The 115,343-nt window shown below is 57.8% G+C and carries 100 protein-coding genes, 2 tRNA genes, 2 pseudogenes and 1 riboswitch (1 of these 105 running past the window's edge); of the genes and pseudogenes, 59 read left to right on the forward strand and 45 right to left on the reverse strand.

Annotated features, from left to right (window positions below; genetic code table 11):
- Positions 1 to 163: 163 nt before the first annotated feature.
- The 3 genes from QZ869_RS04570 to nspC form a co-directional block, all read right to left on the reverse strand.
- Positions 164 to 1,112, reverse strand: a protein-coding gene (locus QZ869_RS04570; protein WP_296102763.1) for an IS630 family transposase whose coding sequence is annotated in 2 segments (ribosomal slippage) — positions 164 to 775 and positions 777 to 1,112 — 948 coding nt in all. Because the reading frame shifts where the segments join, the coding sequence is not laid out codon by codon here.
- Positions 1,113 to 1,219: 107 nt separating this feature from the next.
- Complete coding sequence (locus QZ869_RS04575) at positions 1,220 to 2,458, reverse strand: saccharopine dehydrogenase family protein (protein ID WP_296102765.1); 1,239 nt, start codon at positions 2,456 to 2,458, stop codon at positions 1,220 to 1,222.
- Between the two features lie 77 nt (positions 2,459 to 2,535).
- Positions 2,536 to 3,633, reverse strand: a complete 1,098-nt coding sequence (gene nspC, locus QZ869_RS04580) for a carboxynorspermidine decarboxylase (RefSeq protein ID WP_296083552.1) — start codon at positions 3,631 to 3,633, stop codon at positions 2,536 to 2,538.
- A 198-nt stretch (positions 3,634 to 3,831) separates the two neighbouring features.
- Here nspC and QZ869_RS04585 point away from each other — a divergent pair, with 198 nt between their 5' ends.
- The 3 genes from QZ869_RS04585 (at position 3,832) to galE (ending at position 5,727) form a co-directional block, all read left to right on the forward strand.
- The gene (locus QZ869_RS04585; RefSeq protein ID WP_296017792.1) at positions 3,832 to 4,173 is read left to right on the forward strand and encodes a DUF883 domain-containing protein; all 342 of its coding nucleotides are present in this window, start codon (positions 3,832 to 3,834) and stop codon (positions 4,171 to 4,173) included.
- Positions 4,174 to 4,182: 9 nt separating this feature from the next.
- Positions 4,183 to 4,599, forward strand: a complete 417-nt coding sequence (locus QZ869_RS04590) for a hypothetical protein (RefSeq protein WP_296102767.1) — start codon at positions 4,183 to 4,185, stop codon at positions 4,597 to 4,599.
- Between the two features lie 144 nt (positions 4,600 to 4,743).
- Positions 4,744 to 5,727, forward strand: coding sequence for a UDP-glucose 4-epimerase GalE (gene galE, locus QZ869_RS04595; RefSeq protein WP_296102770.1), 984 nt, complete (start codon positions 4,744 to 4,746; stop codon positions 5,725 to 5,727).
- 186 nt (positions 5,728 to 5,913) lie between these two features.
- Here galE and QZ869_RS04600 read toward each other — a convergent pair whose 3' ends face one another.
- A complete protein-coding gene (locus QZ869_RS04600; protein ID WP_296102772.1) occupies positions 5,914 to 6,477 on the reverse strand; it encodes a PRC-barrel domain-containing protein in 564 nt (187 codons plus the stop codon).
- Between the two features lie 333 nt (positions 6,478 to 6,810).
- On the opposite strand from QZ869_RS04600, the gene QZ869_RS04605 reads away from it, so the two are divergent.
- Positions 6,811 to 8,391, forward strand: coding sequence for a sensor histidine kinase (locus QZ869_RS04605; protein ID WP_296102775.1), 1,581 nt, complete (start codon positions 6,811 to 6,813; stop codon positions 8,389 to 8,391).
- A gap of 390 nt (positions 8,392 to 8,781) precedes the next feature.
- On the opposite strand, the gene QZ869_RS04610 is transcribed toward QZ869_RS04605, so the two are convergent.
- Positions 8,782 to 9,774, reverse strand: coding sequence for a sensor histidine kinase (locus QZ869_RS04610; protein ID WP_296102778.1), 993 nt, complete (start codon positions 9,772 to 9,774; stop codon positions 8,782 to 8,784).
- A 114-nt stretch (positions 9,775 to 9,888) separates the two neighbouring features.
- On the reverse strand, positions 9,889 to 10,683 hold the full coding sequence (locus QZ869_RS04615; protein ID WP_296017806.1) for a response regulator: 795 nt from the start codon (positions 10,681 to 10,683) through the stop codon (positions 9,889 to 9,891).
- Positions 10,684 to 10,820: 137 nt separating this feature from the next.
- On the opposite strand from QZ869_RS04615, the gene QZ869_RS04620 reads away from it, so the two are divergent.
- Positions 10,821 to 11,021, forward strand: a complete 201-nt coding sequence (locus QZ869_RS04620; protein WP_296017809.1) for a NepR family anti-sigma factor — start codon at positions 10,821 to 10,823, stop codon at positions 11,019 to 11,021.
- Positions 11,018 to 11,587 (forward strand): sigma-70 family RNA polymerase sigma factor, encoded by a 570-nt coding sequence (locus QZ869_RS04625; RefSeq protein ID WP_296017811.1) that lies wholly within the window; start codon positions 11,018 to 11,020, stop codon positions 11,585 to 11,587. Before QZ869_RS04620 ends, QZ869_RS04625 begins: the two co-directional genes overlap by 4 nt.
- A gap of 40 nt (positions 11,588 to 11,627) precedes the next feature.
- Here the strand turns inward: QZ869_RS04625 and QZ869_RS04630 are convergent, their stop codons facing one another.
- Positions 11,628 to 12,089, reverse strand: a complete 462-nt coding sequence (locus tag QZ869_RS04630) for an Lrp/AsnC ligand binding domain-containing protein (RefSeq protein WP_296035800.1) — start codon at positions 12,087 to 12,089, stop codon at positions 11,628 to 11,630.
- Between the two features lie 171 nt (positions 12,090 to 12,260).
- Here QZ869_RS04630 and putA point away from each other — a divergent pair, with 171 nt between their 5' ends.
- Entirely contained in the window at positions 12,261 to 15,941 is a 3,681-nt protein-coding gene (putA, locus tag QZ869_RS04635; protein ID WP_296102780.1) for a trifunctional transcriptional regulator/proline dehydrogenase/L-glutamate gamma-semialdehyde dehydrogenase, read from the forward strand.
- Between the two features lie 64 nt (positions 15,942 to 16,005).
- On the opposite strand, the gene QZ869_RS04640 is transcribed toward putA, so the two are convergent.
- A complete protein-coding gene (locus QZ869_RS04640; RefSeq protein WP_296017814.1) occupies positions 16,006 to 17,532 on the reverse strand; it encodes an aldehyde dehydrogenase family protein in 1,527 nt (508 codons plus the stop codon).
- A 169-nt stretch (positions 17,533 to 17,701) separates the two neighbouring features.
- On the opposite strand from QZ869_RS04640, the gene QZ869_RS04645 reads away from it, so the two are divergent.
- The gene (locus QZ869_RS04645; RefSeq protein ID WP_296017816.1) at positions 17,702 to 18,604 is read left to right on the forward strand and encodes a LysR family transcriptional regulator; all 903 of its coding nucleotides are present in this window, start codon (positions 17,702 to 17,704) and stop codon (positions 18,602 to 18,604) included.
- Between the two features lie 27 nt (positions 18,605 to 18,631).
- Here QZ869_RS04645 and QZ869_RS04650 read toward each other — a convergent pair whose 3' ends face one another.
- The gene (locus tag QZ869_RS04650) at positions 18,632 to 19,519 is read right to left on the reverse strand and encodes a DMT family transporter (protein WP_296102782.1); all 888 of its coding nucleotides are present in this window, start codon (positions 19,517 to 19,519) and stop codon (positions 18,632 to 18,634) included.
- 190 nt (positions 19,520 to 19,709) lie between these two features.
- Positions 19,710 to 20,924: an adenylate/guanylate cyclase domain-containing protein gene (locus QZ869_RS04655; protein WP_296102784.1), complete on the reverse strand. Its 1,215-nt coding sequence runs from the start codon at positions 20,922 to 20,924 to the stop codon at positions 19,710 to 19,712.
- A gap of 219 nt (positions 20,925 to 21,143) precedes the next feature.
- On the opposite strand from QZ869_RS04655, the gene QZ869_RS04660 reads away from it, so the two are divergent.
- Together QZ869_RS04660 and QZ869_RS04665 are read left to right on the forward strand one after the other, a co-directional pair.
- The gene (locus QZ869_RS04660; protein WP_296096954.1) at positions 21,144 to 22,454 is read left to right on the forward strand and encodes a UDP-glucose/GDP-mannose dehydrogenase family protein; all 1,311 of its coding nucleotides are present in this window, start codon (positions 21,144 to 21,146) and stop codon (positions 22,452 to 22,454) included.
- Positions 22,455 to 22,473: 19 nt separating this feature from the next.
- Positions 22,474 to 23,490 carry an NAD-dependent epimerase gene (locus QZ869_RS04665; RefSeq protein WP_296017824.1) on the forward strand — a complete coding sequence of 339 codons (1,017 nt, stop codon included), beginning with the start codon at positions 22,474 to 22,476 and terminating at the stop codon, positions 23,488 to 23,490.
- Here QZ869_RS04665 and QZ869_RS04670 read toward each other — a convergent pair.
- The 7 genes and pseudogenes from QZ869_RS04670 to QZ869_RS04700 form a co-directional block, all read right to left on the reverse strand.
- Positions 23,487 to 23,798: a hypothetical protein gene (locus QZ869_RS04670; protein WP_296017827.1), complete on the reverse strand. Its 312-nt coding sequence runs from the start codon at positions 23,796 to 23,798 to the stop codon at positions 23,487 to 23,489. The two genes, QZ869_RS04665 and QZ869_RS04670, sit on opposite strands and share 4 nt — an antisense overlap.
- Before the next feature lie 154 nt (positions 23,799 to 23,952).
- The gene (locus tag QZ869_RS04675; protein WP_296102965.1) at positions 23,953 to 24,729 is read right to left on the reverse strand and encodes an ABC transporter ATP-binding protein; all 777 of its coding nucleotides are present in this window, start codon (positions 24,727 to 24,729) and stop codon (positions 23,953 to 23,955) included.
- Entirely contained in the window at positions 24,726 to 25,745 is a 1,020-nt protein-coding gene (locus QZ869_RS04680) for an iron ABC transporter permease (RefSeq protein ID WP_296035752.1), read from the reverse strand. Before QZ869_RS04680 ends, QZ869_RS04675 begins: the two co-directional genes overlap by 4 nt.
- A gap of 4 nt (positions 25,746 to 25,749) precedes the next feature.
- Positions 25,750 to 26,709, reverse strand: a pseudogene (locus QZ869_RS04685) (ABC transporter substrate-binding protein); the annotation flags it as partial.
- Positions 26,710 to 26,961: 252 nt separating this feature from the next.
- Positions 26,962 to 27,184, reverse strand: a riboswitch (cobalamin riboswitch).
- 135 nt (positions 27,185 to 27,319) lie between these two features.
- A complete protein-coding gene (locus QZ869_RS04690) occupies positions 27,320 to 29,659 on the reverse strand; it encodes a glucose/quinate/shikimate family membrane-bound PQQ-dependent dehydrogenase (protein WP_296102790.1) in 2,340 nt (779 codons plus the stop codon).
- 102 nt (positions 29,660 to 29,761) lie between these two features.
- Positions 29,762 to 30,724, reverse strand: coding sequence for an asparaginase domain-containing protein (locus QZ869_RS04695; protein WP_296102792.1), 963 nt, complete (start codon positions 30,722 to 30,724; stop codon positions 29,762 to 29,764).
- Positions 30,721 to 32,223, reverse strand: a complete 1,503-nt coding sequence (locus tag QZ869_RS04700; RefSeq protein ID WP_296102795.1) for an amino acid permease — start codon at positions 32,221 to 32,223, stop codon at positions 30,721 to 30,723. Before QZ869_RS04700 ends, QZ869_RS04695 begins: the two co-directional genes overlap by 4 nt.
- 219 nt (positions 32,224 to 32,442) lie before the next feature.
- On the opposite strand from QZ869_RS04700, the gene QZ869_RS04705 reads away from it, so the two are divergent.
- Positions 32,443 to 33,873: an aspartate ammonia-lyase gene (locus QZ869_RS04705; RefSeq protein ID WP_296102797.1), complete on the forward strand. Its 1,431-nt coding sequence runs from the start codon at positions 32,443 to 32,445 to the stop codon at positions 33,871 to 33,873.
- A 136-nt stretch (positions 33,874 to 34,009) separates the two neighbouring features.
- Here the strand turns inward: QZ869_RS04705 and QZ869_RS04710 are convergent, their stop codons facing one another.
- Positions 34,010 to 34,717, reverse strand: a complete 708-nt coding sequence (locus QZ869_RS04710; RefSeq protein WP_296084574.1) for a FadR/GntR family transcriptional regulator — start codon at positions 34,715 to 34,717, stop codon at positions 34,010 to 34,012.
- A 155-nt stretch (positions 34,718 to 34,872) separates the two neighbouring features.
- Here QZ869_RS04710 and QZ869_RS04715 point away from each other — a divergent pair.
- Positions 34,873 to 35,214, forward strand: a pseudogene (locus QZ869_RS04715) (ANTAR domain-containing response regulator); the annotation flags it as partial.
- A gap of 375 nt (positions 35,215 to 35,589) precedes the next feature.
- On the opposite strand, the gene QZ869_RS04720 reads toward QZ869_RS04715, so the two are convergent.
- Both QZ869_RS04720 and QZ869_RS04725 read right to left on the reverse strand, forming a co-directional pair.
- Positions 35,590 to 36,339, reverse strand: coding sequence for an SDR family NAD(P)-dependent oxidoreductase (locus QZ869_RS04720; RefSeq protein WP_296017843.1), 750 nt, complete (start codon positions 36,337 to 36,339; stop codon positions 35,590 to 35,592).
- A 27-nt stretch (positions 36,340 to 36,366) separates the two neighbouring features.
- Complete coding sequence (locus tag QZ869_RS04725; RefSeq protein WP_296102799.1) at positions 36,367 to 36,936, reverse strand: nucleoside 2-deoxyribosyltransferase; 570 nt, start codon at positions 36,934 to 36,936, stop codon at positions 36,367 to 36,369.
- Positions 36,937 to 37,187: 251 nt separating this feature from the next.
- On the opposite strand from QZ869_RS04725, the gene QZ869_RS04730 reads away from it, so the two are divergent.
- Both QZ869_RS04730 and QZ869_RS04735 read left to right on the forward strand, forming a co-directional pair.
- A complete protein-coding gene (locus QZ869_RS04730) occupies positions 37,188 to 37,814 on the forward strand; it encodes a ribonuclease D (protein ID WP_296017848.1) in 627 nt (208 codons plus the stop codon).
- Positions 37,815 to 38,042: 228 nt separating this feature from the next.
- The gene (locus tag QZ869_RS04735; RefSeq protein WP_296102801.1) at positions 38,043 to 39,638 is read left to right on the forward strand and encodes a hypothetical protein; all 1,596 of its coding nucleotides are present in this window, start codon (positions 38,043 to 38,045) and stop codon (positions 39,636 to 39,638) included.
- 118 nt (positions 39,639 to 39,756) lie between these two features.
- Here the strand turns inward: QZ869_RS04735 and rpsA are convergent, their stop codons facing one another.
- Positions 39,757 to 41,457 carry a 30S ribosomal protein S1 gene (gene rpsA, locus QZ869_RS04740; RefSeq protein ID WP_296017851.1) on the reverse strand — a complete coding sequence of 567 codons (1,701 nt, stop codon included), beginning with the start codon at positions 41,455 to 41,457 and terminating at the stop codon, positions 39,757 to 39,759.
- Between the two features lie 167 nt (positions 41,458 to 41,624).
- Entirely contained in the window at positions 41,625 to 42,257 is a 633-nt protein-coding gene (cmk, locus tag QZ869_RS04745) for a (d)CMP kinase (protein ID WP_296035776.1), read from the reverse strand.
- Between the two features lie 226 nt (positions 42,258 to 42,483).
- On the opposite strand from cmk, the gene QZ869_RS04750 reads away from it, so the two are divergent.
- Both QZ869_RS04750 and QZ869_RS04755 read left to right on the forward strand, forming a co-directional pair.
- Positions 42,484 to 42,870, forward strand: a complete 387-nt coding sequence (locus QZ869_RS04750; protein WP_296035780.1) for a TIGR02300 family protein — start codon at positions 42,484 to 42,486, stop codon at positions 42,868 to 42,870.
- Positions 42,871 to 43,022: 152 nt separating this feature from the next.
- A tRNA-Ala gene (locus QZ869_RS04755) sits at positions 43,023 to 43,098 on the forward strand.
- Positions 43,099 to 43,272: 174 nt separating this feature from the next.
- Here QZ869_RS04755 and QZ869_RS04760 read toward each other — a convergent pair.
- From QZ869_RS04760 to QZ869_RS04790, 7 genes are all read right to left on the reverse strand, one after another.
- Entirely contained in the window at positions 43,273 to 47,082 is a 3,810-nt protein-coding gene (locus tag QZ869_RS04760; RefSeq protein WP_296102804.1) for a hypothetical protein, read from the reverse strand.
- Between the two features lie 84 nt (positions 47,083 to 47,166).
- The gene (gene rnhA, locus QZ869_RS04765) at positions 47,167 to 47,640 is read right to left on the reverse strand and encodes a ribonuclease HI (RefSeq protein ID WP_296102968.1); all 474 of its coding nucleotides are present in this window, start codon (positions 47,638 to 47,640) and stop codon (positions 47,167 to 47,169) included.
- Positions 47,641 to 48,508: 868 nt separating this feature from the next.
- Positions 48,509 to 49,027: a hypothetical protein gene (locus QZ869_RS04770; protein WP_296102807.1), complete on the reverse strand. Its 519-nt coding sequence runs from the start codon at positions 49,025 to 49,027 to the stop codon at positions 48,509 to 48,511.
- A 777-nt stretch (positions 49,028 to 49,804) separates the two neighbouring features.
- A complete protein-coding gene (locus QZ869_RS04775; protein WP_296102810.1) occupies positions 49,805 to 50,878 on the reverse strand; it encodes a site-specific integrase in 1,074 nt (357 codons plus the stop codon).
- A 2-nt stretch (positions 50,879 to 50,880) separates the two neighbouring features.
- Positions 50,881 to 51,123, reverse strand: a complete 243-nt coding sequence (locus tag QZ869_RS04780) for a hypothetical protein (RefSeq protein ID WP_296102812.1) — start codon at positions 51,121 to 51,123, stop codon at positions 50,881 to 50,883.
- A 297-nt stretch (positions 51,124 to 51,420) separates the two neighbouring features.
- Complete coding sequence (locus QZ869_RS04785) at positions 51,421 to 52,020, reverse strand: recombinase family protein (protein ID WP_367115310.1); 600 nt, start codon at positions 52,018 to 52,020, stop codon at positions 51,421 to 51,423.
- A 136-nt stretch (positions 52,021 to 52,156) separates the two neighbouring features.
- Positions 52,157 to 52,609, reverse strand: a complete 453-nt coding sequence (locus QZ869_RS04790) for a hypothetical protein (protein WP_296102818.1) — start codon at positions 52,607 to 52,609, stop codon at positions 52,157 to 52,159.
- Positions 52,610 to 52,819: 210 nt separating this feature from the next.
- Between QZ869_RS04790 and QZ869_RS04795 the strand changes: the two genes are divergently transcribed.
- The 5 genes from QZ869_RS04795 (at position 52,820) to QZ869_RS04815 (ending at position 60,121) form a co-directional block, all read left to right on the forward strand.
- Entirely contained in the window at positions 52,820 to 53,068 is a 249-nt protein-coding gene (locus QZ869_RS04795) for a hypothetical protein (protein WP_296102821.1), read from the forward strand.
- Positions 53,069 to 53,325: 257 nt separating this feature from the next.
- Entirely contained in the window at positions 53,326 to 54,846 is a 1,521-nt protein-coding gene (locus tag QZ869_RS04800; RefSeq protein WP_296102824.1) for a type I restriction-modification system subunit M, read from the forward strand.
- Positions 54,818 to 56,098, forward strand: a complete 1,281-nt coding sequence (locus QZ869_RS04805) for a restriction endonuclease subunit S (protein ID WP_296102826.1) — start codon at positions 54,818 to 54,820, stop codon at positions 56,096 to 56,098. Before QZ869_RS04800 ends, QZ869_RS04805 begins: the two co-directional genes overlap by 29 nt.
- Positions 56,095 to 59,400, forward strand: coding sequence for an HsdR family type I site-specific deoxyribonuclease (locus QZ869_RS04810; RefSeq protein WP_296102830.1), 3,306 nt, complete (start codon positions 56,095 to 56,097; stop codon positions 59,398 to 59,400). Before QZ869_RS04805 ends, QZ869_RS04810 begins: the two co-directional genes overlap by 4 nt.
- Positions 59,387 to 60,121: a M48 family metallopeptidase gene (locus QZ869_RS04815; protein WP_296102833.1), complete on the forward strand. Its 735-nt coding sequence runs from the start codon at positions 59,387 to 59,389 to the stop codon at positions 60,119 to 60,121. The genes QZ869_RS04810 and QZ869_RS04815 overlap by 14 nt, the downstream gene beginning before the upstream one ends.
- A 161-nt stretch (positions 60,122 to 60,282) precedes the next feature.
- Here the strand turns inward: QZ869_RS04815 and QZ869_RS04820 are convergent, their stop codons facing one another.
- Positions 60,283 to 61,686 carry a tyrosine-type recombinase/integrase gene (locus QZ869_RS04820; protein WP_296102836.1) on the reverse strand — a complete coding sequence of 468 codons (1,404 nt, stop codon included), beginning with the start codon at positions 61,684 to 61,686 and terminating at the stop codon, positions 60,283 to 60,285.
- A 239-nt stretch (positions 61,687 to 61,925) separates the two neighbouring features.
- Here QZ869_RS04820 and QZ869_RS04825 point away from each other — a divergent pair, with 239 nt between their 5' ends.
- Both QZ869_RS04825 and QZ869_RS04830 read left to right on the forward strand, forming a co-directional pair.
- Positions 61,926 to 62,054, forward strand: coding sequence for a hypothetical protein (locus QZ869_RS04825; protein ID WP_296035784.1), 129 nt, complete (start codon positions 61,926 to 61,928; stop codon positions 62,052 to 62,054).
- A 154-nt stretch (positions 62,055 to 62,208) separates the two neighbouring features.
- Positions 62,209 to 62,484, forward strand: coding sequence for a hypothetical protein (locus tag QZ869_RS04830; RefSeq protein WP_296102839.1), 276 nt, complete (start codon positions 62,209 to 62,211; stop codon positions 62,482 to 62,484).
- A gap of 110 nt (positions 62,485 to 62,594) precedes the next feature.
- Here QZ869_RS04830 and QZ869_RS04835 read toward each other — a convergent pair whose 3' ends face one another.
- Positions 62,595 to 63,101: a MarR family winged helix-turn-helix transcriptional regulator gene (locus QZ869_RS04835; protein ID WP_296035790.1), complete on the reverse strand. Its 507-nt coding sequence runs from the start codon at positions 63,099 to 63,101 to the stop codon at positions 62,595 to 62,597.
- Between the two features lie 524 nt (positions 63,102 to 63,625).
- Between QZ869_RS04835 and QZ869_RS04840 the strand changes: the two genes are divergently transcribed.
- From QZ869_RS04840 to QZ869_RS04855, 4 genes are all read left to right on the forward strand, one after another.
- Positions 63,626 to 64,411 (forward strand): cyclase family protein, encoded by a 786-nt coding sequence (locus tag QZ869_RS04840; RefSeq protein WP_296102841.1) that lies wholly within the window; start codon positions 63,626 to 63,628, stop codon positions 64,409 to 64,411.
- 104 nt (positions 64,412 to 64,515) lie between these two features.
- A complete protein-coding gene (locus tag QZ869_RS04845) occupies positions 64,516 to 66,105 on the forward strand; it encodes an NAD(P)/FAD-dependent oxidoreductase (RefSeq protein WP_296102843.1) in 1,590 nt (529 codons plus the stop codon).
- A gap of 17 nt (positions 66,106 to 66,122) precedes the next feature.
- Entirely contained in the window at positions 66,123 to 66,629 is a 507-nt protein-coding gene (locus tag QZ869_RS04850; RefSeq protein WP_296022296.1) for a MarR family winged helix-turn-helix transcriptional regulator, read from the forward strand.
- Positions 66,630 to 66,739: 110 nt separating this feature from the next.
- On the forward strand, positions 66,740 to 67,234 hold the full coding sequence (locus QZ869_RS04855) for a cupin (RefSeq protein ID WP_296102847.1): 495 nt from the start codon (positions 66,740 to 66,742) through the stop codon (positions 67,232 to 67,234).
- A 53-nt stretch (positions 67,235 to 67,287) separates the two neighbouring features.
- On the opposite strand, the gene QZ869_RS04860 is transcribed toward QZ869_RS04855, so the two are convergent.
- The 6 genes from QZ869_RS04860 to QZ869_RS04885 all read right to left on the reverse strand — a co-directional run bounded on the left by QZ869_RS04860 (position 67,288) and on the right by QZ869_RS04885 (position 76,882).
- Positions 67,288 to 68,721: an NAD(P)(+) transhydrogenase (Re/Si-specific) subunit beta gene (locus tag QZ869_RS04860; RefSeq protein WP_296102851.1), complete on the reverse strand. Its 1,434-nt coding sequence runs from the start codon at positions 68,719 to 68,721 to the stop codon at positions 67,288 to 67,290.
- A gap of 19 nt (positions 68,722 to 68,740) precedes the next feature.
- A complete protein-coding gene (locus QZ869_RS04865) occupies positions 68,741 to 70,312 on the reverse strand; it encodes a Re/Si-specific NAD(P)(+) transhydrogenase subunit alpha (RefSeq protein ID WP_296102853.1) in 1,572 nt (523 codons plus the stop codon).
- A gap of 31 nt (positions 70,313 to 70,343) precedes the next feature.
- The gene (locus QZ869_RS04870; RefSeq protein WP_296102856.1) at positions 70,344 to 71,666 is read right to left on the reverse strand and encodes an MFS transporter; all 1,323 of its coding nucleotides are present in this window, start codon (positions 71,664 to 71,666) and stop codon (positions 70,344 to 70,346) included.
- Positions 71,667 to 71,793: 127 nt separating this feature from the next.
- On the reverse strand, positions 71,794 to 73,344 hold the full coding sequence (locus tag QZ869_RS04875) for an indolepyruvate oxidoreductase subunit beta family protein (protein WP_296102858.1): 1,551 nt from the start codon (positions 73,342 to 73,344) through the stop codon (positions 71,794 to 71,796).
- Between the two features lie 15 nt (positions 73,345 to 73,359).
- Entirely contained in the window at positions 73,360 to 75,513 is a 2,154-nt protein-coding gene (locus QZ869_RS04880; protein ID WP_296102861.1) for an indolepyruvate ferredoxin oxidoreductase subunit alpha, read from the reverse strand.
- Between the two features lie 376 nt (positions 75,514 to 75,889).
- Positions 75,890 to 76,882: an AraC family transcriptional regulator gene (locus QZ869_RS04885; RefSeq protein WP_296102865.1), complete on the reverse strand. Its 993-nt coding sequence runs from the start codon at positions 76,880 to 76,882 to the stop codon at positions 75,890 to 75,892.
- A 165-nt stretch (positions 76,883 to 77,047) separates the two neighbouring features.
- On the opposite strand from QZ869_RS04885, the gene QZ869_RS04890 reads away from it, so the two are divergent.
- The 3 genes from QZ869_RS04890 (at position 77,048) to QZ869_RS04900 (ending at position 79,681) form a co-directional block, all read left to right on the forward strand.
- Positions 77,048 to 77,557, forward strand: a complete 510-nt coding sequence (locus tag QZ869_RS04890) for a flavin reductase family protein (RefSeq protein WP_296102867.1) — start codon at positions 77,048 to 77,050, stop codon at positions 77,555 to 77,557.
- A 42-nt stretch (positions 77,558 to 77,599) separates the two neighbouring features.
- Complete coding sequence (locus tag QZ869_RS04895; protein ID WP_296102869.1) at positions 77,600 to 78,385, forward strand: SDR family oxidoreductase; 786 nt, start codon at positions 77,600 to 77,602, stop codon at positions 78,383 to 78,385.
- 63 nt (positions 78,386 to 78,448) lie between these two features.
- The gene (locus QZ869_RS04900) at positions 78,449 to 79,681 is read left to right on the forward strand and encodes a styrene monooxygenase/indole monooxygenase family protein (RefSeq protein ID WP_296102871.1); all 1,233 of its coding nucleotides are present in this window, start codon (positions 78,449 to 78,451) and stop codon (positions 79,679 to 79,681) included.
- A 40-nt stretch (positions 79,682 to 79,721) separates the two neighbouring features.
- Here the strand turns inward: QZ869_RS04900 and QZ869_RS04905 are convergent, their stop codons facing one another.
- On the reverse strand, positions 79,722 to 80,303 hold the full coding sequence (locus QZ869_RS04905; protein ID WP_296102875.1) for a winged helix DNA-binding protein: 582 nt from the start codon (positions 80,301 to 80,303) through the stop codon (positions 79,722 to 79,724).
- Between the two features lie 118 nt (positions 80,304 to 80,421).
- Here QZ869_RS04905 and QZ869_RS04910 point away from each other — a divergent pair, with 118 nt between their 5' ends.
- The 13 genes from QZ869_RS04910 (at position 80,422) to QZ869_RS04970 (ending at position 92,958) form a co-directional block, all read left to right on the forward strand.
- Positions 80,422 to 81,546: an LLM class flavin-dependent oxidoreductase gene (locus tag QZ869_RS04910; protein WP_296102877.1), complete on the forward strand. Its 1,125-nt coding sequence runs from the start codon at positions 80,422 to 80,424 to the stop codon at positions 81,544 to 81,546.
- A gap of 242 nt (positions 81,547 to 81,788) precedes the next feature.
- The gene (locus QZ869_RS04915) at positions 81,789 to 84,101 is read left to right on the forward strand and encodes a bifunctional salicylyl-CoA 5-hydroxylase/oxidoreductase (protein WP_296102880.1); all 2,313 of its coding nucleotides are present in this window, start codon (positions 81,789 to 81,791) and stop codon (positions 84,099 to 84,101) included.
- Positions 84,102 to 84,108: 7 nt separating this feature from the next.
- Positions 84,109 to 84,897 carry an SDR family NAD(P)-dependent oxidoreductase gene (locus tag QZ869_RS04920; protein ID WP_296102883.1) on the forward strand — a complete coding sequence of 263 codons (789 nt, stop codon included), beginning with the start codon at positions 84,109 to 84,111 and terminating at the stop codon, positions 84,895 to 84,897.
- 18 nt (positions 84,898 to 84,915) lie between these two features.
- Complete coding sequence (locus tag QZ869_RS04925) at positions 84,916 to 85,335, forward strand: thioesterase family protein (protein WP_296022326.1); 420 nt, start codon at positions 84,916 to 84,918, stop codon at positions 85,333 to 85,335.
- Positions 85,328 to 85,723, forward strand: coding sequence for a RidA family protein (locus QZ869_RS04930; protein WP_296102971.1), 396 nt, complete (start codon positions 85,328 to 85,330; stop codon positions 85,721 to 85,723). The genes QZ869_RS04925 and QZ869_RS04930 overlap by 8 nt, the downstream gene beginning before the upstream one ends.
- Positions 85,724 to 85,751: 28 nt before the next feature.
- Complete coding sequence (locus QZ869_RS04935; RefSeq protein ID WP_296037516.1) at positions 85,752 to 86,177, forward strand: cupin domain-containing protein; 426 nt, start codon at positions 85,752 to 85,754, stop codon at positions 86,175 to 86,177.
- Complete coding sequence (locus QZ869_RS04940) at positions 86,177 to 87,025, forward strand: fumarylacetoacetate hydrolase family protein (protein ID WP_296102886.1); 849 nt, start codon at positions 86,177 to 86,179, stop codon at positions 87,023 to 87,025. Before QZ869_RS04935 ends, QZ869_RS04940 begins: the two co-directional genes overlap by 1 nt.
- A gap of 2 nt (positions 87,026 to 87,027) precedes the next feature.
- The gene (locus tag QZ869_RS04945) at positions 87,028 to 87,810 is read left to right on the forward strand and encodes an SDR family NAD(P)-dependent oxidoreductase (protein WP_296102889.1); all 783 of its coding nucleotides are present in this window, start codon (positions 87,028 to 87,030) and stop codon (positions 87,808 to 87,810) included.
- A 216-nt stretch (positions 87,811 to 88,026) separates the two neighbouring features.
- Positions 88,027 to 88,665: an HAD family hydrolase gene (locus QZ869_RS04950; protein ID WP_367115309.1), complete on the forward strand. Its 639-nt coding sequence runs from the start codon at positions 88,027 to 88,029 to the stop codon at positions 88,663 to 88,665.
- Positions 88,666 to 88,684: 19 nt separating this feature from the next.
- Entirely contained in the window at positions 88,685 to 89,755 is a 1,071-nt protein-coding gene (locus QZ869_RS04955) for an ABC transporter ATP-binding protein (protein ID WP_296102892.1), read from the forward strand.
- A gap of 41 nt (positions 89,756 to 89,796) precedes the next feature.
- Positions 89,797 to 91,035 (forward strand): extracellular solute-binding protein, encoded by a 1,239-nt coding sequence (locus QZ869_RS04960; protein ID WP_296102897.1) that lies wholly within the window; start codon positions 89,797 to 89,799, stop codon positions 91,033 to 91,035.
- A 157-nt stretch (positions 91,036 to 91,192) separates the two neighbouring features.
- Positions 91,193 to 92,113 (forward strand): carbohydrate ABC transporter permease, encoded by a 921-nt coding sequence (locus tag QZ869_RS04965; protein ID WP_296102901.1) that lies wholly within the window; start codon positions 91,193 to 91,195, stop codon positions 92,111 to 92,113.
- The gene (locus QZ869_RS04970) at positions 92,110 to 92,958 is read left to right on the forward strand and encodes a carbohydrate ABC transporter permease (protein WP_296102904.1); all 849 of its coding nucleotides are present in this window, start codon (positions 92,110 to 92,112) and stop codon (positions 92,956 to 92,958) included. Before QZ869_RS04965 ends, QZ869_RS04970 begins: the two co-directional genes overlap by 4 nt.
- A 6-nt stretch (positions 92,959 to 92,964) precedes the next feature.
- Here the strand turns inward: QZ869_RS04970 and QZ869_RS04975 are convergent, their stop codons facing one another.
- On the reverse strand, positions 92,965 to 93,813 hold the full coding sequence (locus QZ869_RS04975) for a MurR/RpiR family transcriptional regulator (RefSeq protein WP_062597573.1): 849 nt from the start codon (positions 93,811 to 93,813) through the stop codon (positions 92,965 to 92,967).
- A gap of 119 nt (positions 93,814 to 93,932) precedes the next feature.
- Here QZ869_RS04975 and murA point away from each other — a divergent pair, with 119 nt between their 5' ends.
- From murA to QZ869_RS05020, 9 genes are all read left to right on the forward strand, one after another.
- Positions 93,933 to 95,189: a UDP-N-acetylglucosamine 1-carboxyvinyltransferase gene (murA, locus tag QZ869_RS04980; RefSeq protein ID WP_296102910.1), complete on the forward strand. Its 1,257-nt coding sequence runs from the start codon at positions 93,933 to 93,935 to the stop codon at positions 95,187 to 95,189.
- Positions 95,186 to 96,070, forward strand: a complete 885-nt coding sequence (locus QZ869_RS04985) for an N-acetylglucosamine kinase (protein ID WP_296102913.1) — start codon at positions 95,186 to 95,188, stop codon at positions 96,068 to 96,070. The genes murA and QZ869_RS04985 overlap by 4 nt, the downstream gene beginning before the upstream one ends.
- Positions 96,071 to 96,179: 109 nt before the next feature.
- Positions 96,180 to 97,103 carry an N-acetylmuramic acid 6-phosphate etherase gene (gene murQ / locus QZ869_RS04990; protein ID WP_296102916.1) on the forward strand — a complete coding sequence of 308 codons (924 nt, stop codon included), beginning with the start codon at positions 96,180 to 96,182 and terminating at the stop codon, positions 97,101 to 97,103.
- Positions 97,104 to 97,176: 73 nt separating this feature from the next.
- The gene (locus QZ869_RS04995; protein WP_296102979.1) at positions 97,177 to 98,685 is read left to right on the forward strand and encodes an ABC transporter substrate-binding protein; all 1,509 of its coding nucleotides are present in this window, start codon (positions 97,177 to 97,179) and stop codon (positions 98,683 to 98,685) included.
- 24 nt (positions 98,686 to 98,709) lie between these two features.
- Positions 98,710 to 99,672: an ABC transporter permease gene (locus QZ869_RS05000; RefSeq protein ID WP_296102918.1), complete on the forward strand. Its 963-nt coding sequence runs from the start codon at positions 98,710 to 98,712 to the stop codon at positions 99,670 to 99,672.
- Positions 99,669 to 100,511, forward strand: a complete 843-nt coding sequence (locus tag QZ869_RS05005) for an ABC transporter permease (protein ID WP_296037531.1) — start codon at positions 99,669 to 99,671, stop codon at positions 100,509 to 100,511. The genes QZ869_RS05000 and QZ869_RS05005 overlap by 4 nt, the downstream gene beginning before the upstream one ends.
- Positions 100,508 to 102,259: an ABC transporter ATP-binding protein gene (locus QZ869_RS05010; protein ID WP_296102921.1), complete on the forward strand. Its 1,752-nt coding sequence runs from the start codon at positions 100,508 to 100,510 to the stop codon at positions 102,257 to 102,259. Before QZ869_RS05005 ends, QZ869_RS05010 begins: the two co-directional genes overlap by 4 nt.
- Positions 102,260 to 102,272: 13 nt before the next feature.
- Positions 102,273 to 103,289 (forward strand): serine hydrolase, encoded by a 1,017-nt coding sequence (locus tag QZ869_RS05015; protein WP_296102924.1) that lies wholly within the window; start codon positions 102,273 to 102,275, stop codon positions 103,287 to 103,289.
- A gap of 11 nt (positions 103,290 to 103,300) precedes the next feature.
- Positions 103,301 to 104,416, forward strand: a complete 1,116-nt coding sequence (locus QZ869_RS05020) for an anhydro-N-acetylmuramic acid kinase (RefSeq protein ID WP_296102926.1) — start codon at positions 103,301 to 103,303, stop codon at positions 104,414 to 104,416.
- Between the two features lie 21 nt (positions 104,417 to 104,437).
- Here the strand turns inward: QZ869_RS05020 and QZ869_RS05025 are convergent, their stop codons facing one another.
- Together QZ869_RS05025 and xseA are read right to left on the reverse strand one after the other, a co-directional pair.
- A complete protein-coding gene (locus QZ869_RS05025; protein ID WP_296102929.1) occupies positions 104,438 to 104,869 on the reverse strand; it encodes an N-acetyltransferase in 432 nt (143 codons plus the stop codon).
- A 36-nt stretch (positions 104,870 to 104,905) separates the two neighbouring features.
- Positions 104,906 to 106,507, reverse strand: a complete 1,602-nt coding sequence (xseA, locus tag QZ869_RS05030) for an exodeoxyribonuclease VII large subunit (RefSeq protein ID WP_296102933.1) — start codon at positions 106,505 to 106,507, stop codon at positions 104,906 to 104,908.
- 155 nt (positions 106,508 to 106,662) lie between these two features.
- On the opposite strand from xseA, the gene QZ869_RS05035 reads away from it, so the two are divergent.
- The 6 genes from QZ869_RS05035 to QZ869_RS05060 all read left to right on the forward strand — a co-directional run bounded on the left by QZ869_RS05035 (position 106,663) and on the right by QZ869_RS05060 (position 110,749).
- Positions 106,663 to 106,908 (forward strand): hypothetical protein, encoded by a 246-nt coding sequence (locus tag QZ869_RS05035; RefSeq protein ID WP_279873017.1) that lies wholly within the window; start codon positions 106,663 to 106,665, stop codon positions 106,906 to 106,908.
- Between the two features lie 62 nt (positions 106,909 to 106,970).
- Positions 106,971 to 107,336, forward strand: a complete 366-nt coding sequence (locus QZ869_RS05040; RefSeq protein WP_296102938.1) for a hypothetical protein — start codon at positions 106,971 to 106,973, stop codon at positions 107,334 to 107,336.
- Positions 107,337 to 107,579: 243 nt separating this feature from the next.
- Positions 107,580 to 108,137 carry an isochorismatase family protein gene (locus QZ869_RS05045; protein WP_296102940.1) on the forward strand — a complete coding sequence of 186 codons (558 nt, stop codon included), beginning with the start codon at positions 107,580 to 107,582 and terminating at the stop codon, positions 108,135 to 108,137.
- A 102-nt stretch (positions 108,138 to 108,239) separates the two neighbouring features.
- Entirely contained in the window at positions 108,240 to 109,232 is a 993-nt protein-coding gene (locus tag QZ869_RS05050) for a GlxA family transcriptional regulator (protein WP_296102943.1), read from the forward strand.
- Between the two features lie 108 nt (positions 109,233 to 109,340).
- Positions 109,341 to 110,297, forward strand: a complete 957-nt coding sequence (locus QZ869_RS05055) for an aldo/keto reductase (protein WP_296102945.1) — start codon at positions 109,341 to 109,343, stop codon at positions 110,295 to 110,297.
- Positions 110,294 to 110,749 carry a GNAT family N-acetyltransferase gene (locus QZ869_RS05060; RefSeq protein WP_296102947.1) on the forward strand — a complete coding sequence of 152 codons (456 nt, stop codon included), beginning with the start codon at positions 110,294 to 110,296 and terminating at the stop codon, positions 110,747 to 110,749. Before QZ869_RS05055 ends, QZ869_RS05060 begins: the two co-directional genes overlap by 4 nt.
- A gap of 181 nt (positions 110,750 to 110,930) precedes the next feature.
- Here the strand turns inward: QZ869_RS05060 and QZ869_RS05065 are convergent, their stop codons facing one another.
- The gene (locus tag QZ869_RS05065; protein WP_296102949.1) at positions 110,931 to 112,394 is read right to left on the reverse strand and encodes an HWE histidine kinase domain-containing protein; all 1,464 of its coding nucleotides are present in this window, start codon (positions 112,392 to 112,394) and stop codon (positions 110,931 to 110,933) included.
- A 422-nt stretch (positions 112,395 to 112,816) separates the two neighbouring features.
- Here QZ869_RS05065 and QZ869_RS05070 point away from each other — a divergent pair.
- Positions 112,817 to 112,906: transfer RNA gene (locus QZ869_RS05070), tRNA-Ser, on the forward strand.
- 295 nt (positions 112,907 to 113,201) lie between these two features.
- On the opposite strand, the gene QZ869_RS05075 is transcribed toward QZ869_RS05070, so the two are convergent.
- From QZ869_RS05075 to hydA, 3 genes are all read right to left on the reverse strand, one after another.
- Complete coding sequence (locus QZ869_RS05075) at positions 113,202 to 113,399, reverse strand: hypothetical protein (RefSeq protein ID WP_296102950.1); 198 nt, start codon at positions 113,397 to 113,399, stop codon at positions 113,202 to 113,204.
- Between the two features lie 4 nt (positions 113,400 to 113,403).
- Positions 113,404 to 113,805, reverse strand: coding sequence for a TetR/AcrR family transcriptional regulator (locus QZ869_RS05080; RefSeq protein ID WP_296102953.1), 402 nt, complete (start codon positions 113,803 to 113,805; stop codon positions 113,404 to 113,406).
- A gap of 347 nt (positions 113,806 to 114,152) precedes the next feature.
- Positions 114,153 to 115,343, reverse strand: the 3' portion of a protein-coding gene (gene hydA / locus QZ869_RS05085; protein WP_296102955.1) for a dihydropyrimidinase. It continues 213 nt past the right edge of the window; only the last 1,191 of its 1,404 coding nucleotides appear in the window; the start codon falls outside the window, past its right edge; the stop codon is at positions 114,153 to 114,155.

Genomic DNA, 115,343 nt, shown 5'->3' on the forward strand with positions numbered 1-115,343 from the left:
GCGTGGGGATGAGGCGATCAGCCTCAACTTGTCTCCCATTCACCGTCGCACACGCAGATCAACAAACAGCATCATCCTAAAACAGAAAAACCCGCCGAAAAATCGACGGGTTTGTCAGCGGTCTGAGTCCCGCACGAAGCGGGACTTTGTCGTTTAGAGCTTTTCACCTTTTGACGGAAACATACCCTGCGTTTTGGAGATAGTTTGCGCATTCGTCTGGTTGGATTGTTTGGACGAGCGCGCCGATATGTCGCCATGTCTCTTCCATTGTCCGTTTCTGCGCATGACGCATCCAGTGCTTTATCTTTGAGAAGGCCTGTTCGATGGGATTGAGGTCGGGCGAATAGGGCGGCAGGAACCAGAGCCTCGCACCGGCGGCTTTGATGGCGCTGTGGATGGCGGCTGCCTTGTGGCTGCCGAGATTGTCCATGATGACGATATCGCCGGGCTTTAGAATGGGCACCAACTGCTGTTCGACATAGGCGCGGAAGCACTGGCCGTTGATCGGCCCGTCAAAGACGCAAGGTGCTGTCAGCCGATCATTTCTCAAGGCCCCGAGGAATGTCATGGTGCGCCAGTGCCCGTGCGGCGCAAAGGCCCGCAGACGCGTGCCTTTTGGTCCCCAGCCTCTGATGGGGGTCATGTTGGTCTTGATCCAGGTCTCATCGATAAAGACCAGCCGTTCGGGATCAAGGTGATGCTGCAAAGTCATCCATCGCTGTCGTCTGCGAGCCACATCGGCACGCGCCTGCTCAAGGGCAAACAGCGTTTTTTTTGAAGCGCAGTCCTTCGCTGCGGAGGAATTCCCAAATCGCATTATGGGAGACGCGAATACCTCGCGATGACAGTTCCGCCTTTAGGCCATGGAGCGTCAGATGTGGATTTTGAGCGAGCCGCTCGGCAATGAAGTCACGATGCGGCTCAAGTATACGCTTTCGATAACCACCCATCTTGGCAGGGCGAACCGATCCAGTCGCACGATGGCGCTGCGACCACTTCACCACGGAAGAGGCGGCTACTTCAAAGCGCGCAGCCACGGCACGAATGCTCTCGCCGCTCGACACAGCAGCGACAACACGCTCACGAAGATCATTTGATATCGGTGCGGTCATTGGATGCTGGCCTCCGTCCAGCCAGCATCAGTGAATCAGAACAAAACTGATTTGGGAATCCAAATCGATTCAGAAAAATGGTGAACCGCTCTAGATCGCGAGAAAGCTCAGAAGGTCAGAGCGCGATCGCCGTTCTCGTCCTTGATACGGCTTGGAAGACCGATCTTGTTGAGGATATTTAGGAATGGCTGCGGTGGCAGCTCCTCGACATTTGCCATCTGTTTCACATCCCACTCGCCAGACGCGATCAGCATCGCGGCCGCAACGGGGGGAACGCCTGCCGTATAGGAAATACCCTGTGAGCCGACTTCCTCGTAAGCGTCCTTGTGATCGGCCACGTTATAGATAAAGACTTCCCGCTCTTTGCCGTCCTTCGTTCCCTTGACGATATCTCCGATGCAGGTCTTGCCGACATAATCTGGAGCCAGTGAAGACGGATCGGGCAGCACGGCCTTGACGACCTTCAGCGGCACTACTTCCAGACCTTCGGCAGTCTTGACCGGCTTTTCGGAGAGAAGGCCGAGGTTTTTCAAGACGGTGAAGACGTTGATGTAATGGTCGCCAAAGCCCATCCAGAAACGCACGTCCGCGCCGTCCATGTTCTTGGAGAGCGAATGCACTTCATCGTGACCGGTCATGTAGGCTTTTTGCTTACCGACAACGGGCAGATCGAATTCCTGGCCGACTTCAAACATCTGGTTTGTCTGCCACTGGCCATTCTGCCAGGAGTAAACGACGCCGGTGAATTCGCGGAAATTGATTTCCGGATCGAAGTTGGTGGAGAACCAACGACCGTGGCTTCCGGCATTGATATCGACAATATCGACCGACGTCACTTTGTCGAAATACTCATCCTTGGCCAGGCGCGCGTAGGCGTTGACGACACCTGGATCGAAGCCCACGCCCAGAATGGCAGTGACGCCCTTTTTCTTGCATTCCGCGGCGCGCTTCCATTCGTAGTTTCCGTACCACGGTGGCGTCTCGCAGATCTTTGTCGGATCCTCGTGGATCGCGGTATCCATATAGGCAACGCCTGTATCCATGCAGGCCTGAAGAACGGACATGTTGACGAATGCCGAACCGACGTTGATGACGATCTGGACACCGGTCTTTTCTATCAAGGCCTTCGTGGCCTCAATATCCATCGCGTCCAGCGCATGGGCTTCAAGTTTTACCTCGGTCTTGAGGCTCTTCTTTTCACGTACGGATTCGACAATCTTGCGGCACTTATCGACAGTGCGTGACGCAATATGAATGTCTCCCAATACATCGCTATTCTGGGCGCACTTATGCGCCACGACCTGTGCTACGCCACCGGCGCCGATGATGAGAACGTTCTTCTTCATTTCAGGTGATGCCTCCTTTTCCCCGCAGGGATGGCTTGTTGAGTAACGGTGCTACATGCGCCTCTCAGAGCGCGCTGTTACGACAGACTTTGCTGATAGTCGACAAAGTCGAATTCGCGGACGGTGCGAATGCTGCCGTCCAGTTCCTTGATGGCGATCGCCGGCATCTTTACGCCGTTGAACCAGTTCTTCTTGACCATGGTGTATCCCGCCGCATCCTGAAAGGAGACGCGATCACCGACCTTGAGTTCGTTTGCAAACTTGAACTCGCCGAAGACATCGCCTGCGAGGCAGGATTTGCCGCATACCATATAGGAATGCTCGCCCTCGTTGGGCGCAACCTTCGCGTTTTCGCGATAGATCAGGAGATCCAGCATATGGGCTTCGATAGAGCTGTCGACAATAGCCAGGTTCTTGCCATTGTAGAGCGTATCCAGAACCGACACTTCCAGCGTCGTGCTCTTGGTAATCGAAGCTTCGCCCGGTTCAAGATAGACTTGCACGTCGTATTTTTCGGAGAACTGCTTCAGGCGTTCACAGAACTGGTCGAGTGGGTAGTTCTCGCCGGTGAAGTGAATGCCGCCACCAAGGCTGACCCATTCTGCGCGCGACAAAAGTGAACCGAACTTCTCCTCGATCTGGCCAAGCATCTTATCGAAAAGACCGAAATCGTTGTTTTCACAGTTGTTGTGGATCATGAAGCCGGAGATGCGGTCCATGACCTTCTCGACCTTAGCTACATCCCATTCGCCCAAACGGCTAAACGGGCGCGCGGGGTCTGCCAGATCGAAGGTGGAAGAACTCACTTGCGGATTGAGACGCAGACCACGAACGATGCCGGACGCCTTGTCGGCAAAGCGTTCCAGTTGCCCTATGGAATTGAAGATGATCTTGTCGGCGTGAGAGACGACCTCGTCGATCTCGTAATCGGCATAGGCGACCGAATAAGCGTGGGTCTCGCCGCCGAATTTCTCATGTCCCAGACGCACTTCGTAAAGCGATGATGACGTCGTGCCGTCCATGTACTGCGCCATGAAATCGAAGACCGACCATGTCGCGAAACACTTGAGTGCAAGAAGCGCCTTGGCGCCGGATTTTTCGCGCACATAGGCGATCTTCTCCATGTTGCGAAGAAGCTTGGTCTTGTCGATCAGGTAGTAAGGTGTCTGCAGCATCGGCCAGTCGCATCGTCCAATTGATAGAGATCATGAGATCATTTTTCCGGCCTTATATGATGCTTGTGACAGGAAAACAAACCTGTCGGTAACAATTGCGAAGATTCACAGAACGGATTTCGCAGACATCGGGAACAAAAGTCCAAGCGCCACGTTTGGAAGTCAGGCGAAATTTGACACTTCAGAAAAGGATTGAACATGGCAAGCGTTCGCAACGTTGAAGACAAGGTACGCGAAACCCTCAACAGCGCTGAGGCTGAGGACGTCTCTGCACAGCTCTCCCAGCTGCGCGATGACCTGTCCAACCTCGCAAGAAGCGTCAAGGCACTTGGCGTCGGCGTTTCCCATGAGGTCAAGGCGCAGGCATCGCGCGTTGCAGACGACGCCATGGCGAAGTCCGAGCAGACGGTTCACGCGGTTAGAGACGAAATCCAGACCCTCAATGACAATCTAGTCTACCAGGTTCAGCGGAACCCCCTCCAGTCTCTCGGCATCGCCGTTGCGACCGGCTTCCTTCTCGCACTCGTCACGCGTAAATAAGGCGCAGACATGCTTCAAGCATTTTTGCTCTATCTAGGCGATACACAGCGTGAAGGCACCTTCGTGACGCGGCGCATCAAAAGCGCAATCGTGCTTAGGGTTCTTGCCGCCTTCTTTTTTCTGATCGCGGTTATCGCTGGCGGTATCGGCGGATCGATCTATCTCGCGAGGGAAATCGGAGCAGGACCAGCGGCACTTGTTATCGCGGGGATTGCCTTTCTTCTAGGGGTGATCATGCTTGTTGCGCTGGCAGTATCGCGCAGACCTCGTGCCTACCGCACACCCGTGGCGTCACCGCTTGCTGCCGCTCCTCTTGCAGTGGAAGCAGTGGCGGCCGGCGCGTTGGGCAAGCGCCCCTACACTGCTCTTTTGATCGCGATGGCGCTTGGCTTCATCACTACGCGGGTTACTGTCCGCAAAAAGTGAAGATTTCGACGCTTCATCTAAACCGAGCACATGGCACTTGAATGTGGCATGTGCTTCCCGCATTTATTTCCTAGGCTACCGCCTGCCCTTCTGTCGACAAAATGATAGGCAGTTTCCAACCGTCATTTTACGGAAGGATTTTGGATGCGCCAGAAAGTTCTTGTTGTCGGTGGGGCTGGTTATATCGGGTCCCACACCTGCCTTCTCCTTGCGGAAAGGGGTTATGAACCCGTTGTCTTCGATAATCTTTCCAACGGTCATGAAGAGTTTGTCCGCTGGGGGCCTTTCGAACAGGGCGATATTCGCGACCGAGTACGACTGGATGAGGTCTTCGCCAGGCATAAGCCCGTGGCCGTTCTTCATTTTGCCGCTCTGATAGAGGTCGGAGAATCCGTCAAGAATCCCGTGGCATTCTACGACAACAACGTGGTGGGCGCTCTTACACTCTTGTCCGCCACGATGGAGGCTGGAGTAAAGGCCTTCGTCTTTTCATCGACCTGCGCAACCTATGGACTGCCAGAACGCGTGCCACTTGATGAAAGCCACCGTCAAGCACCGATCAATCCATACGGCAGGACGAAGTGGATCGTAGAACAGGCGTTGAAAGATTTCAGCACCTACAACGAGTTGAAGTCGGTCATGCTTCGCTATTTCAATGCGGCGGGCGCGGATTTCGAAGGGCGTATCGGTGAGTGGCACAAGCCGGAAACTCATGCGATACCTTTGGCCATTGAGGCGGCACTTGGCCGTCGACAAGGCTTTAAGGTGTTCGGCACAGATTACGACACGCGCGACGGCACTTGTGTACGCGACTACATACATATCCTGGATCTTGCCGATGCCCATGTCCGTGCCGTGGATTACTTGCTGGCAGGCGGTGACACCGTGGAGCTCAATCTCGGCACCGGTACTGGAACGACAGTGAAGGAGTTGCTGAATGCGATCTCCGAAGTGTCGGGCCGACCTTTCCCAGTCGATTTTGCTGACAGGCGGGAAGGCGATTCCACTACGCTCGTTGCCAATAACGACAAGGCTAGGGACGTACTCGGCTGGGAGCCGAAGTATTCGCTCAAAGATATTATTTCTTCCGCGTGGCGCTGGCATTCTGCGCACAACGCCGAACTGTAAGTTTCAGGCATTCCCGGCGATTGCGCAATCACCGGGAATGCCCTGCATCTTTATGTCTCAATATCTTCTTGGCGCGTCATCAGTTCCGCTTCAGCGGGAAGTGCCTTAAACGTAAAAACACCGGCCGTTAGGCCGGTGTTCCGAGATGAAGCGTCATGCTCCAACTCTCTCCTCTCCCGTAAAGGATCAGGGTTTGGTCGCGCCTGTCTGCGTGGTATCTGTAGCAGCCGGTGTAGCGGTGCTCGCGTTAGCGTTCTTGTCCTTCAAGGTCATGAACTCCGGCGCAGACTTCAGCGATTCCGCAGTCTCCGTGGTCGTCAGACGAACGGTGCCATTGTTGGTGTCGCGAGTGACAGTAATCTTGTCCATTGGCACTGCGACGTCTTTCGCGCCAATTCCAAGGAAGCCGCCGACGCCAACTACAGCTGCGACGATGCCGCCGTTTTCTTCCAGGATGAGGTTGGTTACGTTACCAATGCTCTCGTCTGCGGAGGTATAGACGGAGTTGCCGATGTAATCATTTGCGCTGATCTGATTGGCAGCCTGTTCGGTCAGATAGGAGCCGGATGCAGCGCCTGAGTCAACTGTCGTCGCGCCAGGGGTTGCTGGCATGGCAGGTGTTGCATTCGGGCTCGCAGGAGCCGTGGTACCGGCTGCTGGCGGATTTGCGTCTTGGGCGATGGCTAGCGGTGCGAACGCTGTAGAACCCATAAGGGCGGCCGTCGCGATCAGGGTCAGAGTCTTCTTCATATCGTACCTTCCTTTCATCGTCTCTAAAACCGGTTGGTGACAGTGTATCTGTCTGTTTGGTCAACCTGTTCGTCTGGCAAACGGCAGGACAGCGAAGATTGTTCCGAGATTTCTGCCCGATCAACAAAGGGTGAAAATCAAAAAATATGCGACAGATAGCGGCACACAGGATCGCAAACAGCATTGTGTGCCGAAAATAGAGGCGTATTATCGCTGGAATTTCAGCAAGCATGCACTTCTAGGGGCGTTACGATTTCAAGGTTCAGAGCATTCCTTGCCAGACTGTCTCCCACTGCATCAATAGGCACCTACATCGTCATCATGACGACGCTGGTGACACTTCCGCTGATCGTGTTTGCTGGCTACCTCATGCTGCGCCTGGAGGCGGATGAGCGTGAGGATTTGCAGCGCGAGGCTGTCGATGACGCCCGCGCCATCAGCCGCAACGTTGAGCGGCGTCTGCAGGAAATGAGCACGACACTCAATCTTCTGGCGCAATTTCCAGAACTGGAAAATGGCGATCTCGCCAGCTTCCACCAACGCGTCAGCGAGAGCCTACGAAAAAGAGAAATCTACGTCGTCGTTGCGACACGCGATGGGATGGAGAAGGTCAATACCCGCCTGCCCTATGGGCAACCACTCGGCAAAGTTCCTGAAGCAGCCGGTGTCCAAGCCGCAATCGATGCCAAGCGTGTGACGCTTTCCAACATCTTTTATGCAGAGAACAGGAAGGAATGGGTCTTTACCGTTACGCTTCCCTTGCCTCGGCAACTTTCCGCCGCCGGCGATGTATTGATGGTCACCCAATCGGCACGGGATCTGTCGAACCTCATTTCTACGGATGCGATACCTAACGGATGGTCTGCCGCCGTTCTGGACAATGATGGGCGGGTTGTGATCTCCAGCAATTTGCAGAGAACCGGGTCCGGCGCAGCCTACGAACCGGCAGAGTTGACCTCAAACATAGCGGCTTTCAGCGGAAGTTTCACAGACGCGCACAACAACATTTATGCCTATGCACAGCTTCCCGGCTGGCCATGGAAAGCCATCGTGTCGGGAGCGATCGACCGAAGTGATTCTGCCTTGCGCAGTACATGGCGACAAATGTTGATCGGCAGCTTGGCAATCGTTTTGGTTGCGGTACTTGGCACCTATCTCGTCGGCAGGCAACTGCGTAGATCGGTCGATCAACTCGTGACGGTTGCCGAACGGATAGGCGCCGGCGAGATCGTATCTCGCGTAGAAACCAACGTCGTGGAACTCAACCAGGTTGGAATCGCGCTTTCGAATGCCTCCTTCGATCGCAGTCAAGCCGAGGATCGCAACCAGCTCATTCTACATGAACTGGTTCATCGGTCGAAAAACATGCTGACCCTCGTTCAAGCGATGATGCGCCAACTGGCGCGGGAAAACACGACGGTTGCGGAGCTGCAGAAGGAAGTCGATCACAGGCTTCGCGGCCTGGCCATGTCCATTTCTGCCCTTGCCGAGGTCCAGTGGGAAGGCTTGCCAATCCATCGGCTGATTAAGGGCCATCTCGACGTTTTCGGCAAGACGGCCCAACAGGTTGAGCTTTCTGGCGAGGACTTCCTTCTTTCTCCGGAGGCCGCACAAAATCTGGGCCTGGTCTTTCATGAGCTCAGCACCAACTCCATAAAATATGGTGCGCTCTCGGTGCCGGAAGGTCGGGTTCGTCTACAATGGTCTAAAGACCCATCCGACGATGCTAAGGTCAGAATGGAATGGATCGAAACCGGTGGACCAGCAGCAAGTCCGCCTTCGAGACGTGGATTCGGCACAACCATCATACAACGCCACGCGGAAAGCGCATTTTCTGGCATCGTGTCAGTTGATTATGCACCAAGCGGCTTTAGCTGGACGATGACGGCGCCTGTCAAACGCCTGTTCAAATGAAGCGCGGCAGGGTCGAAAATCGGCCTTAAAAAAAAGTGGAACAAAGAACCGTCAGCAACGTTTTTCAAGCGAGCCAAGCCATTCCCCCGTCCCCGCCTAGAGGCTTGGCATCGCAGGTTTTGCCCCTGAAAACCTGCACCTGAATAGCACGGCTCTTCCCCTAGAGCCGTGCTTTTCTTTTCTAGCGCCAGCAACGAACTTCACCGTTTTAACGCGATCTCATCCTCTGTCGGAACGTTGAGATGCTCTAGACGTCTTCAACGGCTAGATTTATCGATCACAATCATTCTAAGTTGAAATGACATCCTTCGAATTCGACCAGCGCTTGAGGGTGTTGGGCCTCGGAGACGCTGCTCGAAGTAGAACCTGTGCATCTGGAAGTTAGACGCTTTACGAAGCCGCTGGCGCAGGAAACCGTAGGAGGTATCCCACTTCGTCCGCCGAGACGTTATAATGCGCTTCCCCTGCAAGTGCTGCAGGAACGACTTTTTCGAGAACGACACTACCGAAATTGCTTCGACGATCGGCTTCCTCGGAGACGGGAATATCCGTCCGAGTTAGCGGTTCGTTCCAACGCACCTCGAATACATCATCATCACGCCGGCATTCCAGCGTGATGGGTAGATGAAGCGCGAGATTGGGGCTGTGGCTTACGGTGTTGACGACGAGTTCGTGGAACGCAAGGCCGACATAAAGCGCGCCATTGGGGTTGAGTAGAAGATTCTCGCCCTTGACCTGAACAAGGTGAGGATATTCCGGAAGATAGAGATCCGACTGTTGCTTCAGCAAGTCAAAAATCTCCGCGCCTCGCCAATCCGAATCGGTAATCAGATCTTGGGACTGGGCAAGTGCGTGCAGCCGTCCTCTAAATTTCCTCAGGAAATCTTCTTTGGTGAAGCTGAAACGCGCAGTCTGAGCGGATAGGCTTTGAATGATCGCCAGCAGATTCTTGGATCGGTGGCTGACTTCACGCAGGAGAGAGCGCAACAACTGTTCCCGGCGACGCTCGACGGTCACTTCACGTATCGTGGTCTTCAATACCCGCTGACCCGCCATATTGACGGTGGAATACACATGGAACTGGAAGATCCTGTCTTTTCCAGCCATGACTTCAAGCGTGCCGCGGGTACCCGCCGCATTCAGATCTTTCTTCAACTCCGACAGGCGCTGCGCCAACTCCTTGCCGAAAATATTGCTGTCAGTCGGACCTGCGTCATTCTCGTTCGGAAGGTTCCAGACATCCGGCAGGTTGGCGATAAAGATATAGTCGCGATCACGGTCCTGCAGCATCACAGTTTCGCCGGAGTCGAGCAAAGCCAACACCAGCAAATCGTGCAATTCACCTTCGTTCCGGTCTCTATTGTGCCACGCGAGCCGATGCAATTTGATCTCCTAGCGGGAAACGACGTCGAGCGCATACGCGCTCACGCCGACCATTCGTGCGTCAAACGCCCGGCGAACACAAGAGTTGCGGGCTATGACCACTTTCAGCATGGATTACGCGGCAACACGTGAACTTTCGTTGAAGAATAGAGCCTGACTGATCAACGCTTTGACCATATCCGGGTTGAACGGCTTGGTCACGAGGAAGGTTGGTTCTGGACGCTCTCCCGTCAGCAGACGCTCTGGGAAAGCGGTGATGAAGATCACCGGCAGCGTCGTCATTTGAAGAATGTCGTTCATGGCGTCAAGACCGGAGCTGCCATCGGCCAATTGAATATCGGCAAGGATCATCTTGGGCTGGGTGCGATGGAACAGCTCAAGCGCTTCCTTGTGGGTACGGGCTATACCGGTAACGTTGTGGCCAAGATCTGTGACCATCTGCTCGATATCCATCGCGATCAACGGTTCGTCCTCGATGATCATGATATCGGTCGCTACCTGGCGCGCGATCTCAGAGGCGGCCTCGTCGATGAGCTTGCCAATTTCGCTTTCCGGAACCTGAAGGACTTCGGCTGCTTCAGCCGGAGAGAACTCTTCAACCGTGGTCAACAGGAAGGCTTTTCTTGGCATGGCAGGAACTGCTGAAAGATTGGCAGAAGCCCGCTTCTCCCACCCCGTCAGATTTTCGTCCGTTTTGATGTTGATCGCCACGGAACTAAAGATGGATACGAACAATTGATAAAGTGAAACGCGATCGCTGCTCGTCTTCGGGAAGATGCTGACATCAGCGATCAGAGCCTCGAGGCTAGCCGCCACGTAGGCATCGCCCGTGGACTGAGAGCCGCAAACAGCACGCGCGAACCTGCGAAGATAAGGCAGATGCGGTGCGATGCGTGTAGAAACGGACATGTAATACTCCCCTGTTCATGCGGCCTGCAGCGCAAACCTGAGAAACAAATGCATGACTGCAAAAAAAGTTCCATGCCCTTGGAACGTTTTTTTTGCAGGCGCATTTGTAATGCATCACATAAGGAATACCCGAACTCATGAGTATGTTTCAATCGGATCAGGATTCGTCTGATAACGGAGCGGGGCCAACCGTGCCCGATTCCGGACGAGCGGTCATTACACGGAAACTGAGAGAGCTTTACGACGCCGTTCAAGAAGAAGGCATCCCGGACAAGTTTCTCGATCTCCTGGAAAAGCTTGACGAGGCTGAGCGCAAATCGAAAGCGTCGGGTGAATGATGACCAAAGACGCGGAAACGAACGGCCACAACTTCAAGCGCGAGATGCTGGCGGCTTTGCCAAACCTTCGCGCCTTTGCAATTTCTTTGATACGTTCGCGCGATCGCGCTGACGATCTCGTCCAGGACACGATCATGAAGGCCTGGGCAAAGCAGGAAAGCTATCAGCCCGGAACCAACATGCGCGCCTGGCTCGTCACGATCCTACGCAACGAGTTTTACAGCCAGATCCGCAAGTCTGGTCGAGAAGTGCAAGACACCGATGGCGCCTACACTTCGCGCCTCTCCGTGCCGCCCGAACAGCACGGATCGGTCGATCTGCATGATTTTCGCCAGGCACTCGAGAAACTGCCAGATGATCAGCGTGAAGCCATTCTCCTGATCGGAGCCTCCGGCTTTGCCTACGAGGAAGCTGCGGAGATTTGCGGTTGCCCTGTCGGAACAATCAAAAGCCGTGTCAGCCGTGCGCGTATGCGTCTTCAGGAACTGCTTGGGATCGAAAGCGAAAACGAGTTTGGCCCAGACGCTCAGACGACAGCGGTCACCGCTGCTGTATCCATGCGTTGATCGGCCTGTAAATCATGGGTGCCGCTCCTGGCGGCATCCACTACATCCCCGTATCCTTGACCGATTCCATCACCACGAATGTCGAGGTGTTGGCGACACAGGGCAGGCTTGAGATCTTCTCGCCGAGAACCCTCCGGTACTTGCGGATATCGGTCGTTCGAACCTTGAGCAGATAGTCGAACGCACCGGCAATCATGTGACACTCCTCGACTTCCTTTATTTTGCGCACGGCCGCATTGAACTCGTCCAATGCCTTCTCTCGCGTATCCGAGAGCTTGACCTCCGTGAACGCGATGTGGTCGAGTCCCAGCTTTGCCGGGTTGAGCGACGCTCGGAACCCCAAAATATAGCCTTCATCGACGAGACGCTTCAGCCTTGTTTGACAGGGCGTTTTCGAAAGCCCCACGCGACGCGACAATTCCAGAACGGACAGTCGACCTTCCTCGCTCAATGCCTCGATGATCTTCACATCGAAGTGATCCAAATCACCTGTTTCTGGCATTTTAACCATTCATTTTTCCCGAATTAATGAAAAACATAAGATCATATTTCCTTTCTTATCTCGAAAATAAGACCATATCAATTTTGTCGCCGGTGATATTCTGCGGGCAGGCATAGAGAAGGCTTGAAGACAGCCACATCTCTTTTACGAGTCCAATCGAGGGACAATCCGATGGCAGGAACTGCATCCACCGTTTCACTGGGCGAAGCATCGCCACGCGGGATTTTTGACCGGTTTGCACCGGGGATCCGCGAGCATAATGCGCTGAGGCAAGCAATCACGGCTGCCTACCGCCGTCCCGAACCGGAATGCATGGCACCGCTGCTGGAGGCGGCGACGGTCAGCGACAGGGACGCGGAAACAATTCGCGCAACGGCTCGTAGACTGATTGAAGCGTTGCGGGCAAAAGCTAAGGGCACCGGTGTAGAAGGTTTGGTGCAGGAATATTCACTGTCGAGCCAGGAAGGCGTGGCGCTGATGTGTCTTGCGGAGGCGCTTTTGCGTATTCCCGACACCGCAACGCGCGATGCGCTGATCCGCGACAAGATCGCAACCGGTGACTGGAAATCACATCTGGGCGGCGGGCGCTCGCTCTTCGTGAATGCTGCGACCTGGGGTCTGGTCATCACCGGCAAGCTCACGTCGACCGTCAACGACAAGGGTTTGTCCGCCGCGCTGACGAAGCTCATCTCCCGCGCCGGCGAGCCTGTGATCCGTCGTGGTGTCGACATGGCAATGCGCATGATGGGCGAGCAATTCGTCACAGGCCAGACCATCGAGGAAGCCATCAGCCGCTCGCGGCCGCTTGAAGCCAAGGGCTTCCAGTACTCTTACGATATGCTGGGAGAAGCCGCGACGACCGCAAAGGATGCGGAACGCTACTACCGCGACTACGAGCAGGCGATCCACGCCATCGGCAAGGCATCGGCAGGCCGGGGCGTCTATGGCGGACCGGGCATTTCCATCAAGCTTTCTGCCCTCCACCCGCGCTATTCCCGCTCTCAAGGCGAGCGGGTGATGGCGGAACTTCTACCACGCGTGAAGGCCCTGATGCTGCTGGCAAAGCGCTACGACATTGGTCTGAACATCGATGCCGAAGAGGCCGATCGCCTTGAAATTTCGCTCGATCTGCTAGAATCCCTGGCACTCGATGCCGACCTTGGAAGCTGGGCGGGCCTTGGCTTCGTCGTGCAGGCTTACGGCCGCCGTTGCCCCTTCGTCCTCGACTACATCATCGATCTTGCTCGGCGTGCCAATCGCCGCATCATGGTGCGATTGGTCAAGGGCGCCTATTGGGATGCCGAGATCAAACGGGCGCAGCTCGATGGCCTGGAAGACTTTCCGGTCTTTACCCGCAAAGTCCACACGGATGTCTCCTACATAGCTTGCGCCAGAAAGCTGCTGGCTGCGCGTGACGTCATCTTCCCGCAATTTGCCACCCACAATGCGCAATCGATGGCGACGATCTACCATCTGGCGGGTGCTGACTTCAAAATCGGTGACTACGAGTTCCAGTGCCTGCATGGCATGGGCGAACCACTTTACAGCGAAGTCGTCGGCAAGCAGAATCTCGACCGTCCGTGCCGCTTCTACGCGCCGGTCGGCACGCATGAGACGCTGCTTGCTTACCTCGTCCGCCGCCTGCTGGAGAATGGTGCGAATTCCTCCTTCGTCAACCGCATCGCCGACGCGAAGGTGCCTGTCGATTCGCTCCTGGAAGATCCGGTTACCGTCGTCAAGGCGATGCCGGTTCCAGGCGCACAGCATGACAAGATCGCCAAGCCCGAAGCGCTTTATGGCGCGCGCATCAATTCCAGCGGCCTGGATCTTGCCAATGAGAATACGCTCCGCGAACTCGGTGAGGCGTTTTCAAGCAGCGTCACGATGGAATGGAAGGCTGCCGCTCTCGACGCCTCGGGAAATACGCGCCCAGTCACCAATCCCGGCGACCACGACGACATTGTGGGCTACGTGATCGAGCCAACCCAAGAGGATGTTTCAAAGGCCCTGGCGGTTGCGGCAGCTTCTTCCTGGCCGCAGTCCAGCATCGAGACCCGTGCTTATTGCCTGGAAAAAGCGGCTGACCTCATGCAGGCACGAATGCCAATATTGCTTGGGCTCATCATGCGCGAGGCGGGGAAATCGGCGCCCAATGCCATTGCGGAAGTGCGCGAAGCCATTGACTTCCTGCGCTATTACGCGGCGGAAGCGCGCCACACATTCGGGCTCCTGCAACAGCCGCTCGGACCGATCGTCTGCATCAGCCCCTGGAACTTCCCGCTGGCGATCTTCATCGGCCAGGTCGCGGCGGCGCTGGTTGCCGGCAACCCGGTTCTGGCAAAACCCGCGGAAGAGACCCCGCTGATCGCGGCTGAAGGCGTTCGGCTTCTGCATGAAGCCGGCATTCCTGCCGATGCCGTGCAGCTCCTGCCGGGTGCAGGCCAGACGGGCGCACAGCTGGTCGCAGCCCCGCAGACGGCTGGCGTCATGTTCACCGGCTCGACCGAAGTGGCGCGTCTGATCCAGAAGCAGCTTGCCGAGCGCGTCTCAAGCGAAGGCCGTACCATTCCGCTCATTGCCGAAACCGGCGGCCAGAACGCCATGATCGTCGATTCCTCGGCGCTTGCCGAACAGGTCGTGGCTGACGTCATCGCCTCGGCTTTCGACAGTGCCGGTCAGCGCTGTTCGGCGCTTCGCGTTCTATGCCTTCAGGACGATGTAGCGGATCGGACGCTGACGATGCTGAAGGGGGCGCTGCATGAGTTGCGCATTGGCAGAACCGACCAACTCTCCGTCGATGTCGGTCCGGTGATCAGCGCCGAAGCCAAGGACAATATCGAGAAGCACATCGAATCCATGCGCAGCCTCGGCAACACGATCGAGCAAATTTCGCTCGTCAGTGACAATAGCAATGGCACCTTCGTGTCGCCGACCATCATCGAGTTGAAGTCGCTTGCCGATCTGAAGCGCGAAGTTTTCGGCCCGGTCCTGCACGTCATCCGCTTCAAGCGTGAAAAGCTCGATCAGCTGATCGACGATATCAACGCGACTGGCTATGGCCTCACCTTCGGCCTGCATACGCGTCTCGATGCGACCATCGCCCATGTTTTGTCGCGGGTGAAGGCAGGCAACCTCTACGTTAACCGCAATATCATCGGCGCAGTCGTCGGTGTTCAACCTTTCGGCGGTCGCGGTCTGTCCGGCACCGGCCCCAAGGCAGGGGGCCCGCTTTACCTCGGCAGGCTCACACGTGCGGCCCCGGCGGTGGAACGCACTGGGCAGCACAAGGACCAGGCTGTCCTCGATCTGGCACAGTGGTTGGATACCAAGAACGAAACGCAGGCCGCGGAAGTCGCAAGGACATCTGCCCAATCGTCCGCACTCGGCTTCGAGACGGAGCTTGCTGGCCCAGTTGGCGAGCGTAACGTGTATGCGCTACATCCACGCGGCAAGGTTCTGCTCGCACCTGTTTCGACGCACGGTTTATATCGACAACTTGCGGCAGCACTTGCGACTGGCAACACCATCGTCGTCGATAAGGATAGCGGTCTGGAAGAGGCGCTGGCGGGCGCACCGGTCTCGGTTAGGAACAGGCTGTCCTGGAGCGCCGATTGGCAGAGGACAGGTCCCTTCGCAGGCGCCCTTGTCGAAGGGGATTCGGATCGAATTCGCGCCGTAAACAGCCGGATTGCCACGCTGGAAGGTCCGCTTGTACTGGTTCAGGCGGCATCAATGGATGAGGTGCAGGGCGTGAGCCAGCCCTACAATCTCAACTGGTTGCTGGAAGAAGTCTCCATCAGCGTCAACACCACCGCGGCGGGCGGCAATGCCAGCCTGATGTCAATCGGCTGAACGATAAAAGGCTGGCGGGACTTCTCCTGCCAGCCTTTCTACTTTTCGAATTGATCGAGTGGCCTTACTCGATATCGAACGATACGCCTTGGGCTAAGGGAAGGGCTTTGGAGTAGTTGACCGTATTGGTCGCACGGCGCATATACGCCTTCCACGAGTCGGAACCGGACTCTCGGCCACCACCCGTTTCTTTCTCACCGCCGAATGCGCCGCCGATTTCAGCGCCGGAGGTGCCGATGTTGACATTGGCAATACCGCAATCGGAGCCATCGGCAGCCAAAAAGCGTTCCGCCTCCTGAAGGTCCTTGGTGAAGATGGAGGAGGATAGACCGGCCGCAACGGCGTTGTGTTCTTCGATCGCCGAATCGAGATCGGAATACTTCATCACATAGAGGATCGGCGCGAAGGTTTCTTCAAGAACCGGACCAACCTGCTTCGGCATCTCAACAAGCGCGGGCTTGACGTAATACCCGTTTGCAGCACCGGTATCGACGCGCTCGCCACCGGCGACGACACCACCATGTGCCTTCGCCTCTGCAAGGGCCTTCTGCATTCCATCAAACGCAGCCTTATCGACCAACGGGCCGACGAGTGCGGAGGTTTCGAGCGGATTGCCGACGGATACGGATGCGTAAGCTTTCTTCAAACGTGGCACCAGTTGGTCGTAGACGCTCTCATGAACGAAAAGGCGGCGCAGCGTCGTGCAACGCTGCCCTGCCGTTCCCATGGCGCCGAAGGCAATAGCACGCAGCGCCATGTCGAGATCAGCCGAGGGGCAGACGATGCCGGCATTGTTGCCGCCAAGCTCGAGGATGGCGCGAGCAAAGCGCTTGGCAAGGCGCGGACCGACATCGCGGCCCATGCGGGTCGAACCGGTGGCAGAAACCAGCGGCACCTTCGGGTGATCGACCAGCGCTTCGCCCACGGCACGGTCGCCGATGATGATCTGGCTTAGCCCCTCCGGCGCATCGCCAAAGCGGGCCACGGCGCGCTCGAAGATGCCCTGCACGGCGAGCGCCGTCAGCGGCGTCTTCTCCGAAGGCTTCCAAACGACCGAGTTGCCGCACACGATGGCAAGCGCTGCATTCCAGGACCAGACGGCAACGGGGAAGTTGAAGGCGGAGATAACGCCGACCACACCGAGCGGATGCCAGGTTTCCATCATGCGGTGGCCGGGGCGTTCAGTCGCAATCGTCAGGCCGTAGAGCTGGCGCGACAGGCCGACGGCGAAATCGCAGATGTCGATCATTTCCTGCACTTCGCCCAGACCTTCTGACGGGATCTTGCCGGCTTCGAGCGAAACCAGGCGACCGAGATCGGTCTTGAAGGCGCGCAGTTCTTCGCCCAGCAGTCGGATCAGTTCACCGCGCCGGGGCGCTGGCACCAGACGCCAGGCGCGGAACGCAGCGTCTGCCTTTTCGACGATCCCCGCCACGTCGGAGGGGGAAACGGTCTTGAGGCTTGCCACTTGCTCGCCGGTCACCGGGCTGAAGGAGGCCATATCGCCACCCTGATAAAGTTCGGACGAAACGCCCATCTTCGAAAGAAGCGCGGCGGCTTCCTTGACGACATCGACTTTGGCTGCGGTCATATTCTGGCTCCCTTGAGGACTTCGCCACTTCGTCTCGCAGCATGCAAGCGGTGGCTCACGGCAATTGGCGCGGATGGCAGACCACCCATTTCATTCTCTTTCCAGATCATATACGTCTGGAAGCGCCCATTTCAAATGAGGAAAGCGGGTGTGTTGATGCGAGGCAGGAATGGATACGCGCAGACGGCTGGTGCCGGACATCGTTACGTTGCAGGCTTTTGAATGTGCCGCCAGGCACGGTAATTTCACGCGTGCGGCGGAAGAACTGAACCTGACGCAAAGTGCGGTCAGCCGTCAGATCAGCGATCTCGAAGCCCAGACAGGCATGCTGCTCTTCGAGCGTATCCGGCGCCGGGTCGTACTTTCGGATGCCGGGCGCAAGTTTCTGCCGGACGTCCAGAAGCTCTTGCATCAATCCGAACAGTTGATGGTGCGTGCGGTCACTGCTGGCACCTCCAGCACCTCGCTTTCCATCGCCACCCTGCCCACCTTCGGCAGCCGCTGGCTGACGCCGCGGCTCCATAAATTTATGGCACTCTATCCGGATACGGTTCTAACGGTGGGGTCGCGATCACAACCATTCGACTTCGATGAAGAGAGCTTCGATATCGCCATCCATTACGGGCAAGCCGTTTGGGCCCGTGGCACCTGCACCTTTCTCTGCAACGAGGTCATCGTTCCGGTCGCGAGCCGATCTATGCTCACCAAATACGCGCCGAAGACTTTTGCCGATCTTATTTCAAGCCCTCTGCTTCACGTGACAACGCGACCCAAGCTATGGACGGATTGGTTCGAGATGAACGGCATTTCATCCGATGACGCCTATAGAGGCGGCCGGTTCGATCAGTTTTCGATGTTGATCGAAGCGGCAGTTAGCGGCCTCGGCTTCGCGCTCCTGCCGAAATATCTGATCGAGCCGGAACTGGCGTCAGGTCAACTCTGCGTCGTTTTCGATGTGCCGCTCAAGACCGACAAGAGCTATCATATAGCGCTCCCGGAGGGACGGCAGGACAATGTGCTGGCGGCAGCCTTTCAGGCCTGGCTTCTCGAACAGGTTGGCAAACCGCTCTAAGTTCGAAAAGGGTTCACGCCGGCATCGTTACAGACGGTTGCGAAAAAATGGGTTCCAACGCACCGCCCCAAGTCTGATCTTTTCGCGCATCATTGTCAGAAGCCCAGCACTGGCAATGACGATGAGACCAAAGACCGCGAGGGTATCCGGATACTCTGCAAAAAAGAATGCGCCGATGCCGACTGCCCAGAGTATCTGGGAATAATGCGACGGCGCAATCTGGCTGGCGGGCGCGACCTTCGTCGCCGTGAGAAGCGTGATCTGGCCGACAGCGGTGCAGATGCCGATGACGATGAAGGCGCCGACCTGATGAAGGGTCGGCACGTGGAAGTGCGGAATGGCCAGAAGACCGTTGAAGGTCAGGCCGTAGATAAGCAACACCCCCATGATCGAGGTGCGTTTCTCCCGTCCGGCAAGCGAGCGCAGGATAACAATGGTCATCGCTGCGAGAAAAGCGACACCGACTGCCGCCAGATGTCCCAACTCCAGCGCCTTGAAGCCCGGACGCACGACGAGAAAAACGCCGATGATGCCAGCGAACACCGCAGACCAGCGCCACAAGCCAATATCCTCCTTCAGCACCATCGCCGACAGGATCGTCACGAACAAGGGTGACAGAAAGATCAGTGCATAGGCTTCCGCGAGAGGTAGCGTCGTGAAGGCATAGATGCCGAGAATACCTGCAAGCAGACCGGATATTGCACGCCCATGGACAGCAAAAGGTCTGCTCATGCGCCAGAACTCCCGCCAGCGCTCTTCCCTTGGCTTGGTAAAGAAAATGATCGCGGCAGACGATAGGATGCTAAAGAACCCGATCTCGAAAACCGTGACTTGCGCGCCGAGCGACTTGATCGTTGCGTCTCCCCAGGAAAAGCTGGCATAGGCGAGCAGGCCGAGAAGAAAACCTTTTTGCATGACGATCAAATCCAAATTCGAGCGGTGCAGGAACGGCCGAGCCGTTTTGCGCAAGCGACGGAATGCGCCTCAAATCATGAATGCGTATCGCTCCCGGTAACAAGGGCTACGCCTCATACTCCCCGCTCACAAGGCAGAAACACATAAAAACGGTACCCTTTGCATTTCAGCAACGGTTGGTTGCTGTTCGTCACGCCAACTCGGGATCGATGGTGAACAGCTCATGTGCGCGCGCAAATCCGCGCAATGCATAGCGCCCGAGCGACACCATGAGCGCCTGCATCTCAACCGGAGAGGTCAAGACGAAGTCTCTCGACATGACTGTGTCGCGATCCACCGAAGCGCAGAGGCCTCCAATGCGGCTGACCATATTAACCGCCGGGCCGACAACGGTGAAATCCAGCCTGCTGCGGCTACCGATATTGCCGTAAAATACTTCGCCGACATGCAGCCCGAGATAGACATCCGTCGTCGGAAGGTCGTTCGACTGACGCTGATGGTTGAGGACTGAGAGACGTGTTCTCATCGTCATTTCGGCGGCAAGTGCCGCCGCGCAATCATCCTGGCGATGGCCGGTCTGAAAGATTGCTAGAACCCCGTCTCCGATCAGTTTGAGCACACTGCCGCCATGGGCATGGATCGCATCGATGACGAGGCCAGCGTAGTCGTTGAGAAAGGGAATGATCTGATCGGGCTTTGCACGGTCTGAGATGCCGGTGAAATCTCGCAAGTCGGAAAACCACAGCACGGCTTCTATCCTCTCCACCTCCCCTCTGGCGATTGTTCCACTCATGACTTTGCGGCCTGCATCATGGCCGAGATAAACATCTGTGATCGTGCCTATGATACGCATACAGCAGACCGTCTTGACAGCCAGCGCCAAGGTCGGCAGCAGCATGCGAAGCGCTGACAGTTCGTCATCATGAAAGCCTTCAGGCTGACGGGTCAGCCAGCGAGAATAGAATGCACTCATTTCTCCGATACTGCCACGCTCGGTAAACCGGTGAATGGAGGCTATATAATCGGTGTGACCGGCGTTGCGCAGTTCGTCGAGCTTGTAGAAACTCGCTTCCTCATTGAGGAACAACCGGCGCCTGACTTCCTCGGCATTCTCTTTCAGCAGATGAAAGAAGACGGAACTTTCCCAGTCCTCCCGGGCCGTACCCTCGTCGGTAAAATCGTACACGCTGGCGGAGTCGACATTATCGCGGCTGTCCCATTGGAAAGCGTGCCCTTCGAAATCCGGGTGCAAAGTGTCCATCAGGATCAGCGCCGAGGATATGGGGATGCCTGCCGCATTGCAGCGTTCGCAAAAGCCCGCCAGTAATTCTTCTTCCGGCGTTCCCTCATATCCCTGTCGAGACAGCCAGAACGCGATTTCCTGGAGAATGTGGTGTTCGGTCATGGCGGCCCCGCGGACAAAGTGTGATTGCAGCATCAACGCTTGAATGTCCTCAATGGTCGTTCGATCTCGTTGATTGACAGAATTTTTTTGAAATTATCGTCGAAAACTCTGTGCGCGCTTGGAGATGCGGCCGAAGGCGGATAGATAGCATCTTCAGAAACGATATCGAAATTGCACAAGGGTCGATCGCCTCGCGTCTGCGCCCCGAAAGGTTTTTCAATGCGTATTGTGATGATCGGCTCTGGCTACGTCGGCTTGGTTTCCGGCGCCTGCTTTGCGGATTTCGGCCATGACGTGATCTGCGTCGACAAGATGCCGGAAAAAATCGAGGCGCTGAAGAACGGCCATATCCCGATTTTCGAGCCCGGTCTGGATGTGATCGTTGCCAACAATGCCAAGGCCGGTCGCCTGAGTTTCACCACCGAACTGAAAAGCGCCGTTGCCGATGCGGACGTGGTCTTCATCGCCGTCGGCACCCCGTCACGTCGTGGCGATGGCCATGCCGATCTCGGTTATGTCTATGCCGCAGCCCGTGAAATCGCCGCGGCCCTGAGCGGCTTTACCGTTATCGTTACCAAGTCCACCGTGCCGGTCGGCACCGGCGACGAAGTGGAGCGGATCATCCGCGAGGAAAACCCGTCTGCGGATTTCGCGGTGGTTTCGAATCCGGAATTCCTGCGCGAAGGTGCCGCAATCGACGACTTCAAGCGTCCCGATCGCATCGTCGTCGGTCTTTCCGATGAGCGCGCGCGTCCGGTCATGACGGAGGTCTACCGTCCGCTCTACCTCAACCAGTCGCCGCTTCTTTTTACCACGCGACGCACCTCCGAACTGATCAAATATGCTGCCAACGCGTTTCTTGCGATGAAGATTACCTTCATCAACGAGATGGCCGATCTGTGCGAAAAGGTCGGGGCGGATGTTCAGGACGTGTCTCGCGGCATCGGCCTCGATGGCCGGATCGGCTCCAAGTTCCTTCATGCGGGACCCGGCTATGGCGGCTCTTGCTTTCCGAAGGATACGTTGGCGCTGGCCAAGACCGCGCAGGATTACGATAGCCCTGTCCGTCTGATTGAAACGACGATCGCCATCAACGACAATCGCAAGCGCGCCATGGGCCGCAAGGTGATCGCAGCCGTTGGCGGCGATATCCGCGGCAAGAAGGTCGGCGTGCTCGGTTTGACTTTCAAGCCCAACACTGACGACATGCGCGACAGTCCCGCGATTGCCGTCATCCAGACGCTGCAGGATGCAGGCGCGAAAGTGACGGCCTACGACCCGGAAGGTATGGCGAACGCCAAGCCTCTGATCGACGGCATCGATTATGCGCAAGGCCCATACGAAGCGGCACAGGATGCCGAGGCATTGGTGATCGTCACCGAATGGAACCAATTTCGCGCACTCGACATGGCGCGGTTAAAGAACATCATGAAAAGCCCGATCCTTATAGACCTGCGCAACATCTACCGCGCCGACGAAGTGATGGCGCACGGCTTTTCCTATTCGAGCATTGGACGCTCGCAAGCATAATGGAAGGTCCTACGTCAGCATGCGTTATCTGATCACCGGCACGGCCGGTTTCATCGGCTTTCATCTTGCAAAGAGATTGCTGGATGATGGGCATTTCGTCGTCGGCTTCGATGGCATGACGAAGTATTACGACGTGGCGCTCAAGGAAAAAAGGCACGCGATCCTCGCGCGCTCGAACGGCTTCAAGGCTTCCATCGGCATGTTGGAAGATACCGACGCGTTGAACCGTGCAGCCGATCTTGCCGAACCGGAAGTGATCATCCACCTCGCCGCGCAGGCAGGTGTGCGTTACAGCATCGACTGCCCCAAGGATTATGTAAACTCGAACCTTATCGGCTCCTGGAATATTCTGGAGCTGGCAAAAAATCTCCAGCCGAAGCATCTGATGCTCGCCTCCACCTCCTCCATCTACGGATCGAACGAGAAGGTGCCCTTTGCCGAGAGCGACAAAGCCGACGAGCCGATGACGATCTATGCTGCGACCAAAAAGTCCATGGAGTTGATGGCGCATAGCTACGCGCATCTACACAAGGTGCCGACAACGGCCTTCCGCTTTTTCACCGTCTACGGCCCCTTCGGTCGTCCGGACATGGCACTCTTCAAGTTCGTCGATGCGATCCTCAAAGGCCAGCCGATCGATATTTACGGCGAAGGCAAGATGAGCCGCGACTTCACCTATATCGACGATCTGGTCGAAGGGATCATCCGCCTCAGCCACATTGCGCCTGCGGAAGATAACCGCGTTTCCGACGACGGCGTGACCGATACCTTGTCGAAACACGCACCCTTTCGTGTCGTCAACATCGGCGGTGGGCAACCTGTGGAACTGATGCGTTTCGTCGAAACTGTCGAGACGGTTCTTGGCCAAAAGGCCATCCGCAACATGCTGCCGATGCAGCAGGGTGATGTACCGCGCACCTATGCGTCGCCCGACCTCCTGCGCGCGCTGACGGGCTATTCTCCGGAAACGCCCGTCGAAACGGGCGTCCAGCATTTCGTCGATTGGTATCGCAGTTTTCGCGTTGGAGCGGCTTAAGCCTCCGTCTCCTCGCCATTGCGACCCTGCAAAAGACCGACAACAGCCGCGCAGTTCGTGTCGCTTGTGTCCAGCAACTGCACCGGCGATGTCCAGCCAAAGGTAAAGCCGACCACGGTGGCGACCGCCCATGCCGGGTCTTCACCGGCCCGGTTCAGCAGTTTCGGGCCTTGGCTCGCAACACATTGCTGCGATTGCTGGATGATCTCGGTCGAGGCATTTGCACGTTCGAGTTGTTCGCGCATCTCCGCTTGAAGCGGATCTACGACGAAAAGCGTAATGAACCATGCGGCGATATCGGAAAGCATAAGCAAGCCTCTGAAGCCTCGGCGTCGTGTCGGAAACGGTCCGACATCGTGAAAGCGCCGAGACTCTCACCAGAGGGGCCCGGACCAGCGGGTTACCCAACATGTAGGATGACGCCATCCTCCTTCAAGAATAGCAGATCAAAAAAGCGTAGGTTTACGTCGCTAGAAGCGATGGCGCACGATACCGGATGTGACATCCATCCGCACCATTAAGCTCGACATCGACCAGGACTCCGAAGACATCGAGGATGAGAGCCGGCGTCAGCACATGGCAGGGTTTTCCCATCGCGACAAGCGTCCCCGCCTTCAGCACTGCTACCCTGTCGCAGAACATCGCCGCGTGATTAAGATCATGCAAAGCGGCTGCAACAGTCAGCTTCTGTTTGCGAACGAGATGTAGGAGCGCGATCTGATGGCCGATATCGAGGTGGTTTGTCGGCTCGTCCAAAAGCAGGATCTTCGGCTCCTGGGCCAAGGCTCGGGCGATATGCAGGCGTTGCCGCTCTCCCCCGGAAAGCGTGTGCCACATGCGCTTGCTAAAGCCCTCCATATCCACGTCCCGGAGCGCCCTATCGACGATCTCATCATCGTGACGAGACCATGGAGACAAAGCACCCTTGTGCGGAATGCGACCAAGCTCCACGGCCTGGCGGGCGTTGATGCGTTCCTGTGTTTCAGCCTGCTGCTCGACTAGAGCGATCCGGCGCGCCACATCTCGACGCTGGAGGAGAGACATCGACATGCCATCCAGTAAGACGTCGCCGGACCGCGGTTTTCTCAGGCCAGAGAGCATCGCCATGAGGCTGGTCTTGCCCGAACCGTTTGGGCCGACAATGCCGAGGAACTCGCCGGCATGAAGATCAAGACTGATATCCTCGACGATCTCCACGCCGCCGATCGACCAGCTCAAATTACGCGCCGAAAGCATTATGCGAGCCTCCTGCGTTGAGAAAGGATCAGCGCAAAGGCTGGAGCGCCGAACAGCGCGGTGATTACGCCGATCGGCAGGACCTGTCCTGCAATGATGGTGCGCGAGACAATGTCGGCAGCGATCATGAAGATAGCACCGATCAACGCGGAAGCCGGAAGCAGACGACCGTGGCGAACACCGACGACCAGACGCGCCGCGTGGGGTATGACAAGACCGATGAAGCCAATCGAGCCGACGATGCTGACCATTACGGCCGTCATCAAGGCAGACGTGCCTGTCAAGACGACATAGACGCGGCGCACGGGAATGCCGAGGGAGCCAGCCGATTCCGCTCCAAAGGTAAAGGCGTCCAATGCCCGCGCATGCCAGAGGCAGACGACAAGCCCGAAGATGGCGATGGGAAGCGCAAGCGAGACATCCGCCCAGCGAACGCCGGAAAGGTTGCCGAGCAGCCAGAACATGATTCCGCGAGCCTGTTCGGCATTCGCGGCCTTGGTGACGATGAAGGAGGTCAGCGCGTTGAAAAGTTGCGACCCGGCGACGCCGGCCAGGATGATTGCGCTGTTACCGCGCCCTGCCCTCAGCGCCAGGAGGCTCACAAGTGCGAATGCGACGAGCGCTCCGAGAAAGGCACCGAGCGGCATGGTGAGCAAGCCTGCACCAAAGCCGAGTATCGCAACACCGACGGCGCCTGTCGATGCCCCGGCGGAGATACCAAGAATGTATGGATCCGCCAGAGGATTGCGCAGGAGCGATTGCAGCACGACGCCCGAAACGGAAAGAGCTGCCCCACAACAGGCGGCGACCACGGCGCGGCTCAGGCGATAGTTCCAGATGATCCCTTCATCGATCGCATCCAATGGATAGCCAGCGTGCCAAAGACGATTGGCCACCGCCTTGGCGACAACCTCCATCGGCATGGAGGTTTCGCCGATTGAGGCTCCGAGCCACAGCGCCGCCAGAAGACACGCAGCTGCAATGATGGCAGCGCGGACATACAGCAAGGGACCGGGCATCCGTTTACTTCGCCAAGCCGAGTTGACCGATCTGGTCAGCCAGCACCTCAATCCCTTCGATCGTGCGGATCGTCGGGTTCATCGCCTGAGCGTCCATGACGACGATACGGTTATCCTTCACGGACGGCATGAGGCTCGTGACAGGATCTTGCTTCAGGAACTTCTCTTTTACGGCAATGTCGTCTGCCGGGTAGCGGCGGCGGTCCATGCTCGCGGCAACGATGATGGTCGGATTGGACTTGGCAATGGTCTCCCAGCCAACAGTTGGCCATTCTTCCTGGCTCTCGATGACATTTCTGATGCCAAGCGCCGACATGATATAGCCAGGCGCACCGTTCTTGCCCGCGACGTAGGGATCGATATCGCCTTCGGCGCTGGAGAACCAGAATACAGCAGATACCTTTCCGTTGGCGGAAACGATCTTCTTGCGCGCCGTCTCTTCGCGGCTTTTCAACTCGGCAATCAGTGCGTCGCCGCGATCCTTCACGTTGAAGATCTGCGAGAGTTCTCCGATTTCCTGGTAGATCTGCTCCATGGTGAAGACCGAGTGCCTGACGCCATCTCCGCCGCCAGCATTATCCTTGCCCGTGCAATCTGCAGGCGAGACGTAGACCGGAATGCCCAGTTCTTCGAACTGTTCGGGCTTGCCGACGACGCCCTCGGGGCCGACATGCCATTGGAATTGCGCGGTAACGAGATCGGGCTTTTTGCCAAGAACGCTTTCGAAACTCGGATCGTTATCGGCCAGACGCTCCACCTTGTCATTTGCCTCCTCATAGCCCTTGATCACCGGGCCAACCCAGACGGCAGTGCCGACAACCTTGTCTGCAAGCCCCAGACGATAGAGTATCTCCGTCGAACTCTGCCCTAAAGACACCGTGCGCTTGGGAGCATGGGTGAAGGTGACGTCCCTGCCGCAATTTTTCAACGTCAGTGGATAGCTGGTTTCCGCAGCCTCCGTTGCATTCGGCAAAAGAGATATAGCGGCAAGAACTGCGCCAAGAAATGCGCCTGTGAAATGAAGTGTCATGGTCCGATGGTCCCCGAAATCGTTGACGCTGCCCACACGCAAACGCCGTTATTGAGTGAAACACTCATTCGCCAACCACAGCCGTGGGACGATCGGAAACCGGGAAATAGACAGACGGATGTAAGCGCTGTTTGGCGCAGATAACAATCATGGCGTTTCCTCTCCAGGGCATCCCCGCCCGTGACTTTGGAATGAACAGACGACGGCAGGTCTCCTGGCTCACGGATGATCGTCTTGCCTGCCTTCCCACGATGAGATCGCAGTGGCCTGACGCAGGTGAATGCGCCACGAGTGCTCGACAATCCGCTTACAGTTGCGGGGGCAGCCACGGCATTGGAGACATCTCCGCACCGCGTTCCCTATTATTCCTCGCAATCTCTCGCTTGGAACCGTCGCAGGCAGATAGAACTATTTCCAGATATCCGTCAAGCGAATGTATGTAATATTATTACGTTTTAGTGCGATGGGATTTTGTCCACTCGAAATACAAAATGGCCGGAAACGGGTTTCCGGCCATCGAAGCGCTTCAAGTGAATGTCGCTGTTTATGGCAGCGTATAGGCGATGACATAGTCGCCGGGCTTGGTACCAACCGACCCATGACCGCCGGCAACCATGACGACATATTGCTTGCCGTCCTCAAGAGCGTAGGTCATGGGCGTCGCTTGCCCACCTGCCGGCAGCCGTGCCTCCCAAAGCTGCTTGCCGCTGGTTAGATCATAGGCACGCAGATAATTGTCGACGGCCGCACCGAGGAAAGCAACCCCGCCCTTGGTGATCATCGGGCCGCCGATACCCGGCACGCCGACCTTGAATGGAAGCGGCAGCGGTGTCATGTCGTAGACGGTGCCGTTCTTGTGCTTGTAGGCGATCTTGCCGGTTCTGAGATCCGCACCGGCGACGTAGCCCCATGGCGGAGCCTGACAGGGTATACCGATCGGGCTCAGGAATGGACCCATCAAGACCGCGTAGGGCGCGCCGTCATTGCGGTTCAGCCCCTGCTCGCTGCCTTTCTCATCCTGAGCCTTGGGCGGGACTTGATCGCGCGGAACAAGCTGTGAGGTGAAGGCTAGATAGGTCGGCATTCCGAACATGATCTGTCGCTCGGGATCGACAGCGACGCTACCCCAGTTAAAGGTACCAAAATTACCTGGATAGATGAGCGAGCCCTTCAGCGATGGCGGCGTGTAGCGACCTTCATAATTCAGCTCATGGAACTTGATGCGGCAGGCGAGCTGGTCGAACAGCGACACACCCCACATGTTCTTTTCTTGTAATGGCTCCGGCTTGAAAGAGAGCGCCGAAGTAGGCTGCGTCGGTGAGGAGAAATCTTCCGGGATCGCACCGCCAGGTGCCGGCTCTTCGGTCACCGGCAAGATCGGCTCGCCGGTGCGCCGGTCCAACACATAGATATCGCCCTGCTTCGTCGGTCCGACCAGCGCTGGGACGGACTGCCCATCGGGCTTGGTGATGTCGAGCAGGACTGGCTGCGCCGGCACATCCATGTCCCAGAGATCATGATGCACCGTCTGACGGACCCAGCGGTCCTGTCCAGTGTTCACATCAAGGGCCACGATAGAGGACGAGTACTTTTCTACACTCTCGCTCCGACCCATTCCGAGCTGGTCAGGAACCTGATTTCCCAGAGGGATGTAGACGAGCCCAAGCGCTTCATCGACGCTGAATACGGACCAGCTGTTGGGAGAGTTGGTCGTATAGGTCTGACCCGGCGGAAGCGGTTGGGTCTGGGTAGGGTTTCCGGAGTCCCAATTCCAAAGCAACTCGCCGCTGTTGACGTCGAACGCACGAATGACGCCGGACTGCTCTTTGGTCGAATAGTTATCGTTGACCGCACCACCGATGATGATCTTGTTACCTGCAATAGCCGGCGGCGAAGTTGAATAGTAATAGCCGGCCGGATCGTACTTCATGCCAGCTTCGAGATGTAGAACACCATTGTCGGCGAAGGACGTGCAGATCCTGCCGCTTTCGGCATCCAGCGCGATCAGACGCGCATCGGATGTCGGCAGATAAACGCGAGCAGAGCATTCGGCGCCTGCCTGCGCGGCAGTATCGGCATAATAGGTTACACCGCGGCAGGTCTGGTGTTGGCGATCAGGATTCAAGCCCACGTTCGGATCGTATTTCCATTTTTCCTTGCCGGTTGCCGCATCGATGGCGATAGCCCAATTGTGTGGCGTGCAAAGGAAAAGGGTCTTGCCAACCTTGAGGGGCGTGACCTGATAGGTCGTTTCACCAACGTCGTCCGGCAATTTAACGTCGCCCGTCTGATACCGCCAAGCCTCCTTCAGATCGCCAACATTGGCAGTTGTGATCTGTGTCAGCGGCGAATAGCGCTGGCCGTATGATGTGCGGCCATACTGGTGCCACTCGTTGTCCGGAACCGTATTCCCATAGGAGGGCGCGCTGTTGACGACCTCGGTCGGCAGGTTGCCCTCCTGGTCGTGGGGATCCTGCGTCATCGATACGGCGGCGACACCCATGGAGATGATCACGGCTGCCAGCAGCGGTACGGCGTTGGCGCCATACCGGATGCCTGTCGGGCTTACAAAGCCGAGCGGCTTGCGGATCCAGGGCATGAGCAACCAGATGCCGATCACGATGATCAAACCGCCACGCGGGCCAAGCTGCCACCAGTCGAGACCGACTTCCCATACTGCCCAACCGAGCGTCGCAAGTACAAAGAGCGCATAGAAGTGGAGCGCCGCCTTGTTTCGTTTGAAAAGAAGGATCGCCGTGATCACGAAGGAAAGTCCGGCGAGCGCGTAATAGACGCTGCCGCCAAGCATCACGAGTTGAGATCCAAAACCGAAGAGCGCCAGACCCATAAGAGTCAGAGCGACAGCAGTGACAGTAACCGCCATGAAAAGTCCCCTGTTAATCTCCCTGCATGCTTAACAGGGTGGGACAGGTTCGGTTCCACGCCGGACACATTTTTGCCACTTCTGTGTTACCCGGCGTGATTTTCAACCGCGAAAGTCGTTGAAAGCACGCACCATTTCCTCGCGGCTGGCCGATGATGCAAGCAGGCTGGCGAGCAGAATTCGCGCCTGACCGGGCCTTAAGGTGGTCGAATGAAGCGCCCCAACATTGCCCATGTCATGACCTCCACCGCCACCACCGTAACCTGCCAAAAGTTGTCCGACGGGCACGCGGCTGGACACCACGACCGGAACGTTTCTTTCGCTACAGCGTCGCACGGCCTCTACAATGCGGGGATTAGCGTTGCCCGAGCCAAGCGCGGATAGGACGATGCCTCTCGCGCCTGCATTGAGGCTAGCCTCGATATGGATTGCATCGCAACCGGGATGGATGGCGACGATATCGACGCGGATGGCATCGATGGGCACCGAGAGACGGGGACTTTGAGAATGGATCGCGGGCCCTGCAAGATCGAAAGCATCCGCATCGTCTGCCGAGCGCTTGTAAAGCCCCCACACGGGAAGAAGCTTTCCGCCGAAGGAGAGCAGCACGCCCTTGTCGATATTGGAGGCGTCTTTAGAAGCAGCAATCGCAGCCCGCAAATTTGCTGGGCCGTCGGATTGCGGATGGTCGGCGGTAAATTGCGCACCGGTGAAAACAACCGGTTTGCTCAAGCTGTGCTGCAGATGCACCAGCAAGGAGGTTTCTTCCATGGCATCCGTGCCATGCAGCACCACAACGCCGCGCACCGACGGGTCGGCAAGCTCTTTTGCCACAGCATCGCTGATGGCCTGCATATCGGAAATCGTAAGGCTGGACGAATCCTTCGCCATCAACTCAACGGGTTTTACGGCGACCGTATCGCCCGCAAGACCGGAGAGAAGATTTTCACCCGAGAGCGATGGCTTTGCAGCACCAGTCTCATCACGCTCGCTTGCGATAGTTCCGCCGGTGGCGATGACCGCCACCAGCCCATTACTATTATCGGCCCAAACGCCCACGCTCACCGCTGGCTCCGTGAGCCAGCGTCACGCAACTGCTGTGCCTTCGACAATTCCTGAATACGGCCACGCATCAAATACCATCCCCCCACCAAGGTCGGTGCGATGACGATAAGAGAGCCGACGGTATATGTGCCCGCGGGGTAATCGAATGCCATCAGCACCAGAACGCCAAACAGGAAGACAAGTGTCAAGATGCCCGTGTAAGGCGCGCCAAACATGCTGAAATCCGGACGCTGCATCTTCCCCTGCCGGGACAGATGCCACAGCTTGAGTTGGCATAACACGATGACACCCCAGGCGCAAATGATGCCAAGGGCTGCAAGATTGAGCGCGATTTCAAATGCTTCCGAAGGAACGATGGCGTTGAGAATGACGCCAAGCACGGTGACGACCGCTGTGACTGCGATCCCGCCATAGGGCACGCCTGCTTTGTTCATCTTTGCAAGTGCTGCCGGTGCTGAACCGGAAACTGCCATAGAATGCAGGATCCGGCCCGTCGAATACAAGCCGGCATTCAGCGACGACAGAACCGCTGTCAGAACCACCAGGTTCATGACGATATCCGCACCTTCTACTCCGATCGAACCGAAGAAGGTTACGAAGGGGCTCTCGCCTGCCTTATAGGCCGTGTAGGGCAACAGAAGCGTGAGGAGCAGAACGGAACCAACATAAAAAACCAGCAGGCGGAAAACCACAGTACGGATTGCCTTTGGCATCACCTTGCGCGGATCTTCCGTCTCACCAGCCGTCGTGCCGATGAGTTCGATCGAGGCATAGGCGAAAAGCACGCCCTGGATGATGACGAAGGCTGGCAGAATACCATTGGGGAAGAACCCGCCATTGTCGGTAATGAGACTGAAGCCCGTGACATGTCCCTCGATCGGCGTACCGAAGACAACGAAGTACACGCCGACGATGAGGAAGGTGAAAAGCGCCAGGACCTTAATGAGGCTAAACCAGAATTCGAGTTCGCCGAACACTTTGACCGATAGCATATTCATGCCGAGCACGATGATGAGCGCGCCGAGCGCAAAGACCCATTGGTCGATGCCCTGCATCCAAGGCACATATTGCTTGAAGAAATTCATGTAGAGGGCGACGGCGGTCACATCGGCAACCGAAGTCATCGCCCAGTTCATCCAGTACATCCAGCCCACCGCAAAGGCCATCTTCTCGCCGTAGAACTCCCGCGCATAGGAAACGAAGGAGCCAGATGTGGGGCGGTGCATGATCAATTCGCCGAGTGCTCTGAGTACCAGAAAGGCGAAAAAGCCACAAATCGCATACACGAAAATGAGAGCGGGACCGGCGATTGCAAGACGTCCGCCTGCTCCAAGAAACAGGCCCGTGCCGATTGCGCCACCAATGGCGATCATCTGAATCTGACGTGGCTTGAGTGCTTTGTGATAGCCGAAATCCTCCTGGATCTCGACCTTGCGCTCATGGTTTGCTTGAGTGACCTTATCCACTGGTGTCGCTCCTCCCTCAGAGCTGTCGTCCATAGATTTTGATGAAATACCCGTTCTGCCGCTGCGCGCCAACGCCTCTGTGAGATCGAACCTCGAAAATGACAGCCTTTCTGTAAGGCTGCATGACAGATTCACCTCCCATAATTCTCCGTTGCAACGCCGTCAACCCTCTCCCCTTGCATTGACCTAGCCTAAGGAGAGCGTTAAACCAAGTAAAATCTGTCTAGCAGCTTTACAGATTATGGGATCGACATGGAGGATGATATGATCACGATGCGTCAGGAGCGCGATCTTTTAGGCACGAAAGACATTCCAGCCGACGCCTATTGGGGCGTGCATACATCGCGCGCCGCAGAAAACTTTCAGATAAGCGGAACAACGATCAGCCGGTATCCCTACCTCATTCGCGGCCTGACTTTCGTGAAGGAGGCGGCGGCGCTGGCAAACCATGAACTGGGCCTTCTGGATAGCGAGCGGCTGGATGCAATTACGAAAGCATGCCGTGAAATCCGCGACGGCGCACTTCATGATCAGTTCATTGTCGATGTCATCCAGGGCGGAGCCGGAACCTCCACCAACATGAACGCTAACGAAGTGATCGCCAACCGCGCTCTCGAAACTCTGGGCTCGGAAAAAGGCGATTACAATCGTCTCCATCCAAACGACCACGTCAATCTCAGCCAGTCTACCAATGACGCCTATCCGACGGCCATCAATATTGCCTTGATCGAGTCGATCGACGAGCTGGCAGCCTCCATGCTCGTTCTCCAGCAAGCCTTCGATGCGAAGGCCCGCGAGTTCGAAGGCGTTCTGAAGGTCGGGCGAACACAGTTGCAGGACGCGGTGCCTATGACGCTCGGCCAGGAGTTCCGGACCTTTGCTGTGATGCTCGGCGAGGATCGCGCACGCTTGATTGAATCCGCGGCACTGCTTCATGAAATCAACCTCGGCGCCACGGCAATCGGCACTGGCCTCAACGCACCGGCAGGTTACGCCACGATTGCATGCAAACATCTGGTGCGTCTGACTGGACGGCCGCTTGTGACTGCGAGCGATCTGATCGAAGCCACGCAAGATCCAGGCGCCTTCGTCCATCTATCCGGCGTCTTGAAGCGGGTGGCCGTCAAGCTCTCCAAGACCTGCAACGATCTGCGGCTCCTTTCCTCCGGGCCTCGTGCGGGTATCGGCGAAATCAACCTTCCTCCGGTTCAGGCCGGATCAAGTATCATGCCCGGCAAGGTCAACCCTGTCATCCCGGAGCTCGTCAACCAGGTCGCTTTCGTGGTGATCGGCAACGACATAACGGTGACAATGGCAGCCGAAGGAGGTCAGCTTCAATTGAACGCCTTCGAACCGGTGATCGTGCGAGCGCTTTGCGAAAGCATTGCGCAACTCGGCGCCGCCTGCCGGACGCTGGCCGAACGCTGCGTTGTCGGCATCACCGCCAATGTCGAGATCATGGCGCGCCGATTGGAGGAATCGATTGGCATTGCCACGGCGCTGAACCCGTTGATCGGCTATTACGCCGCAACCGAGGTGGCACGCGAAGCGCTCGCAAGCGGGCGAACCGTGCCGCAGGTGGTGCTGGAAAAGGGTTACATGAGCGCCGAGCAGTTGATCGAGGCGTTGCGACCTGAGCTACTTGCCAATATCGCAGCACCGATCGTGCGGCCCGCCGTCTAACGGAAGCCAGAGCTACACGCGATAAATCGAAGAGCCAAGTTGCAAAAGCTAATCTGAAAAATCGCGACCTTCCGCCAGCCAGGCAAAACAGGCCGGAGGACGAGGACAGTCCTCCAGCACGATTCCAACACCAGTCCTACCTGGCATCCTCGCCCATGATCGAGGTCACGGCCTGCTTCACTTTGCTAAGATGTGTTTCCATCGCCTGACGCGCGCTGTCTTCCGAGCCCGCCTCGATCGCTTCGGCAATCTTGCGATGCTCGATATTCGATGCGACGCGGCGATGTGCCATGAGGTTGAGAAGTCCCGATTGCTGGCTGACCGAATCGCGCGCATCCGCGATGACCTTTGCAAACAGGGAATTACCGGATGCCTCTGCGATGGCGCTGTGGAACTCGCAGTCAAGAAGCACCCATTTGGGCAGATCTTCCTGCTGATCCATTTCCGAGCAGAGCTTCATCATTCGCGCGACCTCATCGTCCGTTCGACGAAGTGCAGCCCAGCCTGCAGCAGGAACCTCGATGAAGGGACGGGCCTCCATCAGATCCCGCGCCGAATAGCCGCCGTAACGCAACTCGTGCCGGGGTGAATCGGTCAAAACAAATGTTCCGCTTCCGGTACGCGTCTGCGTCATGCCAAGTGTCTGCAGCGAACGAAGCGCTTCGCGCACGATAGGGCGGCTGACGCCATAGCGCCCCGCAAGATGCGTTTCCGACGGCAGGCGCGTGCCGACCGTCAGCCGGCCCGACACGATGGCCGACCGCAAATCCTCGAACACCGATTCAGCCGCATTCTTGCGATTGACCGGGTTCGCCTCGTAAATCCATTCAGCCCCTGCACTCATGAGAGTAACCTTTCCAAACATCAGATATTTGTCAAGAACCGCGGCTGGGCCGGAATGACCAAGGCCAAATAAACCTGTGCTCAACGGCATTTGCCCAAAATTTAGTCGTGATGAAAAAGATTTCCAATTTTGTTTCGCTGCGTCATTGATGCCGCATGACACTTCGAGACCTGACCAGTCTTGTGATCGATGAAAACGCCATCCGCGCCTCGATTACCGAGGAGGGACTGCGCGAAGCAGGCCATATGCGCGTCACCGTCATTCACGAGGTCAACGGCGTTGCCCGTACCATCGAGACGCTACAGCCGGACGTCATCGTCATCGATCTTGAAAATCCCAACAGCGGTATGATGGAGCATCTGTTCCAACTGACGCGCACCGTCAGCCGGTCGATTGCCATGTTCGTTGACCGATCGGATACGGCATCCATCGAGCCTGTCGTAGAAGCTGGCATCTCCGTCTATATCGTCTATGGGCTGAAGAAAGAGCGCGTCAAGCGTGCCGAGATGGAGTATGGCAGCCGAAGCCTGACTACCGGCAAGGCTGCGACCACGCATCAAAAGATGGTCGCGCTCTAAGCTGTCGGCAGAGAAGAATGTCAGAAGTGTATCTGAAAAAGAAAAAGCCTGCCGCGGGAGGAGGTGCGGCAGGCTTTGAACTTGATTGGCAATTGGGAGGAGGAGTATCGCCAATCCACATCGAAAGACGCTGGGAGGAGGAGTGCGTCGTTCGATGATCAATATATACTCTTGTCCTCTCGGACTGAAAAGCGCGACGCTCGCAGGGCAGCAATGCAAGCATTGCATAACTGATATTGCTGTGACTTTTTTTTGATCACTACCGCCTCGCGCCCTGACCTCTTGACGAATAGGTCAGGCGTCGCGGTGAACCTGGAACCCCGCGAAAGACTGGTTTACCGGCATCAACTCGATGCTGTTGATGTTGATATGCTTCGGCTGTGACACCACCCAATGAATGGTGTTGGCGATATCTTCCGGCAGGATCGGATTGACGCCCTTGTAGAGCGTGTCGGACGCCTGCTGGTTGCCGCCGGTGCGCACCAGGGTGAACTCGGTCTCGCACATCCCAGGCTCGATCGACGTAACGCGCACGCCCTTGCCATGCAAGTCCGAGCGAAGGCCAAGCGAAAACTGGCGCAGGAACGCCTTGGTGCCAGCGTAAACATTGCCGCCGGCATATGGCCAGCTTGCGGCGACCGATGAGAGGTTTACGACGATGCCGCGACGCTCGATCAACGTCGGCAACAGGTGGTGGGTGATGTTCAACAGCCCGGTGATATTGGTGTTGACCATCGTGTGCCAGTCCTGAAGCGGCACTTGCGGCGCAGCGGCCGTCCCGAGAGCGAGGCCGGCATTGTTGACCAGCACATCGATTGCGGCAAACTCTTGCGGCAGATCTACGAAAGCCGAGCGCATCGCGCCCTCATCGGTGATGTCGAATGCCAGGCCATGGAAGGACGATCCGAGTTCGTCTTTCAGAGCTTGAAGGCGCTCGGCGCGACGGCCTGTACCGATCACCTTCCAACCCTCGTTCGCGAAAAGACGCGCGGTGGAAAGGCCGAAGCCGGAGGTCGCGCCGGTGATGAGGATAGTGGCTGTCATATCTGCTCTCCGCTTGATGCAGTTGTTTTAACGAAGCTTCGCCGCAGCAAGCTTCAGGCACTCTTTGAATGCCGTCAAATCGGTGTAGAGTTCGTCAGGCGTCGCGTCTCCGACGATTACGCCGCCGCCGCGGCGCAGGATCGAGCCATGCAGCATGAGATTGTCGATCATGTCGAAATTCTCCACCGAAAGCCCGTCTGGCCCTCTGTAACGCCCGTCATCGGCCAGTTCCACCGCGCCAGCATAATGATCGTGGATGCGATTAAAATGGTTCTTCGCCATGTTCGTATAGGCAAACACTGGCTTACCGAGAGCACACATGAAGCCGAGTTCGAAGCTCGTGCCAACATCGGCGGCGATCCCCCGAAAAGGCGTCAGATTGGCAATGATAGCGTCGGCCTCCAGCATCATATGCTCATCGATGGCGTTGATGTTGCAGCCGTGGCCTGTCTTGGTATCTGCCGGTGGAATTTCGAGGTCGCCAGGAGATAGGGGCGTGAAGCCAGCTTCGCGAGCGAGCTTCGCCTTAGCATCCAGCATTTCGCGAGCATTGGAGAGAAAGACCTCAGGTCCGGCGAGGTAGATTTTCTTGGTCATGGATGAAGAGATTTCGTGATTGGCAGGAGTATGGCAGCAACCTAGACCGCGACCGGCTGATGAGGCAAGAGCTTCAAGGCCGAAAGCAGTATCGCCAGCAACCACGATGCGCTATAGAGCGCCGTGCATCCTCTGGACGCGCAAAGGATGCTTTGTATTCTTCAAGTCTACGCCTAGGTTCGAAAATCGGGTTCGGTTTTTTGGGCCGATGCTGTAGCCGAAACCGTAAAGCGCGTAATTCGGAGTACCAAATGGCTGCCAAGATCCGTTATCACGAAGGCGATATTTCTGCGAGCGATGCCGCGCGCTATACAGGCGCAATCGCTGTCGATACGGAAACGCTTGGGCTGGTTCCGCGCCGCGACAGGCTTTGTGTCGTGCAGCTTTCGCCAGGTGACGGCACGGCGGACGTGGTGCGCATCGCGGCGGGACAAAAAGAGGCACCAAACCTCGTCGCCATGCTGGAGGATCCAAGCCGCGAGAAGATTTTCCATTATGGGCGCTTCGATATAGCCGTCCTGTTCTACACGTTCAGCGTGACGACGACGCCCGTCTTCTGCACCAAAATAGCCTCAAGGCTTTGCCGCACCTATACGGACCGGCACGGGTTGAAGGACAATCTGAAAGAGATGCTGGAGATCGACATCTCCAAGGCACAGCAATCGTCAGACTGGGCAGCTGAAACACTCTCCCCAGCGCAGCTCGAATATGCCGCATCCGACGTTCTTCACCTGCATGCACTGCGCGATAAGCTCACCCACCGGCTGATACGCGACGGACGCTACGATCACGCCACAGCGTGCTTCGCCTTTCTGCCTACGCGCGCCAAGCTTGACCTTCTCGGTTGGGACGATACCGACATCTTCGCCCATAGCTGAAGACGTCGATGAGTGCCGGGGCCCGCACTTATGGTTAGCGGTCGATTAATATTTTGCCGTCATGATTGGTCGTAGTGATTCCCTTCGCTTGCCTTGATGCGGTCGACTGAGGAGATCATATCCTGGCGGTGCGGATGAGGAGCAAGGGCTCGCGCGCACCCTTGAGCATCAAAGCTGCGACGCGATGACAGCGGATCAACGCGCTTCGGACAGAAGAAAGAGCGTGCCATGCTGCCGCCTGTCAGTGCCGTCACAGCAGGAGAGCTTTCCCCGCAGACCCCGGGGCAAAAGCCGGATGCGGTCGCGTCGCCGGCCAACCAGCCGACCACCCCACAAGCCATCTCCGACACCTCTCCTAATATCCCCGTCGTCGCTGCCCGCGCAATCTCCGGGGAAGCCGAGCTTCACCGCACCGGAACCGTGCTCGCAGAAGTTCTGGGTTCGCTTCTGGGAATGGAGCGTCTGGAAGGAGAAGACGCAGGAGCCTATGTGAACCGTCTCACCTCGGCCCTTCAATCTCTGCCGATAGCGCAGAGAGCGACACTCGAACAGCAACTGGGAACGCTGCTGAAGGGCATGACCATTGCGCTAATGCTCGACATTCTGAAGAACAACGCAGGGCCGAATGCTGCCAGGTTGGCCGCGATGCTGGAACTTGCCCGTGTCGGCCAGTCTGAGGACGGCGTGAAGGTGGCGCTGCCGCCCTATCTTCAGGATCTCCTCCCGGACAGCCCTTCCCTTAGTCTTCGACCGGTCAACGGGCCGCCGCCCGCAACACTTCTATCTCGACTGCCACTCCCCGTTGGTGAAAACGATTCTCTGACACGTAAACCCGCGACCATCTCTCCGGCGCCGCCTGCAGAACAGGCGGACGTCCAGCCAGCGTCAAACACCGCTTCGCCCGCAACGCAGGCTTTTGCGAAAGCGACCACGCAGACACCGCTCCCCTCTCAAATAACCGCTCAGAACGCGGACGCTCCACTCAGCACGCCTCAAGCGTTGCCTCCTGAACAGTGCGCTCAGTCTTCTCCGCAGCCCGCACCATCAAGCAAGGCCGGTCTATTGACCTTGCCTCCGCAGAGCGCAGACGTGCCGATGATCACGCAGGATGGTGCTGCGGATCATGCCCCGCTTACCCCGTTCCTGAAGACAGATGCCGCGACGATTGCGAGGCAGTTCCGCGGCGCGAGCCCACAGGACATGGAGACATTGTTGCTGGCCGTGCTGCTCGGCAGACTGCCCGAGCGCGCCGATCCGCTGCCAAGCACATTTTCCGCGCCGCCTATCGTGCCGCATGAAGAAACCTCGGATGCTGAGGCTCCGAAGACGCAGCAATTCCTGACGTCTGGGCAGACGCAAGGCCATTCAACTGGCGCTGCAAATGAAGAGAGCCCGGCAGCGATGCTTCGCCCGGAAGCGCGGGCCGCTGCGAGCGCCTTAGCTACAGCCGACGGAAAGAGCCTCGCCTTCGAGCAGGCCGCGCTCCAATCCGCGGTTGCCTCGCTGATTACCAAGCCGGGCACACCGCTTCCTTTCGTCAACTACCCGATCGAGGAGCAGAAGCGCGACGAGGACGCACCGCCCCGCGGTCGCTGGCCTTCCTCTGATGGTGAGGGCGAAGGAGGGGCTGAAGAAGAGGCTGGGCAGAACCATCCGGACCAGAACGACGCACAGCAGAATCATCCAGACGAGCCACTCGAAGAGGAAGAGCGCGTCGCCGCCAATGATGAGCCGGTCGATCATTCGGTTTCCGAAGGTGCGCGAGAAGATGGCCGGGTGGGTGATGCTGAGTCTTATTACTTGCGAATGGGCAACTTCACCTAACCTACCGTCCCGTGTGTCCACGAGACCGCGAACTTACACGAATCCCAGGTCTGAAAAACAACAACAAAAAACCCGCCGGATCGCTCCGGCGGGCTCTTCATGTCTCATAGGCTGACGATTACTCGCCGCGGTTCTTCAGAGCCGCGCCAAGGATATCGCCGAGCGAAGCGCCGGAGTCGGACGAACCGAACTGAGCGACGGCTTCCTTCTCTTCTGCGATTTCCAGAGCCTTGATCGAAAGCATGACCTTGCGATCCTTCTTGGAGAAGTTGACGACGCGGGCGTCGAGAACCTGACCAACCGAGAAACGCTCCGGACGCTGATCGTCACGATCGCGTGCCAGGTCGTTGCGGCGGATGAAGGAGGTGATGTCTTCGTGGTTGACGAGCTTCACTTCGATGCCGCCTTCGTTAACGCCGATAACTTCAGCGGAAACGACAGCGTTCTTGCGCAGTTCGCCAGACGTTGCGGCTTCACCCACAGCGTCCTTGCCGAGCTGCTTGATACCGAGAGAGATACGCTCCTTCTCGACGTCAACGTCCAGAACGACAGCCTTGACGACATCGCCCTTGTTGAACTCTTCGATGACCTGCTCGCCCGGACGGTTCCAGTCGAGATCCGACAGGTGAACCATGCCGTCGACATCGCCTTCGAGGCCAATGAACAGGCCGAATTCGGTCTTGTTCTTGACTTCGCCTTCGACTTCAGTGCCGGCCGGATGGCTGTAGGCAAATGCCTGCCATGGATTTTCCAGCGTCTGCTTGAGGCCAAGCGAGATACGGCGCTTGGACGGATCGACTTCGAGAACGACAACGTCGACTTCCTGGCTCGTGGACAGGATCTTGCCGGGATGTACGTTCTTCTTGGTCCAAGACATTTCGGAAATGTGGATCAGGCCTTCGATGCCCGGCTCCAGCTCGACGAATGCACCGTAGTCGGTGATGTTCGTGACCGTACCGGAGATCTTCTTGCCAACCGGGTACTTGGCGGAGATGCCATCCCACGGATCGGACTCGAGCTGCTTCATGCCGAGCGAGATACGGTGGGTTTCCTGGTTGATGCGGATGATCTGAACCTTGACCTGCTGGCCAATGTTGAGGATTTCCGAAGGATGGTTGACGCGGCGCCATGCCATGTCGGTGACGTGCAGCAGGCCGTCGATGCCGCCGAGGTCAACGAACGCACCGTAATCGGTGATGTTCTTGACGACGCCGTCAACAACCTGGCCTTCTTCGAGGTTCTGAACGATTTCAGAACGCTGCTCGGCGCGGGACTCTTCGAGAACCGTACGGCGCGAAACGACGATGTTGCCGCGACGCTTGTCCATCTTGAGGATTTCGAAGGGCTGCGGGTTGTGCATCAGAGGCGTTACGTCGCGGATCGGACGAATGTCGACCTGCGAACGCGGAAGGAAGGCAACAGCGCCGTCGAGATCGACCGTGAAGCCGCCCTTGACCTGGTTGAAGATAACGCCTTCAACGCGCTCGCCAGCTTCGAACTTGGCTTCGAGCTTGACCCAGCTCTCTTCGCGGCGAGCCTTCTCGCGCGACAGAACGGCTTCGCCCAGAGCGTTTTCGATGCGCTCGACATAAACTTCGACTTCGTCGCCGACTTTCAGCGTGCCGTCCTTGGACTTGGCACCGAATTCCTTGAGCGGAACGCGGCCTTCGACCTTGAGGCCAACGTCAACAATCGCGACATCCTTTTCGATGGCCGTTACGATGCCCTTGGCAACATAGCCTTCGGCCAGGTCGTTGGAAGCAAAGGACTCTTCGAGCAGGGCTGCGAAATCGTCGCGCGTGGGGGTAGCTACAGACATTAAATCTCCTGAAGTGTCCGATTATTACAGGACACACAAGCGCCGGGGGTTTGCGTTGATCATTCCCAAAATCCATGACCGCCTTGTCGTGCAAGGCTTTCCGGCGCAGGGCATGCTTTCGGGACATTCCAGAACGGAAATCGGACATGCCGATTCCCGTACAATTCTTATTTCTTCATCGCGGCATCGATAATCGCCTTTGCCGCTTGAAACGCCGCCTCTATACTCATTTCCGACGTATCAAGCAAGTGCGCGTCTTGCGCTGGTTTCAAAGGACTATCAGCCCGGCCCATATCCCGCTCGTCACGTTTCTTCACATCTGCGAAAATCGCCTCGTAATCGGCAGCACCGCCGCTCGCGACAATCTCGTCATAACGACGTCTTGCCCTGATTTCGGGAGAAGCCGTCACATAAAGCTTCACCGGCGCATCCGGGCAGACGACGGTGCCTATATCGCGTCCGTCCAGTACCGTACCCGGCTCGCGCAGCGAAAATGCGCGCTGCGCCGTTACCAGTGCGCGCCGCACGGCGGGCATGACCGCAATCTTCGAGGCCGCCTCCCCTACCTCATGGCGTGACAGAACAGAGCGGTCTAGCCCGGCCAGATCGAGATGGAGCGCGGTCTCTTCCGCAATCGCTTCGTCATCTAGAGGCTTGCCGGCATCGAGCAGCGCCTTGGCCGTGGCGCGATAGGTCAGGCCTGTGTCGAGGTGATGAAAGCCGTAAACCTCGGCAATCTTGCGCGAAAGCGTACCCTTGCCTGCCGCTGCCGGGCCATCGATGGCGATCGTAAAAGTCATGGGGGTAAACTCTCGAATGGACGTTTGCCTAAGGCGCGGGCTTTATCATAAAGAATGGGAGCATTCACCCCGCAAGCAGCCGAAAACTTCCACCCTCGCAATCCCATGCAGTTTATCTTTGACAGGCACCACGCCAAGGATTAAGGGGACCGGCTATAAATTTACCGTCTACTGCCGAATTCACGGCGTTAAGACCGAACTCATTCAAAAATTCGAGGCTTTGACAGTGGCAAAAGCGGAACTTGGAACCAAGCGCACCGACCCGGATACCGGCAAGAAATTCTACGACCTGAACCGCGATCCGGTTGTCTCCCCTTACACCGGCAAGTCCTGGCCGCTTTCCTTCTTCGAGGAAACGACGGCGCAAGCCAAGATGGAACAGGCTGAGGAAGACGACGTTCAAGAAGTCGATACCGAAAGCACGGACGTCGAACTCGTCTCGCTGGAAGACGCCGATGGCGACAACAACAACGACGAAGTTCCCGATGATATCGGCGATGACGATGTCGAGCTGGACGATGACGATGACACCTTCCTCGAAGCCGATGAAGATGACGACGATGACGACGTCTCCGGCATTATCGGTGTCGGCGGCGACGACGAAGAAGCCTGATTTTCCAAAGTTTTTTCGCCCGGTTACAAAAAAATGTCACCGGGCGAATTTTTCGGCTTGCCATCTTCATTCATGAGAAGTATCAAGCCGCCACCGAACGGAAACAACCGCTTCGGTTCCCGGAACCGGATCAATCAGGCCGGAACCCTTATGGGGCTATAGCTCAGCTGGGAGAGCGCTTGCATGGCATGCAAGAGGTCAGCGGTTCGATCCCGCTTAGCTCCACCAAAATTTCCAGAACAGCAGATTTTGCAGTAAAAACAAACGACTAGACGGAAGTCGGTCAGAATGTTCCGACCAATTCCGACCAACGTTTCCGACCAAGTTTTGTGAGCCGAGATATCTGGCCCTAAAGCTCTGTTGAAGAGAAGGCGAGGCCCCGCCGAAGCGGGCCCCTAAGCTTCACCTCTTGGAAACCGGACGGTCTTCGATAAGTGCCCCAAGCGCCGCCGTGAACGGCACCCAGTTGGCAAGGGGAACGAAGGCCCTGACGCCGGACCTGATTTCGCTCTGGGTCATTTCCCGGTCGTTCCAAACGCTGTCCATCAGCCCGGACGAAAACGCCCGCGCCGAATTGATCTGATCGGCGGCGGGAGTGCCGAAGAACGTCTCGGTCGGTGAGCCTGACGAACGCGCATTGCCAAACTGCGGGCCAATCGGGGTCATCATGAGCAAACTGTCAGCAAACATCGGGACCACCGAAGCCGTCGCCGTGCGGGCGAAGCCGTTCTTGATCAGGTTCTCCGGCTTCATGTCTTCGTCCCAGAACTTGTCATAGCCGCCGTCTGTGGAGGTCTGACCGGCCTGACGAACCACGTAAGTCGCCGTTCCAGCAGCCAGTTCGCCCATCACCATGACCATCATTCGAGGGTCCTTGAGGATGCCGTGATTGGCAGTCCAGAGGGTGGATTTCGCCCACGCCCCGAAGACAAATGACCGGAACTGTATGAACATGCTGGCGACGGGGTGGCTCATCCATTTGGACAAGGCCCCATAGTCGTTCGCCTGAACCAGACGGTCGGTATAGCGGCCCATGAAGGTGCGAAACTTCGAAACTGCTTCGGCATCCCACTTGGCGACGTTCACGCCGACGATCTTGCCACCATCAAATTCGCTATGGTTCAGGAGGTTCTTGAACAGCAGTTGAGCGTCACCTTCCCCGAGACCGATGGAGGCCAGTCGTTCGCGGTCCCTGAGCTTGATCTTGGAGAAGTCAAAAGCGTCTTCCCCGATCTTTGCCTTGCGCGCCATCGCCGCAATCTGCTGAGTGATCGCCTTCATGGCCCACCGCTGCTGGTAGTCGCTGATGGCTCGCATGAAGGAGACTTGCGCCGTCAACTGCTGACCAGCCTCAAGGGCTGCATCAACCTTCTGGCCGATCCTGCTGGACAGCCCCTCCCCGATCCGGTCCTCGTCCAGACGGAAATCGAACTTGTTCCAGAGACCTTCAAGGCCAATGCCGGTCATGTCCGTAAGCTCTCTAAGCAACTTGTCCTGCTGAAAAGCCCCGGAGTTAATCCCCGTGACCATCGTTCGGATCGCCGGCAACTGACTCAATGACGCCCGGAAGCCAGTCAAAGAGATCAGCTTCCATCCTTCCTGGACTTGGTTCAGGCCCATGTTCGACATGAGTCGGATGAACTGTGCGGCCTTAATACGACGCGCCCACTTCGCGTAAGCTCCAGAGTTGTCGAAGACAGGAATGCCATTGATGCGCTTCCAGCCGAACCCGATATTTCTAAGTGCATTTTCCATTGCTTCCTTCTTGTCATTGTAATTCCCCGGCATGAGCCGGTAGCTCTCGCGGACCATGTTCATCAGCTTGGCTAGGTCCGTCTCGGACTTGATGCCGTCCATCATCACTTCCCCGGAGGTAGGGTTGATGAACTGCTGCTTGGCGAACGATACGCGGCCCGACATGGTGCGGGCGTAGCGATGGAACAGAAACTCGGCGTCGTCCTCAAAGAGATCGCTGACTTTGAGCTTCATATGCGTCTGGCCGTTACTCGGGACCCTAAGAGGAACCGAGAACTGCTCGTCGTAGTCCATAAGTGTGCGGCGCTTGAGGTAGCCAACGCCCTTGCTCGACTCGACCGAACCAGATTTGGTTTCGTCCATCAGCCCCGAGAGGGTATCAAAGACTATCTCAAGCTCCTCGTCGGTGAGCAGGTTCTTGTTGTCGAGGTTTTCGAAGAAGGACTGCTTGAAAGCCTCACGATCGTTAAGATGGAGCGACCGAGAGAGGCCATCGTCAATGCCGTATCCAGCCTTGCGAATGTTGCCCCAATAACCCCGAGCCATGCGCTTTGCGAGGTCGTCCCCAAGCTCCGGTGAGTGCTTGATGATTGCAGCCTTGAAGAAGGCTTCCATGGCGTCTTGGTGGATCAGCTCGTCAAGCTGAGAAATCTTCGCGTGGTTGGCGATGTAGGGCAGATAGTTCTCATCCGCTGCACCCGACCACAGTCCAGCTTCCTTCATTTCCCGCGCAAAGTTCGCCATGCTTTTGCGCAGCGCGTTACCCGCTTTGACCACATGAGGGCTTGTATGCGGCGACGGAGCGGGATCACGAATGTAGGCCGAGACGAGACTGTTGAACTCATCCCCACGGCGTCCCCGTGCGGCCAGGTTTAGGGAGAACTGACCACCTTCCGAGATATACGCCTTCTTCGCCGGGATGAACTCGACGTTGAAATCACCGACGTACTTGCGGTGCATGGCGGTCATCTTGGAGTTGACGCTATCGGGGACGACCGAGTGATCGGTGAAGCCCGCTGTCTCTTCGAAGAGGTTCGCGCCAATCATGCGGGTGACAGGGTTTGCATCCGTGGTCATCTGACCCGTGACGTCACCCTTGCGGAGCCAGCCGCCGAAGCCGCGCCCCACGTCCTCGTCTCGCATCCGAATGAGTTCGCCCGCATCGTCACCGATCAGGCTGTCCCGCTTCTGCGTGTTACGAGCCGCGCCGCCGTTGCCCGTAGGACCGGAGACTGGAAGGACGTCGTCAAACTGTGGAGTCTCGGAGCGCGGTGGGATCAATCCCCGGTTCTCTGCCTCAAAGCGATTGCCGATCTCGTGAGCGAGAGAGCTTTCAAATTGAGAGCCAGCCGAGCGGGCAAGAGCGCCGCCAAGGGCACCAAAGATCGCACCAGCGCCACCGGCCAAGAATGGGTCGGCGTAAAGGTTGTCTGTGAGCGCACTAGAGGCCCAATCGACGGAGGCGTTCGATATGGCTCCAGAGGCCGCACCGATACCCACTCTCGCAGCCATCCCCATACCAGCCACCGCACCCGCACCAATACCGCCCGTGGCGATACCTAGAGCGAGCGGAAGAGGATCAGCAGCACCAGCCAGTAGGCCAGCACTCGTCGCTCTCCAGCCGCCCCCTGCGAGGCGTTCCTGTCGCTTTGCATCCTGATCGGCCCACTGCATCCGCTGGCGTAGAACCAGATCGGAGGACGAGGAGAAGAGGAAGTCGTGGTACATTTCCGGGTATTGCTTGGAGAGCTTCATTCCGCGCTCTTCGCCAATCTGGAAATCGGGATCGATGCCCCCCTCGGTCATCCACCGGATCGTCTGAGCGGTGATCGAAGAGGACTGAAAGCTGTCCTTGAAGTCGCCCCAAAAGCCGCTGTTAGAGGGTCCTTCGGGCTGCGTGTTGATATCCACCACCGTCTTTGGGGATGGCGCTGACACGTCCTGATACTGGTATGGATTAGACTCCGGGCGGCTCTCGCCAGCCGGGGTGTCGAAATAGGTTCGTTCGGAGGGCTGGAACTCACCGTTGAGGAGCGCCACAGCCTTAGCCTTATGGCCTTCCATCTGGTTGTTCACCTTGTCCCGAACGGTGCCCGGAGCGCCGCCGTTTCCAGCGTCACTGCGATTGTAATACTTCTCCCCGATGGAACCGGCGTTGATGGCCGAATACATTTCGAGGAGGCCCATGCCGGGCTTGAAGCCGCGATCCACGAGGTAGTTCGCAGAAGCCGCAACGGCGTCCTCTACGGGCATGTCTTTGTGGTAGTTGTATTTGCGCTGTTCCGGCTCGCCCATCTGGATCAGGCCACGGTGGACGCCCCATTTGGTCGTGGGACCCTTCTTCCAAACGTCGAAGGTGCCGCCGGTTTCGTAGGACATGACGGTGGCAAGGTCTGCGGGGTTGGCACCGATACGAAGTGCCTGGGTCTTGATGGCGTCTGCAAGTCTGGTGTTCATTGTTTCTCCTGAAATGAAAAAGCCCCCTGCGCGGGATTGCGAAGGAGGCTGGAAAGGTTAGTGAGGGTTAATAGCTGGTGCGGATCAGACAGGGGCAAGAAAGCGGTCTACAGCGGCCCTAGCAAGGGCGTCAGCGGCTTCGTTATCCGGGTTGCCCGCATGACCCTTGATCCACTCAAAGGCGACTGACAGGCCCGCTTTGGCGAACTCGAAAGCTTTCCATAGGTCCTGATTTTTGATGGGCTTCTTGTCCGATGCCCGCCATCCGTTGCGGACCCAATTGGGGAGCCAGGTGGTGGCACCGCTCACGACATACTGGCTGTCACTGATGATGGTGATGGGGACGGATGGATGGAAATGAGGAATTGCGCGAATGTGCTGGAGGGCGACAATCGCTGCCGACAATTCCATTTTGTTGTTTGTGGTGGCTGGATCGGCGTCGGAGAGCTCGACACGCTCAATCAGGGTGTCGCCATCCCAGAAGCAGACAATCGCGCCCCATCCACCGGGACCGGGATTGTGGAGGCAAGACCCGTCAGTGTGGACGACAATGCGCATAGAGGTAGTGTTAGATGAGGCCAACGGGCGCTCTCCTTTGATTGAATAGAGGGGTTGTGAGGGAGTGGAACTAACGGGAAGCAGGTTCCAGAAAGAGGAGGACGGACGAGGGCGGCGTTCCGCCTGAAGACACCAAACTGTAATGGGCGTCCTGTCCGCATTGTTAAGATGGTGTGACGGGTGTTGTATATGACGGTTCGCCTTGCGGCGTCCGTCCTCGTCAGATCAAGGAACAGTTCGGGCCACTCTCGGGGCGTTCCGGTATGTCGTCAGACTGACGTTTGTCGGAAGATGCCGAGCGGCTGAGAATTAACAAAGTCAGCGGGTCAACGGCGTGTGGCCCTATGGGTATCCTATATATAGGTTTTTTGCATCTGCTGATTACGGATATTATCCTTCATAATCAACGTATTGCGCCTCGCCCTGCGTCGTTCTAAGGCCAACGGATTGGCCACTCTACCGGCACGAACAGTAAGTCCGATATGGTACTGAACAACCTGCCGGGAAATGCCGAGTTCACACCCGATCGCGCTGGCTGACATACCTTCGGACCACATTCTGGCGATGTTCTTCCGCAGGTCCCGGAGGTATATAGCCTTGTCGGAGAGGTGGTCGTCCGCTCGGCAGAAGCCCCGATTAGTTGCCCGATTTCGGTTCTCAGTCTCAAGTCTATCTGCGCGTTCCGCCTTTTCCTGCTCGTACGCCACGCAGGGCCGGGAAAGGTGTCGGCGGATGCTACGTTCGGACAGCCCCAGAAGTGAGGCTATCGCGGGCCTCGGGTAGCCATGAGAAGCCAAGACGTGAGACGCCTTGTGAGCGAAGTCGGCATCGTCCTTGACAGCTATAGTCGCTGATCGGGTACGTACCGTCAAAGGCGAACCTCCCCGGAGGCAACCCACTGCTGCACGATTTTGTCATTACGGGTCAGGCGGTCGCTGACATCGTCGCCGGTCTGTAGCTCCGGCCATCGATCCCGAATAAACGCCAGCTTTCGCCGAAGCTCTCGAAGAACCCGAAGAGGTTCGGCAACGTTTGGTGACATGCCCATTCCACCGGCAGTGAGCCGCTGTATGTACCTGGCATCCGAAGACGCCGCACCGATGATGGTCGGAAGGTCTTCACTCTGGAGAACGTCAGGGCGCTCTATCGGTTCGTCCTTGCGGTTCTGTCTGGTCGGGGCGTTGCGCTGGATCGCAAGAAGATGGTTTTGCAGGTCATCAGCCACGGCAATCGCACGGGTGACATTAGGATCGGCATTCTTACCACCCCGGAGTTCCCCGGAAAGGCGGCGACCGAGGTTTGAAGCATTCTGGATAATCTGGAGTTGTCGCCGTGCGGACAGTAGCGTGGTCACGGCGGGAGCAGTTTGGGTTTCTGATGGTGTCATTGAAGGTTCCTGTTTGGAGTTGTTGGCGAAACTCATCCGCTTCCGACAAACAAACGAAACAGATAGGCACGGACGGAGGGCCGAACTGTCTCGGGATTGCCTCCTAGTGAGCGGGGCAACCTGTCGGGCGATGACATGAAGGTTTTCGTTGTGTGGTGATAAATTTCGCCGTGGGCGGTCGTGCTGACCCGCGCCCTAGATCGGTTCGACCTTGGCGACACAACGCGCACAAAGCTCCGACACCCTTTCCGGCAAAAAAGCGGATAGGCGGCTACGCGGCGCTAGTCTCGTCCGCTTTCGCGGTCACGTGAGGCTAACCCGCTCCAGAATATGGCTCGGCTGGGCGTATATCGTCTTCCGCCCATAACGGTTCGTTCCCGGCTATCGACCGAGGCGTCTGGATACAGTGAACCGGACTGTTCGCAGGAACAGACAAAGAAAGTGGGGTTTGTGGTTTCGGAACCGCACACGGAAAGCCAGAGCTTCCTAGTGCATGGGATTATGACGTCAGGCTTGAGTTGCCACGTCATCGGGTATGCGGGAGTGAGAATTAGCGTCTCATGACCGGCATATGGCATCCGAAATCTGAGGCGTCAAGCATGAGAAATCCAGTGAAATTAGCCACAACAGACTGAATATCCTCGGGGTTTCTATTTCCAGCAGAGGGTTACGACGGACTGTGCCATGAATTCCGGGCCAACTGTGCCATCAAAAAAATCTGCACCCGACAGTAGCCCGGGAATGAAGAGGCCCCGGGTTGCCCCGAGGCCATGATGTTCAAGCCGACGCCACCACCGGCGATTTCTCCCGCTTTCGCTTCGGCTTCGGAGTGGTGCCCTCCAGAACGTGAAGGATATCCTCCAGCCCCTTCGGCTTGATCTGCATGTAGCGCATGGTGGTCACGATGGCCGAGTGGCCCATCCACTCCATGACGCGCTTGATATCGACACCAGCCAGAACCAGACGAGTGCAGCACGTATGGCGGAGGACGTGGGGTGTGACGTCTTGGAAAGACAGAACTTCCCGCATGGTTTCCCATCGCGACCGCATAGCGTACTCGTTGTGCGCGGTGAAGGGTCCCTTGTTCCTTCCGGCTTCACCGATCTGACGACGGGCAAGCATTTCCCGAACGCGCTTCGTAAGAGGGACCGTGCGAGGCTTCTTGGTCTTGGTCTTCCAGAAGGTCAGACTGGAGAACTGAGGACCGAAGTCGTCCCACGAGGCTTTCATCATTTCGGAGAAGCAGCGCGCTCCGGTATCGATCAAGGCCATCGTCAGGTCGTAGTTGTCGGGATCGTTGTTCGCGGACCAGTAAGCCAACAAGACGCGCTCTTCTTGATCATCCAAGTACCGGAAGCGGGTCTTCTCGACAGCGTTCCACTTGATCGACGGCATCTTGTTGATGGCCCCCGCGTCGTGCGCTGTCTTTAGGATTTTGGAGAGGGAGGCGATCTTCTTGTTCACATAGGACGGAGCTAGTCCGTTGTCGGCCAACTCCACCTTCCACTCCGCTATATCCGCCGAGGTGATCTCCTCCAGCGGCTTGTTGCGGCCCCAATAGTCCACGGCGGTCTGCCCGTTGCGGATTTGGGACTCTCCTCCCCGAGCCTGATACTGCCAGACAGTTCGCTTCACGAAGTCGAAACATGGCCCGAGGAGCGATAGATCGCGGGTCTTGGAGCCGCTGATGTGGATGTTGACGGGCGGAAGAGGCTTGCCCATTTCTATCGCATGGCGGGCCGCTACCTCCCATTTGAGTGCATGTTCCTCGGTTGGAAATGTACGACGGAGGCGAGTGCCGTCCCCAAGGCTGACGTCCGCTTGCCAGTTATTGCCCCTTTGTCGCGCCATAGTCACGCCTCCCGAAGAGCGAGAGAGGGAGCGGCTGCTAGCGCGGCTGCGGCTTCCGCCTGTGCCAATACTTCATCGATCTTTGAGCGCGCCCATTTGAGCGGTCGCACAACGTCAGCGCTGGCCACCGGATGCCCGTTCACCGCCGCCCGCATGGCCGTCATCATGAACTCTGCGGCTATGGTCATGTCCGACACGCTATAGTCACGCGGCATTGCGGATTTCTGTTGTCTGCTGGTTTGCATTGGAAGCCCCTGTTTTGGAAAGAGGCCCCCTTAATAGCCAGGAAAACAATTGGCACAACAAGGGATAAAGACACCTGTAGGTGACGGTTGTCGGTGGACACTCAAAGGTGACTGGGGGGTTCCTGCGGGAACGGAGGATGCTGCAGAGTTTGTGCCCAGATAGTCACCTGTGCGCGACGACATGACAAATTGTCGCACCCTACCGACCGAACAGACTATTTAGGACAGACCAGATGCCACCGAAAGCCAACGTCCCGATCACCAGCCAGCTACAGGCAACGATAACCACGTCCATCGTCATGCGCCTCCCTTGGCGGCGTCGAGTACCTTCTGAACCGCCGACTTGCTGAACCCTACCTGCGCCGCGATCTGGCGAACACTCACGCCATCAGCCTTCATCTGAGTCATGACCGCCTTCACCTCCGGCGTGATCATTGCGGGGCGTCCTCCGGTTCGACCCTCGGCTTTCGCCTTGGCAATACCTTCGAGTTGCCGCTCCTTGCGCAAGTCAGTTTCAAACTCTGCGATACTGGCAAGAATGCCAAAGACAAGCTTCCCGGTTCTGGTGGTGGTGTCGAGCGTTGCGTCGTCCAGCACTCGGAAACCGACGCCCTTCTCACTCAGGCCCTCTACGATCTGGTGGAGGTGCGATGCCGACCTTGCAAGGCGATCAAGCTTCGTCACGAGCAACACGTCGCCCTCTCGAACGAAGCGAAGGCACTCGTCCAACGCGGGACGTTCCCGGTCAAGGCCAGATTGTTTCTCGCTATAGACCTTCTCCGCACCCGCTGCCTTAAGCCGGTCGATCTGAGTTGCGTGATCCTGTCCCGTGGAACTCACTCTGGCGTACCCAACAATCATCGAACGTCCACTTTCCTCTAAGTCAATCGTGGACATAGCTATAGTGGACGCGAAGTGGACGGTCAATAGACCGCGTCCATAAAGTGTACATTTGTGGACAGATAGACGCCTTACGATGACGGCGGAAGCTGTCGCTAGACCGCCTTCACCATTACCAGATCATACGCTGGAGCTAGAAGCCAATTGCTGACGCTATGCCCAAGATGAAGCTGATCAATGCGCCAGTCGTCGTCGCAATAGTCGCCACGATCTCCTTGGCGGTTGTGACCGGGGCATCCCGGTTTACGTATGCATAAAATGCGATAGAGAGCGCCCCACCGATGAATTCTGCCCACATCACCCAAGACAGAAGCTGGGTTTCCGTGCCTTGCTCGACCTTGTACCGGATGAACGCTGTAAAAATTCCTGCTGCCAACGCCACGCTGCCGTAAAACAGCGCTCCTATTCGGGGCTTGTCTAGCATCGGCCACAACGAGAGGGCGGTCACAAAAATGGTGAAGGATATGCCAAATGCCGTATATCCACCAAGCCGTTCAGGGTCTACGACCTGAAAGATTACCCCAGGTAAGGCGCAAACTGAAACCAGAATGAATAAGTGTGTGATTTTATTTAATATTTCTCTCATGATGTCCTCTTTTACCACGAGATCGACCTACAGCTTTGCGAGTTTAAAATTCGTGAACTTGCAGTTGCAAACGCCAATGCAGGATAGCTTTCAACGTTGTTCGATCAGATGGGCGCATCTGCCGACACATAGTAGCCTTTTTGGCCGCAGACCTTTCCAAGCCTCCGGTGGCGGTGGTAGCTACTCGCAAAATCAACCGGAGATACGTTAATGCGCGTCTATCGCCTCGACCCCAAGACCGGCAAGAAGCAACTCCCGACGAAGGAGGCTGGGTTGTTCGTGCTCGGCGACCCCAAGCAAGGGAACAGGAAGCACGTCAAAGCGAACAAGGTCACGGTGCGCACTGAGGAGGAAATGATTGATTTGATCATGCGCGGTTTCTCAGTTCGCGTGGACACAGACACCCGACCTTCCCTCGTTCGCCTGAACCTCCTCATCGACGGCAAGAAGGTTTCTTGAGCCGATGACAGCCAACGCGAGCCCCACGGGGGTGTCGCACTTCCGTACATTTCGAGGTCGGCCCCTCGCATTTTTCCCCGATTTTTGAACGGGTCACATTATCCTGTAGTCGCGCCATTCCTGTACCGAGGATTGCGCAAGATGCCCAGAGCGAATACACCTTGGCGAACCGCGAAGAGGGTACATTTCCGTATGGGGATACCTCTCAGACTTCGATGAAATGCTGCCAGTTTGCGCGCAGTGGCAGGGGACGGACATTGCTCAATCGCATTACGCAAGACACCATCAACAAGGCCGCATGGGCCGCCTGTGACACCTTCCGGGGCACTGTCGATGCCTCAATCTACAAGGACTACGTCCTGACCATGTTGTTCCTGAAATACATCTCTGATGTGTGGAAGGATCATTATGCGGCCTACAAAGAAAAGCACGGCGACCATCCTGAATTGATCGAAGCGATGATGGCGCAAGAGCAGTTCGTTCTGCCACGCGACAAGGATTTCGATGCCCTCCATCGGGACCGGCACAAGCCCGGCAACGGCGAGCGGATCGACAAGGCGCTTCACGCCATCGAAGAGGCCAATGGCGACAAACTGCGGGATGTGTTTCAGGACATCTCGTTCAACGCCAACCGGTTGGGTGACGAAGAGCAGAAGAACGACATCCTGCGGCTGCTGCTTGAGGATTTCGCCAAACCCGAACTGGACATGCGCCCGAGCCGAGTGGGCACCCTCGACATCATAGGCGGAGCTTATGAATTCCTGATATCCAAGTTTGCGGCTTCCGCTGGCAAGAAGGCGGGCGAGTTCTATACGCCAGCGGAAGTTTCTGCCCTGATGGCTCGACTGGTAGAGCCGCAGGAAGGCGATGATATCTGTGATCCAACATGCGGCTCGGGTTCTCTGCTGCTGAAATGCGCCCGAGAGGTGCGTGAGAAGGCGGGCGGAAAGGCGCATTATGCGCTGTTCGGTCAGGAGGCCATAGGCTCCACCTGGGCGCTCGCCAAAATGAATATGTTCCTTCATGGCGAAGCGAACCATCAGATCGAGTGGGGCGACACCATCGGCAATCCGAAGCTGCGCACGGGCGATGACATGTTGCGGCACTTCGACGTGGTGGTCGCCAATCCGCCCTTCAGCCTCGATAAGTGGGGCGCTGAGAAAGCCGAGAAGGATCGGTTCAGTCGTTTCCGGCGCGGGATGCCGCCGAAGACCAAGGGCGACTATGCCTTCATCCTGCACATGATCGAGACGCTGAAGCCGAAGACCGGCCGCATGGCTGTCGTGGCCCCTCATGGAGTTCTGTTTCGGGGCTCTAGCGAAGGCGTCATAAGACAGAAGTTAATCGAGGAAAACCTGCTCGACGCAGTGATTGGTCTGCCAGAAAAACTATTTTTTGGCACAAGTATCCCGGCAGCGATCCTCGTCTTCCGCAAGAAAAAGGCGGACACCAACGTGCTCTTTATCGATGCCAGTAGGGAATACATTGAGGGCACCAATCAAAACCGACTTGGTGAAGAGCAGCTCAACCGCATTTTCGCCGCATTCAATGCGCGGGCAAACATTGAGAGATATGCTTATTTAGCCAGCCATGAAGAGATTGCTGCGAACGACTTCAATCTCAACATTCCGCGCTATGTCGACACGTTTGAGGAAGAAATAGAAATCGACTTAATGAAGGTACGGGCCGAGCGTGAGGCTCTGAAGGCCGAACTGGCCGAACTTGAGATTAGGATGGAGGATTATCTTTGTGAAATCGCACACAACCTCAAAGCGTGAGCGCTACACCGCGATTGACATCGGACCGACGCCAGCAGACTGGAGCGATCCAGTGCTTCAAAAAGTTGCACCGTTCATATCCAACGGGTTCGTTGGTACGGCTACGCCGCACTATGCAGCGCAAGATGACCATGGCGCGGTAAAATATCTTTATGGGACCAACATACGGAAGAATGAGATCGTTCCCGCTGGGCTTCGCTATATCACGGCGAAGTTTCACGAGCAGCAGGAGAAAACGAAACTACGCCTTGGCGACGTCCTTACTGTCCAGTCAGGGCATATAGGCACAACCGCCGTAGTAACCGAAGACTATGATGGATCTAACTGCCACGCCTTGATAATATCACGGCTCGACCAATCACTTATGTGCCCTTGGTTCCTTTCACAATATCTCAATTCAAACATAGGGAAGGCTAGATTGCGCGGTCTGGAGGTGGGGTCCACAATCCTCCACATCAATACAAAGGACCTTAAGAATTTTCGGGTTCCGTGTCCGCCCCTGCTAGAGCAGAAGAAGATCGTACAAATTCTATCCACTTGGGACGAGGCCATCAAAACGACCGAGAAGCTGCTCGGAAATACCAAGGCGCAAAAGCGGGCTCTCATGCAGCAACTACTTACCGGCAAGACGCGGCTGAAGGGTTTCGAGGGGAGTCAGTGGGCGCGTCGCCCTCTCGACACCGTTTTCGAGAGAGTTCGGCGAAAAAACACTGTCGCAAACAAGAACGTCCTTACGATCTCTGGTCGTGAAGGTCTGGTATCACAGAGCCAATACTTCAACAAAGTTGTGGCTGCGGCTGACACTTCTGGATACACGCTACTTCAGGGCGGCGAGTTTGCCTATAACAAAAGCTATTCCGCGGGATATCCTCTCGGTGCGATCAAGATGCTGCCCTTGGAGGTGACCGGCGTGCTGTCGAGCCTCTACATCTGCTTCCGAGTCGTCAATAAGGGTAGAGATCACCCGGATTTCTATAGACATTGGTTTGAATTCGGCGGCCTAGATAGAGAACTGAGTGTCATCGCTCAGGAAGGGGCTCGAAATCACGGACTATTAAATGTTGGGGTATCGGAGTTTTTCAAGCTTCTTGTTTCACGACCTAGCGCCGATGAGCAGAGAAAAATTGCGGCCGTACTAAACGATGCGGAAACACAAGTGAACAACGTGGAGCTTCAGCTCGGTCGCCTTAAATCGGAGAAACGTGCGCTCATGCAGCAGCTTCTCACCGGCAAGAGACGGGTGACCGTATGAACGCACCGCGACGCCCGAGAACCGACGAGGAGAGCCAAGCTAAGGTTCCGGCGCTCGCCCTGTTGATGAAACTCGGCTGGAACTATCTCGCGCCAAGCACCTGTCTTCTCACCCGTGGCGGCGACCGCGCTGTACTGATGGAGGGAACATTAATTCAATGGCTCTCCACATATCGGTTTAGCTATCGCGGCAGCGAGCACCTACTTTCTTCCGGCGGTATTACTCAAGTTATCAAGGCGATTACTGACACGGGACTTGCCGAAGGACTGACCGCTGCGAACGAGCGTGTAAGCAAGCATCTGACCCTTGGTGTGACCATTAGCGAATTCATGCCGGACGGGCACCGCTACTCCGTCACCGTACCCCTCATCGATTTCACGCATCCTCAACGTAATCTACTGCACGTGACCGAGGAACTATCCGTTGAGCGCGAGGGTGCGCACGGACACTATCGGCCCGATATCGTGCTCTACATCAATGGCATCCCGCTAGCCGTCATCGAGGCCAAACGCCCCGTCGGCTCGAACCCCGACAAAGACATGCTGAAAGAGGGCATGTCTCAGCACCTGCGGAACCAGAAGCCCGACGGCATCCGCCCACTCTACGCTTATGCGCAACTACTGCTTTCCATATCCGGCACCGATGCCCGTTACGGCACGACCGAGACACCTCTGAAATTCTATGCAGCTTGGCGCGAGGAGGAGATCTCAACCGCCTCGATCACCGCGTTGGTCAACCAGCCGCTGACACCCGAGCAGCATAGAGCACTTTTTGCGGAGCGCCCGGCTTTCCTGCGCAGCCATTTCGAGTCGCTATGGTCATCGCCTGTGCTGACAACGGGTCAAGATGCCGCGATCATCGGACTGCTTTCACCCGAAAGACTGCTGGCATTCATCCGCTACTTCATGCTGTTTGACCGCAAGGCTGGGAAAATAGCGGCCCGCTATCAGCAGATCTCCGGTGTCAAATCGATGCTGGCGCGGGTCGCCGAGCGAAACCGTGACGGCGGGCGCGAAGGTGGGGTGATCTGGCACACCACGGGGTCAGGGAAATCCTACACAATGGTCTTCCTGCTGAAGGCATTGCTTGTCGATGACGAGCTTTCGCGTTGCCGGGTCATCGTGATCACCGACCGTATCGACCTTGAGCGGCAGCTTGCCGGGACATTCATTTCGGGTGGAGCATTCGGCTCTGCCTTGGCGACGAAGAAGGAAGGGGCAGACGCTCAAGCCCAAAGCGGACGCGATCTCGCCCGTCGCATCGGCAGCGGCACAGAGCGGATCACCTTCACGCTGTTGCAGAAGTTCAATAGCGCCACACGTCATGCCGAATGTCACAACGCCTCATCGGATTTGATCGTGCTTGTCGATGAGGGGCACCGCAGCCAGGGCGGCGAGAACCACGAGCGTATGCGCAAGGCTCTCCCCAATGCGGCCTTCATCGCCTTCACCGGCACACCGCTCCTGAAGGACGACAAGACCCAGAACAAGTTCGGCCCGATCCTCCACGCCTACACCATGCGGCGGGCCGTGGAAGACGGCACCGTGACGCCGCTCTTGTATGAAGAGCGCAAGCCACATGTCGATATCAACGAACAAGCTATCGACAACTGGTTCGAGAAGATCACGGCGAGCCTTTCAGATGAGCAGAAGGCCGACCTGAAGAAGAAGTTCGCGACGCGCGGCAGCATCTATCGCGCGAACAATCGCGTCGAGCTCATCGCAATGGACATTGCCGAGGACTTCTCGCGAAACTGGAAAGGGCTTGGGCTCAAAGCTCAATTGGCCACCGACAGCAAGCTCTCGGCTATCCGCTACAAAGAAGCGTTGGACGCAACTGGTCTCGTGACGAGCGCCGTCATCATCTCCGCGCCTGACACCAGAGAAGGTCATGTAGACACCGACGAGGCGAAGACGCCAGAGGTGCAAAAGTGGTGGGCCGCAAATGTCGGTGCCGATGCCGAAGCTTACGAAAAGCGGGTTATCGAAGACTTCGGAACAGAGGGGTCACCCGATATATTGATCGTGGTGGACAAGCTGCTGACGGGCTTCGACGAGCCGCGCAATACCGTGCTCTACATCGACAAGTATCTGCGCGAGCACAACCTGCTTCAGGCTATTGCGCGAGTGAACCGTCTGCACGAGCAAAAGTCGTATGGGTTGCTCATTGATTATCGCGGCATCTTGAAGGAGCTTGATACCTCGCTCACCGCCTATCAGGACTTGGCTGAACGAACTCAAGGCGGGTTCGACATCGACGACCTTACAGGGATCTATGCGAATGTCTCGACTGAGTACAAACGCCTTCCGGCGCTGCACGACGCGGTCTGGGCCATCTTCTCAAGCGTGAAGAATAAGGGGGACCGAGAACAGTTTCGGCGCGTTCTTGTGCCCGACACGGTCCTAGGCGAGACCGGCGTCAGCTATGACCAGAACCAGAAGATCCGTGAGGACTTCTACGCGGCTCTGACAGAGTTTGGCATGTGCCTGAAACTTGCGTTGTCATCGCGGGCATTCTTTGAAGACACGGCTTTCGATGAGGCGACAATCGCGACCTACAAGAAGGATCTGAAGTTCTTCACTGAACTCAGAATTCAGGCAAAGCTTGACGCACAGGAGACTGTCGATTTCTCGGCTTACGAGAAGCAAATCAGGAACCTTGTCGATAGACAGGTCGTCGGCGTTGACATCAAACATTCGGAAGGCGTCATCGATATCACCGGCATGGCGGAACGGGATCAGGCCGCTTATTCGCTCGACGATCCGCCGTCATGGGGCGAAGACAAGACCCGAGCGGAAACTGATGTTATCAAGACGCGACTGACGAAGACCATCGAGCAGGACCTTGCCGATGATCCATATGCTCAGGCCGTGTTCTCCGAACTGCTTCGCCACGCAATTCGCGAGGCCGAAGCCCTGTTCGACCACCCGCACAAGCAGTTTTTGCTCTTCAAGGACCTTGAGCAACAGGCGAAAAACAGAGCCAATCCCAATGTGCCTGATCGCTTCGGCGACAATCGCCACGCACAGGCTTACTATGGGCTGTTTCCCCTCGTTCTCGGGGAGCCGGTGTCCCAGAAACGGGGCGAGGAGTGGCTTGTCTCGGAAGCAATGCACATCGACAGCGTCGTCAACGATGCGGTCGCCAACCACTCGATCAATCCGGCGAATGTGGAAGCGGAAATCCGCCGCGAACTGCTGCCCCGATACTTTAAGGAGCTGGGTGGACTCGACCAAGCGACCGCTCTCATCCACCGCGTTGTCGAGGTTGTCCGACTGGGGGTAAGCCGTGGGACGCTTTGAGCGGGTGCTGCACTACGGCGGCGAGGCTATTCCCTACACCGTCAGAATTGCCGCAGGACGCCGTGAACGGGTCCGCATTCACGTTCATCCTGATGGGGCGGTCGAGGTCGAAGCCCCTGAAGAAGCCACGGCTGAAGACATCGCCAAGGCCGTGCAGAAGCGAGCCCGGTGGGTGCATGACCATGTCCATGATGCGAGACGACGGTTCGAGCATGTGCTGCCGCGCGAGTACGTCAGTGGCGAGCAGATCCTCTATCTCGGACGGCGGTACAGCCTCAAGGTTCGCCATGTGTCCCGCCAAGAGAGAGCGGTGAAACTTAAGGGCGCTCTCCTTGAGGTCGCGCATGATCAGGTGTCAGCCGATGCTGTGAGAGCGCGGGTCCGAGCTTGGTACAAGCTGAAGGCGCGGGACTACTTCGCCTATCGTCTTGGCGTGATTGCCAAGGGGTTGCCATGGCCGCAGGAGCTGCCGAAATTCCAGTTGAAGGACATGCGAACTCGCTGGGGCACTTGTGCAGCCGGTGGAACGGTCACGCTAAATCCGTTTCTCGTCCGCGCGAACAGAGAATGCATCGACTACGTCATCACCCACGAACTCTGCCACCTACGGGAACACAATCACAGTCCAGAGTTCTTCCGGCTGCTCAGCCGTGCCATGCCGCAGTGGGAAATGGTCAAGCGATCCCTAGACGACATGGCCGAAATCATCCTGAACGATTGACGGCGCTCGACACGGTCTTCGCTCCGGTGAAACACGATGGTGCTACACAGAGGGCTTGACTTCCCCTCAAAAACCACGTCAATCCGGGCATTATTCGCACATTCCGCCGAGTTCAAATCTCTCTAGCGGCATCTCAACAAGCTTTGTAGTTGATACTAGGTTCACGGCTCAGGCAGCTTCACAGCCTCCACACAAGCCCTCATCTGCTGCCACGCAGGTCCACCTGAATAGACCCCTAGCGTGATCGACTTGCGGCCCTCTTCATGCCCCACAACGGACGATATGGTACTCTCAGGGATGCCCGCCCGTTCCGTTTCGGTGACAAACCAGCGGCGGAACGAATGGAAATTGACCAAGCTGCGGCGCTGTCCCGGCCTCTTGTCATCCACGCCAAGCTTCTCCCGGTAGGTGGCGAAACGCTTACCGAAGACATCACCTGCATTTCGTTCATCAGCCAGTTCGTGAAAGAGCCAATCTTGAGGGTCTTTCCCCTTCTTCCTGCGCTTCACGATTTCGATAACGTCCGGGTGCATCGGCACACGCCGTGCGGCGGCTGCGGTCTTGCCCTGACGAATGTCAAAATAGCCATTGCCGCTCTCATCGATTGGGCATTCCTCGACCCATAGAGTGACAAGTTCTGCGAGACGGAGGCCAGAGAGAGCCGCTATGCGGATAGCGTCACGTATTTGTGCCTCGAACGCCTTTCTCATTCCCCGGGGATAGGATGAATAAAGCAAGGTCTTAATCTCCTCTTCATTGAAGGGGCGCTCTTCGACCTTGCCTCCGCGCTCGACCCTGCGGCCCCTATCGGGCATCCGCTGGCCCTCCCATGGGTTGGCTCCGTTTACGTGACCCCGAGCAATAAGATAGTCCCAATACAGCTTTACGCTTCCGTGGTGTTTCCGAGCGGTACGTTCATTGAGCGGCGCAATTACCTCCGAAAAATACCTACCGGCCTTTGCGCGATCAATATTCGGCAGTGACCAGCCCTTGAGCTTCGCCCAACTCGCAAAACGCTTGATTAGGTTACGCCGTTCGTCAGTTGTTTTCGGCGCAAGCCTAGCCTCTTTAAGATAATCCTCGACGTAGTGGTCAACATCGACGCGACCGTGGACAATGTTCATGAAGCGGACCTGAGCTTGGCCGCCATGCTCCCGCCCTACAGCATCAGCGCGCTCCTCTGTGAAGTCGTCCGCGGTCATCACGTCCTCGTCGGCCACGTGCGCGGGGTCCCGATTGAATATCGTGGCTGTCCAAGCGTGGGGATCGGCGCGGCTGGTCTGGAGTTCATTCACCCAAGCATTTGCAAGGTCTAAAATGGCGTCTGTGGCTCCCTTGATGGAGCGACCCTCCTTCGCGGCGCGAAATAGCTTGGTTGTCTCGGCAAGTAACTCGTCACGCCGCGCCATGGCTTTAGTGAAGTCGCTGGTTTCAAGGTTGACGAGGCGGGCAGTTTTGCCTCCAAAATGGGGCCTGATTGCTACTGGGATATCCCGAGTGAACCAAAACTTCCGCCCCTTGAGAACGAGATGCCTTGCTGCCCGCTTCTTGCCTTTTCGTGCCATTCCGACCAATTTCTCCGACCATCTTTTTTGGTCGAATATCATTGCGTATCAGGCATTTCAAGAGCTTATGTCTTGCTCGTGGAGCCCCCGCTTAGCTCCACCAAATTCTCAGCAAACCATCTTGATCCCATTAGATCGAGTGCGCCTAATTTGGCACCACTGTCTGCGGCATCGCTTCGATTTCTCTTGCTATTCAACCGCAAAGAGCGGCAGTTTCTTCTTTTGAAGAGGAGATTCCAATGGCTAAGGGTCAAGTGAGAAGCAACAAGGAAATCCGCAAACCGAAGAAGGACAAGGCACCACCGGCTGCGGCTCCTACTTTGGGAGCGAAGGCCGTTGAGGCCAGCAAGCAGAAGAAGCCGCAATAAATCTTCGCTTTATCTGTATGCGGCGCGGGTCTTTGAGGATTTGGGGGCCCGCTAGGCGACCGTGAGTGTAAAGCTGACGACCAATGGACCGCCTCGCTCTTGGTGCAGTTCCAAATAGACTCAAATCCCCATTTGGATTGAAGACGAGGTGTGAATGCAGAAAGGTATAATGAAAGGGCGGATGGGTTTCGTCCTCATATTCCTCATTTGCGCAGCGATAGCCTTAATGATTAACCTGCTCAACACCGTAAGCTTGTTTCCCAGTGGCGAACGGGCGCAGGGAGCGTATCCGGAAAGAACGCAGGCAGAGCAATCTGACTTGAATGAAAGGCTGCGCATAGCGAAAGAAGAAGCGCGCAAGGCTGCCGACGGAGCCCTTCAAGCCGTGGAAGGTAATGCACGCGAACCGACCGCCGAAAAAAAGCAGTAGTCGAGTTTGAGAGACGAGACCGGATTCTCTCGATTTATTCCGTAGTCACCTGGACCATGTCTGACGTCCGGGACCCTGTGACTACCGCAACATCTTACAGGCGCGGAAACTCACTCCTCATCCCCATCATCCCCCGAAAGATGATTGCGCGTCGACTGCTTCACTTGCCCTACATGTGTAATCAGCCCGGAGATCACGATAGGATCCACGTCAGCCATCATATCCTTCAACCAGCCGTCATGCGCCTTGGCCATCGCATCGAAGGTCTTGCGGCCCTTGTCGGTGAGGTAAGCGACGATGACGCGGCGGTCGTCCGGGAGACGCTCGCGGATGACGAGGCCGTCGGCCTCCAGTCGCTCGACCAAGCCGGTGATGTTGCCGTTTGTAACCATGGTGCGCTTGGAGAGTTCGCCAAGGCGCAGGCCGTCGGTCTCGCGATAGAGCTGCGAGAGGAGATCGAACTGCGGCAGCGTCGCGCCGAATTCGCGGCGCAGGCGACGGCGGATTTCCTGGGAGATGAGTTTGGTGGTGGACAGCAGACGCAGCCAAAGGCGCAGTTCCTGTTTCTTGCCATCCTGTGTATCGCTGATGATCGCTTCCAGATCGATAGCCGCCATTACCCGTCCCTTGTCTCGAAGTTTGCCGTGGCCTCTGAAGTTTGTGGCCCGCCCTTCAAGTTTCTTGCTTTAACCCATACCCTGGCGGCAAAACCTTTGCCTGCTTTTCCCACGGCATGCTCTTATCGGTAGTCTAGAACACCATTCATGATGCGCGGTCAACATTCTCAAAGCTTCAAGCAATAGTCTGGCGGCGGTCGACACGGGATTGCCAACCTCAGATTTCTTGAGCTCGGCTGATTTCGTCACGCGTTTGACCTCCAATATATGCGTGTACAGATTTCTGACTGCTGGAGGTTCTAGCGGGTTTCATCGGGCACGGTCTGGCGCGGACGCTATGTCCCTCGCTACATTCACTTTGAGATCATATCGCTGCGCTTAAACCGCCTTTGAAAAACAATTGAAGCTTAAACAAAATTCTTGCATATCCATATTTTTGGTCATAGGTTTTCCCATTATCGCATCTGCTTCTTCAGCAGCGCTGACGAAGCAGGAACCGACGGTTCAAAATAAGGGGAACTTGAATGACCGATGCTTCGATGATTGCAGTACTTGCCAGCGGGTTGCTTTCCGGCAAGGTGAAGGTTGTGGATTTGACGGCGCCGCTTGGGCCGGACACGCCAGTTCTCTATCTGCCGCCGCAGTTCGGCAAGAACACGCCCAATGTGAAGGTCCACACCATTTCCGCCTATGACCAGGATGGCCCATTCTGGGCGTGGAACTGGCTGGAGCTTGGCGAACATACCGGCACGCATTTCGATGCGCCCTGCCACTGGATTACCGGCAAAGACAATGCCGAAAACACGACAGATACCATTCCCCCGCAGAATTTCGTCGCGCCGGTCAACGTCATCGATCGTTCGAAGGAAGCCGCTGAGAACCCGGATTATCTGCTGACGGTCGAAAGCATCCAGCAATGGGAAGCCGAACATGGCGAGATCGAAGCCGGCACCTGGGTTCTGCTGCGGACCGACTGGTATAAGCGCAATGGCTCTACGGAAACCTTTCTGAATGCAGATGAAAATGGCCCCCATTCCCCTGGTCCGACGGCAGAAGCCATCGAATATCTTCTCTCCAAGGGTATTATCGGCTGGGGCCAGGAAACCATCGGCACGGATGCAGGCTCGGCAGGTGGCATGAACCCGCCCTTCCCTGCCCATAATCTGATGCACAAGGCCAACAAGTATGGTCTTGCCAGCCTCTGCCATCTCGACCAGTTGCCGGCCAAGGGCGCAATCCTGATCGCAGCACCGCTGAAGCTGGTCAAGGGAACCGGCTCGCCGGTACGCGCGCTGGCGCTCGTGATCTAGGCCAAAGCCCGCAGCAGTCTCATCTGTCGGTCGGAGGTGAACTCAGTGACTCCGGCCCTTTCCACCCATCGCGATGCCGCCTCTTGCGTCTGTGGAGTTTCCCCATGGCTGATCCTGATTACATCATCGTCGGAAGCGGCATCAACGCACTGGTCGCCGCAGCTCTCTTAGGCAAGAAGGGCAAACGTGTCCTGCTGCTCGAAAGAAACGACCGCATCGGCGGCTGCCTGCGCACCGAAGAAATTACACTTGCGGGCTACCGGCACGATGTCATGGCAACGACCATGGTCCTGTTCCTCACTTCGCCTGCCTTCGCGGCTCTGGGCAAGGATCTGGAGACCCGAGGGCTGGAGTTCTGCCACACCTCAACGCCAACCGGCGTGCTGCGGCCAGATGGCACGCATGCCATTCTCTCCATGGATCGCGCCCGCAACATCGCCCATTTCGATGGCATCGCCGAAGGGGATGGCAAAGCCTTCGACCGTGGAATGGCGCGTTTCGCGGGCAATGCCGGTTTCGTCTTCGGCCTGCTTGGCGGTAATCTCTGGTCCACAGCGACAGCCAAGCTGCTGGGCCGCGAAGTCTGGAAACGGGGACTGAAGGGCCTCACTGCATTTTTCGGCGAGGCTCTGTCGCCTGCGCGAGGCTATCTCGAAACCACCTACCGCTCCGAGGAACTGCGCGGGCTTTTTGCGCCCTGGGCGCTGCATTGCGGCCTAGGGCCGGAAAGCGCCTATTCCGCCGAGATGACGCGCGTTATCGGCTTTGCCATTGAGGCGGCCGGTTGCCCGATCGTCAAGGGCGGCGCGGACAATCTGCTGATGGCCTTCGAGCGGCTGATCACGGATCAGGGCGGGAGCATCATGAGAAGCGCCGATGTCGAGCGGGTCGATGTCGATGCGCCCGGCAAGGCCGTCGGCGTCACGCTTGCCGACGGGAAACAATTGCGAGCAGCCAAAGGCGTCATCGCGTCGGTCACGCCCCATCAGCTTTACGAGCGCCTGTTGAACGCCTCGTCCACCAAGCTGCCACAACCGGTGCAGGAAGGGCTTGCCAGCTACCGATATGGCAAGGGCAATATGCAAATCCATTATGCGCTGAAGGCAGCGCCCCGCTGGCGCGCAGGCGAAGAGCTGAGCAAGGTGGCGCTCTTGCATCTGACACCTGGCCTCGATGGCGTCTCCCGTTCGGCCAACGAGGCCGAGCGCGGCCTTCTGCCTGCCGAGCCAACGGTCTGCGTTGGCCAGCCGACCTCCTTCGATCCGAGCCGCGCGCCGGATGGGGGCCATATTCTCTGGCTGCAGGTGCCGGATACGCCGCGTCATATCAAGGGTGATGCTGCCAATGAGCTGGCCTGCCCGGCGGACGGACGCTGGACGGAGACGCTGCGAGAGGCCTTTACCGACCGTATCGAGGCCATGCTGCGCGCACAGATCGAGAATTTCGACGAGATCGTCCTGAAGCGCCGCGCTTACGCGCCGACAGACCTCGAGGCAATGAACATGAACCTCGTGGGCGGAGATCCTTACGGCGGCTTCTGCGGGCTCGACCAATTCTTTCTCTGGCGTCCGTTCAAAAGCTCGGTTAACCACAAGACCCATGTTGCGGGTCTTTACCATATCGGGGCGTCCACGCATCCTGGGCCGGGCCTTGCAGGCGGGTCCGGTTTCCTGCTCGCCTCGTCTTTGTGCTGATGAAGGGATGAAAGCACATGGATAATGGCTTTTCCGTCGAATTTCTCGGTAATCCCGACGACCAGACCAAACGCATTCCCAGTCTCGGCGAGATCGGGCTCAATAATTTTGCGCCCTATATCATGAACCGCATCATGGCGCGGTGGAACGCCAACCTTGCCGAAGACATGAAGGCACGCGACGTTACCACCGTGAAGATGCGCGCTCTTGCGGTGCTGAACGTCTCCTCGTCGCTGACCATCAACGAGCTTTCCGTCTTCGCCGTGACCGAGCAATCGACCATGAGCCGCACGCTGGATTCGCTGGAGGAGCAGGGCCTTGTCCGGCGCGTGCCGCGTGCCGACGACATGCGGGTACGCGATGTGACCATCACCGATGAAGGCCGCGCCGTGTTCGAAGATGTCTGGCCGATCATGTACAACGACATGTGCCGGATGTTCAAAGACATCGATGATGAGGAATATCGCGCCTTCGTGACGACCTTGCACAAGATTCTGCGCAACATTCGTCGCCACGAAATCTGAAGCATCCTCCCAAGAACATCGTCCCCTCCCCGGCACTGGCAACCCTTCGACGAACTTCAAGCCTCCATCGGCGTTCATTCAAAACCGCTAACATTGCTAAGGATGAAACGATGAAGGTCGACCACTTTACCCTGCCGTCCAGCGACTGGGTTCCCAATCACCCTACGCTCCCCGTTCTCGTCTACAGCCATATCCGAAGCGATCTCGATTCATCGGCTTTGGAGGACATGTTCCACGATCATGGCTGGACGGGCGTCTGGCGAAACGGCGTCTTTGCCTATCATCATTATCACAGCGGCGCCCATGAGGTGCTCGGCGTCGGTCGTGGCAATGCCAGGCTCCAGATCGGTGGGCCGGATGGGAAGATACTCGATGTGAAACAAGGGGATTGCCTGCTTCTGCCAGCAGGAACCGGGCACAAGCGACTGGAAAGTTCGAGCGATTTTCAAGTCGTGGGTGCCTATCCGCCCGGTCAGGAGGCGGATATCCAGCGCGAAGCTGCAACGAGAGAAATGCTGGCGTTGATCCGCTCTCTTCCCGTCCCCGCAACCGACCCCGTGTTAAAAACGTCTGGCGGCTTGATCGAGCTTTGGCGCTCCGCGTGACGGGTTAAAGTGTGAAGGCCTCGTCACGGGAGTGACGAGGCCTTCTTTTTGCATCAGGAAATCAATGGCACGAGCGCGCTGACGCTCTGCTTCGCATCGCCGTAGAACATTCGGGTGTTTTCCTTGAAGAACAGCGGGTTCTCGATGCCGGAATAACCGGTGCCCTGACCGCGCTTGGAAACAAAGACCTGCTTTGCCTTCCACACTTCCAGCACCGGCATGCCCGCGATCGGGGAGTTCGGATCATCCTGTGCCGCCGGGTTGACGATGTCGTTGGAGCCGATAACGATCACGACATCCGTGCTCGGGAAGTCATCGTTGATCTCGTCCATTTCCAGCACGATATCGTAAGGCACCTTCGCCTCCGCCAGAAGTACGTTCATATGGCCCGGCAGACGGCCTGCGACCGGATGAATGGCGAAACGCACCGTCTTGCCCGCCGCGCGCAGCTTGCGGGTCAGTTCAGAAACCGCGGCCTGTGCTTGCGCCACCGCCATGCCATAACCCGGCACGATCACGACGCTATCGGCTTCGTTGAGGGCTGCAGCCACGCCATCGGCATCGATCTCCACCTGCTCGCCATTGATCTCCATGGCCGGACCCTTGGAGCCACCAAAGCCGCCAAGGATGACGGAAATGAAGGAGCGGTTCATGGCCTTGCACATGATGTAGGAGAGGATCGCGCCCGACGAGCCAACCAGCGCGCCGGTGACGATCAGGAGATCGTTGCCGAGGGTGAAGCCGATCGCGGCTGCCGCCCAACCGGAATAGCTGTTCAGCATCGAGACGACCACCGGCATATCAGCACCGCCAATGCCCATGATCAGGTGATAGCCGATGAAAAAGGCAAGCAACGTCATCAGCACCAGCGTCCAGGCACCCGCGCCATTGCAGTATAGGATCAGCAGCAGGATGGAGAGTGCCGCGGCCCCCGCGTTGAGGAGGTGCCCGCCCGGCAGCTTCTTTGCCTTGCCATCGACCTTGCCGGCCAGCTTGCCGAAGGCAACCACCGAGCCAGTGAAGGTAACCGCACCGATAAAGACGCCGAGGAACACCTCGACCTTCATGATCGCCAGTTCCACCGGCGTCTTGTGTGCCAGAAGGGCGGCAAAGCCGGTGAGAGCCGAACGCGACGCCTCATCCAGAGAGGCGACATGTGCCTCTTCAATATGGGCGTTGAAGCCGATAAAGACGGCGGCGAGACCGACGAAAGAGTGAAGTGCGGCAACGAGCTGCGGCATCTCCGTCATCTGCACGCGGTTCGCGACGAAATAACCGAGAACGGATCCGCCGGCCAGCATCACCAGCACGATGAACCAGTTGCCGACATCCGGTCCAAAGACAGTCGCAATGACGGCGAGAGCCATACCGGTGATGCCGTACCACACGGCACGCTTGGCGCTTTCCTGACCGGAAAGACCGCCGAGTGAGAGAATGAAAAGAACCGCTGCGGCAACATAGGCCGCTGAAACAATACCAAGTGTCATGAGTGTCCCCTCCCCCGGCTCAAGACTTCTGGAACATGGCGAGCATGCGCCGTGTCACGAGGAAGCCGCCCACAATGTTGATCGTCGCGATCAACACGGAGAGTGCTGCCAGAATGACGACCAGCCAGTTGCTGGAACCGATCTGCAGCAACGCGCCCAGTATGACGATGCCCGATACGGCATTCGTCACCGCCATCAACGGCGTGTGGAGGGAATGGCTGACATTCCAGATGACCTGGAAGCCGATGAAGCAAGCCAGAACGAAGACGATGAAATGACTCATGAAGCTTGCGGGCGCATAGGCGCCGACAAGAAGCAGAAGAGCCGTGCCGATGGCCAGAAGGCCGACCTGATTGACGGTCTGCTTCTTGAAGGCCTTGATTTCCTGGGTCCGCTTTTCCGCAGGCGTCAGCTCCTTGGCTTTCTCCTTTGGCTTTTGGGCGGCAATCGCCTGGATTTTCGGCGGCGGTGGCGGATAGGTGATCTCGCCCTTGTAAGTGACTGTCGCACCACGGATGACATCGTCTTCCATGTTGTGAACCACCTGCCCATCTTTGGCGGGCGTCAGATCGGTCATCATGTGGCGGATGTTGGTGGCGTATAGCGTCGAGGCCTGCGCCGCCATCCGGCTCGGGAAATCCGTATAGCCGATGACAATGACGCCATTGTCGGAAACGATACGCTGGTCAGGAACGGTCAGGTCACAATTGCCGCCACGTTCCGCGGCAAGATCGACAATCACGGAGCCGGGCTTCATCGCGGCCACCATATCGGCGAGCCACAGCTTCGGCGCATCGCGACCGGGGATCAGTGCAGTGGTGATGACGATATCGATCTGCGGCGCGAGCTCGCGGAATTTCGCTAGCTGCTTTTCACGGAATTCGGGCGAGGATGGAGCGGCATAACCGCCGGTCGCCGCGCCGTCCTGCTGATCGGCAAAATCGAGATAGACGAATTCAGCGCCCATGGACCCGATCTGCTCAGCCACTTCCGGGCGCACATCGAAAGCATAGGTGATGGCACCGAGCGATGTGGCGGTGCCAATGGCCGCAAGACCTGCAACGCCTGCGCCGATGATCAGCACCTTGGCGGGTGGCACCTTGCCGGCGGCGGTCACCTGCCCGGTGAAGAAGCGACCGAAATTGTTGCCGGCCTCGATGACGGCGCGATAGCCGGCAATGTTGGCCATTGAAGAGAGGGCATCCATCTTCTGGGCGCGCGAAATGCGCGGCACCATGTCCATGGCAATGACGGTAGCACCCTTTTCCTTTGCCTGCTGCAGCAGCGCCTGGTTCTGTGCCGGATAAAAGAAGGAAATCAGCGTCTTGTCCGCAGACAGCCAGTCGATCTCGGAAGCCTCCGGCGGGCGAACCTTAGCGATGATGTCGGAACCAGCGTAAAGCCCGCCCGCACTATCGACCACCGTCACGCCGGCGGCCCGGTAAGCATCATCGGAGAAACCGGCAGATTTGCCGGCCCCGGTCTCGATCAGGCATTCGTAGCCCAGTTTCTGCAAGGCCTGAGCGCTATCCGGCGTCATCGCGACGCGCGCTTCGCTCTCATAGATTTCCTTAGGTGCACCTAGTCTCAAAAGTCCCTCCCTTAAACTCGAAACACTGCAATCACTTCGTCTCATATCGACCAATGGATGACGGTATTAACACAGTGGCAAGAGCCGCCAAGGCCGCTACCGCCGCAAAAATGTAAAAGTTCCATTCGGGAGCAAGATTCGTGCTGGCGATCCAGCCGCCAAGGAGCGGCCCTGTCAGAGCGCCGATGCGCGAAAAGCTGAGCGCAAAGCCCGTGCCAGCGGAGCGGATTGTCGGATCAAGCCGCTGCGCAAGAAAGCCGGTCAAGATGAGCGAAGCTGAGACCGTACCGAAACCAGCAATGGCGACGAAGACGTAGTTGAGCACAATCGAGTTCTTGAAGGTCAGCGCCGCAATGCCAATGGCACCAACCAGATAGGAGAGCGCGACGGTCCGCTTGATGCCGAACCTGTCTGCCCATGTGCCGAGCACGATGCCGCCAATCGCAGAACTCAGGCTGAAAACGGCGAGGAAGAGGAGGCTGTCGCCCAGATCGTAACCGTTCTTGCGCATGATCTGCGGCAGCCACTGTGCCAATCCGTAGACTAGCAGAAGCCCGAGAAAAAGACCGACCCAGAAGCAAATCGTCTCGAACGCCTTGTCGCGCGCGAAGATGGTTTTGAGAACGGCGGACCAGCCCGGCCCCTTCGCGTTTCTCTGAACCGTCTTCGGTACAGCAACACCCATGCGTTTCGCCGTTTCAGCCGCTTGCTTGTGCTTGCCGCGCAGAACGAGGCTTTCAACGGATTCGGGCAACAGGAAATAGAAGACCGGCACAATCAACAGCGGCGCGGCACCGAAAAGCACGATCACGCGCCAGCCGTAGTCTGCCAGAAAGCCGCGACTGCAAAGTGCCGCTGCCAGGATGCCGAGCGAGTATCCCGAATACATCAGGCCGTAATTGAAGCTTTTGCGGTTTTTGGGCGAGTACTCCACCGTCAGCGCCGCAGCAACAGGAATGATACCGCCAAGACCAAGACCGGCGATGAAGCGGCTGACGCCGAACCAGAATGGCGTCGGAGCCATGGACGTCAGGATCATGCAGGCGGCAAACAGGCTGAGGCAGCCCATGAACAGCGGCTTGCGGCCATAGATTTCGCTGAGCGTTCCAATCACAATGCCACCGATCAACATGCCGATCACGGTATAGCTGCCCAAGGCACCCAGTTCGAGGGGCGTGAGCTTCCAGATAGGATCTACCGAAAGGGCAGGAAGGATGGCGCCGAGGACACCCACATCATAGCCTTCGGCAAAAATCGCGAACCAGCACAGCGCCACCACCAGCAGGCTTTTGCTTGAGGATATCTCTGCTGGCTTCACCGCCGCATAGGACGAAATTTCAATAGGTTGCGTCATGATAAAGTTCCCCTTTTGCGCAGAGCAGAAGCCCTGAACATTCGACACGGATAGGCATGGTGATGATGAGGACGGTCGCCGCGGTCACGGCGCCGTCTTTCTTATAGTTGTTGTACGGCTGACGCGGTCAGAGCGTCGCGACGGTCTTCAAGGCGCCGTCCAGCGCAATGCCCTGTTCGTCCAGAAGAGCGGCTTGGCGAAGCCGACGCATCCAGGCTGCGCCATCCTCGCGATCTCGTAGCAAGGGCAGAGCGGACATGACCCGGTCGAACTTGGAGAGACCACGGCTGTGGGTGTCGGAATAACCCTTCACCAATCGCCGATTGCCGAGAACCTCCGCGGCCAGATCGTAATTGGCAGCCAGGAGCTCTTCCGCCTTTTGCAGCCAGGCATCGCGATGCGTGACTTCGATATGATGGCGCAGACTGCCCCGGCGGAAACGCCGCAAGGCGGAGGTGACGTAAAGGCCGATAAACCAGAACAATGTGCCGGTCTTCACCCGCCGACCCTTATCGATGCGGCGATTGAGGAATGCGAAGAGTTTCGGACTGTTCTCGATCCACTGGCCGAGCCTACGTGGAAGCGTGCCGCACACTTCCTCCATGCGCGGATGCATGTATTCCGTCGTGTAGAGCAGTTGATCGCCCTTGACGCCGACTTCCTTGCGCACGCGCTCGAAGCGAGCCGAACGCGTTTTCAGGTCTGCAACGCGAATGACATCGTCATAGGCCATGGCGACGGCTAGATATTTTGCTGCCTGTGCGGTGAAGGCATAATCCTTCTCAGCGCCGCCATTGGCGGCATCTGCCTTGTGAAGGGAAGCGACCCGCGTCAGGTACTCATCCGCATAAGCCGGATCCTGGAATTCGGTCAGCTTCTTCACACCGGCATAGAGCATCGAGTGCGCATTTTGCGGAAACTCTGTCCGGATGCGGGCAATCAGCCTATCCAGCGCGGGATGACCGGCGGATGTGGGCAACTCTTCCAGCTTCTTGACGGGCGTTGCGGACAGCTTGTCGTTTTCGCCCTTGGTCGCCCGCTCGTAAGCGGCATTGAAGGCCCGAAGGCTGGCCTCGATGCCTTTGCCGCCCGACTTGATGGTAGCTTGGAAGATTTCCTTGGAGAAAGGCAATGCCTTGGACGCGGCCAGCGCACCGAAGAGCGCCGAAGACACCACGCTGCCATTCTTGACAGCCAGCGTATCCATGTCGAAGGCAATGGTTTTCTTGGCGGCGAAATCCGTCGCATCGACCACGACAGTGGGGTTGCCGATGCCATCGCCCGGCTTTTCCTTTTCACCGACCGCATATGAACGATGGGTGGAAGCGATCAGCAGCGTCTTGTCCGGCGTGACGAGGCCGCGAATTACCGAGCGCCCGGCTTCCATCAGTTCCGCGGCAATGACGATATCGACATCGCCGGGTGTCGGCATCAAGGAAAGGATCGGCCTCTCGCCCTCCCGTGCCTTCAGCAATTCAAGATAATAGATCGTCGCGCCCGTGCGCTGAGCGACTCCTGGAACTGAAGTTGTCTGCGCAACCCAACCCTGGCCTTCGGCAAGCGAGATGATCCAGTCCGCCAGAACGCCGCCGCCCTGCCCACCCATGGCGAGGATGGCGATGGAAAGTGGCTTGTCGGCGGAAAGCACGGACGAAAACTCTGTTTGCAGGCTATCCATAATGATCTTCCCTCTTTACGCTGGAAACAGAACGCGCGAGGCGTTTCTGCGCTTTTGCAGCCATTGAATGACGGCAGAGCGCAGGCGATAGAGAAACCGGTCGGTCTTCGTCGGATTGTGGATGACATCGGCCCGATAGAAGGAGGGGCAGAGAACCGCCGCTTCAGAGACTTCGCCGCAGTTGCCGCAACCCACACAGGAATTGTCGATCGCCGCGACCGGATCGTCCTTCAGCGGATCGTCCGTATGCTTGACCGAAAGCGACGGACAGCCGGACAATCGAATACAGGCGTGATCGCCGGTGCAGACATCCTCATCCACGCCGAAGCGTTCCTTCACCATGCGCTTGCCATCCTTCACCGCCTTGGCGAATTGCGGCTTTACGCGACGTTGCTTGTTCAGCATGCATTCCGATGAGGCAACGATGATCTTCGGGCCTTTTTCATCGGTGGTCAGCGCCTCTTTCAGCGTGTCGCGCATTTTCGCCACATCATAGGTGCGGTCGATCTGCTTGACCCAGGTAGCACCGATGCCCTTCACCGCCTTGACGATCGAATTGTTGGTCTTTCGGTTGGGGTTGTCGGCGCGCGACGACAGGACATCCTGGCCGCCTGTAGCGGAAGCATAGAAATTGTCGACGATGATGGTGACGCCATCCTGCTTGTTGAAGACGGCATTGCCGACGGAGGTAGCAAGGCCGTTATGCCAGAAGCCGCCGTCGCCCATCACCGCAATCGAGCGCTTGTCCGCTTCAACGTTGAAGGCTGAGGCGGAAGCCGGGCCAAGCCCGTAGCCCATGGTCGTGCCGCCAATATTGAAGGGCGGCAGAATGGAGAACAGATGGCAGCCGATGTCGGCAGATACATGATGGGGGCCGAGCTCCTTTTCCACCAGCTTCATGGCGGCAAAGATCGGACGCTCGGGACAGCCGGTGCAGAAACCCGCCGGACGCGCCGGCACGACTTCAGCCAGTGCTTTCACCTTCGGGTCGCTCAACACGGCAGATGGATCGGGAACTGGCGGACGATTGCCGAGAAGCTGCGGGGCATTGACCTCAAGGAAACCGGTCAGGCCCTTGATCAGCACCGGCGTGGTATATTCGCCGCCCATGGGCAGCAGATCCTTGCCGGAAATCTTTGTCTGGATATCGCGGCGGCGCATCAACGTATGAAGGGCCTGTTCGATATATTCCGGCGCGCCCTCTTCTACCATCAGCACCGCCTTCTTGCCCGCGGCAAATGCGACGATCTCGTCGTCGATCAGCGGGTAGGAGACATTCATGACGTAGAGTGGAATGCGGCTATTGCCATAGACATCGGCAAGACCGAGATGCTGGAGGGCTCGCATGGTGCTGTTATAGAGGCCGCCCTGGAGGATGAGACCGACCTCGCCTTCGGACGGACCGAAGAACTCGTTCAACTTATTGGTTTTGACAAACTCGACGGCTGCCGGCCAGCGGCGTTCCAGCTTGTCCTTCTCATGCTGGAAGGATGCCGGCGGCAGAACGATGCGGTTGAGATCGCGCACCGGATTTTCCAGCGCCTGTTTCAACGTATAGGACGGGCGCTTATTATCCTTGGCGACGAATTGCCCATGGACGTGACAGCTGCGAATGCCGACCTGCAGCATGACGGGCGTGCTGGATGCTTCGGAAAGCTCGAAACCCTTTTCCACCGCATCGACAATGGAGGTGAGATTTGGACGCGGCGTCAAAAGCCACATCTGCGATTTCATCGCAAAAGCGTGGCTGCGCTCCTGCATGATGGAGGAGCCTTCGCCGTAATCCTCACCGATGATGACCAGCGCACCGCCCGTCACACCGCCGGAAGACAGGTTGGACAGCGCATCCGAGGCAACATTGGTACCCGCGGTCGATTTCCAGGTCACGGCGCCGCGCACCGGATACATGACAGATGCGGACAGCATCGCGGCAGCGGCTGCTTCAGAGGCCGAGGATTCGAAGTGGACACCGAGCTCCTGCATCACATCCTTGGCATCGGCCAGAACATCCATGAGGTGGGAAATCGGCGAGCCCTGATAGCCGCCTACGTAGGACACGCCGGATTGCAGCAGCGCTTTGGTAATGGCGAGAATCCCCTCGCCGCTGAAGATTTCACCTTCACCCAGCTTGAGGTCTTCAACCTCGCGCGCAAATGACCGTTCGGCCATGATGGTTCCCCTTATGACTATTGCGCCTTTTATATGCAAAATCATATTTCTACTTTTGAGCAGATGTCAACCGGGAAAGATTTAAACCTAAAATAATTGCGCAGAGTGAGATTAAGATCCGTAAACTGCATATTTTTGCATATCGGAGAGAACAGATTTGTATGCACGTGCACATTTCTTGCGCAAGAAACCATTCGAGCGCAACTTTTCCATACCGGAGGGCCGCCGAGGCACGTCAACACTACTGAGTATGTTTAGGCTTAAAGTATTTGCGCCGATAGTGCGGAGGTGATGCCGATCAAATCTCAGCTCGCCACGACTATCTGTGCGTGGGGAAACACTATCCATCAGGCGGCTCAGCCCCTTCGGCATAACCTCAAGACCATCCTCTGCTTTGTCGCAGTGTCTGAGAGGGCGTTTCGCCATACCGCTCTCTGTAAGCAAAGGCGGCACGACCGAGATGGCCGAGACCGGACGCGAAGACGGCATCGGCGACGCTGATATCGCCGGATGGCGTCAACAGGGTTTTACGCAAAAGCTCAAGGCGTACGTCCTGCACCGCCTCCATCAATGTCCGTCCCTTCGCTTTCCGGTAGCTGTCCTGAAGCGTGCGCAGTGGAACGCCCGCTGCGGCGGCGATATCGGCTGCGGTGATCGGCCGTTCGACATTCGCCCTGATATAATTTTCCGCGCGCTGCACCGGCACCCGACCGGCACCCTCGCTTGAACGCTTGAGGCGACCACTGCGGTTATGGGATAGCCCATGCAAGAGCAGATTGACCAGACCGTCCCGGAGCATGATCCGGTAGGCTTCCGGAAAATGGCTGATGCCTTTGGCAGCGCCTGACATCAACATGCTGTGCTGAAATATCCCTTGGCCGATGCCATGAGTCAGATCAATCGCCGGTTCGAACTCGATACGATCGGATCGCTCATGCGCCAGGGTCTCGAAGTGGCTTTCCACGAGCTCGCGCTCCAAAAGCACGATCAGTTTTTCACACCCTTCCGCCCAGCGCATGCGGGTTGAGAGCGTCGGGGACAAGAGCGTTGCCGTACGGCCTGCTGCGACATGGGTTTCCTCGCCGCCGCACCGAACGACCGCGCTGCCCTTGATGGGCAGTTGCAGAAGAAAGAAGCGAGATAGTTCACCGGGGTCGATTTCCACCGCGGATCCGTATGACACGACATTGATGGAGTGACCCGGCTCCTCCACCACGTCATGAACCGCGTGAAAGCCGCTTTTCCATGCTCCATCGACGAGTAGGAAATGCGGGCAGAAGATCCGTCCGATCGCCTCTCGCGCCTCGTCCACGTCGTGGGTGTCCACTACCGGGCGGGCATCTGGTTGCTGCTTGCCGATATCGATCATCAGTCACTCGCCGAAATGACAAAAGTGAAGTTTCAGACCGCCTGTTGCCGAAACTGGATAAATCCCTGCGCAATCTGGATTGCCGATTGGACCTCTTAGCCGGAACATCATCGAAAGTTTAAACATAAAACGAATGCGAAATCCATTCGCAAAGGGAACAAAAACATGAGCAGCGAGGAATTCCGTGCCGGTATGCGCAAGCTGACCGGCGGTGTCACCATCATCACTTCCATGGATGCAGAGGGCAACCGCTGCGGGCTCACGGCCACGGCCGTCTGTTCGCTTTCGACGGACCCTCCGTCGCTTCTGGCTTGCGTCAACCGTTCAAGCTCGGTTGCAGCCGTGGTGGAGTCGAGCGGCGTCTTTGCCGTCAACGTTCTATCTCTCGATCAGCAACCCGTGGCCGAAGTCTTCGCCGGACGAGCGGGCCTAGTGCGTGAAGAACGCTTTGCCGCAGGCGAATGGATCAAGGGCGCGATGACCGGCGCGCCGGTTCTGTCTGAGACATGCGTCTCCTTCGAATGCGAGATCGCCGAGGTGAAGGAATTCGGCACGCATCTGATCCTGATCGGCAAGGTCGCCAAGACCCATTGCGCTCCAGAAGACGACAATCCGCTTATCTACGGAAACGGTGCGTTTCTAACTGCGGCAGCCCGGCCGCAAGCCGCGGCCTGACATCCACGACACATTTCTGCTGACATTTGCAAGGAGACGACGATGCGCGGACTTCAAGGGAAAACTGTAATCATTTCCGGCGGCGCGACACTGATTGGCGAGGGCATTGCCAAGGTGCTGGCTGGCTACGGCCTATCGGTGGTGATTGCCGATATCAACGAAGAAGCCGGAAGAGCTGCGGCTGAGCGAGCCGGAGACAAAGTCCAGTTCATCCCTACAGACATCACCAGCGATGCCGATATCGGCACACTTATCGACAAAACGGTTGAGGCCACCGGCCGCCTGGATTTTCTTGTCAATGTCGCCTGTACCTATCTCGACAATGGCGTCGAGACGACTCGCGCCGACTGGCTGAAGGCTTTCGACATCAATGTCGTCGGCTCGATCGCGCTGATGCAGGCGGCGCACAAGCACCTTGCCAAGAACAAGGGCGCCATCGTCAATTTCGGCTCGATCTCGTCACGCATCGCCCAGACCGGACGCTGGGTCTACCCGGTCTCCAAGGCCGCCATCCTGCAATTGACGCGCAACCAGGCGATGGATCTGGCGCCTGACGGCATTCGCGTCAACGCCGTCTCTCCCGGTTGGACCTGGAGCAATGTCATGGTCGAGCTGACCAAGAACACCCGCGAAAAGGCAGACAGTGTCGCCAAGGACTTCCACCTGCTTGGACGCACGGGAAGCCCGGAAGAAGTCGCAGAGGCGGTCGCCTTCCTCCTCTCCGACAATGCAAGCTTCATTACCGGAACCGATATCCGCGTCGATGGCGGCTACACCGCCATGGGACCGGAGCGCAACGAGCCGACAATACCACGCCTCATGGATTGAGCCGCATCGAGATCAATAAACGGGAACATCACAGCGGAACTTGAGACAACAGGGAGAATGAAAATGACGAAGAAGCGCAGCTTTACCATCGTCGGCGGCGGCCAATCCGGTCTGCAACTGGCCTGCGGCCTGCTGGATGCCGGTCACTCGGTGCACATCGTACAAAACCGAACAGCCGAAGAAATCGCCTCGGGGCGAGTTCTGTCCAGCCAGTGCATGTTCGATCAAGCCTTGCAAAACGAGCGGGAGCTCGGCCTCAACTTCTGGGGCGACAGTTGCCCGACCGTCGACTCGATCAACTTCGTAGTTCCGGCACCGGATGGCGCCAAGGCCATCGAATGGAACGGCAAGCTGGACAGCAAGGCCCAGAGCGTCGATCAACGCGTCAAGATCCCCCGCTGGCTGACCGAGTTCGAACACCGCGGCGGACAGTTGACGATTCACGATGCCGGTATCGAAGACCTTGAAACCTACGCGAAGGAAAGCGATCTGGTGATCGTCGCGGCCGGCAAGGGGGATATCGCCAAGATGTTCGAGCGCGATCCACAACGCTCTCCCTATGACAAGCCGCAGCGCGCGCTGGCGCTAACCTATGTGAAGGGCATGGCACCGCGCCCCGGTCATTCGGCAGTCAATTTTAACCTCATTCCCGGTGTCGGCGAATACTTTACTTTCCCGGCACTGACGACCACCGGTCCGTGCGACATCATGGTGTTCGAAGGCCTTCCCGGCGGTCCGATGGATTGCTGGAAGGATGTAAACTCCCCGGATGCGCATCTCGAAAAGTCGAAGTGGATTCTCGACACCTTCCTGCCTTGGGAAGCGGAGCGCTGCACCGATGTCTCCCTGACCGATGACAATGGACGTCTGGCAGGTGCTTTTGCGCCAACCGTGCGCAAGCCCATCGGTAAACTGCCATCGGGCGCGACTGTTCTCGGTCTGGCGGATGCCGTCTGCCTCAATGACCCGATTACAGGCCAAGGCTCGAACAACGCGGCGAAGGCGGCCAAATACTACATGGACGCGATCCTGGCTCATGGCGACAAGCCGTTCGACGATGCCTTCAAGCAGGCGACATTTGAAGCCTATTGGAGCTATGCGCAGTATGTTGTCGGCTGGACCAATGCATTGCTCGCACCGCCACCGCCGCATGTGCTCAACATCATGGGCTCGGCTCAGGCCTTCCCTGCTTTGGCAAAGCGCATCGCCAACGGCTTCAACGATCCGCGCGATTTCTTCCCATGGTTCGCCGTGCCGGAAGAAGCGGACGCCTATCTCACAAAGCTTGCAGCCTAACCCTTTCACGACTTGGGAGGCCGCGCATCCGTGCGGCCTGTCATTCTTCCAGAGGCTCTTTCGGTAAGCGACGGTGGGTTGCGGCGCTCAGCGCCGCATGCTCGTAGATGCCGGTCATCAGATCGAGCGTCGTGGTGGCGTCTTCGAGACGGTGGCGCAACTCCGGCACCGATTGAACCGCCTTTGCCAGCAGCGAGGCGCGCACATCCGCGTAGCGATCGGTAACGAGCTTGCCCTTCTCCGTAACGCTGTAGACGACGCCCGACCTCCCGCTACCACTCTTTTGCACCAGACCGGCACCGATCAGCTTGCGAAGGCTGTATTGCATATTGGGAATGTCGTCCCGGTTTGCCAGCCGTGCGAGGTCCTTGATCGATTTGGGACGTTCATTCATGCGGATGATATGCAGCATGGCGTTTTCCGTACCGCTCACGGCAAGGTCGACGACCGAACCCAAACACTCCGCCTGCCAGCGTCCGAAGGCTTCAAAGGCACGCATGAGCGCGAACTCGGCCTCTGCCAAATCGACTTCCGCAGGCGTTCGCGCCAGATGCCAACGCCGGTCCAATGCTTCTTCATTATCGGGATTGCGGTGCTCGTCGCCGTTTTTCTGCTTGCTCATCGGTGTCGTTGCTCTGCTCGCATTTCCGCTTTTGTGATCTCTCGATTGCCCATTGACAAGCTTGAAGTTTAAAATAGACTTTCTATCGTAAATTCTATTAAAAAATGGGGAACCAACCATGACGGAGAACTCAATGTTCGCCGCCGGGCAGTTTTTGCTTGGCACTTTCGCATCCAATTGTTCGGGCGGCATGTCTGTCACCAAAGTGCCGGAGCGTTGGACGAACAGCTGGGCCAACAATCTAAAACTCGCCCGCCTGCTGGATGACGCCGGCATCGACTTCATGCTGCCGATCGCGCGCTGGATCGGTTATGGCGGCGAGACAAATTTTCACGGCAACGTGCTGGAGACGATGACCTGGGCTGCCGGATTGCTGGCCAGCACACGCAACATCAACGTCTTCGCCACCATTCATACCGCCGCCAATCATCCGGCTGTCGTGGCAAAGCAGATCGCCACCATCGACCAGATCAGCAATGGCCGCATCGGGCTAAACATCGTCGCCGGGTGGAATCAGCCGGAATACGAGGCGCTGGGGCTTAATCTTCCCGCCGATCATGAGAGCCGCTACGCCTATGCCGACGAATGGTTCGATCTGGTCAAATCACTTTGGCAGAAAGAAGTGGCGTTCGATTACGACGGCACTTTCTTCCACCTGAAGAACATCCTTGGCGATCCCCGCCCTTCCCGCAAGGTGCCGATCCTCAATGCCGCAGGCTCTGGCCAGGGCCGCGACTTTGCTCTTCGGAATGCTGATTTTCTCTTCACCCCAGCAATCGATCTCAGCCGCTCGGAGGTGGAGATTGCCGAGCTTAAGGCAAAGGGTGCGGAAGCAAGTCGCAACACGGGTGTGCTCACCTTCTCGCATGTCGTCTGCCGACCGACGGAAAAGGAAGCGACGGATTATCTGCAGCATTTCGGCAAGGACAATGCCGATTGCGACGCTGTCGACAATCTTGTGAAGCTGCAATTTGCCCATGCTCATTCCTTCCCACACGATCTCCTGGCGCTCATCAAAGATCGGATGGCAGCTGGCCATGGTGGCTTCCCGCTGGTCGGAACGCCGCCACAGGTGGCAGACGGCCTGATCTCGCTGCACAAGGCTGGCTTTGCCGGAACGACTCTTTCCTTCGTCGATTACGTCGAGGAATTCCCATACTTCCGGGATACCGTGCTGCCGCTATTGGAGCAGGCGGGCATTCGAGTGCCTGTCGTGCGACAGCGGGCCGCTCTTGCTAGCTGAGGATATCATGGCCTGCAGCCTCTTATATTGAAAACAAAGCGTTAGCGTGCCTGCGGCGAAAGCTTTTGGCACACGAACCCTAATTTCCAACGGTCGCAGGCTCCACCCCTGTGACCAATTATTTTAAGCCTGAAATAAATTCCGATATATGCATCTGCATACTTGACAGCATCAACATCCAAAATTAGTTTAATCTTCAAATAAGAGCTCGTGAAGGTGCTCTCAAAGCCACGGAGGGTTACATGCGTATCGTTTGTATCGGTGGAGGCCCGGCAGGGCTCTATTTCAGCCTGCTGATGAAGAAACTGCACCCAGAGCATCACATCCGCGTCGTCGAGCGAAACCGTCCCTATGACACGTTCGGCTGGGGCGTCGTCTTCTCCGACCAGACAATGGCGTCCATGCAAAAGTGGGACAAGGAGAGCGCTGACGAAATCCAGCAGGCTTTCAACCACTGGGACGATATCGAAGTTCTGTTCAAGGGGACGCGCCAGCGCACCACCGGCCACGGCTTCGTCGGCATCGGGCGCAAGAAGCTCCTCAACATTCTCCAGAGCCGCTGCGAAGCGCTCGGCGTTGAACTGGTCTTCGAAACCGACGCCGGCGGCGACCAGGACTTCCCCGATGCCGATCTGGTCATCGCATCGGACGGCTTCAACTCAAAGGTTCGCAACCGTTACGCGGATGTCTTCCAACCGGACCTCGTCAAGCGCCCGAACCGGTACATCTGGCTCGGCACCAACAAGCTGTTCGACGCCTTCACCTTCGATTTCCGCAAGACCGATCACGGCTGGTTCCAGGCGCATATCTACAAGTTCGATGAGAACACCTCGACCTTCATCGTCGAAACGACCGAAAAGGCTTATGAAGAGCATGGCCTCGGCCAAATGAGCCAGCAGGAATCGATCGATTTCTGCCAGAACCTCTTCGCCGAAACCCTCGAAGGCGCGGAACTGATGACCAATGCACGGCATATGGTCGGCTCTGCCTGGCTGAACTTCAACCGGTTGATCTGCGGCAAGTGGAGCCATTTCAACGGCAATTCCCATGTGGTGCTGATGGGCGACGCCGCCCACACGGCTCACTTCGCCATCGGCTCAGGCACGAAGCTTGCCATCGACGACGCGATCGAGCTTGCCAATCAGTTCAATAAGGCTGGCCACGGCAAGGAGAGCATTGCCGATGTGCTGAAGACCTATGAAGACATCCGCCGCGTCGATGTGGCACGCATCCAGAATGCGGCGCGCAACGCCATGGAATGGTTCGAAGTGGTTGGCGATCGCTATGCCGATACGTTGCCACCCGAACAGTTCATGTATTCGATGCTGACACGCTCGCAGCGCATCAGCCACGAAAACCTGCGTCTGCGCGACAAGGAATGGCTAGAAGGTTACGAGCACTGGTTCGCCCGCCATTCCGGTCTTGCCGTCAAGGAAAACGAACGCTGCCTGCCACCGATGTTCACGCCCTATACGGCCCGCGGCACGACGCTGCCGAACCGCATCGTCGTCTCGCCAATGGCGATGTATTCGGCGACCGACGGTCTGCTTGATGATTTCCACATGGTTCATCTCGGCGCCCGCGCCCTTGGTGGTGCCGGTCTGATCTTTGCCGAAATGACCTGCGTCTCTCCCGACGCCCGCATCACCCCCGGTTGCCTCGGCCTGTGGAACGACGAGCAGACGAAGGGCTGGAAGCGCTTTGTCGATTTCGTCCACTCCAACAGCGCCGCCAAGGTCGGCATTCAGCTCGGTCATGCCGGACGCAAGGGCGCGACCAAGCGAGCATGGGATGGTATAGACCAGCCGCTGGAAGAAGGCGGATGGCCGCTTCTCTCTGCCTCGGCGATCCCTTATCTGAAGCACAGCGCGGTGCCGAAAGCGATGGACCGCGCCGACATGGATCGCGTCAAGGCTGATTTCGTTGCCGCCACCCGGCGCGCAGCGGAAGCCGGAGCCGACTGGCTCGAATTTCACGCAGCCCATGGCTATCTGATTTCATCCTTCCTTTCGCCGCTGACCAATCGGCGCGAAGATGAGTATGGCGGGTCTTACGAAAACCGTGCCCGCTACCCGCTGGAAGTCTTCGCCGCCGTGCGCGAAGCATGGCCGGAAGACAAGCCGATCTCCGTTCGCCTCTCCTGTCATGACTGGACGGAAGGCGGCAACACGCCGGAAGATGCCGCGGTCTTTGCCAAGATGTTCAAGGATGCAGGCGCAGACCTGATCGACTGCTCGTCCGGCCAGGTCTGGAAGGAAGAAAAGCCGGTCTATGGACGCCTGTTCCAGACGCCCTTTTCCGACAAGATTCGCAACGAGATCGGCATTCCGACCATCGCGGTCGGTGCGATTTCGGAGGCGGATCACGCCAACTCGATCATCTCTGCGGGTCGTGCGGATCTCTGCGCCGTGGCCCGCCCTCATCTGGCGGATCCTGCCTGGGCCTTGCACGAGGCGGCAAAGATCGGGCTGAAGAACGTGCCATGGCCAAAGCAGTATATGTCTGGCAAGTTCCAGTATGAGGCCAATCTCGAACGCGCCAGCGCGAGCAAGTGAGAGCGGCATGTCCAACGCTCTCACCCTTGAAGGACGGCATGCGCTCGTCACCGGTGCCGGAAGCGGAATCGGCGCTGCTATTGCCCACACCCTGGCAAAGGCGGGGGCGAATGTGACGCTTGCCGGCCGTCGCCGCGAGCCGCTTGATGCAGTCGCAGCGGAAATCGGTACCCGGGCCTTCGTGCTCGACGGCTTTGACGTGACGAAGGCGGAGGCGATCTCGACCGGGCTTGAAAGAGCCCGTCAGGCCTTTGGTGCGGTTACCATTCTCGTCAACAATGCCGGTGAAGCGCCAAGTGCGTCCTTTGAGAAGACCTCGTCTGACATGTGGAGCCATGTCCTCTCAGTCGATTTGACGGGGGTGTTCAACGTCACCCAGACCGTGCTGCCGGACTTGAAGGGACATGGCGAAGGCGCGCGTATCATCAACATCGCGTCCACGGCGGGACTGACGGGCTACGCCTATGTCTCGGCCTATTGCGCGGCCAAGCATGGCGTTATCGGCCTAACGAGATCCTTGGCGCTGGAGCTGGCGAAGAAGGGTGTCACGGTCAACGCCGTCTGCCCCGGCTTCACCGATACGCCGATCATCCAGCAATCGCTTGAAACCATCATGCAGAAGACCGGGCGCAGCCGCGAAGAGGCGCTTTCGGAATTCACGAAGTCCAACCCGCAAGGCCGGTTGATCAGGCCGCAGGAAGTGGCGGATGCAACGCTGTGGCTTGCCTCGCCGTCGGCGGGTTCGGTGACCGGCCAGGCAATTGCGATTGCTGGCGGCGAGGTCATGACAGGCTAAACGGAGATAGAGAATAAAATGCCCTTCACCCAATCCAAACCCATGCGCTTCGGCGACTGCGACCTGACGGGTATTGCCTATCATCCGGCCTATCTCTCGATGCTCGTCGACGTCAACGAAGCGATGTTCGCCTCCTTCGGCGTCACCTGGAAGGAACTGATGTTCGAGCGCAAGCTCGGCCTGCCGACGGTGACGATGAACCTCGAATTCAAGAAGCCTGCCGTCTACGGCGATACGCTCGATTTTGCAGTTCATGTGCGCGCCATCGGTCGCGCCTCGCTCGATCTCGAAACCATCGTCACCGTTGCCGGCGACATCATCTGGACGGTGCGGCAGCGGATCGTAATGACCTCGCTTGAAGACCACAAATCCCATCCATGGCCTGACGACGTGCGCGCGGGCCTCACACGTTATCTGGAGCCAAGACATGATGCATGAAATCATCCAGCCGGACGGCTGGGCAAAGCCTATCGGTTACTCGAACGGGATCAGCGCCCGCGGTCGCATCGTCCAGGTCGGCGGTCAGATCGGCTGGGACGAGCATTGCCATTTCCATTCCGACGACTTCGTCGAACAGGTGCGTCAGACGCTGATCAACATCGTCAGCGTGCTGAAGGCGGCGGATGCAAAGCCTGAGCATCTGATCCAGATGACCTGGTACTTCACCGACCGCGTTTCCTACAAATCACGCATGAAGGAAATCGGCGCGATCTATCGCGAAATCATCGGCCGTCATTTTCCGCCGATGGCGGCAGTCCAGGTGGTGTCCTTGATGGAAGACCGCGCCAAGATCGAAATCCAGGCGCTGGCCGTCGTTCCCGATTGATTGAAATCTGCAGAGGAGGAGATATTCCATGACTAGCAGCATCAGACCTTTCATTACCCGCAAGGGCCAGGAAGACACCGGTACCGGCCAGTCCGGCGGCTGCGTGCGCGTATCGGGCGTCAGCCCGCAGCACACGCCCGCCACCAAAATCTGGTTTGGCAAAGTCTCCAATGACCCCGGCTATCGCTCCTATCCGCATCATCATGGCGAGGCTGAGACTGGCGGCTATGTACTGAAGGGCAAGGCGCGCATCTATTTCGGCGAGGACTGGAAAGAGTATCTCGACATGGAAGAAGGCGACTTCATCTTCGTACCGCCGAACTGGCCGCATATCGAGGTCAACATGTCGACGACGGAAGAGCTGGTGTGGCTCACCACCCGCACACCGGACAACATCGTCGTCAACCTGCCGGACGTAGACGATGCCGTACTTGAAGGTTTCAGGAGAGCCTGATGAAGCTGTTGCGATACGGCCCCGCAGGCGCCGAGAAGCCCGCCCTCGTGGCGAAGGACGGCTCGATCCGCGATCTTTCGGGCGTCATTGCCGACTTCAACGGCGACGCCCTCTCCGACGCCGGTCTCGCGCGGCTTGCTGCAATCGACCCTGCAACGCTACCAGAGGTCTCAGTCGAGCGAATTGGTTCCTGCGTGCCGCGTCCGGGCAAGTTCATATGCGTCGGTCTCAACTATGCCGACCACGCGAAGGAAACCGGCAAGGCACCGCCGGACGAACCGATCCTGTTCATGAAGGCGACCTCGGCAGTTATCGGTCCGAACGACGATGTCGAAATCCCGCGCGGATCGCAAAAGGCCGACTGGGAGGTCGAGCTAGGCGTCGTCATCGGCACGCGGGCGAAATATGTGAGCAAGGCCGATGCGCTGAACCACGTCGCGGGCTACTGCGTGGTCAATGATGTGTCCGAGCGCGCTTTCCAATCCGAGCGCGGTGGCCAGTGGACCAAGGGCAAGAGCCACGACACGTTTGGCCCGATAGGCCCGTGGCTCGTCACACGCGACGAGGTGGCGGACCCGCAGAACCTCGCCCTGTGGCTGGATGTGGACGGTATCCGCCGCCAGACAGGCAATACGAACACGATGATCTTCGGCGTCGCGCATCTGGTCAGCTATATCAGCCAGTTCATGACGCTGGAGCCCGGTGATGTGATCGCCACCGGCACTCCACCAGGTGTGGGCATGGGCATCAAGCCGGACCCTGTCTTCCTGAAGACTGGCCAGGTCATGACGCTCGGCATCGAGGGTCTTGGCGAGCAGCGGCAGCAAACGGTAGAAGCGAGGGACTGAGCATGACCGATCTTTCAGGGCGTCTCGCCATCATCACCGGCGGCGCGCGCGGCCAGGGAGAGGCCGAATCCCGCCTGTTTGCCTCCAAAGGTGCCGCCGTCATCATCGCCGACGTACTGGCCGAGGAAGGCCGGGCGCTGGCGGAAAGCCTGCAGAGTGAAGGCCGCGAAGCCCGCTTCATCTATCTCGACGTGACCGATCCAGCGAGCTGGGCAGGTGTTGTGGCGCTTGCCACCGAATGGAAGGGCCGCATCGATATCCTCGTCAACAATGCCGGCATCATCAACCGCACCATCGTCGAAACCACCAGTCTTGAGGCATGGGAGCGGGTGTTGAAGGTGAACCTGACCGGTGCCTTCCTTGGCATTCAGGCGGTGACGGAATTAATGGGCAAGACCGGCGGCGGCTCGATCATCAACATCTCCTCCAATAGCGGCTTTTCCGGCCATTACGACCCGGCCTATACAGCCAGCAAATGGGGCTTGCGTGGCCTGACCCGCAGTGCGGCGATGGAACTGACGCCAAAGGCCATCCGCGTCAACGCCGTCTGCCCAGGTCTCGTCGTGACAGGCCTGAACGCCAACAGCCCGCACCTGAAGCCGATGATCGACATGACGCCAATGAAGCGCAGTGGCAAGCCGGAAGAGATCGCCGAACTGGTGCTGTTCCTGGCATCCGATGCATCGAGCTTCATTACCGGTGAAGACTTCGTCATCGATGGCGGCTTCACGGCTGGTGCGGCCTATCGCAAGGTCGCGTCGCAGACAGGCATCTTCGATCAATAGATCTGCGCATTCCAGTCATCAATTCGCATCGCCGGCATGGGTAACCCCCAATGCCGGCGGTGCTGTATTTGCTCATTAGCGGGTAAAATATTTTATTCTGAATTTTAACAAAATAAGGAATTGATAATTCCCGCAGCTTTTGCCAATGTGAAATCCGTAGAAGGGCGTAGCGCGTTTTTCCTTCGCATTATAGGGTTTTCCTGCGGAGAATATGTGGTGATCAAGCCGGAGAGGCACAGCGACGACAAGCTCATCGTCTTCGATGTCGGCGGCGTCTTTATCGAATTGAATGTCGAAAAGCGCAAGGCAGCATTCGCAGCGGGCGGGCGATGGTCTTCGACTGACCAGGCAAACACAAACCTGCTTCACCTCAACATGCAGTTTCGCCTCGGCCAGATCGACGAAGATACCTATCTGCATCGCGCGTCCGAGATGTATGGGCTGACCGCTGAGCAGATATTGCAAGCGGAAACCGCTCTCCTTGAGGGCGTCTTCACTGGCATGGTGGATTACGTCCGTACACTGAAATCCAGCCATCGCGTCGTCTGCCTGTCGAACACCCAGTCCATTCACTGGCGCCACATCATCGAAACCATGCTCGGCGCCGAACTGTTCGATGCGTGCTACCTTTCCCATGAGATGGGAATGGAAAAGCCGGGCGAAGAGATTTATCTCGCGGTTCAGAACCGCGAACAGGTCTCGCCAGACCGGATCGTTTTCATCGACGACACGCTGGAAAACATCGCAACATCGCGCCGGCTCGGCTGGCACAGCATTCATCACGTTGATGCTGCGAAGACGATCGCGGCGATAGACGAAGCGATCTCAAGCACGCCGCAGAGCGGCACGTCCTGAGCGAAATGGAGTTCTGACCTTGGCTCAACTGTCACTGCGCGGCATCAAGAAGCGTTTCAAGGCTGTCGAGGTTCTTCATGGCATCGATCTCGATGTGAACGACCGGGAACTGATCGTCTTCGTTGGACCATCCGGCTGCGGAAAATCCACACTTCTTAGGCTGATCGCCGGTCTCGATCCGATCACCGATGGCGAATTCCGGCTGAACGACAAACGCATGAACGATATCGCGCCATCACGACGCGGCATCGCCATGGTGTTCCAGTCCTATGCGCTTTACCCACATATGAATGTCTATGAGAACATGGCCTTCGGTGCGCGGCTGATGGGTCTCAGCAAGCCCGAGGTCGAAGCGCGGATCGGTGAAGCTGCTCGCATGTTGCGGCTGGAGGCCCTTTTGGAGCGAAAGCCCCGCGAATTGTCCGGCGGGCAGCGTCAGCGCGTCGCAATCGGCCGGGCGCTGGTGCGCAAGCCGCAGCTTCTTTTGCTGGACGAACCTCTTTCCAACCTCGATGCCGCGCTCCGGTCAGAAGTGCGGCTTGAGATTGCCCGTCTGCATCGAGAGATTGGCGGCACGACTATCTACGTTACCCATGACCAGGTCGAAGCCATGACGCTCGCCGACCGGATCGTGGTGATGAATGGCGGTCGGATCGAGCAGTTCGGGTCGCCGCGCGAGCTTTACGAAACACCAGCCAACGTTTTCGTCGCCAACTTCATCGGCTCTCCACGCATGGCGATGCTGAACGTCGAACGCGATGGCAATCGGCTTATCGCCCCCGGCATCGGCCAGATCTCGCTGCCACGCCTGCCGGCATCGCCGGAGCGAAAGTTGCTGATGGGCGTGAGACCGGACGCCATGTCGATCTCGTCGGATACGAGCCAGGAGGGCTTTGCCGCACAGGTGGTCTACACCGAATATCTCGGCGACAGCGCCTACGTCTATGTGCGGATGGGTGATGGCGCACCCGTCTCCGTACGCTGCGGGCCGGACACGCAATATGCACCTGACACACGGGTGACGATCAGCGTCGAGCCTGAGAAGGTGCATTACTTCAGCCGTGAAACATCGCAGCGACTTGCGGTGTAATCGGGTAATTCGCATCAACCAAAAAAGAAGGAGAGGAACAGATGAAACGATTTCTACTGGGAGCGGCAATTGCCTGCACCACCATGCTTTCAGCCGGCGCGACCTTCGCAGCTGACCTGACATTCTGGACCTGGCGCCAGGAAGACAAGGCCGAATATGAAAAGTTCTTCGCCGATTTCAACAAGGCCAACCCGGACATTACGGTGAAGTTCGAGGCCTTCGAAGCAACGAGCTACAACACCGTCCTTTCCACCGCGCTTGCAGGTGGCAAGGGTCCTGATCTGATGATGACCCGCACCTATGGCGGCATTGAAAGCCTGGCGGGTGCTGGCTATCTCATGCCGCTGGACGATACCAAGATCCCGGCACTGAAGGGCTTCTCGGAACCGGCTCTTGCCTCCGCAACGATGCGCTCGGACAAGACGCTCTATGCCGTTCCGGCCGCAAGCCAGACCATGCTCGTCATCTACAACACCGAGATTTTCGAGAAGAACGGCATCACCGAGCCCAAGAGCTGGGAAGAGTTCATTGCGGCTTGCGAGAAGCTGAAGGCGGCGGGCGTGATGCCCTTTGCCAATGGCACGGCAACCGGCTGGCAGAATGAGACCATCGTCTCCGCCCTCACCTCGTCGATCATGGGCAAGGCCTTCTACGCCGACCTGATGGCGGGCAAGACCGATTTCAATGACAAGCGCTATGTCGAAGCTCTGACCAAGCTCAAGGAAATCTCGCAGTATTTTCCCGATGGCTTTGTCGGCCTGGACTACGCTTCCGCGCAGCAATTGTTCACATCCGGCATGGCCGGCATGTTTGCCGGTGGCTCCTTCGAGCTTGCCAACTTCGCCAAACAGAATCCGGATCTGAAGATGGGTGTATTCGCCGCCCCCGGCCTGAAGGCAGAAGATGAGAAGCTGGTTGGCCTCTTCTACGATTCCGGCTTCGGCGGCAATGCCAAGCCAAAAGACCCGCAAGCGGTGCTGAAGTTCCTCAATTACGTTTCCAGCAAGGACTTCGGACAGGCTTTCGCCAACGGGCTGAACAACGTCTCTGCCGTTCCAGGCGTCACCTTCGATAATCCTCTGCTGGCCGAAGTCGCCGCGCTCAACAAGGATTCGATTCCCTACATGACGCTCGTCAACTTCCGCTACGGCGAACCGACGGGCTCGAACCTGATCCAGGCGGGCGTTTCGAAGATGCTGAACGGACAGGCGACGCCTGCCGAAGTCGGCAAATCGATGACCGATGGTCTTGCTGCCTGGTATGCGCCGTTCAAGAAGTGACCGCATGTCACAGCCAGACTGAGAACCGTTTGGCCTGTGACGTTTCGCACGGATCGAGAGCACGACGGTGAACCGCCTTTACCGCCAATGCTCTCGCGAGGCCGCTCCTCATCGGAGCGGCCCACTCCACCGATCGATGGCCGTTGGGATAGGTTCGATGATGTCCAGTAAGTTGACAGGCAGAAGACTTTGGATTGCGGCCCTTGTGGTCCCGCCGATCGCCTTCATGTGCCTGTTTCTCGTCTACCCGATCCTGTCGGCCTTCGCCTATGCCTTCTACGAATGGCGAGGCCTGGTCCGCGGCGACTTCGTCTGGTTCGACAATTTCCACCGCGTGCTCTTCGAGTACCCATTCTCCGAACGCACGATCAACGCCTTCAAGCACAATATCTTCGTCTTCTTTGCCCTGATGGTGCTTCAAAACGGTGTTGGCTTCATCCTGGCCTACTGCCTGTGGCGCGAACTCTGGGGCGCGCGCTTCCATCGCATCGCCGTCTTCCTTCCCGTCGTGCTCTCCACCGTCATTGTCGGCCTGTTGTGGAAGCTCTTCTACCATCCACTCTTCGGCGCGGTGAATGCGAGTCTCAGGGCCGTCGGGCTCGGCAGTCTCGCCCAGCCCTGGCTCGGTCAGGATTCCACGGCATTGACCGCCATCGTCGTTGCCAATGCCTGGCACATGGTCGGCTTTCCAACCCTGGTCTTCCTCGCCGGGATGCAGCGCATACCGTCGGAAATTCTCGATGCCGTGCGCATGGAGACCGAAAGCGAATGGGTAAAGATGAGCAAGATCGTCTGGCCGCTGGTTGCCCCTTCGGCGACCGTCGTCTTTACCCTGCTCTTCGTCGGTGCCTTCAACTGGTTCGAACTTCCCTTTATCATGGCCGGTGTGGACGGTAATCCGCATGAGGCAACGGATGTGCTCGGGCTTTACTTCTACCGCACCGCCTTCGGCAGCATGTCCGCGTCCGCTGAGAACTTCGGGCCCGGTAGCGCGCTTGCAGTGCTGATCTTCCTGTTCATCGCCGTGGTCTCCAGCGTCATTACAATCAGACTGCGCAGACGGGAGATCCAGCTATGAGCAAAGGGATCGACCGCGGCAGCTTCCGCACCTATGGCTGGGATGGTCTGATCCAGATCCTGCTCATCGGCAACAGCATCGTCATGCTGACGCCGATCGTCATCATGTTCTTTTCAGCCTTCAAGACCAACGCGCAGATCTTCCAGTCCCCCTTCTCCATTCCCGATTTCACCAATGTCAAAAGTCTTCTTCGCGTGTGGAACGAGACGGACTTCCTGCTCTATATGAGCAATTCGCTCATCGTCACGGCAAGCTCGATTGCGCTCATCCTCATCCTTGGCACGATGGCGGCCTACGCCATCGCCCGTTACGAATTCCGAGGCTCCGGCTTCATTCTTCTTTTCTTTCTGGCGGGGCTGACCTTGCCGCTGAAACTCGCCATCATTCCGCTCTTCATCCAGATGCGGGATTTCGGGCTGATCGACTCGCGGCTGTCGCTGATCTTCATCTATGTCGCCACCGGGCTCCCGACGACCGTCTTCATCCTCACCGGCTTCATCCGCAGCCTGCCGAACGAGCTGGAGGATGCCGCCCGCATGGACGGCGCCAATGAAGCGCGCATCATGTGGTCCATCATGCTGCCACTGGTGCGCCCGGCCATGGTGATCGCAGCGATCCAGAACGTCGTGCCGATCTGGAACGACTTCTTCTTCCCGCTGATTTTCATTCAGAACAACAATCTGAAGACGCTGCCCCAGGGACTGACCGCCTTCATGGGTGAATTCGGCACGGATTGGGGCGTGTTGTTTTCCGGGCTGACGCTGTCGGCACTGCCGATCATCATTCTCTACATCGCGCTATCGCGGCAGTTCATCAACGGCATGACGGCGGGCGCGATCAAGTAACCATCGTCACGACTTGAGAACGGAGACCGCGGCCTCGCTGGCATGAATGGCGTCATTGGCGCCGGGTATCTTGGCGATCAACAGCAGGAAAACCAGATCGCAGATGGCAAGCTGCGCATCGCGCGAGGTGATGGCGGAAGAGCGCACACGCTCCTCATCCGCCACCGTGTGGAGCGTGATATCGGCGATCTGGCTCAGACGATTGCCATGAAGACCCGTCAGGGTGACGACCGTGGCGCCGCCCTTTTTCGCCAGTTCCGCCAGCCTGATCGTCTCGTTGGTACTGCCGGAGTGAGAGATGGCGAAGAGCACATCGCGATTGTTGAGCGAGGCGGCATTGGCCATCTGCACATGCGGATCGCGATCCATCAGCGCCACCAGTCCGAGTTTCAAAAGCTTATAGGAAAAGTCGCGGGCAACGAGCGACGACGCACCAATACCAGCGAGATGGATGCGCCTTGCCGACGCCAGTGCGGAGACCGCCGCGGTGACCGCGTCTTCGGCATTCACCTCCATCGTCTGTTGCATGGCGGAGACCTTACTCGCAACCAGCTTCTGCTGGATGGTGACGAAGTTATCGCCCGCATCGATCGTCCCGTGGATCATGCCGGACGGAACACGCCACTCCTGCGCCTTGGCCTTGGTCACGGCGAGTTTCAGCTGCTGATATCCGTCATAGCCAATCTTCTGCGAGAATTTCACGACGCTGGATTGGCTGCGGCCGGTTGCTGCGGCAAGTTCGGCAGACGAAAGCTGCACCATGCGATCGGGATCATCGACGATGAACTGGCCGATTTGGCGCTCGGCATCCGTCATGAATTCCAACTTCGCCTGGATGACCTTCAAGACGGACATGGCGTTCCCCCGATCGGAATAAGATATTCGTAAATCAAAAATTCTCTGGAATATTATAGCGCTTATCTTATGATTGGCTATCCAGATTTCAGCATCAGTTTTGACCCGGAAGGTCTTTTATGGATGAGCTGCATATCACCGGCGGAACGAGGCTTGATGGCGCGGTTCCGATTGCGGGCGCTAAGAACGCGGCCCTGCCGCAAATCGCTGCCGCCCTCCTTTCTCCGCATCCGCTCGAGCTGACGAACCTGCCCAAGGTATCGGATGTCGACAACATGCTGCGAATCATCTCGCTCTACGGCGCGGAGGTTCAGCGGAACGCTGGCGGCACCGTCATCAACGCGCAGAACGTAACGCCGGGCGAAGTCGACTACGAGACCGTGCGCAAGATGCGCGCCTCGATCCTGGTGCTGGCGCCGCTCCTTGCCCGCTTTGGATCGGCGCGGGTATCGCTGCCCGGCGGCTGCGCCATCGGAGCGCGCCCGGTCGATATGCATCTTAAAGTTCTATCGGCCCTTGGTGCGACGATTGCCGTGGAAGGAGGCTATATCGTCGCAAACGCCCCGGACGGATTGAAAGGTGCGCGCGTCGTTCTGCCCGGCCCTTCCGTTGGTGCAAGTGAGACCGCATTGATGGCGGCGTGCTGTGCAACCGGCGAAACGGAAATCCTCAATGCCGCGCGCGAACCGGAAGTGATCGATCTCGTCGCCTGCCTTTCTTCCATGGGCGCGGAGATTGAAGGCGCTGGCACGCATCGGCTTCTGGTCAAGGGCAGCACGACCTGGCGCGCCGCAAGCCATCACGCCATTGCGGACCGCGTCGAAGCCGGCACCTATGCGGCAGCCGCGATGATCACGGGTGGGCGCATCGAACTCGTCAACGCGCGGATGGAACATCTCTCATCGGTTCTACAGGTGCTGGAAAGCATGGGCGCCACCGTCTGGCCCGGAGATCGTGGCGTCGTGGTCGAAGGTCATGGGCGGATCAAGCCTGCCGATTTCACCACCGAACCCTACCCAGGCTTCCCGACGGATTTACAGGCACAATTCATGGCGATGGCCTCGATTGCCAAGGGTGCCAGCGTCATCCGCGAAACCATCTTCGAGAACCGCTTCATGCATGTGCCGGAACTATCGCGGCTCGGTGCCAATATTGCGCTCAACGGCTCCGTCGCCACAGTCCGGGGGCAACCATCCCTCAAGGGCGCTCCGGTGATGGCAACCGATCTGCGTGCGTCCGTGTGCCTCGTGCTGGCAGCGCTTGCAGCGCAAGGTGAGACCATCATCAAGCGCGTCTATCACCTTGATCGCGGTTACGAGCAATTGGACCGCAAGCTGGCCCAATGTGGCGCCAACATTCGTCGCGTGTCGCTATGACAAAGCCGCTGATCGACCAGACACTTTATCTTGGCGTCGATGGTGGCGGCACGGGCTGCCGGGCGAGGATCGTCGATGAGGATGGTCACGTCATTGGGCAAGGATTGTCTGGCCCGGCCACGACGCGCCTCGGGGTGCCCAATGCCTGGGCATCGGTGCTGCGAGCCTGGACGGGTGCCGCCGAAGAGGCCGGCCTTGATCCTTCCAACGCCCCGAATGTCGTGGCAGGCATCGGCATTGCCGGCCTGACGCGTGCGGGCTCGCGCGAGCAGTTGGAAGCCCTGCCCCATCCTTTCGGCAATATCTGCTTCACCTCCGACGGTGCCGCCGCCTGCCTTGGCGCGCATTCCGGTCACGATGGCGGCATCGTCATTGCCGGCACCGGCTCGATCGGGCTGGCACTGGTCGGTGGCGAGGAAAAGCGCGCCGGCGGCTACGGCTTTCCGATCTCCGATGAAGGCAGCGGTGCGGATATGGGATTGAAGGCAATCCAATCCGCCCTTCTCGCCTTTGACGGACGCCGGGAGAGGACCGCTTTGCTGTCCGAGGTTCTCAACCGCTTCGATAACCTGCCCGCCAACATCGTCGGCTGGATGGACAAGGCAACTGCCACGGATTACGCGACGCTCGCTCCACTGGTCCTGCGTCATGCCGATCAGGGAGACCCTGCCGCCCGCCAGATCGTCCAATCCGGCGCCGGCCACATCGATGGACTGGTTCGCCGCCTGATCGAGTATGGCGCACCAGCCGTTACACTGCTTGGTGGCCTCTCAGGACCGCTGGAGCCCTGGCTTGCTCCCGACGTGCGCAAGCGGTTGAAACCTGCAGATGGCGACGCCGTTTCCGGTGCAATAATCCTGGCAAAACGCCTGTCATCCTGAACGCACTCCCGGTGAATCTTTTGCCGCCTTGAATGGAATAATATATTCCAGCATTTATTGACATTTGGAATATACGATCGTAATCTGTTAAAAAATCGAGTGAGGATCCATGTCGCACCTGCACCTGATGGCGGAACTTGAGCAGCTGGTTTCCGAGGCCCGCAACCCCAATTCCATGTCGATCGATCTGCTTCCAACGGAAGAAATCCTGAAGGTGATGAACCGGGACGATGCGCTGGTTCCCGAGGCGGTCGCTCGCGTCATTCCTGAGATTGCTGAAGCCGTCGAAGAGATCGTTCGCGCCTTTCGCAGCGGTGGACGGCTGATCTATATCGGGGCCGGCACCAGCGCTCGCCTTGGCGTGCTCGACGCCTCCGAATGCCCTCCCACCTTTTCCGTGCCGGAAGGCATGGTTGTCGGTCTGATTGCCGGTGGGCCACGCGCTATCCTGCATGCGGTCGAAGGCGCAGAGGACGACGTGGAGGAAGGCAAGCGCAATCTTGCGGAGATCGATCTTTCTGCAAAGGACGTGGTCGTCGGCATCGCCGTCAGTGGGCGCACCCCTTACGTCGTGGGCGCGCTGACCTATGCGCAATCCATCGGCGCAAAGACCGTGTCGCTCACCTGCAACCCGCATTCGACGCTGGCGGACATGGCCGATATCGCCATAGCGCCCGTCGTCGGGCCGGAGGTTGTAACCGGATCGACTCGGCTGAAATCCGGCACGGCGCAGAAGCTCGTCTTGAACATGCTGACGACCGCCAGCATGATCCGCATCGGCAAGACTTACGAGAACCTGATGGTCGATCTGACCATCAGCAATCAGAAGCTGCGCGCCCGCGCGATCCGTATCATCATGGAGGCAACGGGGTGCTCGGCGGACATTGCGGAAGATCAACTGACGGTCAGCGGCAACAATGTGAAGCTCGCAATCCTGATGATTTTGAGCGGATTAAATCGGGAAGAGGCCGAAGCCGCGCTGGTTCGCAATGACGGATTTTTGCGCAAGGCGCTGACTGAATCAACCAATTGAACGCAAGACGTGCTGCATACCCGGCGTTCGAAAAGGACGGGATCGGCCAACCAGAGGGAGAATAAGCATGACGATGATCGCTCGAAAATGGCTGGCTTATGCGGCAATCGCCGGGAGCCTTCTGACAGCCACCGCCGCACCCGGATTTGCCGCCACCTTGAAAATGGCATGGGCACAGGATGCGACCGGCGTCGACCCGCACAAGCAGACGGCCTTTTCCTCCATCCGCCTGCTGGAACTGATTTACGAACCCCTTGTCCGCCTGGATGGCAATCTCAAGGTGGTGCCGGCGCTCGCCAAGGAATGGACATTTTCTCCCGACGCCAAGACGCTGACATTCAAGCTCGATCCAGCAGCCAAGTTTCACAATGGCGCAGCCGTGACCTCGGCAGACGTGAAAGCCTCTTTTGAGCGCATCCTCGATCAGGCGACGGGTGCATCCGCACGCGCCAACTATCTCTCGATTGCCAGCATCGATACGCCGGATGCTACGACGGTGGTCTTCAACCTGTCGCAGCCGGATGTGCCGTTGCTCACCGCCATGGGCAGCGTCAATGCGGCCATCGTTCCGGCTTCCGAAATTACCGCTGGCAAGATCGGTACGGCTGCCATCGGCAGCGGTCCGTTCAAGCTGGAAAAGTGGGAACCGAACCAGAAGGAAGTGCTCAAAGCCAATACGGAATGGGCCGGCGGCAAGGTGGGCGTCGATGGTATCGACATCAGCGTGCTGCCGGATGAAAACGCCATTCTTGCAGCGCTACGCGCCAAGAAGGTCGATTTCGCCCTGCTCAACGACCCGCTGGTCGCAACGCTCGTGCCGAAGGTGGCAGGGCTGACCTTGAACCGTAAACCGGTCCTCTCCTACCATGCGCTGCAGCTCAATGCCTCGCGTAAGCCGATGACGGAGCTTGCCGTGCGCCAGGCGATTTCCTGCGCCATCGATCGTAAGGACGTTCTCGATACGGCTCTGCTTGGCGAAGGCGAAGTCACCGGGCCGCTGACGATGCCGCTCTATCGCTCCGATCCAAACAGCCTCTTCTGTTACAAGAAGGATCTGGAAAAGGCGAAGAAGCTGATGGCCGATGCCGGGCTGAAGGACGGCTTCTCGGCAACCGTGATTGCCGCCACTGGTGAACCGCCGACCGCAGCTGCCGAAGCTCAGGTCATCCAGTCGCAATTGAAGGAAATCGGCATCAATCTCGACATCAAGATGATGGAGCTCAACGTCTATGTCGACACATGGCTGAAGGGTGATTTCGACATGGCGGTGGCGCTGAATGGCGGCCGGGCCGACCCCTACACCATGTATAACCGCTACTGGACCAAGGCCGGAAACCTTCAGAAGGTCGCGAACTATATCGACGACACGCTGGATGATCTGATGCAAAAAGGCCGTGTCGAAACCGATATTGCCAAGCGCAAGGAAATCTTCGCCGCCTTCGACAAGCACCTCGCCGAAGTCTCGCCATGGATCTGGCTCTACACCGGCTATTCCTACACGGCCCAGCAGCAGAATGTCGAAAACTTCGTGGCGACACCGGACGGTTCGCTCTTCGGCCTTGCCAAGGTCACCCTGAAGTAATGCGTGCATGAGGCGGATGACGAAATGACCTACTTGCTAAGACGTCTCGTGACATTCCCGCTGGTGATGCTGGGTGTCTCCGTTCTGGTCTTCGTCGCCATCCGCCTCGTCCCCGGCGATTCCATCACTGCCATGCTCGGCACGGAAGCCGGGCTTCTGACACCGGAGCAGAAGCAGGCACTGTCCGCCTATTTCGGCCTCGATCAGGGCTGGCTCGTGCAATATGGCCGCTGGCTCTCTGGCGTTGTCTCAGGCAATCTCGGCCTCTCGGTCACCTACGGCAAGCCGGTACTCGACGTTATCCTCCAGCGTTTCCCTTTGACGCTGGAACTCGCCTGCCTTTCGGTGGCGATCGCGCTTGCCCTTGGCCTACCGCTCGGCGTCTTTGCCGCCACTCGCAATGGCCGGGGCTCGGATCTCAGCGTGCGCATCTTCGCCATGATCGGCCAATCGACCCCGAGCTTCGTCTTTGGCCTCGGCATCATCTACATCCTCTCGGCAGGCTTCGGCATTCTGCCAGCCATGGGCGATTATGTGCCCTTCACACAGGATCCGATCGCCAACCTCTCACAATTGTTTTTCCCGGCGCTGACACTTGGGCTGTCCTTCACTGCCTCCGTCACGCGCATTTCCCGTTCGGCCATGCTTGATGTGCTGAGCGACGATTATGTGCGTACCGCCCGCAGCAAGGGTGTGGCACGTCGCAACGTCATCTGGCGGCACGCCCTGCCGAACGCGCTGATCCCGGTCATCACGCTCTGCGGTGTCGAGTTCGGTTATCTGCTGGGCGGCGCAGTGTTGGTCGAGCAAATTTTTGCGCTGCCCGGTCTTGGACGCATGACGCTCGAGGCCATTCTTCAGCGTGACTATGCGCTGGTTCAGGGTGCGGTGCTGTTCATCGCGCTCAACTTCATGATCGTCAACCTCCTCGTCGATCTCGCCTATGTGGCGCTCGATCCACGCATTCGCCTGGGGAACCGGTCATGACATCGCTGATCTCCCGCCTCCTTCGCCACCCGAGCGGCTGCGTCGGCGCGGCCATCGTCCTCATCTACCTGTTGCTGGCATTTGCCGCATGGCTTGGGCTGACGCCCTACGATCCGCTGCAACAGTTTCGAATCGACCGCCTGCAAGGCCCAAGCGCCGCGCACTGGATGGGAACCGACATGTTCGGGCGTGACGTACTCAGCCGGTTGATGATCGGCATCGGCCAGTCTTTCCTCGTCGCTTTTTCCTCCGTCGGCATCGCCGCCGTCATCGGCACCGTTCTGGGGCTGACTGCCGCATGGGTCGGGCGTCTGTGGGATGGTGTGGTCATGCGGCTGATGGATGTTCTGCTTGCCTTCCCGGCGATCCTGCTGGCGCTGCTCTTCATCACCGTCGTCGGCCCCGGAACCTTCACCAGCATTCTCGCCATTGCCTTTGTTTATACGCCGATCTTCACCCGCGTGGTGCGCGGCCCGGCGCTGTCGATCAAGGCGCGCGATTTTGTCGATGCGGCGCGGACCTTCGGCAGTTCCACATCCTATATCCTTACCCGGCACCTGATGCTCAATCTGGTCGCGCCGCTGACTGTGCAGGTGACGCTGGCACTGGCCTGGTCGCTCCTGACGGAATCGGGCTTGAGCTTTCTCGGCCTTGGCACGCAGCCGCCGGATTCCTCGCTCGGCCTGATGCTGGCCGATAGCATCAACCTGATGGAGATGGCGCCCTGGCTGCTGATCTTCCCCGGTCTCGCCGTCATGCTCGGCATTCTCGGCTTCAACCTTCTGGGCGATGCGCTTCGCGATCTGCTCGATCCCCGCATGCGACGGGTGGCCTCATGACTCGACTTTTTTCAGTTCAGAACCTTAGCGTCGGCTTCGGTCGCGGCAATGCCATCAAGCCAATCGTCGAAGGCGTCAGCTTCACTCTCGATGCAGGCGAAACACTTGCCATCGTCGGCGAAAGCGGGTCGGGCAAATCCGTCACCGCGCTCTCGATCAACCGTCTGATCGATTATAGCGGCGGCAAGATCACCAGCGGCCGGATCGATCTGTCTCTCGCAGATGGAAAGACGCTAGATCTCGCCACTCTGGACACTGGGCGCATGGAGCGCATCCGAGGGTCGGAGATCGGCATGATCTTTCAGGAGCCGATGACCTCGCTCAATCCGGTTCTCACCATCGGCAAGCAGATCGAGGAAGTCTTTCGCCTGCAAGGCAGGGGCGGGCCAGAAGCGCGTGCCGAGACACTCCGCGCGCTCGACCGGATGCGCATTCCCGATGCGGCGAGACGCCTTGGTTACTATCCGCACCAGCTTTCGGGCGGAATGCTGCAGCGGGTGATGATCGCGATGGCGCTCGCAGCCTCCCCTCGCCTTCTCATTGCCGACGAGCCGACGACCGCGCTGGATGTTTCGGTCCAGGCACAGATCATGGCGCTTCTCGCCGAGCTTCAGCGCGACACCGGGACTGGCCTGATCTTCATCACCCACGATCTCGGCCTCGTTGCCGGCATTGCAGACCGGGTGGTCGTCATGCAATCCGGCAAAGTGGTCGAGCAGGGAAAGACGGACGACATTCTCGACCGTCCGCAGCACAGCTACACGCAGCATCTGCTGAACGCCGTCCCGCATTTTGCCAACGGCCAGCATGTCCGCACCGACTCGCCGCGATTGAAACACGCCGATCAGCCTGCAGCACTCGCGGTCAAGGAGTTGACCGTTCGCTTCCCGACAACCACCGGGCTCTTACGCCGCCCCGCAGGCGCCATCCATGCGGTGGAAGCGGTGGATTTCGAGATATCTCGGGGTGAAACGCTGGCGGTCGTCGGCGAAAGCGGATCGGGCAAATCCACCACCGCCCGCGCCCTGCTGGGTCTGGTCAAGCCCATCCGCGGATCGTTCAGCGCGCATTCGGTTCGATCCACCGAAGCACAAACGCCGATGCAGATGGTGTTCCAGAACCCCTATGCGTCGCTCAATCCGCGCCTCGATGTGCAAAGCCTGCTGGCCGAGCCGGTTATCGCCGCAGAAATGCGCATCGACCGTAACCTCACGTCGCGCATGACAGCGCTTCTCGATCGCGTCGGTCTTCCCGCCGATAGTCTTACCCGCTACCCACATGAGTTTTCCGGCGGCCAGCGCCAGCGCCTGTGCATCGCCCGCGCCCTGATGCTCGATCCATCCATTCTGGTGCTGGATGAGGCGGTCTCAGCCCTCGATGTCTCGGTTCAGGCTCGCGTGCTCGATCTTCTGATCGATCTGCAGAAGGAACGCGATCTCGCCTATCTCTTCGTTTCCCACGACATGGCCGTGGTGGAACGCATCGCCCACCGCGTGGCCGTGCTCTATGCGGGCCAGATCGTCGAAATCGGCGACGCCCGCTCCGTCTTGTCGAATCCTCAACACAGCTATACCAAGAAGCTGATTGCAGCGGTGCCGACCATGGAACGGCGGCGCGAGCGGTTTGAACTCAATACCGAGGCCGTGCCGACATTGCTGCGTCCTAAAGGGTATGAGCCTCAGCCATCGCGTTGGCAATATTTTGGCGAAGACCATCGCGTGAAGCTCGAAACGGCGGCAACGAACTGATGAGGAAGCATTCATGGTCGACCCATCCTCACCACTCCTGAGCCCTTTCGACGCTGGTTTTGACCTGCTGAAAGAGGCCGTCGATGCGGGCCGTATTCCGGGCGGCGTCTTCGGCATGATCGACCATAACGGCCACCGCCTGACAAGGGCGATCGGCCATGCGCAAAAGGTCGGTGGCGAACGTCCGATGACGCTCGATACCTGGTTCGACCTTGCCTCTTTGACCAAGGTCATCTTCACCACCCGCAAGATCCTCGAACTGGCCGTCGCCGGCATCATCGATCTCGACAGCCCCATCACCACGCTCATTCCCGATTTCCGACAATACGCGCCCGATTGCTGGGAGCGCAAAGTCACCTTCCGCCAGTGCCTGGGCCATCAGACACCGTTTCCGGCGGTCGAACCGATCTACACCTATGGCGACGATCCGGATCGCCTGCGCGCCTTCGTCCTTCAGCGCGAATGGCGCGATAGTGAGCCCGCCTATTCGGACATAAATTACATCCTACTCGGCATCGCTCTGGAACGGCTGACGGGCCAGCGCATCCGCGAGATGGATGCCGGGCCTGGCTTTGCCTTTCACGGCGACCCCGCACAAACCGCCGCCACTGAGTTCTGCGCCTGGCGCAACCGGATGATCTGCGGCGAGGTGCATGACGAGAATTGTTACGCGCTGCAAGGCTCCGGCCATGCCGGTCTGTTCGGCACGGTGGACGCTGTTCTCGACTATGCAAAATCGCTGTTGGACGGTGATAAAGCTGGCGATCCCGTCGTCCAGCTGATGCGGCAACCGCGTTCGGCAAAGCGCACCCATGGCTGGGAACGCCCCTATGATGGCTGGTCGGGTGGTGCGCTTTGCAATGACAGCGTCATCGGCCATACCGGCTTTACCGGCACCGGGCTCTGGGTCGATTTCGACAGGGGCGACGCCTGGACCCTTCTTACCAACCGGGTGCATCCAAGCAGACATGTCGACAGCGGTATTTTTGCCCTGCGGGCTGCCATCGGCGATATGATCAACACGCATTGAGGAGAGACGACATGGAACCGATCTGGGCCGTTGGCTTGATGACAGGAACCGTTCTGGACGGAAACATCGATGTCGCGCTTCTGAAAACCGATGGAGAGCGTGTCGAGCGCTTCGGTGCCTATACGCTGGCGCCTTACGACCAGTCCGTCCGCGAGCTTCTGGAGCAAACGCTGGCTGAAGCGCGCAAATGGAATTTCGACGGCCCGGAGCCAGAGATCTTCGGTCGAGCCGAGGAAGCGCTGACCCGCGCCCAGTCCGCAGCCGTTGCCAATCTCGTGGCAGAAGCCGGGCTTTCCCTAGCCGATATCGGCGTCGTCGGTTTTCACGGCCAAACGGTGCTGCACCGCGCGCCGCAGCCTGGGCGCCTCGGCGCCACCCGTCAACTGGGTGACGGGGAATTGATGGCGAAGCTTCTCGGCACCAAGGTGGCTTATGATTTCCGCAGCGCAGACGTTCGTGCCGGTGGCCAAGGCGCACCGCTTGCCGCCGCCTACCACTCGGCACTGCTGAAAGGCGTTGCACAGGATGGGAAGGCTGCGATCCTCAATCTCGGTGGCGTTGCCAACGTAACCTGGAGCGATGGCAAAGGCCATGTCGTGGCTTTCGATACCGGCCCTGCCAATGCGCCGATCAATGACTGGATCAAGCAGCATGGACGTGGCGATATGGACCGTGACGGCCTGATCGCTGCATCGGGCCAAGTCAACGAAGAGCGCCTCTCAAAGCTTCTACAGCATCCCTATCTCACTGCAAAATTCCCGAAATCGCTGGATCGCTTCGACTTCGGCGCGAGCATGGCCGACGGCCTCTCGCTGGAAGATGGCGCGGCGACGCTGACGGCCTTCACCGCCTCTGCCGTCGGCAAGGCGCTCGATCTCCTTCCGCAGCGGCCGGAACGGCTGTTCGTCAGCGGTGGCGGGCGCCACAACCCGACGCTGATGAGGATGCTGGCGCAGCGCGCTCGTGTGGATGCACAGCCTGCCGAAACGCTGGGCTGGCGGGGCGATGCCGTCGAAGCGGAATGCTTCGCCTTTCTGGCGGTACGAGTGCTGCGCAACATGCCGATCAGCTTCCCGACGACCACGGGGGCGCCCGAGCCGATGACCGGCGGGCGACTGGCCGCCTGAGTAAGCTTCATTCGAAGCTGATCAAAGCCGCTTTTTCAAAAACTTCCGGGTGCGCCCGATGGGAAAATCCGGAAGTTCTCCGAACACCTCATAACCCTGACGGGTGTAGGCCTTTTCCGCCACCGGGTTGAAGGTATCGATCCAGGCGGAGTGACAACCACGCGCCTGTGCCTCCTCTTCCGCCGCTGTCAACATGCGGCCCGCCATCTGCTGGCCGCGAAGGCTTTCGTCAACCCAGAGCCACTGCACATAAAGCCAGCCCCAAGCGGTGTATCCACTGATCCCGGCGAGCAACGCGCCGCTCTCACCACGAACGATGACGGCAAGCGGCACCCTGTCGGCCTGGCCAACATCGGCGTCGTTGAACGCAGAAAGGTGAGCGCCAATTGCTGCGATGTCGTCAGCCCTTGGACTATTGGTAACCGTTAGAGCAGGGATGACGCTGGTGCTCACAACTCGATCTCCTGACACAAAAGCGGATCGGCAGCTTTAAAATAAACTACCTTGATTGCCGGGATCACCGGCGACTGGCTTGACCGGTTTCCTTCGCAGCTGGGCCGCTGACACCTCGGTTGAACGCGGGGCATCCGCACCTGCAACGGCCGAAACCTCGCCATCGGCAAATTCGACCGAAATTACCGCACCGGGCGTTACAGAGGCCGCGCGGGTGAGCGGCCGATTTTCCTCATCCCGAATGACGGCGTAGCCGCGTTTGAGGACATTCTTGTAAGACAGCGATTGCAGAATGCGCTCATGTGCCGCAAGCCCCGATCTGCTCTGTGCCATCCGGTGAAGAACGGCTGTATCGGCCCGCCGCACGGAAGCCAGCAACCGTTCTTTCTGCCGCTCGAGCTGGCCGGAGAGGCGCATTGGCAGGGCGCGCAGGGCAGAGTCCGATGACGACACCTGCGACTTTGCCTGCAAAAGGCGTCTTTCGACCAAAGCTTCCGCACGCTGCATACGCTCGTTGACGCGCTGTCTTTGCTGGCGCAATCCGTGCGTGAGAACATCGGGACGCAGACCGGATGAAGCACGCTCGAAGCTGCGACGCTTGTTCATCGTGTTGAGCTCAAGCCCTCTACCAAGTCCCGCAGAAACCTCGTCAAAACGGCGACGCGGAAGCGCCAGCAGCTGATCGAGCGAGGGAAGTGCGCGCACAAGCGCACGAAGTCCCTGGGCGCGATTGTCCATATGCCGGCGCGTGGAACCGGAGAGTCGCGCTGCCAGACCAGCCAGCTGGGCTTCAAGATCGGCCCGAACGGGAACGGCCATTTCCGCGGCTCCTGTTGGCGTTGGCGCGCGAACATCCGCTGCGTAATCGATCAAGGTCGTATCTGTCTCGTGACCGACCGCAGAAATCAGCGGAATGGCACTTTCCGCCGCAGCCCTCACCACGATCTCGTCGTTAAAGCTCCATAGGTCCTCAAGGCTGCCGCCGCCACGCGCCACGATCAGCACATCGGGCCGGGGAATGTCGCCGCCCTGCGACAAGGCATTGAAGCCACGGATCGCATTTGCGACCTCCTCGCCAGAGCCATCTCCCTGGACCTTGACCGGCCAGACCAGGACATGAACAGGGAAACGGTCCGAAATACGATGTAGAATATCGCGGATCACGGCGCCCGTCGGCGACGTCACCACACCGATCACCTGCGGCATATAGGGCAAACGGCGTTTGCGTCCCTGATCGAACAGGCCTTCCGCCGCGAGCCGGCGACGACGCTCCTCGAGCAAAGCCATAAGCGCACCGGCACCAGCCGGCTCAAGACTTTCGATGACGATCTGATACTTGGAGGAACCCGGAAAGGTGGTGATCTTTCCCGTCGCGATCACTTCCATACCCTCTTCCGGGCGGAATTTTAGCTTCGAGAAGCTACCCTTCCAGATGACGGCGTCTATACGGGCGCGATCGTCCTTCAGCGAAAAATAGGCGTGACCGGAGGTATGTTGACCGCGATAGCCGGAAATTTCCCCTCGAACACGAACTTGATCGAAGGCGGTTTCCACTGTCCGTTTGATGGACCCGGAAAGCTCGGAAACTGAAAATTCGGTGAGGTTGCTGAGTGCGGGCTGACTGAAGATATCGCTCATGCCGCATGGTAACCGATGCCCTACGATTCGCAAACCGTAACATTTTCGGGATAATTCGATTAAAACTTTCACACAACTGTAACACTGTGCTAGCCTCCAGAACTGAAAGTGCATGCCTTGGAGGAGACATCGCGGACTTTTGAGGAGAAGTTGCCATGTCTTATCGCTTTGGGAGGAGCGGCATCATGGAATTTATTTTAGGAATTGGCCTCGGCTTAACCGCTTCGGCAACACGTTCTACTCTCGCGATCGCGCTTGTTGGTATTCTTATCATCGCTGTTTTTGCCTATGCCGCCCTGATGGCTGCGCCTGGCGTTTCTATTCTCGGGCTACTTGCAACGTTGGCCGGATTGAATGCTGGCGTGGCCGCCGCCTTTTTTGGGGTGTTGGCGCTTCGCTGAGACACGGCTGACAACAACACGCGATCGATCTATAAGGATGCCGATCATCAGCAAGGTGCGGCGTGGAACTCGGTCGTCTTCTTCTTCTGCAGGTATTCTGCGCGGCACTTGATGCCGGCACCACTTGGCTGTTGTGGTCCCGCATCGACATCTCCGTGGTCCTTGCCAGGATAGCAGGTGCCTGTCTTGCTGCTATCCTGATTGTGTTTTTCTGCCGCAGAGCGCCGGAGTTCCGTGGTATCGGACGCTTTCTCGCGACCAGTATCAGCTTAACATGTCTGCTCGTGAGTTATGGCATATTTGCACTTCTGATGCTCCGCAACCCTGTTTTGCAATGGCCGCTGGCCTTCGCAGCAGCGACTGGCGCGTCACTCCTGTTATCGTGGATCGGATACTGGCGCGCGCGTCAGGGTCGTGTCAGCGGCTAACCAGGTCGCGATCTTTCGCATTGCCTGATACGTCTCGGATCAAAAACCGAGCTCCTTTCTCACACATCGATATCTAAATTCAGCCCCCAGTTTCGCGAGACCCATCCTTCAAAGAATGCGTTCTTATCGGCTGAGAGTCCCACCACGATGGCCAGATATGTCCTCCTTTCGTCTTGGATGAGAGTTTCTTCCTTTTTTCTGAGGCAATAAATTTGTATCCATTCAACAACTGGAGATACAAAATTGTCCGCTTCTATCGCTCTGATCGTCATCGATGCGCAGGAATCCTTCCGGCACATGCCCTATTTTGAAGACACCGGACTGGCGCGATACCTCTCTGCCCAGCAGGCTTTGATCGATGAGGCCGAGGCAAAAGGCGTTCCCGTCGTCCAGATTTTTCACGTCGATGGTGACAAAGCCTTTTCAGCCGATAGCGGCTTGATTCGTCCGTTGGAAGGATTGCGCATCCAGCCTAGCGTCACATTCATAAAGCACCGCCATTCCGCCTTCGTGGGGACAGGACTGGAAGTCTGGCTGACGCAGCATGGCATCAATCACCTCATCATCTCCGGCATCCGCACCGAGCAATGCTGCGAAACCACCGCTCGCCATGCGTCAGATCTGGGTTATAAGGTCGATTACGTTACAGAAGCGACCCTCACCTTCCATATGACACACGCCTCGGGCGACGTCTTCTCACCTGCCGACATTGCCAAGCGCACCGAACTCGTATTGGCGGGACGATTTGCTCGTATCGCGACAGTGTCAGACGTCCTTGAAAGCCTCCAGCAACGGGCCTGAAACAGAACCGATTGTCACAAAAGCACGGTACGTAGATTCGAAAAGATAGAGCAGCCTTTGTGCGTACAATCGACCTCAGGCTGCTCTAAGAAAGGCCGCCTGATGAATTCGATACCCGGCAACGATGCAAAAGTGATACCCGTGTTCGTGGTCATGCCGCCGCAGACACTCTTGCTAGATGTTGCCGGGCCTCTGGAAGTGCTGCGCTATGCCAATGAGCAACAGGAGCAGATCCGCTTCGATTGCCGTTATGTCGCCGCTCAGCCGAACCAGACGACCACCATCGGTCTTGGCCTCTGCGGCCTCGAGGCATTACCCGAATCACTTCCGTCAGACGCGATGATCCTCGTCTCGGGCAGCTCGTTTGCATCCCCTCGCCAGCAGGAAAATGCCCAAGAACGGAAAATTCTGTCCGATTGGCTGCGCCGGACCGCGCGCAGCGATACCACCATCGTCAGCATCTGTTCCGGCGCGTTAATTGCAGCAGAGGCCGGTTTGTTCGATGGATACCAGTGTACGACCCATGCGGACTGTATCGCGGATCTCAGACGCATCGCTCCCCTTGCGAAGGTGCAGGAAAATCGGTTGTTCGTGGAGGATGGGCGACTTGTCTCGAGTGCTGGTATTTCCACCGGCATCGACCTTACTCTTCACCTTGTTGCAAAGCTGGTTTCCCCCGGGATCGCCGCCCGCATCGCGCAGATCATGGTCGTTTATTTGCGCCGCACGGCAAATGACCCGCAGATCTCGCCCTGGCTTTCAGGGCGCAACCATATTCACCCGTCCATTCACCGTGCGCAGGACGCTATCGTCGCTAATCCCACCATGGACTGGACCCTATCCCGACTGGCGGACTACGCCAACCTCAGCGCTCGGCATCTGTCCCGTCTGTTTCGCGAATATACGGGCGTGAGCGTGGTGGATTACGTCAATCTGATCCGGGTCAACCTGGCGAAAGACATGATCTCCCACTCACGGCTCGATCTGGAGACCGTTGCGGAACGCTCTGGATTTGCCTCTGCGCGCCATCTGCGCCGCATATGGATGCAGCATTTTGAAAGACCGCCAAGCGCATTTCGAAACCACTCTCCGTGACGGGCGTTTGCTTCGATTGCGAGATGCTTTGATCACGGAAATTCAATAGTCATCCGCACAATGCAGCGCTAAATCATCGGTACGAGAAAGACTAAAAGGAGCATATCCATGCAGAACCGCACGCTCGGCCTCACCGGCCTGTCCGTCGCCCCAATCGTTTTTGGTGGCAATGTCTTCGGCTGGACCGCGGATGAGAAAACGTCATTTCAGCTTCTGGATTCTTTCTTCGATTCCGGTTTCAACGCCATCGATACGGCAGATGTCTATTCGGCATGGGTACCAGGCCATGAGGGCGGTGAGTCCGAGACAATCATCGGAAAGTGGTTGAAACATAGCGCCGTCAAGCGCGAGGATGCCATCATCATCACGAAAGTTGGCTTCGATAATAATGAGCGCAAGACGGGTCTCAGCGCCAAATGGATCGCGGAAGCGGTGGAGAATTCGTTGCGCCGTCTCCAGACCGACTACATCGATCTTTATCTCGCTCATAAGCCGGATGATGCGGTACCTCTCGGAGAAACACTCGGAACCTTCGCCCGATTGAAGGAAGAGGGAAAGGTCAGAGCGATCGGCTGCTCGAACTACAACGCCGACCAGCTTCAGGCTTCACTCGAGGTGGTAGCACAGATGGGACTTGGACGCTTCGACGTTCTTCAACCGGAATACAATCTTTACACCCGCTCCAAGTTCGAGGGGCCGCTTGCCGAGCTTTGCGCCAAGGAAGAGATCGGCGTCATCAACTACTACAGTCTCGCGGCGGGCTTCCTGACTGGCAAGTATCGGACGAAGGCCGATACCGAAGGCGTGGCTCGATCCTACCGCGTTGGCAATTATCTCGACCCACGCGGCCTTGCCATTCTTGGGGCAATGGATACCATCTCGGCGGAAACGGGTGCCCGGCACGCGGATATCGCTCTTGCGTGGTTGCTCGCGAAGAAATCCGTAACCGCACCGATTGCGAGCGCGACCAGCCTTTCACAGCTTGAAAGTTTCAAGCGTGCCATCGACCTGACGCTGAGCAGCGAGATGATGCAACTCCTCGACGAAGCGGGTGCGGGCGAATGACAGCGGCTGGGGCGCTCACCATCAGGGCTGCGACGACCGGCGACCGTGACGCTTGGTTGCCCCTGTGGAGCGCCTACCTCGCTTTCTATAAGGTCGATCTGCCAGCCGACGTGACCGAACGAACCTGGGAAAGGGTTGTGGACCCGGCATCTCGCCTTTCTATGCGCCTTGCGGTTCTGCAGGACAGGCCAGTCGGCTTCGCCATTCATCATTTCCACGAATCCACCTGGACGAAGACGCCGGACTGTTATCTTGAAGACCTGTTCATCGACGAGGAGATCCGCGGCAAAGGTATCGGGCGCGCCTTGATCGATGATCTGATCGGCATCTGCCGGGACAACGGATGGTCCAGACTTTACTGGCATACAGATGAGTGCAATCAGCGCGCGCGTGCGCTTTATGACAGCTATAGCAATAGCGACGGCCATGTCCGCTACCGGCTCAAAATCTAAAGCATGGTCCACGCAAAACTGTGCGAAGGTTTTGCGATCAAAAGATGCCACAAAACGAGGGGCCCAAGCGTCGGGAGCGGATCTGGAAGATAGCCGTACGTTTTAGAGACTATTGCGCAAGCCTGCCGAGCAGATTTGCGCAGACCTTGGCCAACGCGCCCTGCATGCATCCACTGACCGGTCAATTGTCCTGCTGGAATGTAACCAGATCTGCCTCGACATTGCAGATGAGACCGGTCGGTTCATAGAGAACAGTAACCTTGCTGCAGGAAGCACCGGAAATACCGGCTTTGATCAGGCGTGACCCAGCCCCTACGCGCTCCGGCGCGCTAACTGGCGGACCGCTTTTTTCTTCCCAACGAAACTCGAAGAACTCTCGATCGCCGGGAATGATACGCCACGAAATCTCGATCATGCCATCGCTCGATGAAAGCGCACCGTATTTCACCGCGTTGGTGGCCAGTTCATGCAGAATGAGCGAGAGAGACAAGGCCGGACGCGAGCCCACCTGAATGTCCGGTCCTTTCACCACGAAGCGTGGTTCATTCGGATCATCATGCACCGCAAGCATCTGGCCGACGAGATTGCGCACTGTAGACGAGCCGAGGCCACCCTGTATCACGGTGTCATGAGCACGGCTTAAGATATTGATACGCTCGGCAAGCGTCTGGCGCGCTACATTTACATCGGGGGCCGAACGTAGCGTTTGAGAGGCGATGGCCTGCACCATGGCCAGCTGATTCTTGAGACGATGCCCAAGCTCATGCGCCACCATCTCCTTGTGGCGCTCTTCCGCAAGACGCTCGGTCACATCCTGCGCTTGAACAAGGATACCGGAAATCATGCCCGTGGGATCGCGCATCGGCTGATAGACGAGGTCGATCAACCTGTTCTGTTTCTCACCGGCAGGTCCACGATTGAGTTCAATCGGCTGCCCTCTCGCCACAAAAGGCTCCCCGGTTCTGTAGACTTCATCGATCTTCCCGATATGGCCTTGGCGCACCACCTCCGGAAGCGCCTCGGCGAGTGGTCTTCCAATAATATCGCGACCAGCGCCGATGATCGAATAACACTCCTCATTGGCAAATTCGAAAACGTGGTCGGGACCGACAAGCGTGGCAATCCCGCCCGGCGAAAGCTGGAACACCTGCCGCAAGCGCTCCTGCTGCAGCTTCTGTTCGCGCCGCATCAAAACCTCGCCGGTAATTTCGGAGCAGGCACAGAACATCCCGAGCACTTCGCCCGAATGGTTACGTACGGGCGTGTACGAGAACGAAAAATGCGTTTCTTCCGGATATCCCTTGCGATGCATGGTAAATTCGATGTCATCCATCGAGGTGCCCTGGCCCGCATAGGCAGCGCTGATGATGGGCTCGACCTTATCCCAGATATCGAACCAGAGTTCCTTGAAGGATCGGCCAAACGCCTGAGGATGCCGATTGCCGCACATCAGCGCGTAACCGTCATTATAAAGAGTGGTTTGCTGCGGCCCCCAAACGATCAGCATCGGCTGCAAAGAGCCAAGCATGACGCTGACGAGAACTTTCAGCTCTACCGGCCAGTCGTCCTTGCACCCGAGAGGGCTCGCGCCCCAGTCAAAATCACGAAAAATCCGACCGCATTCGCCCCCACTGACATAGTGCAAAGAAATCCCCTCGGAATAAGCTCGGCGAAACGTCGCCATTTGCAGCGCGGAATTGCGGAAAGGGCAGCGTCGCCACACGCGCTGAACCCTGTTGAAGACAGGCAACATAGCGAAAGAACAACAGACGTGCCAGATAGCTGTTGATACCCAAGGAATAACATAACCTTAAGGGCTAAATCTGCAAGAAAGCCCTTACTCATAACAGGCCTTCTGCAGACATCGCTCCCTCGGTGTGCACGGGCGTCAGACCAATCAATCGCAGAATGGCACGAATCTCCCCCTCCGCTCCGTCGAAAAGGTCTCAGCCAACGCATCCCGAAACATACCACCGCGATTGGCAAGGTTTTCAAGACAAAACAGAATTTTGCACTTGCATGGTGACAGACGTGTGGCTATGAACGGCCCGCTTACCACAGCACGCCGGAGAGGTGGCAGAGTGGTCGAATGCACCGCACTCGAAATGCGGCATACCTGCAAGGGTATCGTGGGTTCGAATCCCACCCTCTCCGCCATATTCTCACGCCCTCTCCACCAACCCCGCCTAACCTCTTGGGATTCCAACGGATGTTCAGCCAATAGCTCGTCAAGGAAAGAGCTTTGGCATGAAAGTAACAGACCGTGTAACCGGCGCTGATGGTGAACAACAGTCTCCTCGTGGTCTTAAAAAACGGAAAGGCTTGCGTTATATAACCCGCTCAGGGACGGCGTACGTCTTCCAGATGCGGCTGCCGAAGCATTTCAGCCAAGGCAGGAGTGTCGTGATGCGTTTGAGTTTAGGCCCGCGTTCTCACAGCCAAGCTCGTTACATCACTGAACATCGTTTTCGAAAATCGCATACTCGCCAAGGCTTGGCTGATCGCAAAGTGGCTGCGTCAACAAGGGCGACGAGACCGCCGTCTCGACAAGCTCTGCCTGATAGGCCTTGGTGATCACCTGATTGGCAAAGAAAATCCGATAGATCAACGGCGCAAAGACCATGTCGACAAGCCGGTCGGGAGAGGGCACGGGCTCACCGCGAGACGCACAGCGATCGGTGAGATAGCGAAAATTCATGTAGACATAACCGGCGGCGACCTCGGAAATCTTGCGATTGACCAAGCGCTCTCATTGGCGCAGACGACAGATCATCCACCGTCTGCTCGATCCAGACCGCGAGATCGCCCCTGAAACTTCCCGTATCGGGCGGCACGGCGTCAGGCAGAAAACGCTGATTGGCCACATCGAGCAACAGTTGATCGAGCGTCACCCATCGACGGTAGATCGTCGACGGCGGCACTTCTGCCCGGGCAGCGATGAGCGCTATGGTGACGTTCTCTGCCGGGATTTCCGAAATCAGTTCTTTGACCGCCTTATGAACGGCAACCTGAATACGCTCGCTGCGTCCGCCCGGCCTTATCAGTGTCCGCGCCATCTCACGTTTCCCCTCAACTCAGGATTCCCTACCACGTTTCAAGACGTGATGATCCGGTTTAATTAGGTTGATGTTTCGGGCAGGTGAATACACTTCGCACCCACGCGGGCAAAATCGCCGCCGCGCCAGGCCGGCAGCATGAGCTCGCGATCCAGATTAGCCAGATCGACGAGGTGAGCTTTCTCATCAAGGCATTCAGCGGGGCTTGAGCGGGCTCGTTGAGCTGGAAGATCTTTGAATCGATGGGCCACTCACTATTGCTGCGAACCCGGCTCAGAGAGCGGACGACGCGAGGCGACTGCCGGACCCGTAGCCGCATTGCTGCGTTCATCTCGATACATCCAGCGCTATTTCACTAGCGAAGACGTCTTGCGGGTAACATATTTGCCGCTGACCGCGCCTTGAGCCATCGCGGCGTCTTCAACAATGGACTTGCCACGCAGGAGTAGCCGTATCGGCCAGCCCCGCACCTCAAGACCTTCATAAGGCGTGTAATCAGATCCATGCGCCAGCAGATCATTGGTGATGGTCACCCGCTTTTCTGGATCCCAGATCGCCAGATCGGCGTCCGATCCAACGGCTATCGTGCCCTTTTGCGGATAGAGCCCGTAGAGTTTGGCGTGATTGGTCGAGGTTTGGGCGACGAACTGGTTGAGAGAGATGCGCCCCTTCATCACCCCTTCGGAAAACAGGATCGGCAGCCGGGTGGCAACTCCTGGAATGCCATTCGGGATCCAGCGGAAGTGCCGTTTGCCCCTCTCGTTCAGCTTGCCTTCGCGGTCATCATAGCGAAACGGGCAGTGATCGGATGAGAAGAGATCGAAGACGTTCTGCTCCAGGCCCTCCCAGCACGCGTCCTGGCTTTGTCTGTCACGCGGCGGAGGAGAGCAGACATATTTTGCGCCCTCCAACGCATCCTGATCCAGATCGGCCGCTGTCAGCATCAGATATTGCGGGCAGGTTTCGCCGGCAATTTTCTGTCCACGCATCCGTGCCCTGCGAATTTCCTCCATGGCCTCGCGATTGGAGACATGAACGATGACGATTGGGACGTCCACAATCTCTGCAAGCGACAAGGCCCGATGCGTTGCTTCGCGCTCTGCTGCGATCGGCCGTGTCGTGGCATGGTATTTGGGGGCAAGCTTTCCTTCGTCTTCGTGGCGACCGATCAGATAGCGGATCGCATCTTCATTCTCGCAATGGACCATGACGAGCGCGCCGGTGCGACGCGCCGCATCGAGCGTGTCCAGTATCTGATCGTCCCGCAATCGAAGCCCTTCATAGGTCATGAAAACCTTGAGAGAAGTATAGCCCGCCTCTACCAGCGCTGGCAGCTCCTGCCCCAGGACCTCAGGTGTTGGATCGGTAATGACCAGATGGAAAGCAACATCCGTGTAGCACTTGTCTTCGGCTTTGGCGTGATAGACCTTGAGGGCCTCGCGCAATGTCTGCCCTTTCTCCTGCATGCAGAAGGTCAGCACCATGCTGTTTCCGCCGATGGCCGCCGAGCGCGTTCCGCTTTCGAAGTCATCCGCCAT

It is taken from the genome of uncultured Agrobacterium sp., from assembly GCF_913777885.1.
In the GTDB taxonomy this organism is placed as follows: Bacteria; Pseudomonadota; Alphaproteobacteria; order Rhizobiales; family Rhizobiaceae; genus Agrobacterium.

Excerpts from the sequence above, each read along its gene's own strand:
- QZ869_RS04575 (WP_296102765.1), bottom strand. The coding sequence starts at position 2,458 with ATGAAGAAGAACGTTCTCATCATCGGCGCCGGTGGCGTAGCACAGGTC.
- nspC (WP_296083552.1), bottom strand. The coding sequence starts at position 3,633 with ATGCTGCAGACACCTTACTACCTGATCGACAAGACCAAGCTTCTTCGC.
- QZ869_RS04585 (WP_296017792.1), top strand. The coding sequence starts at position 3,832 with ATGGCAAGCGTTCGCAACGTTGAAGACAAGGTACGCGAAACCCTCAAC.
- QZ869_RS04590 (WP_296102767.1), top strand. The coding sequence starts at position 4,183 with ATGCTTCAAGCATTTTTGCTCTATCTAGGCGATACACAGCGTGAAGGC.
- galE (WP_296102770.1), top strand. The coding sequence starts at position 4,744 with ATGCGCCAGAAAGTTCTTGTTGTCGGTGGGGCTGGTTATATCGGGTCC.
- QZ869_RS04600 (WP_296102772.1), bottom strand. The coding sequence starts at position 6,477 with ATGAAGAAGACTCTGACCCTGATCGCGACGGCCGCCCTTATGGGTTCT.
- QZ869_RS04615 (WP_296017806.1), bottom strand. The coding sequence starts at position 10,683 with ATGTCCGTTTCTACACGCATCGCACCGCATCTGCCTTATCTTCGCAGG.
- QZ869_RS04620 (WP_296017809.1), top strand. The coding sequence starts at position 10,821 with ATGAGTATGTTTCAATCGGATCAGGATTCGTCTGATAACGGAGCGGGG.
- QZ869_RS04625 (WP_296017811.1), top strand. The coding sequence starts at position 11,018 with ATGATGACCAAAGACGCGGAAACGAACGGCCACAACTTCAAGCGCGAG.
- QZ869_RS04630 (WP_296035800.1), bottom strand. The coding sequence starts at position 12,089 with ATGCCAGAAACAGGTGATTTGGATCACTTCGATGTGAAGATCATCGAG.
- putA (WP_296102780.1), top strand. The coding sequence starts at position 12,261 with ATGGCAGGAACTGCATCCACCGTTTCACTGGGCGAAGCATCGCCACGC.
- QZ869_RS04640 (WP_296017814.1), bottom strand. The coding sequence starts at position 17,532 with ATGACCGCAGCCAAAGTCGATGTCGTCAAGGAAGCCGCCGCGCTTCTT.
- QZ869_RS04645 (WP_296017816.1), top strand. The coding sequence starts at position 17,702 with ATGGATACGCGCAGACGGCTGGTGCCGGACATCGTTACGTTGCAGGCT.
- QZ869_RS04650 (WP_296102782.1), bottom strand. The coding sequence starts at position 19,519 with ATGCAAAAAGGTTTTCTTCTCGGCCTGCTCGCCTATGCCAGCTTTTCC.
- QZ869_RS04655 (WP_296102784.1), bottom strand. The coding sequence starts at position 20,924 with ATGACCGAACACCACATTCTCCAGGAAATCGCGTTCTGGCTGTCTCGA.
- QZ869_RS04660 (WP_296096954.1), top strand. The coding sequence starts at position 21,144 with ATGCGTATTGTGATGATCGGCTCTGGCTACGTCGGCTTGGTTTCCGGC.
- QZ869_RS04665 (WP_296017824.1), top strand. The coding sequence starts at position 22,474 with ATGCGTTATCTGATCACCGGCACGGCCGGTTTCATCGGCTTTCATCTT.
- QZ869_RS04670 (WP_296017827.1), bottom strand. The coding sequence starts at position 23,798 with ATGCTTTCCGATATCGCCGCATGGTTCATTACGCTTTTCGTCGTAGAT.
- QZ869_RS04680 (WP_296035752.1), bottom strand. The coding sequence starts at position 25,745 with ATGCCCGGTCCCTTGCTGTATGTCCGCGCTGCCATCATTGCAGCTGCG.
- QZ869_RS04690 (WP_296102790.1), bottom strand. The coding sequence starts at position 29,659 with ATGGCGGTTACTGTCACTGCTGTCGCTCTGACTCTTATGGGTCTGGCG.
- QZ869_RS04700 (WP_296102795.1), bottom strand. The coding sequence starts at position 32,223 with ATGGACGACAGCTCTGAGGGAGGAGCGACACCAGTGGATAAGGTCACT.
- QZ869_RS04705 (WP_296102797.1), top strand. The coding sequence starts at position 32,443 with ATGGAGGATGATATGATCACGATGCGTCAGGAGCGCGATCTTTTAGGC.
- QZ869_RS04710 (WP_296084574.1), bottom strand. The coding sequence starts at position 34,717 with ATGAGTGCAGGGGCTGAATGGATTTACGAGGCGAACCCGGTCAATCGC.
- QZ869_RS04720 (WP_296017843.1), bottom strand. The coding sequence starts at position 36,339 with ATGACAGCCACTATCCTCATCACCGGCGCGACCTCCGGCTTCGGCCTT.
- QZ869_RS04725 (WP_296102799.1), bottom strand. The coding sequence starts at position 36,936 with ATGACCAAGAAAATCTACCTCGCCGGACCTGAGGTCTTTCTCTCCAAT.
- QZ869_RS04730 (WP_296017848.1), top strand. The coding sequence starts at position 37,188 with ATGGCTGCCAAGATCCGTTATCACGAAGGCGATATTTCTGCGAGCGAT.
- QZ869_RS04735 (WP_296102801.1), top strand. The coding sequence starts at position 38,043 with ATGCTGCCGCCTGTCAGTGCCGTCACAGCAGGAGAGCTTTCCCCGCAG.
- rpsA (WP_296017851.1), bottom strand. The coding sequence starts at position 41,457 with ATGTCTGTAGCTACCCCCACGCGCGACGATTTCGCAGCCCTGCTCGAA.
- cmk (WP_296035776.1), bottom strand. The coding sequence starts at position 42,257 with ATGACTTTTACGATCGCCATCGATGGCCCGGCAGCGGCAGGCAAGGGT.
- QZ869_RS04760 (WP_296102804.1), bottom strand. The coding sequence starts at position 47,082 with ATGAACACCAGACTTGCAGACGCCATCAAGACCCAGGCACTTCGTATC.
- rnhA (WP_296102968.1), bottom strand. The coding sequence starts at position 47,640 with ATGCGCATTGTCGTCCACACTGACGGGTCTTGCCTCCACAATCCCGGT.
- QZ869_RS04770 (WP_296102807.1), bottom strand. The coding sequence starts at position 49,027 with ATGACACCATCAGAAACCCAAACTGCTCCCGCCGTGACCACGCTACTG.
- QZ869_RS04775 (WP_296102810.1), bottom strand. The coding sequence starts at position 50,878 with ATGGCGCGACAAAGGGGCAATAACTGGCAAGCGGACGTCAGCCTTGGG.
- QZ869_RS04780 (WP_296102812.1), bottom strand. The coding sequence starts at position 51,123 with ATGCAAACCAGCAGACAACAGAAATCCGCAATGCCGCGTGACTATAGC.
- QZ869_RS04785 (WP_367115310.1), bottom strand. The coding sequence starts at position 52,020 with ATGTCCACGATTGACTTAGAGGAAAGTGGACGTTCGATGATTGTTGGG.
- QZ869_RS04790 (WP_296102818.1), bottom strand. The coding sequence starts at position 52,609 with ATGAGAGAAATATTAAATAAAATCACACACTTATTCATTCTGGTTTCA.
- QZ869_RS04795 (WP_296102821.1), top strand. The coding sequence starts at position 52,820 with ATGCGCGTCTATCGCCTCGACCCCAAGACCGGCAAGAAGCAACTCCCG.
- QZ869_RS04810 (WP_296102830.1), top strand. The coding sequence starts at position 56,095 with ATGAACGCACCGCGACGCCCGAGAACCGACGAGGAGAGCCAAGCTAAG.
- QZ869_RS04820 (WP_296102836.1), bottom strand. The coding sequence starts at position 61,686 with ATGGCACGAAAAGGCAAGAAGCGGGCAGCAAGGCATCTCGTTCTCAAG.
- QZ869_RS04825 (WP_296035784.1), top strand. The coding sequence starts at position 61,926 with ATGGCTAAGGGTCAAGTGAGAAGCAACAAGGAAATCCGCAAACCGAAG.
- QZ869_RS04830 (WP_296102839.1), top strand. The coding sequence starts at position 62,209 with ATGCAGAAAGGTATAATGAAAGGGCGGATGGGTTTCGTCCTCATATTC.
- QZ869_RS04835 (WP_296035790.1), bottom strand. The coding sequence starts at position 63,101 with ATGGCGGCTATCGATCTGGAAGCGATCATCAGCGATACACAGGATGGC.
- QZ869_RS04840 (WP_296102841.1), top strand. The coding sequence starts at position 63,626 with ATGACCGATGCTTCGATGATTGCAGTACTTGCCAGCGGGTTGCTTTCC.
- QZ869_RS04845 (WP_296102843.1), top strand. The coding sequence starts at position 64,516 with ATGGCTGATCCTGATTACATCATCGTCGGAAGCGGCATCAACGCACTG.
- QZ869_RS04850 (WP_296022296.1), top strand. The coding sequence starts at position 66,123 with ATGGATAATGGCTTTTCCGTCGAATTTCTCGGTAATCCCGACGACCAG.
- QZ869_RS04855 (WP_296102847.1), top strand. The coding sequence starts at position 66,740 with ATGAAGGTCGACCACTTTACCCTGCCGTCCAGCGACTGGGTTCCCAAT.
- QZ869_RS04860 (WP_296102851.1), bottom strand. The coding sequence starts at position 68,721 with ATGACACTTGGTATTGTTTCAGCGGCCTATGTTGCCGCAGCGGTTCTT.
- QZ869_RS04870 (WP_296102856.1), bottom strand. The coding sequence starts at position 71,666 with ATGACGCAACCTATTGAAATTTCGTCCTATGCGGCGGTGAAGCCAGCA.
- QZ869_RS04875 (WP_296102858.1), bottom strand. The coding sequence starts at position 73,344 with ATGGATAGCCTGCAAACAGAGTTTTCGTCCGTGCTTTCCGCCGACAAG.
- QZ869_RS04880 (WP_296102861.1), bottom strand. The coding sequence starts at position 75,513 with ATGGCCGAACGGTCATTTGCGCGCGAGGTTGAAGACCTCAAGCTGGGT.
- QZ869_RS04885 (WP_296102865.1), bottom strand. The coding sequence starts at position 76,882 with ATGATCGATATCGGCAAGCAGCAACCAGATGCCCGCCCGGTAGTGGAC.
- QZ869_RS04890 (WP_296102867.1), top strand. The coding sequence starts at position 77,048 with ATGAGCAGCGAGGAATTCCGTGCCGGTATGCGCAAGCTGACCGGCGGT.
- QZ869_RS04895 (WP_296102869.1), top strand. The coding sequence starts at position 77,600 with ATGCGCGGACTTCAAGGGAAAACTGTAATCATTTCCGGCGGCGCGACA.
- QZ869_RS04900 (WP_296102871.1), top strand. The coding sequence starts at position 78,449 with ATGACGAAGAAGCGCAGCTTTACCATCGTCGGCGGCGGCCAATCCGGT.
- QZ869_RS04905 (WP_296102875.1), bottom strand. The coding sequence starts at position 80,303 with ATGAGCAAGCAGAAAAACGGCGACGAGCACCGCAATCCCGATAATGAA.
- QZ869_RS04910 (WP_296102877.1), top strand. The coding sequence starts at position 80,422 with ATGACGGAGAACTCAATGTTCGCCGCCGGGCAGTTTTTGCTTGGCACT.
- QZ869_RS04915 (WP_296102880.1), top strand. The coding sequence starts at position 81,789 with ATGCGTATCGTTTGTATCGGTGGAGGCCCGGCAGGGCTCTATTTCAGC.
- QZ869_RS04920 (WP_296102883.1), top strand. The coding sequence starts at position 84,109 with ATGTCCAACGCTCTCACCCTTGAAGGACGGCATGCGCTCGTCACCGGT.
- QZ869_RS04925 (WP_296022326.1), top strand. The coding sequence starts at position 84,916 with ATGCCCTTCACCCAATCCAAACCCATGCGCTTCGGCGACTGCGACCTG.
- QZ869_RS04930 (WP_296102971.1), top strand. The coding sequence starts at position 85,328 with ATGCATGAAATCATCCAGCCGGACGGCTGGGCAAAGCCTATCGGTTAC.
- QZ869_RS04935 (WP_296037516.1), top strand. The coding sequence starts at position 85,752 with ATGACTAGCAGCATCAGACCTTTCATTACCCGCAAGGGCCAGGAAGAC.
- QZ869_RS04940 (WP_296102886.1), top strand. The coding sequence starts at position 86,177 with ATGAAGCTGTTGCGATACGGCCCCGCAGGCGCCGAGAAGCCCGCCCTC.
- QZ869_RS04945 (WP_296102889.1), top strand. The coding sequence starts at position 87,028 with ATGACCGATCTTTCAGGGCGTCTCGCCATCATCACCGGCGGCGCGCGC.
- QZ869_RS04960 (WP_296102897.1), top strand. The coding sequence starts at position 89,797 with ATGAAACGATTTCTACTGGGAGCGGCAATTGCCTGCACCACCATGCTT.
- QZ869_RS04965 (WP_296102901.1), top strand. The coding sequence starts at position 91,193 with ATGATGTCCAGTAAGTTGACAGGCAGAAGACTTTGGATTGCGGCCCTT.
- QZ869_RS04970 (WP_296102904.1), top strand. The coding sequence starts at position 92,110 with ATGAGCAAAGGGATCGACCGCGGCAGCTTCCGCACCTATGGCTGGGAT.
- QZ869_RS04975 (WP_062597573.1), bottom strand. The coding sequence starts at position 93,813 with ATGTCCGTCTTGAAGGTCATCCAGGCGAAGTTGGAATTCATGACGGAT.
- murA (WP_296102910.1), top strand. The coding sequence starts at position 93,933 with ATGGATGAGCTGCATATCACCGGCGGAACGAGGCTTGATGGCGCGGTT.
- QZ869_RS04985 (WP_296102913.1), top strand. The coding sequence starts at position 95,186 with ATGACAAAGCCGCTGATCGACCAGACACTTTATCTTGGCGTCGATGGT.
- murQ (WP_296102916.1), top strand. The coding sequence starts at position 96,180 with ATGTCGCACCTGCACCTGATGGCGGAACTTGAGCAGCTGGTTTCCGAG.
- QZ869_RS04995 (WP_296102979.1), top strand. The coding sequence starts at position 97,177 with ATGATCGCTCGAAAATGGCTGGCTTATGCGGCAATCGCCGGGAGCCTT.
- QZ869_RS05000 (WP_296102918.1), top strand. The coding sequence starts at position 98,710 with ATGACCTACTTGCTAAGACGTCTCGTGACATTCCCGCTGGTGATGCTG.
- QZ869_RS05005 (WP_296037531.1), top strand. The coding sequence starts at position 99,669 with ATGACATCGCTGATCTCCCGCCTCCTTCGCCACCCGAGCGGCTGCGTC.
- QZ869_RS05010 (WP_296102921.1), top strand. The coding sequence starts at position 100,508 with ATGACTCGACTTTTTTCAGTTCAGAACCTTAGCGTCGGCTTCGGTCGC.
- QZ869_RS05015 (WP_296102924.1), top strand. The coding sequence starts at position 102,273 with ATGGTCGACCCATCCTCACCACTCCTGAGCCCTTTCGACGCTGGTTTT.
- QZ869_RS05020 (WP_296102926.1), top strand. The coding sequence starts at position 103,301 with ATGGAACCGATCTGGGCCGTTGGCTTGATGACAGGAACCGTTCTGGAC.
- xseA (WP_296102933.1), bottom strand. The coding sequence starts at position 106,507 with ATGAGCGATATCTTCAGTCAGCCCGCACTCAGCAACCTCACCGAATTT.
- QZ869_RS05035 (WP_279873017.1), top strand. The coding sequence starts at position 106,663 with ATGTCTTATCGCTTTGGGAGGAGCGGCATCATGGAATTTATTTTAGGA.
- QZ869_RS05050 (WP_296102943.1), top strand. The coding sequence starts at position 108,240 with ATGAATTCGATACCCGGCAACGATGCAAAAGTGATACCCGTGTTCGTG.
- QZ869_RS05055 (WP_296102945.1), top strand. The coding sequence starts at position 109,341 with ATGCAGAACCGCACGCTCGGCCTCACCGGCCTGTCCGTCGCCCCAATC.
- QZ869_RS05060 (WP_296102947.1), top strand. The coding sequence starts at position 110,294 with ATGACAGCGGCTGGGGCGCTCACCATCAGGGCTGCGACGACCGGCGAC.
- QZ869_RS05080 (WP_296102953.1), bottom strand. The coding sequence starts at position 113,805 with ATGGCGCGGACACTGATAAGGCCGGGCGGACGCAGCGAGCGTATTCAG.